The sequence below is a fragment of the Flavobacterium aureirubrum genome (genome assembly GCF_038739835.1).
In the GTDB taxonomy this organism is placed as follows: domain Bacteria; phylum Bacteroidota; class Bacteroidia; order Flavobacteriales; family Flavobacteriaceae; genus Flavobacterium; species Flavobacterium aureirubrum.
Map to the genome: position 1 here is coordinate 1 of NZ_JBCGDO010000009.1, position 115,343 is coordinate 115,343.

Genomic DNA, 115,343 nt, shown 5'->3' on the forward strand with positions numbered 1-115,343 from the left:
GTATCGAGAACCCTTAGAAGGAGATTTATTTTAAAAATAGCTTCTCGATACAATTTTTAGAACCACAAACTAGCGTTTGTAGTTCTAAAAACCACTCGAAGTGACGTTAAGAGCATGATTTTCCTTTAACCACAGCCATCAGTTCACTACACTCGCCAGTTCACGACACCCGTCAGTTCGAGTGATTTTCTATTTTGAAAACGCTAGTTTTTGAAATAGAAAATAATATCGAGAATCGTTGTTTTTAGGAAGCTTCTCGATACAATTTTTAGAACCACAAACTAGCGTTTGTAGTTCTAAAAACCACTCGAAGTGACGTTAAGAGCATGATTTTCCTTTTACCACACCCATCAGTTCACTACACTCGCCAGTTCACTACACCCGTCAGTTCGAGTGATTTTCTATTTTGAAAACGCTAGTTTTTGAAATAGAAAATAATATCGAGAACCCTTAGAAGGAGATTTATTTTAAAAATAGCTTCTCGATACAATTTTTAAAACCACAAACTAGCGTTTGTAGTTCTAAAAACCACTCGAAGTGACGTTAAGAGCATGATTTTCCTTTTACCACACCCATCAGTTCACTACACTCGCCAGTTCACTACACCCGTCAGTTCGAGTGATTTTCTATTTTGAAAACGCTAGTTTTTGAAATAGAAAATAATATCGAGAACCCTTAGAAGGAGATTTATTTTAAAAATAGCTTCTCGATACAATTTTTAGAACCACAAACTAGCGTTTGTAGTTCTAAAAATCACTCGAAGTGACGTTAAGAGCATGATTTTCCTTTTACCACACCCATCAGTTCACTACACTCGCCAGTTCACTACACCCGTCAGTTCGAGTGATTTTCTATTTTGAAAACGCTAGTTTTTGAAATAGAAAATAATATCGAGAACCCTTAGAAGGAGATTTATTTTAAAAATAGCTTCTCGATACAATTTTTAAAACCACAAACTAGCGTTTGTAGTTCTAAAAACCACTCGAAGTGACGTTAAGAGCATGATTTTCCTTTAACCACAGCCATCAGTTCACTACACTCGCCAGTTCACGACACCCGTCAGTTCGAGTGATTTTCTATTTTGAAAACGCCAGTTTTTGAAATAGAAAATAATATCGAGAACCGTTGTTTTTAGGAAGCTTCTCGATACAATTTTACTCCATTACATTGCGTAAAACCACTCGAAGTGACGTAATCAGCATGTCTGTCATTTCCGCTATCGTCAGTTCGAGTGATTTTCTATTTTGAAAACGCTAGTTTTTGAAATAGAAAATAATATCGAGAACCCTTAGAAGGAGATTTATTTTAAAAATAGCTTCTCGATACAATTTTTAAAACCACAAACTAGCGTTTGTAGTTCTAAAAACCACTCGAAGTGACGTTAAGAGCATGATTTTCCTTTTACCACACCCATCAGTTCACTACACTCGCCAGTTCACTACACCCGTCAGTTCGAGTGATTTTCTATTTTGAAAACGCTAGTTTTTGAAATAGAAAATAATATCGAGAACCGTTGTTTTTAGGAAGCTTCTCGATACAATTTTACTCCATTACATTGCGTAAAACCACTCGAAGTGACGTAATCAGTATGTCTGTCATTTCCGCTATCGTCAGTTCGAGTGATTTTCTATTTTGAAAACGCTAGTTTTTGAAATAGAAAATAATATCGAGAACCGTTGTTTTTAGGAAGCTTCTCGATACAATTTTACTCCATTACATTGCGTAAAACCACTCGAAGTGACGTAATCAGCATGTCTGTCATTTCCGCTATCGTCAGTTCGAGTGATTTTCTATTTTGAAAACGCTAGTTTTTGAAATAGAAAATAATATCGAGAACCCTTAGAAGGAGATTTATTTTAAAAATAGCTTCTCGATACAATTTTTAAAACTACAAACTAGCGTTTGCAGTTCTAAAAACCACTCGAAGTGACGTTAAGAGCATGATTTTCCTTTAACCACAGCCATCAGTTCACTACACTCGCCAGTTCACTACACCCGTCAGTTCGAGTGATTTTCTATTTTGAAAACGCTAGTTTTTGAAATAGAAAATAATATCGAGAACCGTTGTTTTTAGGAAGCTTCTCGATACAATTTTACTCCATTACATTGCGTAAAACCACTCGAAGTGACGTAATCAGCATGTCTGTCATTTCCGCTATCGTCAGTTCGAGTGATTTTCTATTTTGAAAACGCTAGTTTTTGAAATAGAAAATAATATCGAGAACCCTTAGAAGGAGATTTATTTTAAAAATAGCTTCTCGATACAATTTTTAGAACCACAAACTAGCGTTTGTAGTTCTAAAAATCACTCGAAGTGACGTTAAGAGCATGATTTTCCTTTTACCACACCCATCAGTTCACTACACTCGCCAGTTCACTACACCCGTCAGTTCGAGTGATTTTCTATTTTGAAAACGCTAGTTTTTGAAATAGAAAATAATATCGAGAACCGTTGTTTTTAGGAAGCTTCTCGATACAATTTTTAAAACTACAAACTAGCGTTTGCAGTTCTAAAAACCACTCGAAGTGACGTTAAGAGCATGATTTTCCTTTAACCACAGCCATCAGTTCACTACACTCGCCAGTTCACTACACCCGTCAGTTCGAGTGATTTTCTATTTTGAAAACGCTAGTTTTTGAAATAGAAAATAATATCGAGAACCCTTAGAAGGAGATTTATTTTAAAAATAGCTTCTCGATACAATTTTTAGAACCACAAACTAGCGTTTGCAGTTCTAAAAATCACTCGAAGTGACGAATTCGGGATATTTGTCTTTACTGCTATCAATTTTACGTTGTACTATTGAGTGCAGTGTTTTGAATGGTAATGGTAAAAAAAAATCCTGTTCAGTAGGTTGAACAGGATTTTAAGGGTTTGCTATTTTTTTCATTTAGCTTACCGCTTGTTTTTGTACTTCTTGTTGTAGTACAGGGCTGAAATCTACGCGCTGGTTTGGGGTAAAGGCTAAGAATTCTTTTTGGTCTTTGTAACCTAATTTGCTATAGGTTACTGCCCACACACCGCCTGGGATGCCTTTGAATTGGTAGTTTCCTTTGTCTGTTGAGGTGGCGGATACTGGTTTTTTTGTTTCTACTGTTATTTTTACATCTTTTATCGGTTGTCCTAGTTCGTCGGTGATGTTACCACGAAGCGATAGTTTGCGATTGCCAGTTTCAATTATTTTGCGTGAGCTGTTAAACTGCTCGTAGAATAGTGGCTGCTCGAAGCGTACCATTTCTACTAGTTGGTCCATACGGAAAAGTAATTTTCTGTTTTCCTCAAAAAGGTCTGCTATTTGAGAGGTAAATAATTTTTTATCAACAATTCCTTCTCTTGTTTTTGGCTGGATGGCACGGAATTGTCTGATGCTTTCTCTCAACTCGTTAAGACTTGCTTCGCTAACGCCGTAGGGTGTTAATTCAGTTACTAGGTCTCTGGCGATATCGAAGATTTCTTGGCAGGTATTTGCCACTACTGCTTGACGTAGCTCAACAAAAGAGGAATAGGTGTAAGTTACTTTCATTTGTAGTTCTTCGTCGTCAATGGCTATTGCATAAGCGCATGTTTTAGCAGCAATGGTATAAGCTTGTTGAGACATTACTGTTCGGATCTCTTCTTTTGATAAAGCGGTTCCCGTTCTGTTTGTGTTTTGGCCGTTGTAAAAGTTATCGAGTAAATCGATGTTTGTTTTGTACTGACCTTTAATTGTTTCAATTTCTGGGAATAGTGCCAGGATTGATGGAGTAGTATTAGTCCAAAGCTTTTCTACTACTTTTTGCATGGACAATTCGTCCAGTTGTTTAGCATTCATAATTTTTAGATTTTTTGGTTATTACTATTTTTTTGTGCACTTGGTTGTTTGTTAGTGCGTTACAAATGTTTGGTAATTTTTTTTAAAGTTGGATAAAAAATCGATGAACTGCACGTTTTTTCGGTTTTAAGATGTAAATATCTTACAAACGGAATGTTAATGAAATCGATTAAAATCATATATTAACGATTAAATACATTAATTTATGTGTTATGTAGGATATAAGGTATGGTTTAGAGTTTGGAGTTTGGAGTTTGGAGTTTGGTGGTGGATGCATTACAATACATCCTTACCGATATGTTATCCCTGACGGGATTTCTGGTGGTGGATGCATTACAATACATCTCTACCGATATTTTATCCCTGACGGGATTTCTGGTGGTGGATGCATTAAAATACATCTCTACCGATATTTTATCCCTGACGGGATTTCTTGTGGTGGATGCATTACAATACATCCTTACCGATATATCATCCCTGATGGGATTTCTTGTGGTGGATGCATTAAAATACATCTCTACCGATATTTTATCCCTGACGGGATTTCTGGTGGGGCAGCGAGGGGAATAGTGAATTATTAACCCTCGCAGGGTTGCAAACCCTGCGAGGGTGGGAATTGGTTACTGATGATGGCTGGGTTTATTGATTTGATTTGGACAGTTAGTGTTTGTTTTGAGGGCAAAAAGGTGTCTTAAGTAAACAGTAGATAAAAAAAAAGTCTCACCGAAGTAGGGATGTACCACGAGAATAGATTTGGTTGGGATTTGTTTTTTGTTGCTGCGAAGTTGGTAGACTTTGTGGAGCTGGGGAGCGGGCACGGATTGCAAATCCGCGCGAGCGGGTTAGTCCTTTGTAAAGAAGTCTGCCATTAGTTCTGCTTGTTTTAAAACTGTTTCAATTGCTTTGGCTTGTTTGTCTGGCGGATAACCCCACTTTGTCAATGTCCGCTTAACAATTACCATTAATCTTGCTCTTGCACTTTCTCTAATTGTCCAGTCGATAGTTGCGTTGGCTCTTACTTTGTCTGTAATTTCTCTTGCAATTTCCTTGAGTTGGTCGTCACCCAAAACCATTACTGCACTGTCGTTTACTTCTAAAGCATTGTAAAAAGCAACTTCGTCTTTTGTAAGTCCAAGTCGTTCACCTTCCTTGTCGGCTTCTTTAATTTCTTTTGCAATGTTGATGAGTTCTTGAATAATTTCTGCCGTTGTCAGTAAGTTATTTTGGTAGCGTTTTATTGCACTTTCCAACATTTCTAAAAGTTTTTTACTCTTTACTAAATTGGTTTTGGAACGGGTTTTTATTTCGTCATTCAGTAATTTCTTTAAAAGTTCTAAGGCTAAATTTTTATGCTTCATTCCTTTTACTTCTAGCAGAAATTCGTCTGATAAAATTGAAATGTCTGGTTTTGCCATACCAGCAGCTTCAAAAATATCCATCACTTTGTCTGAACTTAATGCTTCATCAACTATTTGTTTGATTGCTGTTTCAATTTCAATGTCTGATTTGCCCGTTCCTGTTCCTTCAAATTTTACAAGTCTTGCCTTTACTGCTTGAAAAAATGCTATGTCGTCTTTGATTTCCATTGCTCTTTGATGTGGTATGGATAAAGCAAAGGCTTGACTTAATAAAGTTACTTCTCTTATAAAACGAGTTTTGCCATCATCTAAACCTAAAATGTGTTCTTCAGATTGCAGTATGATTGACATTTTTTCTTTTGCTTCTACTTTGAAAAAACGTTTGTAATTGAACTTGAAACTATTTGCATAATAGGCTTCAGGTTCTTCAGCAACTATATCATTTTGTGTTTTTGCTTCTTCATTAAAAAACTGCTGAACTACTTCATATTTTTCGTTCATCAATGCAATTGCTTTTTCTAAATCCAAAGTTGGTTCACCTTTTCCGCCTGCATCAGAATAAAAAGACAATGCTTTTTTCAAGTCTGTTGCAATTCCCAAATAGTCCACAATTAAACCGCCTGGTTTATCTTTGAAAACTCGGTTTACTCTAGCTATGGCTTGCATTAAATTATGACCTCTCATTGGTTTGTCAATGTAGAGTGTGTGCAAACAAGGAGCATCAAAACCAGTTAGCCACATATCACGAACAATTACCAAACGCAAAGGGTCGGCAGGGTCTTTCATTCGTTCTGCTAAATTTTTACGCTGTTGTTTGGTGGTGTTGTGGCGTTGCATTTCAGGACCGTCAGCACTTGTTGAAGTCATTACAACTTTAATAATTCCTTTGCTTAAATCGTCATTGTGCCATTCTGGTCTAAGGGCAATAATTTCTTTGTATAAATTGGCTGCAATTCTTCGGCTCATTGCTACAATCATTCCTTTCCCGTCAAACACTTTTTGTCGTTGTTCAGAATGGTTTACAATGTCTTTCGCTAAATTTTTGATTCGTTCTTCATTTCCAACAATCGCTTCCAATTTGGTGTATTTGGCTTTTGCCTTTTGTTGGTCTGTAATTTCTTCGTCTTGTTCTAACTCTGCATCAAATTCTTCAATCAGGCGTTTGCCTTCTTCATCTAAATTTACTTTTGCCAAACGGCTTTCGTAATAAATTCGAACTGTTGCTCCATCTGCAACGGCTTGTGAAATATCATACACATCAACATACTGTCCGAAAACTTGCGGAGTATTTACATCTGTGCCTTCAATGGGTGTTCCTGTAAAACCTATATAAGTAGCATTTGGCAAAGCATCACGCATATATTTGGCGAAGCCATACGCAATGCGTTCTCCGATTTTTTCTTTGGTTTCTTTGTCTTTTACTTCTTTTATGGATGCTTCAAAACCGTATTGTGTTCTGTGGGCTTCATCTGCTATTACTACAATATTTCTGCGGTCAGAAAGTTGTTCATAAACCGATTTTTGGTCTTCGGGCAAAAACTTTTGAATGGTGGCAAACACAATTCCACCACTTGCTACCTTTAACAATTCCTTTAAATGTTCTCTGTCTTTGGCTTGAACAGGTTCTTGTCTTAATAGCTGTTTGGAGTTTGCAAAGGTGTCAAACAATTGGTCGTCCAAGTCATTACGGTCGGTAATTACTAAAATGGTTGGGTTTTGCATTTCGGGTGCTGTTATCAATTTGCCCGAATAAAAAACCATACTCAAACTTTTGCCCGAACCTTGTGTATGCCAAACTACACCGCCTCTTTTGTCTCCGTTTACTCCTGATGCAATTATAGAAGATTGGACTGCTTTGTTTACTGCGTAATATTGATGATAAGCCGCTAACTTTTTAACGGTTTCAATTTGTGTAATACCTGTTTTTGCATCTTCTTTTTTGCTTTTGTCAAATACTATGAAATTGCGAACCAAATCTAAAAGAGTAGAAGGGTTCAACATTCCTTTTAATAGAATTTCCAACTGCGGAATAAATCGTGACGCTTCTTTTTTGCCGTCTGCTGTTTTCCAAGTCATAAAACGGCTATAACCTGCCGAAACGCTACCTGCTTTACATTCCATTCCGTCTGATATTACACAAATGGCGTTGTATGTAAATAAACTCGGAATAGTTGATTTGTATGTTTGAAGCTGGTCAAACGCTTTTCGCATTGTGGCGTTTTCGTCTGCTGCATTTTTTAGTTCTATGACAACTAATGGCAAACCGTTTACAAACAGCAATACATCGGGTCTTTTGTTTTGATTTTTTTCTACTATGGTGTATTGATTAACGCATAAAAATTCATTGTTTAACGGATTTTCAAAATCAATTAAAGCCACTTCATAACTGCGTTCAAAGCCGTCTTGCTGATAAGGTATTTTTACTTTTTCTACTAATAGTTGATGAAAGGTTTCGTTGTTGTGCAACAATTCAGGAGAGTAAATCCGTAATACTTTTTGTATGGCTTGCTCTTGTGCATCGTGCAGAATGTTTGGATTAAGCACTGCAACCGATTTGCGTAAACGCTCTACCAAAACAATTTGTTCAAAACTTTCTCTTTCGGCTTGCTCTGCACCGGGAGCTAACATTAAACCGTGAACATACTCCCAACCCATAGATTGTAGCACTTCTAAAGCAAAAGTTTCTATTTTATCTTCTGTGATTGGCTTCATTAATTCTTAAATGTTAATAATTGAATTTGCGACTCTTTTATCTCCCCCAATTGGAGTTGTGTAAAAGCGTTGCTCTATGCCCCACAATACAAATTTCAAATCATTATCTGATTCTATTTTAAATTTGCCATTCTCATATGTTACTTGACCGTATTGATTTGTGTAATTATATATAGCTTGTTTTTCATCATCTGAAAAATTACTCAATGTTTCGTTTACTAATGCAATTCTTTTCCTATTAGGTATTGTAACATTCCCAGTTTGAAAGTTTTCATCAACTTCGAGGAAATCATTTTCTAAGAAGTTTTGTGTTTCAGCATCTGTAGCAGCACGATATAATTGATCCATTCCTTTAAATATTTTTTGGGCAGATGCTAACTTTTTGAAATATAGCGTGTCAGTTTCCTTATTGTAGATTGCGTCCGCAAATGGATTTATTGTTATTATAGGTCTATTGGTTTCAAGTGTCAACTCATCAATTGAAAACCATTTTTTACTAATGAAAAAACTCGAGTTTATAACCTGAAAAAAATAAAGATTCCCTTGTACAGTGCATATAAAGGACAACTTTTTTAAGTCTTCATTGGTGATTTGGTTGTAATTGACAGAATCTAAATTACCTTGAAGAAAATCAAGTATAAATTCTGTTCCTGAAAAATTGGTTATCTGATAAAGCTCTTCATCTTCAATTAGAGTTGCAGGATTATAATCAACTCCTGTTAATACTAAATCTGCTGTTTCATAAATTTCAGATTCAGTCTCAATCACTCTGAAAATATTCTGCTTTCTTTTCACTTTACCATATATATAATTTGCCATATTTAAAGTTTTATAAATCAATGAATGTGTAATTGTTAATCCTTCTTAGTTTTTCAAATCCAATCTCTCCAGGTGTTTTTAGTTGCTTTCTAGTAATCAAAAATATTTTCACATTACCTGATGTTTTTATGAAATAAAAATGATATCCAAAAAGTAAAAAAATAGGATTGAAGTACAATGTTTGAGACAAGAAAGTGAAAACATATACAATTAAAAATACTACTATTAAAGTAGGAACATCATTTACTCCAAGTGAAACAAAAAAGTAGCCTAAATAAGTTGGTAGGAAATTATTATTAGCTAATTCAATTTCTTTTACAGAACTACTTTTTAAGCTATCCTTGGGCAATTTTATTGCAACCAAGAAACTTAAAGCAGTTAAAATTATTGGGGCTAACACAAATAATATCCAAGAATAATAAATACTACAATCATTCAAGAAATTGAAACTGTATTTTTCCTTTACAAGAAATACCACAACTATCAACCAAGTTGAATTAAAAGCTAAGAATAGTTGATATAGGTATTTCATAAATTCAAAAACGCAATTTAAATATTAAGAAAAACTTGATAGTAAATTCGTCTCATTAAAGTCGTAATAAATGTTTTCAAATGTCTTATCCAATATTTTAGTAAGGTTATAATTAGTGAAAGCTAATTTATTTTTTATTTCAAATAATTTTCTCATTTCTTCCGCATATTCGTCTTGTATAGGTCTTGCAGGTAATAGTATGAGTTCGCTTGTTATAAACTCATCTAGTTGGAAGTTTTTAATTCCGCTTGGTTGATTTTCATATCGTGTAGTTAAACCCTCTTGATAGCTTTGGTTCCAATAAAAGAAAAACCAGAAAGGATTTACTTTTTCTTCGTCTAACCTAATAATTTTACAAAAGTTTGAGCAAATGATTGGCATATTAAAATAATCCATTAATTCTTTTGTTACAATTGCACATCTGCCAGTTGGCTGGTCTTTACTACCTCCTGATAATTCAATTATTATGTCATTTTGTTGCAATTTGATTTCTTCAACTTTTCCTTCATTCAAATATCTTGTTGGTGTTTTCTTTAGATTAAATAAAGGAATGTTTGGTAAATCTGTTCCCCGAATTACTTTAACTGCAATATTATCCTTTTTATGCTCCTCATTGCCCCAACTTCCACTAACAGTACACTGAATAACTTCGGAGACTTCGACTTTATCCCATAGTGATTTATCAAAATTTTTATTGAAGGATTTATAAAAATTATCTTTGAATAGCTGATTAGATAAATTGTTCTGATTGATTTCAGATAATATATTTTCAGTGTATTGAATTGACATTTCAATAAACGGTTCTACATCATTCTTAAAAGGCATAATTCTGTCCTTTTTAATTCTTTCAATGTATCTGTTTGGAGAAATAATAAATGATTTGTTTTCTATATCATTAAATGAAACAGCTTTACTAAAACCAATTTCATCGATGTATTCAATACTTTTATTTTTCCAAGTATGATAAGTGTCTGCTATTTTCGAAATATCATCAGAACTAAGCTCACGAATTGTACTTTCTTTCATTGTGCCTAGATTGTAAGCGTCAATCATTAGTATTTCTGGCCTGACATCCTTTGGGGTGCGATTTAATATCCAAATATGCACTGGAAGTGTTGTATTTGAAAATAATTGAGTAGGTAGAGCAACAATACAATCAACTAAACCAGCAGAAACAATATTTTTTCTAATTAGAGTTTCTACTTGTCCCTTATTGCTTGCTGCACCACCGTGCATTACTATAGCAGCTTTCCCTGTTGGTGCTAAGTGATAAATAAAATGTTGCATCCAAGCGAAATTTGCATTACCTGCCGTAGGTACTCCGAATGTCCATCGCGCATCTGTTCTTAATAATTCACCACTCCAGTCGCTATCGTTAAACGGTGGGTTGGCAATAATGTAGTCTGCTTTTAAATCTTTGTGAGCATCGTTCAAAAATGAACCTTCGTTGTTCCATTTTACATTACTGCTGTCAATTCCTCTGATTGATAAATTCATTTTTGCCAAACGCCAAGTCGTTTGGTTGCTTTCTTGTCCATAAATAGAAATACGGTCGGTAGGGTTTAACGATAAACCTGCTTTGCCCTTTTTCTTGTAATAGTCTTGATGTCTATTGATAAACTTTTCGCTTTGCACAAACATTCCACCGCTACCGCAACAAGGGTCAAAAACTCGTCCCTCATAAGGTTCGAGCATTTCAACCAATAATTTTACAACACTTTGAGGTGTGTAGAACTGTCCTCCCTTTTTGCCTTCTGCCAATGCAAATTCTCCCAAGAAGTATTCAAAAACTTGCCCTAAAATATCTTTACTTTGTGCTTCTTTTGTTCCAATAGTTGCAGAACCTACAAGGTTTACAAGTCCGCCCAAGCTTGTCTTGTCCAATTTTTCTTGAGCAAATACTTTTGGTAAAACGCCACGTAAAGATGGATTGTCTTTTTCTATGGCATCCATTGCATCATCAATGTCTTTGCCAATAGTGGGTTGTGTTGCTCTGCCTTGTATGTATGACCAACGAGCCATTGCAGGAACAAAAAATACTTTCTCTGCTACATACTCGTTTTTGTCTTCGGGGTCTGCACCTTCACTTTTTTGAGCCACCAATTTTTGATATTGCTCCTCAAAAGCGTCTGATATATATTTCAGGAATATCAAACCTAAAGCAACGTGTTTGTATTCGGCAGCATCCATATTTTTACGGAGCTTATCGGCTGCTTTCCAGAGTTTTTTCTCTAGTGGTTCTTCTTGTTCTGTCTTTGCTGTTTTAGCCATTATATTATTTTAAATTCAATTCGTTTTTAAGTCCGTAAAGTTAAGTTTTTAATATCTGTTATTGTCAAAAGTTGCCGTCAAAGTGTCAACCGTTCACTAGTCGTTTGGCGGGTGGGCTTTGGGGTGCGGTAGGGCAAAATTTAATGTGCTGCAAAAGCGTTGGCTTGTGTATCGGCTTGCAGCTCTTTTAATTTTACGAAGCGTTTGCATTTTGTCTGTCATTTTTATGTTCTTTTATTGTCGGTCGTGTCGTCTTTTAGGGTGAGTGCTAACGTTTCCTTGCTAGAGCTTGTGGCGGCTTATGGAAATCTTTTTTTCCATAACCGACCAAGCGAAGTTATGAAAAGTAAAGGAACAATTTACCGCAAAACTAGCCATAAGTTTTAGCAAGTGTTAGCCGGCGGTTTTTTTATCATCTTTAATAATTTAATATCTAGTGATAAAATTTATTTGGTATTTTTTAATATCTCCATTCTTTAAAGTAAAAATTGCGACATCTTTTTCTGCTCCTTTTTCATAATACTTAACATCTACAGATGGATCTTTTGAGTTCCCTTGAAATTCATAACCTTGCTCTAATAATTCAGATTTGAAGATATTTATGTCCAGATTATTGGAACAAATTATTTCCATATCACGTCCTTTTCTCGTTTTGTTTTGGAATTCAAATTCCTTTATGGTTATCATTAATGCATTTCTTTCACCAGTAGATTTTGGGTGTAGATATTTATTTTCACTAACTAGTAAAAAACCATAGCCATCAACCAATATTTCATTAACTGAGGAAAGTGTTAAGCCATTTAGTTTTTCAAAAAAGTTTAGATTTAACTCTTGAGAAAATGATGAATATGGAATAAGGATAAAAATTAATAGATATTTTTTCATAATATTTATAGATTAAGTTTTTTTTAAATTAGTTATTGTTTTTTCGTCAAAGTGTATATTAATCCTATCATAGTAAGTGTTGTTGCAGTAATGTAAATAATAAATTTCCATTGGTTTTCAGGATTTTGTATTCTGTATTTTTTAAGTATCCATTTCAGTTTAATTTTTTGAAACCAATTCAGTTTAACACAAACTTTTATGCTATCCTTGATTTTTATAAAAGCGCTAAATCTATGATATTCTTCATCAAATTCATCTAAGAAATGTACTTCAAATTGAGAGCGTTTGATAGGATATATTTTATTGTTAAAATCGTCAATAATATCAAAGTTCTCTGTTTTTTCAAATTTGACTATTTCAAATTTTTTTATCGTCATATTTCCAATATGAGTTTGTAACTCTTTATTGATAGGTAAGAATGCTTTAAGCTCTATTTCCATGATAATTTCTTTTTTAGCACTAACGGCAACTTACGGCTAACTTGTATATAGGCGCTATAAACATTTGCTTATCTACCCTTATTGGGGTGTATAGGCGAAATTTTATTTCGCTTTATTTTCCAAATCTAAAAAATAAACCCTACAAATCAAAGCGAACTACTGCTGTTGTTGCTTTTAATTCCTTGGCATTTATAGACTTTCACTTTTAATCGTGTTTCTTTCGTTTTATTTTTTACAAACCTAAAACAAAAAAACTATCCCATTTTACGGTTTCCCGTAAAGAGGCTATTTTTTTTACTCCTAATGATACTGGTTGTGGCTATCCTTAGCGAAGTGCCTTTGTATAAAGGGCTAATTTATAGCGGCAGCCAGCATGGTACGCAATGTAAGCGGGTGTAGAGAAAATCGCCAAAACCTTTACTATGCATAAAATCAAGAGATTACTGATTTTTTGAGTTATTAACCCGATAGTACGGTTTTCCGTAAAATACTATTCCAGTTTATGGGAAAGGTGTAAGAGTACACAGGACGGGATTATGGCGTTTATAGAAAATGCTGTGTGGTCTTGGGAGAAAAAACGGTTGGTCGTCGGAAAAAAGAGTCGAGCGTCGGAAAAAAGAGTCGGGCGTCGGAAAAAAGAGTCGAGCGTCGGAAAAAAGAGTCGGGCGTCGGAAAAAAGAGTCGGGCGTCGGAAAAAAGAGTCGAGCGTCGGAAAAAAGAGTCGAGCGTCGGAAAAAAGAGTCGAGCGTCGGAAAAAAGAGTCGAGCGTCGGAAAAAAGAGTCGGGCGTCGGAAAAAAGAGTCGGGCGTCGGATAAAACGGTTGAGCGTCGGAAAGGAGGAGTCAGTCGTCGGAAAGCTATCTTCGGTCGTCGGAAACGAGGAGTCGGTTGTCGGAAAGGAGGAGTCGGTTGTCGGAAACGAGGAGTCAGTCGTCGGAAAGGAGGAGTCAGTCGTCGGAAACGAGGAGTCGGTTGTCGGAAAGGAGGAGTCGGTCGTCGGAAACGAGGAGTCGGTCGTCGGAAAGGAGGAGTCGGTCGTCGGAAAGGAGGAGTCGGTCGTCGGAAACGAGGAGTCGGTCGTCGGAAAGGAGGAGTCGAGCGTCGGAAAAAAGAGTCGGTCGTCGGAAAAAAGAGTTGAGCGTCGGAAAAAGGAGTCGAGCGTCGGAAAAAGGAACTCTATGGCACTGTTAATAGACTTAGTTTGTGGGATACTACCAAAAAAAAATCCCGCATCGTTTTTCAACTTTGCAGGACTTTCAAACAAATTAATCAACTTTAATTCAAACTTTATTTTTTATTGTGAGCATCTTCTATTCGTGCTTTTGTGCCATCAGCGCGATAATAATAGTGGTTATCGTTGGGATACAAGGCGCCGTGGTCATATCCAGCATAAGCAGTAGCCTGATAAACATAGCCTTGGTTGCCAAAACCGTTCACACTGCCTATGGTATCAATAATGTCGCCTCGTCGGTTGTAAACAAGTTGCATACCACCTATTTGAGTTAGGGCAAACCGGTTATAGCGCATAAAAACAGTGCCAATTCTATTCACTCTATCGCGAGCGTCATAATTAATAAAAGTGTTACCAATTCGTCTCACTCTGCCAAAACTATCGTGTGCTATCAGTATATCATAGTTTAGTGGTCTTCCTGTTGCTACCGCCGTTCCTCGTCTTCCAGCAGTTTTAAAATAATAGCTACCTTGACTATCGCCTGGATGGGTATTAAAATCAAATTCACCATTTGGGAAAACAAAATATTCAACACCACGTTCTATAAAGGAGATGGGCTCATCAAAACGGTATCTTGCGCTGCTTTCTGATGCGTTGCTCATGGTACTGGTCATTACAACGCTTGCTACTAAAAAGGTAATTGTTTTCATGGTATTTCAGTTTAAAGTTACTAGTTTTTTTTCTCCCGTTGCTATGGGATTAGGCTGCTACACAACGTTATTTTTGTTGTTATTTTACTTATTCCAATTCGTGTGCCAAAACCAGAGAACGCTATCTTAAGGTTTGATTAAGAAGATATAATCCTTTTATTCATAAGCTATTACAAGGTTTTTTGTTCTGGTATTTCTACCAAATAAAATGCAACAACCAAAAAGTATTTTTAATACATTTGCTTTCGTTAAAAATAAATGTACTACCTCGATATCAACCACCAATGAAAAACCTACTGTTCATAGCCTCTTTTTTATTGCTAACTACTATGGGCTTCAGTCAAACCTACATTCCTTATTATGGTAGTGTAGTGGAACAAGTTTCCGCATCCAATGTACTAGCTAATTTAACCGAGTTTGAAAACCTGGGCGTAAAACGAAGAGGAACAACTGCACTGCAAAACACCCTAAATTGGTTAAAAGCCGAATACATCAGCTATGGATATACTACCAACCAAATGCAGGAATACAGTTTTACCAATGCAGGAACGGTATGTAAAAACTTAGTAGTAACCAAAACAGGTACAGTATACCCAAATACCTTTATCATTATATGTGGACACTATGACACCATCAATGGTAAAGGAACCAATGATAACGGTAGTGGTGTAGTAACCATTTTTGAAGTAGCGCGTTTATTAAGAAACATTCCCACCGAATATTCCATAAAGTTCATCAACTTTAGCGGTGAAGAAGACGGATTATTAGGCAGTCAACACTTTGTTTCTACAGTAGTCAACGGTACTACACCCAAAATGGACATCCGTTTAGTATTCAACATCGACGAAGTAGGAGGAAGAGCCGACATGACCAATGACACCATCACTTGCGAAAGAGATACCGGAAGTCCCACTTCAAACAATGCTGCCTCTAACACCGTGACCAATGAGTTAATTAACTGTGTACAGCTGTATTCTCCGTTGAATACGTTTCTTTCCTATGCGTATGCCTCAGATTACATGCCCTTTGAAGACAACAACGAAATCATCACCGGATTTTTTGAAAAAAATGAAACACCTCATAGGCATACATCCACCGATTTATTAGTCAATATGGATCCTGACTATGTTTATAACATAGCTAAAGCGGCTACGGGTGCTATGCTTCATTTTGCGAAAGCAACAACTAGCTTGAATACGACAGTTTTTGATGACAATCAAATTAGTTTTTTTCCCGTTCCTGCCAAAGAGACGCTGTCTATCAGTTTAGGAAATCTTGCTACGGATAGTTATACCTTTTCTTTACTAAATTTACAAGGTAAAGTGGTTTTAAATCAAAGCTTTACAGACGTTCAATTAATCGAAAGTATTGCATTGAAAGGCATTGCCAAAGGAATGTATTTAGCTGTACTAGAGACAGCAAATAATAGAATAACTAAAAAGATACTAATCGACTAATTGGTGTAGCAGCTGTAATCATTTGCTAATTAAAGTTTCTCTTTAAGATACAAGCCAATCATTGCCTTTTTATTTTTCACCATTTCTTCTGGTGTGCCCACCGCGAGGAGTTGGCCGCCATTTTCGCCACCTTCTGGACCTAAATCAATAATCCAATCGGCACATTTTATCAAATCCAAATTGTGCTCTATTACAATAATAGAATGCCCTTTTTCTATCAAGGCATCAAAAGAAGCCAGTAGTTTTTTGATGTCGTGAAAATGCAATCCCGTAGTAGGTTCGTCAAAAACAAAAAGCGCTTTCTCTTTGGTTACGCCTTTTACTAAAAAGGAAGCCAGTTTAATACGCTGTGCCTCGCCACCAGAAAGAGTAGAGGAGGACTGCCCAAGTTGAACATAGCCTAAACCAACGTCTTGCAGCGGTTGCAACTTCTGAATAATTTTAGCTTGTTTATATTCAGAGAAGAAAGCTATCGCATCATCAATAGTCATCGTAAGGATATCATCAATATTCTTGCCTTCAAAAGCAACTTCTAGCACTTCTTTTTTAAATCGCTTTCCGTTACAGGTTTCACAGGGTAAAGAAACATCAGCCATAAATACCATCTCCACATTGATGGAACCTTCGCCTTTGCAGGTTTCACAACGACCACCATCCACATTAAAAGAAAAATGTTTGGCTTGATAACCACGCACTTTAGATAGCTTTTCTTTAGCATACAAATCTCGTATGTCATCATACGCTTTGATATAAGTCACAGGATTAGACCGCGAACTTCTACCAATCGGGTTTTGATCGATATATTCGATGTGTTTAATATGAGAAAAGCTGCCTGTCATTTCAGTAAACTGTCCCGCTTTCTCGCCAATGCCTTCCAGTTTTTTTTGTAGCGCCGGGAAAAGAATTTTCTTCACCAAAGTACTTTTTCCGCTTCCCGAAACGCCAGTAATCACCGTTAAACTTTCTAATGGAAAAGCTACCGTTATATTTTGCAAATTATTTTCGCGGGCGCCTTTTATTTCAATGAAATTCTTAGAAACCCTGCGCTTTTTGGGAACAGCAATTTCAAGTTTTCCATTGAGGTATTTAGCGGTTAACGTATCGGCTTTTAAAATTTCTTCGAAAGTACCTTCAGCCACCAGTTCACCACCAAAAGTTCCTGCTTCGGGACCGATGTCAATAATTCTATCGGCCGCTTTCATGATATCTTCGTCGTGTTCGACAACAATAACCGTATTGCCTAAATCTCGGAGGTTTTTAAGTACTTTTATTAATCTTTCAGTATCTTTCGGATGCAACCCAATGCTGGGCTCATCAAGAATATACATTGAGCCGACAAGACTACTTCCCAATGATGTGGCCAAATTTATTCGTTGCGACTCACCACCAGATAGTGTCGCGGAGTTTCTGTTTAAAGTTAAATAATCCAAACCAACATCGCTTAAAAAGTCCAATCGATTATTAATTTCTAGCAAAAGGCGTTTCGCTACTTTTTGATCGTATTCTGAAAGCGTTAGTTCCTTAAAAAAGGGTAGTAATCGTTTGATAGGTAAATCAACTAAATCGGATATTGTTTGTCCACCCACAGAGATAAAGTTGGCTTCTTTGCGCAAGCGTTTCCCTTTACAGGTGCTGCATTTGGTTTTACCTCGGTAGCGAGATAACATGACCCGGTTTTGAATTTTATAATTCTTTTCTTCCAGTTCTTTGAAAAAATCATCTAGTCCAACGAAGTATTTGTTTCCTTTCCAAAGTAATTCTTTTTGTGTTTCTGATAATTCAAAATAGGGCTTATGAATAGGAAAATCAAACTTATAAGCGTTATTGACTAATTGATCTCGATACCAACCCATGCTTTCCCCACGCCAAGGGTAAATGGCGTTTTCATATATTGATAAGGAAGTGTTAGGAATAACCAATTCGATATCAATACCAATCACGTTTCCATACCCTTCACAAGTTGGGCAGGCACCATAAGGATTGTTAAAACTAAACAGGTGAATATTAGGTTCCAAGAACGTCATACCATCCAGCTCAAAATTGGTGCTAAATTCGTGACGATTGGTGGTATCAACTTCTTGCAGGTAACAAATCCCTTTTCCTTCAAAGAACGCCGTTTGAACAGCATCGGCCAGACGATTATAAAAATCTTCCTCATCTGCATTTTCAGGATTGAAGACTATTCTATCAATAATGAGGAGAATATCTTTATTATCAAGCGAATGTTGGTCGATTTCATCAAGTCTAATCATTTTGTTATCAACGAGAACACGAGAAAAACCTTGCTGAAGCAGTACTTTTAGTTTATCCTCAAGCTGTCGCCCTTCTTCAAGATGAATGGGTGATAAAAGCAACCATCTACTATTAGGTACAAATGTTTTTACACGATTTACAACATCAGACACCGTGTCTTTCTTCACTTGATTGCCCGAAATTGGGGAGAATGTTTTCCCAATACGAGCGAAAAGTAATTTAAGATAGTCATATATTTCTGTTGATGTTCCAACGGTGGAACGTGCATTGGTTGTATTGACTTTCTGTTCAATGGCGATGGCTGGCGCAATACCTTTGATATATTCTACCTTAGGTTTGTCTAATCTGCCTAGAAATTGGCGTGCATAGCTCGATAGACTTTCTACATAACGACGCTGTCCTTCAGCATACAGAGTATCAAATGCTAAACTCGATTTTCCTGAACCAGAAAGACCTGTGATTACCACTAATTCATTACGTGGAATAACAACATCCAAATTCTTCAAGTTATGAATTTGTGCGCCTTTAATTAAAATGTTTTTTTTGGGTTCTAACGTAGCAATTTCGGAACTTTTCATAGCAAAAAAAGTAAATGATTGCAAATGTAATCATTTCTTGTACTTAAAGAAGTTCAAATCACTATTACCATGTTCAATTTGTGAATATGATAATTAGTAGGTTTGCATTTTAGTTGTTATAATTTTATTGTTTTTGCGACTATTGTTTTATTCTATTGAAAATTTCATATCCTCAAATTTAAAAACAGGATATTAATTGGGATAATTAACTATACATTACCTATACAATCATACGATTTCAATTTACGTTTTAATTGTTGCAGGTTGCATCTAGAGCGTATTCTTTCCCTATTTTTCTTTTCATTCTAATAATTTGCGGTGTATAGTTTTTATATATATCGGACTTAAATATGTAAGAGAAACTTATTGTATATTTGGTTAAAATAATTTAAAATATCTATTATGAAAAAAATTACCTTATTTGTTTTTTTAATGATTTCCTCATTAGGATTCGCGCAAGACCTTGTTCTTGGTTTTGAAGCTGGCGAAAGTGGTAGCGTAGGCGCAACTTTTGGCGACGCACCAGCTCCAGTTATCGAAACTGGAACAGGAACTAACACTACTCAGGTTCTTAGAATTGTAGGTAATACTGCGGGTGAACCATGGCAAGGTGTTAATTTAACTTTATCATCTTTAGTTAATTTGACTGCAACCAAAACTATGACAATGGATGTTTGGTCTGCAGAACCTATAACCTTTTTAGTTAAGGTAACAGGTGGTGTTGGTGGTCCAGCAATAAATGCTGCTGCTGCAAGTCACCCAGGTGGTAGCACATGGCAAACTGTTTCTTTCACTTTTGATCAATCTTTAGATGGTCAAGCACCACTTGCGAATGGTACTTACAGTGGTTTTGTTATTCATACTTATTGGACCGTTGGTGGAACGTCCTTTTTCCCTGGTGGTAATCCAATTCCAAGACCGGCAAGAACCTTCTTTGTAGATAACATCAAAGGTCCACTTGGAGCACCACCAGTTATAGCAGCACCGACAGCTGCGGCACCAACACCGCCAAATAGACCTGTTGCTGATGTAAAATCTATATTTAGCGATGCTTATACTCCAGTTGCAGTTCTTGGTTATACTGGTAGTGATGATAATACATACAATACTTCATGGTGTCCAGGTGTTACTACTTTAGTGCAAGTTGAAGGCAATAATACTAATAGAACTACAGGATTAGGTTGTGAAGGTGTTGCGTTTTTAAGTGGTAGAATTGATGCCACCGATTTTACTTTTGTGCACATGGATGTATGGACTAGTGAACCACTTGCAGGCAAATTTTTTAGTTTTAAGTTCTCTAACTGGAATGGAACTACAGGAGAAACTAATGCTTTTCAGGTAAATTATGACAACGGTTCGACCACTCCATTTCCTGCCGCAAATGCATCGGGATGGATTTCAATCGATATTCCTTTATCTAGTTTACAGTGTATCAATACACCTCCAGGAAATGCTTGTCCAAACAGAAGTGATTTTGCACAATTTGTTATGACTTCCAATTTAGGAACTATTTTCTATGATAACCTTTATTTACATAAAAATACAACGCTTAATACAAATAGTTTTGAAGTTGCAAGCGTAAAATTATATCCAAATCCTGCAACGAGTGTTTTAAACATTGAGGCGGCTGCTGCTATCGAAAAAGTTTCAATATTCAACTTATTAGGACAAGAAGTTGTTTCTCAAACTCCTAACAGCAATCAAACAACTTTAGATGTTGCTCAACTTCAAGTAGGTGTATATATTGTTAAAGCATCTGTTAACGGTACTGTATCATCAACACGTTTCATAAAAGAATAAGTTTAAGTTAATTATTTTTTGAAAAGCACGAATTTTATGTCGTGCTTTTCTTTTTTATACGTGAACCAAATTATTTGCTTTTTAATTTTCTTACTAATTTTAGAATTAGTAATATTGTGTTATGATGACTAAAAAGATGTTATTTAACAACAGATTTATGAGTTTAATTATACTTAGTTTTTTAACTGGTATAATTTGCGCTCAGGATTTACCGCCAATTGTAAAGTATAGTTCTACATTATATGGTGCTGGAAATCAAAATTGGATGATTTCACAGGATAAAAATAATTTTATGTATTTTGCTAATAATGATGGTTTATTAGAATTTAATGGTTCAAACTGGACGTTGTATAAATCACCAAATGAGACAATTATGCGTTCCGTCAAAGTAATTGGCGACAGAGTTTATACAGGTTGTTACATGGAGTTCGGGTTTTGGACTAGGGAAAAAAATGGAAAATTACAGTACTTTTCGCTAAGCCAAAAAATAAAGTCTAAAATTAATGTTGATGAACAGTTTTGGAATATTTTAAATTACGATCAATGGGTTATTTTTCAATCGCTTGATAGAATATATATTTATGATACTAAATTGAAAGTATTTAAAACAATCGTTCCTAAAGACAGTATTTTAAAATCATTTAAGACATCAAATTCGATTTATTATCAAACAGTTAACTACGATGTTTTTGAAATTGAAAATGGTTCTAGCCAATTAATATTAAGTAGAACAGTAATAAAGGATAATAAAATCGTAAATATCTTTGCAGTTGAAGATGGCTTGCTGCTGCACACCCAACAGAATGGCTTTTATAAGTTTACAAAGGGCAGTTTAGTGAAGTTTAATACTGAAGCAGATACTGAAATTTCATCAAGCAGTATCTATAGTAGTCAAATGATTGAAAATGGTAACTTTGCGGTAGGAACAATTTCGAATGGTGTTTTTATATTGAGTCCAAACGGAAAAGTGAAATATCATATTAAACAAAGTAAAGGGCTTAGTAATAATACTGTTTTATCTATTTTTGAAGATATCGACCATAATATTTGGCTTGGTTTAGACAATGGGATAAACTGTTTAAATCTTCAATCTTCTATAAGAAGTTTTTTTGACGAAACAGGCACTCTAGGTACGGTTTATACCTCTATTCTTCACAATGGTAAATTATACATCGGAACAAATCAAGGTTTGTTCGTCAAAGATTATTTGAAAGATAATCAATTTAAATTTGTTGCTGGGACTAAAGGACAAGTTTGGTCCTTGTTTATTCATGAAGGGAACTTATTTTGCGCACATGACTCAGGAACAATTATTATTGAAAATGGCAGTTCAAAACAAATTTTCTCTCAATCAGGAACGTGGAAGATAATAGCCGTACCCGGTAAAAATAATTTATTACTACAAGGAAATTACTATGGAATTTCTGTTTTAGAGAAAATCAACAACAATTGGGTTTTTAGAAACAAAATATCTGGATTTAATTATTCCTCCAAACATTTTGAGATAACAGATCGTAAAGAGGTTTATATAAGTCATGAGTATAAAGGTGTTTTTCGTTTTCAAATAGATGATGACTATAAAAGTAGTTCCAAAATTTATGCTTATTCCCGTCCCGTAAAAGGTAAAAATGCTAGTCTTTCAAAATTTAATAATACAATTTATTATGCTTATAAAGATGGAATTTTTAGGTTAAATCAAAAGACGAAACAATTTGAAATCGATAAGTCTTTAAGCGCGATTTTCAACCATGACGAATATACATCAGGTAGATTAATCATTGATGATACCAATAAATTATGGCTATTTTCAAAAAGTAATATTAATTATTTTACCGTGAATAAACTTAATTCTGAGTTAAAAAAAAATGTAATATCAATTCCCTCATCTATTACAAACTCGATGCTAGGATATGAAAACATTACACATTTAACTAACTCTAATTATTTAATTGGAACGACTGATGGTTACTACACTTTTAATATTAATGAATTAAATAATAAGAATAATAAAATATTGATATCTAATGTTAGTGCCAATAAACAAAATGAAAAATTAGTTAGTTACTCGATAACTGAAAAAGGGGAGTTTTCGCATGATGAAAACAATATTACATTTAGTTATACAACACCTGCATTCAATAAGTATATTATTACAGAATATCAATATTTACTAGAAGGATTTCAAGACGAATGGAGTGATTGGAGCACCAAGTCTACAATTAATTTCAAAAATTTATCACCTGGTGATTACACATTTAAAGTAAGATCTAAGTTTTTAAATTCCCAACAAGAGAATAGTGTAATTTATTCTTTTACAATTGCTAAGCCTTGGTATATTACTAATATTGCTTTGGTTATTTATCTAATATTACTATGTTTGTTTGCATACTATGTTAACAAAGCCTACGGTAATTATTATCACAAGCAAAAACAAAAATTAATTGAAGAAAATAATTTGTTGTTGGAAATTAAAGAATTAGAAAACGAACAACAGTTAATGAAATTAAAAAATGAACAGCTTTCCTCCGATGTAGATGAAAAAAACAGAGAGCTAGCCTTGTCTACTATGAGTCTGATTAAAAAAGATGAATTACTTACACTCATAAGGGAAGATTTAAAAAAGTCTACCGAAGAGACAGGTTCAAGAAGTATAAAATCTATTATTAATACAACAATTAATAAGAACGTAATTGTTGATAATGCATGGAATGTTTTTAAAGACGCGTTTGATACTGCGGATAAAGATTTTTTAAAGAAAGTTAAATTAGCCCATCCATCATTAACACCAAATGATTTAAGATTATGTGCTTATTTACGATTAAATTTATCATCCAAAGAAATAGCTCCTTTATTAAATATTTCAGTTCGTAGTGTAGAAATAAAACGCTATCGTTTGCGTAAAAAAATGGATTTGCCTCATGAAACAGGCCTTGTTGAGTACATTCTTTCGATTTGATACTTTACTTTTTAAGTGAATTCACCTATACAAAAGCTATACATATACCAAAATTAGTTGGAGCAAATTCTTATCTTTTTCTCCTTTAGCGCTAATTATACAGTCGTTTTATCTTTATTTAGTAGATTATTTTAATTTGTATAGTTTGTATTTTAATTTTTTTTTAATGTAAATTGTAAAAAATGTAAATTTACAATTGATAATTTTATTTGTTAAATATTGCTATTTACCTAATAATACAAGGCCTAAATTAAAGATATCACATTTATTGGCACTAAAACCTGTAACTAACTCAAACTTTATTATATTTTTCAAACCAAACAACTTTTAACATGAGAAATTTTATTTTACTATTTACCTTTTTGCTTTTATCACTATCAGCATTTTCACAGGCTAACAAAATTGTACTTAAAAACAATAATGATGGTTTTAGGCTGGAAGTTGATGGAAAAGATTTTATTGTAAATGGAATGAACTGGGATTATTTTCCTGTTGGTACAAACTACAGTTACAGCTTATGGACACAGCCCGATACTTTCATCCAGCAAGCGTTGGATAATGAAATGGGGTTGTTAAAAAATATGGGGGTTAATACCATAAGAGTTTATTCGGGAATGCCGAAGAAATGGATAGAGTATGTTTACACTAACCACGGGATTTATACCATGCTTAATCATTCTTTCGGTCGTTATGGTCTAACTCTCGACGGAGTTTGGACACCTAACACAGAGTATTCCGACGCCATGACAAAAGAAATGCTGCTTGCAGAGGTTACCAAAATGGCCCAAGATTATAAAGACACTAAAGGTTTGCTGTTGTTTTTGCTTGGTAATGAAAATAATTACGGTCTTTTTTGGGATGGAGCAGAAACTGAAAATATTCCTATTAAAGATAGAAAATCTACAGTTCGAGCTCAAGCAATGTATAAATTGTTTAACCAAGCAGCTGTTGCCATGAAAGCAGTCGATAAATCACATCCGATAGCAATATGTAATGGTGATTTATTATTTTTAGATATTATCGCTAAAGAATGTAAAGATATTGACATATTTGGTAGTAATGTGTATCGCGGTGTATCCTTTGGAGATTTATTTGAAAGAGTAAAAAAAGAATATGGAAAACCAGTTCTATTTACAGAATTTGGTTCTGACGCGTTTAATGTACTTTCAAATCAAGAAGATCAGGAATCACAAGCTTTTTACTTAAAAGGGAATTGGAGAGAAATCTACGAAAATGCCGACGGTATGGGTAAATCTAATAATTCATTAGGAGGTTTTACGTTCCAATTTAGTGATGGTTGGTGGAAATATGGTCAGACCAAAAATTTAGACATGCATGATAGCAATGCGTCATGGTCAAATGGTGGCTATCAAAAAGATTTTGTAGAAGGACAAAATAATATGAACGAAGAATGGTTTGGTATATGCGCTAAAGGTCCAACAAATGCTAAAGGTTTTTATGACTTATATCCACGTGCTGCTTATTACGTTCTAAAAGATTTACATGAATTTAATCCTTACGCTCCAGGAAATAATACCGCTAATTTAAATGCTCTTTTTGACGACTCTAGTTTAATGGACGCTTCGCTTCGCGCTCGTGGTGACAAAGCGGCACTTTCTGGCGGTGAAAGTTCAGTTTTAAGTTTAAGTACTTTGAGAGCAGAGTTTACAACTTTTAATACGGGTGGACATCTTACAACAACTCCTGAAAATGCTGCTCCAAATAGTAATGTATATCCAACTCAGCAGGGCTTTGACCAGATGCAATCTTATTTTATAGGAGTTGAAGGTAAGCCTTCGTCAAATATGCGAGCTGAAGTTACTTTCAACGTTTTGGGTAACATTGCCGAAAATCCTATTGATGAAATTTTTTATGAAAATGTAGGCCGACGTCAAACTGTAGTTGGTGTTGTTGATGGACAAAATACCAATGTTGTTGTTAACGACCCAAACAGATTAAGAGTTTACCAAGCAGAGTTTGAGTGGAACGAAAAAGACTTTGATCTAAAAGGTTTTTACAGAACAGGTCATTATCATTGGGGTTATGAAGGTGATTTCTTTGGTTTATATCCAGAAGCAAATTATGGACCAAATCTTGATATTTACAACGGAGAAATTTCTGGAGTAGAGTTTGAAGGGAAAGGTATGTTTAAGGGATTGAAAGTAGCAGCTGGACCTCAATTATGGTGGGGTGCAAACCCTGCTTCTTTGATAAAGTACCAACGAAAATTTGGAAAGTTTGATGTAGCAGGTATATATCATAGAGATTTTAATACCAATGTTGTGTTCGACGAAACAGGAAGACGTGTTTTAAATCAAAATCAACTTCGTTCAGGTGTTATTCCACCGTGGGCAACAGAAAGAGCAACTTTAGCAGTTGAAAGAAAATTTGGAAAGCTGTCTATTGTAGTTGGAGGTATTTGGGGTGGAAGACCTTTGAATGGCAGTTCTTATCAAGATATAAATGCAAATGGTGAAGTAGTTGAGGATAAAATTAAAAGTAGCGATAACTGGGGTGGAAAATTCAAACTGACTTATCTCGGAGGTAAATTCAATTGGTATGGACAAGGTTCCTATATTGGTTTAGTTGCAGGTGGCGGTGCTGATCAAACACAAACCTTTACAGGTTGGAGATTAAAAGATTCAGGAAGTGGTAATATGACTAATCTTTTATCGGGTTTCACTTATAATATTGGCAAGCTGCAAATTGCTCCAAATTTTATGTACCAAGATCCTTTAGTAAACGCAATGCCTATGGGCTTTGGTGGCGCAGCACGTTTAAGAAATGTTATCGATGATCCGTTTGCTGTTAGAAATGGTAACAGAGAAATGTATGGTTATGAATTACTTTTATCTTTTGATCAAACTCCAGGAACTTGGATGTATGAATGGGATAACGATAAATCAGAAGATGCAAAATTTGCAATGAACCTTGGTTTCACTTACAGACGTTTACCAACTACAATGGACGCGCATATCGGTTTCTTAGCAGATCGTTCGTTCTTTGATTTTCCAGATGCTGCTCCAGCAGAAGATTTATGGGAAGTAAATTCGCGAGTGGTTTCTAAACTTAGTTCAGATTTGGGAATTATTGGTAATTTTTATGTAGGTAATGGTCAAGGTAACGGTGACTCACAAAGAACAATTAATAGATTCGGTTTTGATGTAAGAGCTATCTACACGAAATGGAAATTTATGTATGCATTAAAAATAAACGATTGGGGACCATTTGATTATCATAGAGATTTTAACCTTACATTCCCAGTTCAAACGATGCTCGATGTATCTTTCAGTTTAGGTAAACCAGATTGGTTTATTTTGCCAAATACAAGAATTGGAGTACGAGGAACTTGGCGTTCACTAGATCAATTTTCACCGAGATTTTCTCCTAATGTAGCTCCACCTTTTTCTAATGAACCAATAGTTAGTCCAGTTGGTTTTCCTGATGGTAGCGAATGGGAATTTAGAACCTACATTCAAATTAATATTGGAAGGTAATATATTGTAAATAAATCTGTTGTATAACGATTAAAATTAGTAACTATGATTAATGTTATAAGCAAAAAAAGTTGTTTATCAGGTTTAGCGTTTATGGCTTTATCCTTTTTAGTTTTAAGTTGTGAAAGAGATGTTTCTGATGACTCAGTACTAGCTTCTTTTCCATCAACTGCAGACATTTTTACCGACGCACCAGTTGGATTAACTGATGCTTTTTTTGAGTCATTTGATCCTGCAACAGGTGCTAATCCAACTGGGTTCAATACTGATAACGAAGTGTCCTACGTAGGAAGTTCATCAATTAGAATTGATGTTCCAGCACCAAATGATCCAAATGGAGGATACATTGGCGGAATTTTTAGAGACCGTGGTCAAGGTAGAAACTTAACTGGATATGATGCGCTTACGTTTTGGGTAAAAGGCTCAACTACCGCTACCATTGGCACAGCTGGTTTTGGAGTTGATTTTGTAAATAATAAATACAGTGCAACCGTTGACAACATTCAATTATCAACAAATTGGAGAAAAGTTGTAATCCCAATTCCAGATGCTTCCAAACTCACACAAGAACGTGGAATGTTTATTTTCTCCGCAGGAACAGACAGTACAAATGGACAAGGATATACTTTTTGGATTGATGAATTGCGTTTTGAAAAATTGGGAACTAATGCACTTGTACAAGCATACATCTTAAATTCTCAAAATATAGTGTCTAATACTTACACCGGTTCAACACAAAATATTAATCAAATAGGTTCAATTTTTAATTTGTCAAACGGACAAAATGTTTCCGTAAATGCTGCCTATGGCTATTTTGATTTTATGTCTTCTAATAATAATGTAGCCAATGTAAGTGAGCAGGGTGTGGTTAATGTTGTAGGACTGTCAGGAGCAGCGGTTATAACAGCGAAACTCGGAAGTCAGTTGGCGCAAGGTTCATTAACAATTAATTCAAATGGTAATTTTCCGCAGTCTCCAACGCCGACAAGACCTGCATCCAATGTAATTTCTATTTTTAGTAATGCTTACACAAATGCCGTTGCTCCAAATTTCACGCCTGGTTTTGGTGGTTCTTCCACTGTTACAACGATAGACTCTTTTAATGGAAATCAAATTGCTTCCTATACTACTAATAATTTTACAGGAATTATGTTTGTTGAAACACCTATTAATGCTACAGCAATGACATTTATGAATGTAGATGTTTTTGTACCTACTGCCGCAACCTCAATTGAATTTCAAATTAGAGATATTGGTGCAAATCAACAAATTGAAACAAATGTGAATAATGGCAATCCAACAGGAGATGATCGTGATAAAAGGTTTACCGCAACTGGTCTTATTCCTGGACAGTGGAATACAGTTACAATCCCACTAGATGGAAATATTGCGACCCAAAAAAATAATTTGGGTGCTATAATTCTCGTTGGTGGTCCAAATTTTATTTTAGATAATATTTACCTTTATTTCTTATAGAATTAAAAAACATTTTAAACCTATATCTAATTATATGCTAAACAAGAATAATTAGTAAAGAATTTAAAATAACCATATAACACCTACATACAGTTATATTTTAACTTAAAAATTATAAAGTGTCTTTACCCATTAATTAAAAATAAAAAATTATAAATATGAAATTGAAAACAAATAGAATTATAGTTCTTTCAAAACTAAGCCTGGTAGGTCTTGTGTTTTGTTTCACAAGTTGTGAAAGAGAAGTTTCGGATGACGCGGTTTTAGCCAGCTTTCCAAAAACTGCTGAAATCTTTACTGATGCTCCAATCGGTTTAACCGATGGTTTTTTTGAGTCTTTTGACCCAGCTACGGGTGCCAATACATCCGGTTTTAATACGGATAGTAATACGGCATATGAAGGAAGTACATCTATAAGGATTGATGTTCCTGCACCAAATGATCCAAATGGAGGTTACATCGGCGGAATATTTCGAGATCGTGGCGAAGGAAGAAATCTAACCAGCTATGATGCATTAACATTTTGGGCAAAAGGATCAACCACAGCCACGTTTGAAACAGGCTTTGGTATTGATTTTCTCCAAAATAAATATCAAGTTACTACAAACGTTCAGTTATCTACAACTTGGAGAAAATATGTAATTCCAATACCTGATGCAGCAAGGCTTGTACAAGAGCGTGGTATGTTTATGTTTGCCGCTGGTACCAATAGTACAAACGGAATGGGCTACACTATATGGTTAGATGAAATTCGATTTGAGAAATTAGGTACTACAGCTCTAGTTAATCCATTTATATTTAACGGAGATAATCGCACAGCTGATGGTTTTGTTGGCGGAAGTCAAATAATAAGTCAAATTGGTGCTGTATATAATTTATCCTCTGGACAAAATATTTCGATTAATGCAGCGCCAGGATATTTTAATTTTAATTCTACCAATTCATCAGTAACTGGTCCTTTTCAAACAAATGCGGCTGGTCAAGTATTCACCAATGTAATTGGTACTTCTGGTACAGCCGTTGTTACCGCAACTTTACGTAATGCTACGGCGCAAGGATCGTTGACAATCACTGCGCTTGGTAATTTTCCAGGTGCTCCAGTACCAACAAGACCTAGTAGTAGTGTAATTTCAATTTTTTCAGATGCTTACATCAATGTGCCAGTAAACTATTATAATGGATATTGGCAGCCATGGCAAACAACAGTATCAGAAGATTTTTCTGTAAATGGTGATAATATTTTAAATTATAAAAATTATAATTTTGTTGGTATAGAATTTAGTAGTCCAACGGTAAATGCCACAAGTATGACACATTTTCATGCTAACTTTTATATTCCTGGGCCTATTGCGCCTGGCAGACAATTACGTGTTATAATAGTTGACTTTGGTGCGAATGGTGTTTTTGGTGGAGGAGATGACACAAGGCATTCTACTACATTCGTGGCACCAACACTTGTTTCACAAAATTGGATAACAATTACAATTCCATTCTCTGCGATGCCAAATTTAGCCAGTAGATCCAACTTAGGACAAATTATCTTTGAAGGTGGTGATAATTCAATTTTATGGGTCGATAATATTTATTTTTATAACAACAATTAAAATACATTGAAATGAAAAATATAAATAACAAATTTTCCAGTTTAGCTTTGCTTTCTTTTGGACTTCTTACTTTTTTTAGCTCTTGTTCGGAAGACTCTACACAAACAGTTGTAACTAAATTCGATTTAGTTATGGAAGATAACTTTGATGTAAATGGTGCACCAAATCCGGCTAATTGGACTTTTGATGTAGGAAGAGGTCCATTGGGAAATGGTTGGGGAAACAATGAGCTACAATTTTACACAGATAGACCTGAAAATGCTGTCGTGCAGAATGGTTATCTAATCATAACAGCGAGGCAAGAGGCTTTTGGAGGCGCCAGTTATACCTCTGCCAGACTAAAAACAAGAAATAAAATTGAACAAAAATATGGCCGTTTTGAGGCTAGAATTAAACTACCTCAGGGAAAAGGTTTTTTTCCAGCTTTTTGGATGTTAGGTAGTAATTATTGCGAGTCACCAGCTTTTGATGGTTCAGGAAATGTGATTTGTGATAGCTCAAATCCAAGTTATGAAGCAGGTAGTGTATTATGGCCTCAGTGTGGTGAAATTGATATAATGGAATATCTTGGTAACAAGCCTACTGAGATATTTGGGACTATTCATGGACCAGGTTATTCTGCTGGACAAAGTCTATCAAAAAAGTATGCGCTACCTAACGGAAGATTTGATACTGATTTCCATGTTTTTGGCGTTGAATGGACCGAAAACTATATAAATTGGTATGTTGACAATGTTTTGTACAGTCAGATTACAAGAAGCGATGTGGAAGAAGTTGGAGGCCAATGGGTTTTCGATAATTCATTTTTTATGCTTTTGAATTTAGCTGTGGGTGGAAATTTACCAGGAAGTCCTGATAACAACACAACGTTCCCGCAAAGAATGATTGTAGACTATGTTAGAATTTATCAATAAAAAAAAGAAACAATGTATAAATCGATAAAAATTTTAAGTTTTTTTGCTGTAATAATAAACCTTGTTGCTTGCGATACACCCGAAGAAGTTATTAGTGCTCCAAAAAATTTTGTTGTTAAGTATACTTACGTTAAAGAAGCTGAAGCCGGTAAAATCACCTTCATAAATACAACTGAAAATGCAGATAGTTATTTTTGGGATTTTGGTGACGGTACAAGTTCTACTATTAAAAATCCTGTTAAGACTTTTACGCAAACGGGCGAATATTCTGTTCGTCTCACCTGTTCAAATTTGGCTACTTCAACTGTAAAAAGTTATGTAAGCACTATTTCAGTATTTGTTTTTCAAGGAGGATTAATCCTTAATGGCGATTTCGAAGGTGGAATAAATCCGTGGCGTTTAGGAGTTGCAAATCCAATTCCATCTATTTTATTGGTTACTGAAAATCAGAATACCTACTTTTCTGTAAATGTAACAGCTGCGGGTAATCCTTTTGACGTTAATCTTTCTCAAATAGGTATTACTATGACTCAAGGAACTACATACCGCTTAACTTTTGATGCATGGTCAGATATTAACAGAAGTATGGTCGTTGGTATTGGTTTAAGTGGAGCACCGTTCACCAACCAATCAGTTACCAGAAATATTACGCCAACTGTCCAAAGTTTCAGTATCGATTTAGTTGCCAACTTTAGTAGTGCAAATAGTAGAGTTATTTTTGATTTGGGTGCAGCTGTCGGTAGGGTAAATATTGATAATGTTACCTTGAATGTAGTTCCATAAACTTTTATCCTTTTTTTTATACTTAAGTTAAACCTTTTCATTTTTTGAAAAGCTAATAATATAATGTCCATATGCAATTAATTGATATCGAAGGAGAAAAATTTTATAAAATTAAGGATAGTGACAAGATGCGTCCTTTTTTCATGAGTATTGTTAGTGACTCTAACCATTGGATGTTTATTTCAAGTAACGGCGGAGTAACAGCCGGACGTAAAAATGCAGAGTTTGCTTTTTTCCCTTATTATACTGATGATAAAATCACCGAATTTGCCGATATAACAGGTAGTAAATCGATTTTTCAAATTAAAAAAAATAATGAAGTTCATCTTTGGGAGCCATTTTCTGAGCGTTTTAATGATAAATATTCAATTACAAGAAATCTGTACAAAAATACCTACGGAAATAAAATTATCTTCGAAGAAATACATGAGGATTTCGAGCTGACTTTCCGTTACCAATGGTGTTCTAGTAATCTCTTCGGATTTGTAAAAAAATCTGAATTGATAAATCTTTCAATTAATGATTTTGAAATTACTTTAATTGATGGTATTCAAAATATTTTGCCACAAGGTGTAAGTGCAGATTTGCAAGCTACTACAAGTAATTTAGTCGATGCATATAAGAGAAATGAGCTCCATGAGGAAAGTGGTTTGGGAATTTTTGCTCTTAGCGCTATTATTGTGGATAAAGCGGAACCAAGTGAAGCTCTTAAAGCTAATGTTGCTTGGTCATTAGGACTTGAAAATCCAAAGTACTTACTTTCATCTAAACAACTTGCTGCATTTAGAAAACGTCAAAATGTAGTTCAAGAAACAGATGTTAAAGGGGAAAAAGGCGCTTATTTTGTCTCTACAAATTTGTCTTTGAAAGCGAATACCTGCAAATCATGGCAAATAATTGCTAATGTAAATCAAAATCAATCTCAAGTCATTCAGCTAGCAGATGCTATTTGTAATGACGCAACTTTAGGTAGTCAAATAAATAAAGATATTGAACAGGGTAAGCAAAATTTAATTGCTTTAAATGCCACTGCTGACGGTTTACAATTTACCGCTGATCACAGAAAAGATACTCGTCATTTTTCAAACACTTTATTCAACATAATGCGTGGTGGAATTTTTGATAATAATTACCAAATAGAGAAAAGTGATTTTGTAAAATACATTGCAAAAGCCAATAAAGTAGTGTATGAAAACGAAGCCTCTTTTTTGAATAATCTTCCTATTACTTTTGAATATTCCCAGTTGCAAAAAATAGTTTTAGAAACTGATAATTTAGACCTAATCAGGTTATGTACAGAATATTTACCTTTAAAATTCAGTAGAAGACACGGTGATCCAAGCCGTCCTTGGAATAAATTTTCTATCAATACAACTAGTGAAATTGATGGTTCTAAAATATTAGACTATGAAGGAAATTGGCGCGATATTTTTCAAAACTGGGAGTCGCTAGCCAATGCTTTTCCTGAGTTTATCGATGGAATGATTCATAAATTTTTAAATGCATCAACTTTTGATGGATATAACCCTTATCGTGTGACCAAAGATGGTTTTGATTGGGAAACTATCGAACCTGATAATCCGTGGTCATACATCGGTTACTGGGGTGATCACCAAATTATATATTTATTGAAATTTTTAGAATTTATTGAAAAGTACCAGCCAGGTAAATTGAATTCTTACTTCGATAAAGACTATTTCGTATACGCAGCCGTTCCTTACACTATAAAGTCCTACCAAGATATTTTGGTAAATCCTAAAGATACAATTGAGTTTAATCACGAGTGGGATTCAAAAATTAATAAACGAAGAATTGAAAATGGTGCCGATGGAGCATTGTTAAGAGATAATAACGATGAAATTTATCACGTAAACTTTATTGAGAAAATACTAGCTACCGTTTTGGCAAAAATGTCAAACTTTATTCCCGAAGCAGGAATATGGATGAACACCCAAAGACCGGAATGGAATGATGCAAATAATGCTTTGGTTGGCAATGGAGTTTCTATGGTAACTTTATGTTATTTACGTAGATTTTTGAAGTTTTTTCAACAAATTTTAGAAAACTCTAATCAAGAAACTATCAAGATTTCCAATGAAATGGTGGAGTTTTATCATGCTGTTAGAGAAAATCTTATTGCTTTTCAACCGTTGTTATCAGGAACAATTTCGAATGAAGATAGAAAAAAGATTCTTGATACACTGGGAATTGCCGCTTCCGAATATCGTTTTCAAATTTACAATAGTGGTTTTTGGGGTAAAAAAAGAACCCATTCCATGGAAGGTTTAAAGAAATTTACACAAGTAAGTATTGACTTTATAGAACATTCCATCAAAGCCAATCAACGTCAAGACAAACTGTATCACGCTTATAATTTAATGTCTGTAGAAAATAATACAGTTTCTATTTCCTATTTACCAGAAATGCTTGAAGGTCAAGTGGCCATTTTGAGTTCAGGATTACTTTCGGGCAAACAATCACTTGAAGTATTAAATGCTTTGCGAAATAGCAGTTTATATAGAAAAGATCAAAATAGTTATATCTTATATCCCAATAAGGAGCTTCCAAAATTTTTAGAAAAAAATACAATACCTAGAGAAAAAGTTCAAAATTCAGCACTTTTAAAGAAACTTGTTGATGATAATAATTTACAAATTATAAATAAAGACCTAAAAGGTAACTTTCATTTCAATGGTAATTTTCATAATGCAAACAATCTGAAAGAAGCGCTTACAGTTTTAGAGAACAACAAGGAATATAAAGAATTAGTAAATTCAGATACCGTTACAGTATTAACTATTTTTGAAGAGGTTTTTAATCACAAAGCTTTTACTGGTCGTTCAGGAACTTTTTATGGTTATGAAGGTTTAGGCTCTATTTATTGGCACATGGTTTCGAAATTACATGTTGCCGTCCTTGAGGTTATCAATCAAGCTATTGATAATAAAGAAGAGCAAATAGTTATCGATGCATTAATTTCTCATTTTGATGAAATTGGTGATGGAATTGGAGTACACAAATCACCTGAAGTTTATGGCGCTTTCTCTACTGACCCATACTCACACACACCATTTAACAAAGGTGCACAACAACCAGGAATGACGGGTCAAGTAAAAGAAGATATTTTAACAAGAGTAGGCGAGTTAGGTGTTAAAATGAAAGACGGTAAATTACAATTTAAACCTAATTTTCTCAAAAAAGATGAGTTTTTAACTCAGGATACCGATGTGACTTTTGTGATGATAGATGGATCAAGTAAAACTTTCAATCTTAAAAAAGAAAGTTTAGCTTTTACAACATGTCAAGTACCAATTATTTACAGAATTGACACAGCAAGCAAAATTGTTTTGAATTATAACAATGGAGAAACTAAAACTTTTGAAACTTTAGAATTAAACGAAGAAGAAAGCAATAAGATATTCCATAGAACAGGTGAAATAGAAAAGGTTGAAGTGTATTTAAACACTACTATTTTAAGATAATGAAACATCTGATTTACATAATATTACTATTGTTTATATCGTGTAAACCAGCCAATACAAGAAATTTAGTTTCAAAAGAGATGACTGCAGAAAAATTATTAGGAAACAAAGAGTATCAGGCCATGTCTTATGGAGGTTATAGAACCAATTCCAGAAGAGTTCAACCTACTATTTCTCAATTGAAAGAGGATATGAAAATTCTTTCTGCAATGGATGTTAAAATCATCAGAACTTATAATGTTCATCTTCCAGAAGCAGTAAATGTTTTAAAAGCTATAAAAGAACTCCAGCAAGAAAATCCAGATTTTGAGATGTACGTTATGCTTGGAGCTTGGATTGATTGCAAAAATGCATGGACAGGTTTTGAACCTAATCATAACGAAGAAAGTGAAAGAAACGCTGCTGAGATAGCGCACGCTGTGGAATTGGCAAATGAATATCCAGAAATAATAAAAATAATTGCCGTAGGAAACGAAGCTATGGTAAAATGGGCAACAGCCTATTATGTGCAGCCTTCCATAATTTTGAAATGGGTAAATCATCTTCAAGATCTTAAAAAGAAGGGTCAGTTATCAAAAGATTTGTGGATTACCAGTTCCGATAATTTTGCATCTTGGGGTGGCGGTGATAAAGAATACCACACCGCTGATTTAAATCTCTTGATAAAAGCGGTAGATTATATATCAATGCACACTTATCCAATGCACGACACGCATTATAACCCAGTTTTTTGGGGAGTTTCTGAAAGTGAATTTCAACTTTCTAAAGAAAAACAATTGGATTTGGCCATGCAAAGGTCGGTTGATTACGCAAAAGCGCAATTCAATTCAGTAAAAAAATATATGCAAAGTTTGGGTATACAAAAACCCATCCATATCGGCGAAACAGGCTGGGCAACCTATTCTAATGAGTTGTACGGAAGCAAAGACTCTAAAGCAGTAGATGAGTACAAAGCGGGTCTTTTTTATCACAAAATGCGAGACTGGACAAACAAGCAAGGCGTCGCTTGCTTTTATTTTGAAGCTTTTGACGAGCCATGGAAAGACGCGGGAAATCCCGGTGGTTCCGAAAATCATTTTGGACTATTCACAGTGGATGGTAATGCAAAATACGCTCTTTGGGATGTAGTAGATAAAGGTGTTTTTGTAAAATTAAAGAGAGACGGTAACACTATTCAAAAAACATTCAATGGAAATTTGAAAAGACTATTAGACTCTGTAGAAATGCCACCAATAAAAGAATTTGAAAAGGAACTAATGAATACAAAATGAATTGAATTATGAAAATTCAACAATTTTTATACCTAGTAGTATTATTAAGTATGATAAATACCCAAGCTCAAAAGAAAAATTGGACTTTAGATGTATATGAAACGTCCGAAAAAGGAAATGCTTTAACGAAAATTACAACTTTTTCAGAAAGTGAAAATGCTCTTGCCATTGCTATTAACCCAAAGCAAAAATTTCAAACCATTACTGGTTTTGGCGGCTCTTTTACCGAAGCTTCGGCCTTTTTACTCAATCGATTGAGTAAAGAAAATCGTAAGAAAATCTTAGATGCTTATTTCAGTGAAGAAGGTGCGAATTATTCATTAACACGAACACATATAGCGTCTTGTGATTTTTCTTTAAGCAATTACACCTATGCCAAAGTTGAAAATGATATGACGTTGCAACATTTTACCATAGAAGATGATAAATCCGACTTAATACCGATGATTTTAGAGGCAAAAGCGATTTCTAAAGGTGGTTTTAAAATTATTTCTTCACCATGGACGTGCCCACCATGGATGAAAGACAATAAAAACTATGTAGGAGGAAAATTACTACCCCAATTCAATGATGTTTTTTCACTGTATTTTTCAAAATACCTCGAAGCTTATAAAAAGGAAGGTATTGATATTTGGGGTGTTACCGTTATCAATGAGCCACACGGAAACGGAAACAACTGGGAAAGTACGCTGTTCTCTCCAGAAGAAATGACGCTTTTTGTTCAAAATCACCTTGGACCCAAATTAGAAAAAGACGGTTGGAAGGATGTAAAAATATTTGGGTATGACCAAAACAGAGCGGGTTTACCAGAATGGGTAGATGCGATGTTTAAAAATGAGGCGACATCAAAATATTTTGCAGGAACTGCCATTCACTGGTATGAAAGCACCTATGATTATTTTGCGAAAGAGTTGCAATATGCTCACAAAAAAGCGCCCAACAAATATCTTATTGAAACGGAAGGTTGTGTAGACTCAGAAATTCCGCATTGGCAAGACGATGCTTGGTATTGGAAAAAAGAAGCCACTGATTGGGGTTGGGATTGGGCATCAGAAAAAGAAAAACACTTACATCCAAAATATGCTCCTGTTAACCGCTATGCCAATGACATTATTGGCTGTTTAAACAATTGGGTTGATGGATGGATAGATTGGAATATGGTTTTAGACCGTCAAGGTGGACCAAATTGGTTTAAAAATTGGTGTGTGGCGCCAATCATCGTTGACCCTGACAAAGATGAAGTATATTTTACGCCTTTGTATTATACGATGGCGCATTTTAGTAAATTCATGCGTCCCGGTGCTACAAAAATAGGTTGCACGATTAATTCAAAAGAAGTAGTGACCACAGCAGTACAAAATCCAGATGGCTCTGTTGCTGTTGCGATTTTTAATCCATCTGAAGTAAAACAATCAATTGAAATTCAGTTAAATAATCAAAAAGAAATGATTTCTATCGATGCAAAAGCTTTGCAAACAGTAGTAATAAAACCAAACTAACCAAACAATTTAAAATCTTACTTATGTCTAACAACACTACAAATACCAAAGCAATGGTTCCTATGTACAAAAAAATAGCTTTTGGCATAGGAATGCTAGCTAATCAAATGTTTCCTGCCGCGCTTGGGGTTTTTATGGTTGTTTTATTAGCCGGTTTTGGTTTTGATCCTTGGATGGTAGGATTTTTAACTTTTGCTCCGCGATTATTTGATTTTATCATAGATCCTATAATGGGATTTATAACTGATAATACTCGTTCAAGATGGGGAAGAAGAAGACATTACGTTTTTATTGGGGCATTGATTATGGGAATTTCCTTTTTATTGATGTGGCAAATTTTTAAAGAGAACGGCGTTTACTTTAATTTTATATACTTTCTTAGTTTTAAGCTATTACTCTATTTAGGATTAACGATTTTCAGCGTTCCGTTCGTCGCAATGGGTTATGAAATGAGTGAAGATTTTCACGAAAGAACCCAGATCATGGCAATTGCTCAATGGATTGGCCAATGGGCATGGGTAATTGTACCCTGGTTTTGGATAATTATGTACGATAAAGAATTGTTTACAAATCCCGAAGTTGCCACAAGAACATTGGCTATCTGGGTAGGAATTCCATGTATGATTTTTGCGATGGTTCCTGCATTTTTTATTACTGCAAAATCAACAGTTGACGAGACTTCATTCAAATCAATAAGTATTAGAAATATTGGCGAAATTTTTAAAAATTTAATACACGAATTTAAAGAAGCTTTCAAAATTGCCGATTTTAGAAAATTATGTTTTGCCACTTTTTATACCTTTAATGCGTTTAATACTGTTGCTCAATTTACATTTTTCATTATTGTATATTATTTATTCAATGGGAATCAACAAGCCGCCGGAATTTGGCCAGCCATTTTTGGAAGTGGTGGTGCATTAGTAACCACTTTTTTAGTTATTCCTTTAGTAGTAAAAATGGCCAAAAAAATTGGTAAAAAGAAAGCATTTTTGGTTTCGCAGTCCATCTCAATTTTTGGGTACATTTTACTTTATTCTCTATTTATTCCGGGAAAACCCTACTTATTTTTAATTGCAATTCCTTTCTTTTCCTTTGGTATAGGAGGATTGTTTACTACAATGATGTCAATGACTGCTGATGTTTGTGATGTTGATGAATTAAATTATGGATTGCGTCGCGAAGGTATTTTTGGTGCTATTTATTGGTGGGTTGTAAAGTTCGGATTTGCAGTAGCAGGATTGCTAAGTTATTTAATTCTTGATGTAATTAATTTTGACGGAAATTTAGCTCAGCAATCGCCAGAAACATTATTTTGGTTGCGCTTTTGTTTCTCAGCAATTCCAATCACTGGAACACTAATCGCTATTTTTTACATGTGGAATTATGGTCTTACTGAAGAAAAGCTGAAAAGTATACAAGATGAATTAGCCAAAAGAAAACAAAAAGGGAAAACGCAATCATCTTCTTATTTATCAGGAAAATTAGCTGCATTATTAAAAGATAAAGATTTAAAAACTTCAATACATACCGCACTTAATCAAAAAAGTAGTATAGAATTAAAAGCTCTTTTTTCCGAAACGTTAAATAATGGATTACACGGTTTATGTTTTAGTGCTTATGTTGACAATCAAAAAGTGGGTGATATTTTATCTGAAAGTCAAATCAAAAGACGTATCGACATTATCGCTCCATATTCAAAATGGGTTCGTTCATTCTCCTGTACAGAAGGTAACGAGTTAATACCAGAAATTGCGAAGCAAAAAGGATTGAAAACAATTGTTGGAGCATGGATTAGCAATGATAAAGCTAGAAATGAAAAAGAAATTGATGCCCTAGTTGCGCTTGCAAAGTCAGGTTTGGTTGACATAGCAGTTGTCGGAAATGAGGTATTACACCGAAACGAGATTTCAGAACAGGAACTTGTTACTTATATAAATAGAGTAAAAGTTGCCTTGCCAAATATTCCAGTTAGTTATGTTGATGCATATTATCAGTTTTTAGATAGACCTAATTTGATATCAACTTGTGATGTATTGCTAGTGAACTTTTATCCTTTTTGGGAAGGTGCTTCTATCGATTATGCAACAACCTACTTGCAAAACATGTATGAAGTCACCAAAAATATTGGTCAAGGAAAGAAAATCATCATCTCAGAAACAGGCTGGCCAAGCAAAGGAGAAACGGTTGATGAGGCAATTCCAACAGAAGTTAACGCCATGAAATATTTTATATCTTCCCAAGAATGGGCAAAAAATAACAACATAGAACTATTTCATTTCTCTTCTTTTGATGAACCATGGAAAGTAGTTCAGGAAGGAACCGTTGGAACAGCTTGGGGAATTTGGGATGAAAATGAAAAATTAAAATTTTAATTTATTTATATTATGTCATTTAGAGAAGGTCACTATTTTTCATTAGAAAATAATCGAGATAATGGTAATAAAAGCGAATATCAAACTTTTGATTTTGCGGATTTATCTTTGCCAAACATTAAAAATACCTGGAGAGAAACGCTAGAAAACGGAATGCATGGTATTTGTTTCAGTATGTATGAAGACGGACAAAAGCCTGGCGATATTATTACTTCAGAACAAGTTAATCGTCGAATTCAAATTTTAAAGCCATATACCAAATGGGTTCGCTCTTTTTCATGTATTGAAGGAAACGAATTTATTCCTCGAATTGCTCACGAAAATGGAATGAAGACACTTGTTGGTGCTTGGCTTGGTGATGATTTAGAAAAAAATGAAAAAGAAATCGAAGCATTAATACAATTAGCAAATGAAGGTTGTGTTGATATTGCAGCCGTTGGTAATGAAGTAATGTATCGTAAAGACTTGACGGAAGAACAATTAATAGCATACATTAATCGCGTTAAAGTAGCTTTACCAAACATTCCGGTTGGCTACGTTGATGCCTATTATGAGTTTTCTCATCGTCCGAATATTACAGATGTATGCGATGTAATTCTGACTAATTGTTATCCCTACTGGGAAGGTTGCCCAATAGAATATAGCTTTCACCACATGGTTAGTATGTTCAATTCTGCTAAAGATGCCGGAAAAGGGAAGCGTGTTATTATTACCGAAACCGGTTGGCCAAGCGAAGGAGGTTTTTTAAAAGGAGCTATAGCAAATAACGAAAATGCCATGCGCTATTTTATTGAGTGTATTAGTTGGTGCAATAAATATGATGTAGAAGTATTTTACTTTTCCTCTTTTGATGAGTCGTGGAAAGTTGGTCCTGAAGGCGAAGTTGGTGCTTATTGGGGTTTATGGGATAAAAATGAAAAATTAAAATTTTAAAAGATTAATCTAATGATTAAAAAAAAATATTTTAAAGCTCTTGTAGCTTTTCTTTTCGTGTGTCAATCTGTTTTTTCACAAGTTGATGTTGTTTATAATGACTTAGTTTGGTCGGATGAGTTTAATATTGATGGTCCATTAGATGCCAATAAATGGTTCCATCAAACACAAATTCCTGCTGGTGGCAGTTGGTTTAATAACGAAGTCCAGCATTATACTAATCGATTGGCGAATTCATTTGTAGCAAATGGTAATTTAAATATCGTAGCAAGAAAAGAGACATTTACTGATCAAAATGTAACAAAACAATATACATCAGCAAGATTAAATTCAAAATTTGCATTTACCTATGGTCGAGTAGATATTAGAGCAAAAGTACCTAACGCACAAGGAACATGGCCTGCATTATGGCTTTTAGGGAAAAATATCAATGAAGACGGCGGTTTTTTTGATCAAAATTTTGGAACAACTAGTTGGCCTGCATGTGGTGAACTTGATATTATGGAACATGGTATTTTCCCGAATCAACCTATAAATTATATTGGTGCGGCTATTCATACTCCTTCCTCTTTTGGGAATACTATCAATAAAGGAGGCATACAATTGAATGACATCAATCAGAACTATCATATTTATTCGATGAATTGGTCACCTAATCAAATTACATTTTTATTAGACGGAGTGGCTTTTTATACGTATAATCCTGCTGTAAAAAATGCAAGCACTTGGCCTTTTGATGCAGATCAATACTTTCTGTTTAATATTGCTATGGGTGGTTTTGCAGGTACAATTCCAGCAAATTTTACACAAGCGAGTATGGTTATAGATTATATAAGAGTATATCAAAATACCGCAGTTGATACAATTGCGCCAACAAATTTTACAGCATCTATAGGAACTGTAACGGGAACTTCGGTTCAATTGTTAATGAATGCCGTCGATAATTCAGGAACTGTTTCTTATACTATTACCTATCCTGGTGGAACTCCAGTTAACTCATTTTATCCGTCTGGTTTACAAAATGCTGTTGTAATTCCAAGCTTAATTCCAAACACCAATTACACTTTCACAATAACCGCCACCGATTTAGCTGGAAATGTGGTTAGTAATAGTCCTATTGTACTAAATGCAACCACTACTGTAAATCCACAATGTGGTGGATTTGACACACAAGCTATCGAGGGAACATTTAATCTTGGTTACAACTACACCTTTGAAACTATTGGAACTGATGTAAAAGTAACATTTACCTTATTAGATCCAAAAGTTGGTTTAGTAGCTTTTTTAAGAAGACAAAATCCCTTTTCTGAAACACAAATGACTAATGTGTCAGGACAGACATTTACTCAAACTATTACAGGACAAACTATAGGTTCTACAATAACTTATGCTGTAAAATTTGCTTTTGCTGGTGGTTTAGCAGTCACTCGTTTTGTTTCTTACGTTGTTGGTTCAAATTGTACATTAGGAACAATTGAACCTACAAATTTCACGCAAATATGTTATCCAAATCCGGTTGACGACATCTTGTATTTACAATTACATGACTCGCAAAATAAAATTACTTTAGTAGATGTTATCGGCAAAATACATTTGTCAACAACTGTTCAATCTGAACATACCTTGAGTATGGGCGATTTCAAACCAGGTGTGTATTTCTTAAGAGTAGAAAACTCTCTTGGTAGTCAAAACTTAAAAGTTGTAAAAAAGTAGCGTTCAGATTTTTTCTTCTTTATAAAATAGCATTTCTAGTATAAAATATAACTAGTATTTTTTTGTGTTTTCTTCTTTATTGTAAAAGGAATTAATTTAGTAATTCTATTTGATTTTTAACTTACCTGTTAAACTTTGTTTGATGTATTTTAATCAACATTATTACAAATGTTGAGCGAGATTTTTAATTTATTTTTTAATTTTTTTTACTAACATTTTTCGAATTTTCAACATCTATTTATGGTGAGATTCATTTTTTTTACTTTTAATTTGTTTTTTTAATTAAAATTTTGTTAAATTTGATTTATAAATAATTCTTAAACCTGTTTTGCCTATAGAAAATAATTACTTTTTAGATAAAAATTATATTTTAAAATCCTACTAAAAGGTAATATTATGGCAAAATTACAACTTCCAGATGCTATATTAGTTGATAAGTATATTTCAGGTGATGAGAATTGCTTGGCTATATTGGTAAAAAGACATCAATCAAAAATATATGGTTATATTTATTCAAAAGTTTTGGATAGAGATGTAACAGAAGACATTTTTCAGGACACTTTTTATAAAGTAATCTACACCTTAAAACAAAAAAAATACTACAACGAAGAGGGTAAATTTTTATCTTGGGTTTTACGTATTGCTAGTAATCTAATCATCGATAAATTTAGGAGCGATAAAAAGATGCCTTTAAATCGAGATACTGATGATTTTTCAGTTTTCTCTAAAATAACAGATTCTTCACGAAATATAGAAAACATTTTAATTAAAGAACAAGTAAATATTGACTTAAAAGTCCTTATCGAAAAATTACCTCACGATCAAAAAGAAGTTGTTATGATGCGTTATTTTCTTGAAATGAGTTTTAAAGAAATTGCCGATTTAACAGGGGTAAGTGTAAATACTACATTAGGAAGAATGAGATATGCAATGACTAATTTGCGAAAATTGATAGAAAAAAATAATATTTATTTGCCTTCATAAACAATAAAGTAGTTTTTTATACGTTACTATATAAACAACAAATAAACAGGTTATTTATATGGCAAAAATTTACTCTAAAAGAAAATTAGCAAAAAAAACAATGTTACCTAAAAAAGAAACAATCCGTTTAATTCTTCAGTATTCTTGTGCATTGAATATCATCAAAATTGGTAACATGAGCTTCGAAACGTTAGCTAATTAAGAAACAGTCCGGTAATTTTTATCGGACTGTTTTTTTATAGTATTCTTTCAAAACCGATTTTCTTCCAATTGTTTTTGTGATTATATCCTTTTCTAAATCCCAGCCACGAGCCGGAGAATATTCTCGTCCGTACCAAATGATTTGAAGATGTAAATCATTCCAGGTATCTTTTGGAAAAATTGTTTTAGCATCTTTTTCTGTTTGTATTACATTTTTCCCACTAGTAAGATTCCATCGATACATTAACCTGTGTATATGAGTATCAACGGGAAATGCAGGAAATCCAAATGCTTGCGACATTACTACACTTGCCGTTTTATGACCTACTGCAGGTAATTTTTCCAATGCTTCAAATGATTGTGGAACTTGACCATCATACTCCTCAATCAAAATTTTTGATAAACCATAAATTCCTTTAGATTTCATTGGAGATAATCCACACGGACGAATTATTTCTTTAATTTCTTCCACGGTTAGCTTTACCATATCATAGGGATTATCTGCGCGAGCAAACAGCAACGGTGTAATTTGATTTACTCTTACATCAGTACATTGCGCTGATAACAAAACAGCAATTAATAAAGTGTATGGGTCTTTATGATCGAGTGGAATCGGAATTTCTGGATATAATTCTTTTAACGTATTTATAACAAATGTTGCGCGTTCTTTTTTGGTCATTTATTAGTAATTTTAAATTTAATAAAATCAAATTTCAAACAAAGTTATACGATAATCTTTTTAAAACAATAAATATAATGACAACACTAAAAAAAGGGGATAAAGCGCCAAATTTTTCTCAAAAAGACCAAGACGGAAACATTCATTCGCTTACGGATTATAAAGGCAAAAAGCTGGTTGTTTTCTTTTATCCAAAAGCTAATACACCAGGGTGTACTGCCGAAGCTTGTGATTTGCGTGACAATTTTGAGCGTTTTAATGAAAATAATTATGCGCTATTGGGCGTTAGTGCTGATCACTCTAAAGCACAATCTAACTTTAAAAATAAATATGACTTTCCATTTCCATTGTTAGCCGATGAGGACAAGTCGGTAATTGAGGCATTTGGCGTTTGGGGACCAAAAAAATTCATGGGTAAGGAATATGACGGAATTCACAGAACAACTTTTATTATAAACGAGGAAGGAATTATTGACGAAGTAATTGCAGATGTGAAAACAAAAGCACATGCCGCGCAAATATTGAATTAAATAATAGTTACAATTAAAAAGCCAAGAAGAATATTCTTGGCTTTTTGTTTTAAATATCTTGCAACACTTTATTAGGATCGTAACCAAATAATTTGTGTTCTTTGATTATATCTGAAATTCCAGCAGGCAATAGTTTTTCCCATCCAGGATTTCCGTTGCTAATCATTTTTAGCACTTCACGAGAGAATATTTTTAGATGTGATTTATCAAAATCGGTTATGTCTACAACTTTACCATTATAGGCAAAAAATTTGTAAAGCTCTTTCATTCTCGGATGCACTTTTAAGTTTTGAGAATTAATGATTTCTCCGTTTTCGTCTTCCATTGGATATAAGAAAACTTTTAAATCTCGGTAAAACAATTTTCCAAAAGCTTCTAAAATACCTCCACTCAAATGACGATAGTATTTTTCATCAAAAATATCTACAAGATTATTTACTCCCATTGCCAATCCCATTCGTGCCTTAGTATAATTTGAAAAATATTCTACTACTTTATAATATTCTTGGAAATTTGAAATCATCACCGTTTGTCCAAGATTGCAGAGTAATTCCGCTCTGTCCATAAAATCTCTTTCATCAATTTCGCCTTCAGAGCGCAAATTAGAAAGAGTGATTTCAAAAATCACCAAAGTGTTGTCTTTTTCAACCTTACTTTCTTCAAGGAACATTTTTAGTGATTTCTCATACATGTCAATATTTACTTGCGTAACAGGTCGAAAACTTCCTCTGAGTGCTAAAATATTTTTTTTGTAAAGTATAGAAGCTGGTAAAATATTTTTGCCGTCAGGACCAAACATTACGGCATCTGTCATGCCGTTTTTTACCAATTGTAAACTCATTAATCGATTATCTACATTTTTAAATCTCGGACCAGAAAAGTTGATGGTGTCGATTTCTAGTTGATCTTTATCTAAATGATCGTAGAGATAGCGAAGTAATTTTTTTGGGTCATTGTATTTGTAAAATGCACCATAAATTAAATTTACACCAAGAATACCAAGTGTTTCTTGCTGCAGTCGAGCATCAGTTTCTTTAAATCGTATGTGAAGTATAATCTCGTTATAATCTTCATCGGGTTCAACTTGGTATTTTATTCCAACCCAACCATGACCTTTGAATTGTTTTGCAAAATCAATTGTAGCCACCGTATTTGCATAACTAAAAAACATTTTGTTCGGATGCTTATCTCTATTTAAACGCTCTTCAATAAGTTTGACCTCATGAGTGAGCATTTTTTTTAATCTACTTTCAGTTACATATCGTCCATCATTTTCTATACCATAGATGGAATCACTAAAGTCTTTATCATAAGCTGACATCGCTTTTGCAATTGTTCCCGATGAACCTCCAGCTCTAAAGAAATGTCTTACAGTTTCTTGACCAGCACCAATTTCTGCAAACGTGCCATAAATGTTATCATTCATGTTAATACGTAATGCTTTGTCTTTTATAGCAGGAATTTGCTCAATGGCTTTATCTCCTTTGAGCTTAATGTTAGTTACGATTGTATTCATAATAGTAATTATTCATTGCAAAGTTAGTGAAATAGCTATTTTATTAAAAGATAATTAACGCTATTTTTGCATTATATCATTCTATAAATTCAACTTTGTCGTTGGTTATTAAAAAACCATGCTAAAATGCAAGTATATTTTCTTGGCACAGGAACTTCTCAAGGTATTCCCGTTATTGGGAGTGAACATTCGGTTTGTAAAAGCAAGGATAGTAGAGATAAACGTTTAAGGGTTTCTATATGGGTAACGTGGAATGATTTCTCTTTGATTATTGATTGCGGACCCGATTTTAGACAACAAATGTTGACTTCTGGTTGTATCACAATGGACGCTTTGTTATTTACCCATGAACATGCCGATCACACCGCAGGCTTAGATGATATTCGGCCATTTTATTTCAAGCAAGGAAAAGACATACCAATTTATGCACACAAACGCGTTTTAGAAAATCTCCGAAAAAGATTTGATTACATTTTTGAAATCGAAAACAAATATCCAGGCGCACCAGGTGTTGAAATTTTTGAGGTAGTAAACAATGTTGATTTTACCATTGGAAATAAAAATATTACTCCCATAAATGTTAACCATGGAAATCTTCCCGTTTTTGGCTATCGTATTGAAGATTTTGCTTATTTGACCGATGTAAAAACCATTGACGATTTAGAAATTGACAAATTGAAAGGTGTGAAGGTATTGGTTGTAAATGCATTACGAGAAGAGCAACATCATTCTCATTTTAGTTTGCAAGATGCTTTAGATTTTATACATTTGGTAAAACCTGAAATTGCCTATTTAACTCATATTAGTCACTTACTGGGTTTTCACGAAGAAGTGCAAAAACGGCTGCCATCAAACGTATTTTTGGCCTACGATAATTTAAAAATCACAATTTAATACTATGAAAAAATCATTATTTCTTTACCTTTTTATCATCGCTGTACTAATGAATATTTTTACTTATAAATATTTTACAACAAAAACAGAGAGCGAACTAAACACGATGTCGAAATCAGTTAAAAAAGTAAATGATAGTATCGCAATGTTGAAAACTAAACTAGACGACTCTGATTATTTTTCTTTAGAAAACAATGATAGAGCACAGAATTATCTCAGTCAAAATAATTTGCCTGCTTTTGAAGATAAAGTGAAGCAATCCCTTTTGGCTTTTAATGATGATGCGGCAGGAAATAAATATGTCGATCAGCCCAAAATGGGAGAACAAAAGTTTATCATTAATAGAATAAAAATTTTAAATCATCGATGGATTATTGCAGACTACAGTAATGGTAGTCTTTGGGGAGAAGTTTTAATAAAGTATTTTGTTAATGAAGACGGAACTATTTCATTTGAGACTATAGACTCCTACTTGTATACTTTAGATTTAAATTAAAAATTTTCGGTATGAAAAAAATAACAACATTTATAATTGTCACTTTTCTTATCTGTTCTTGTAAATTAACAGATCAAAGTGAGGATGAAGCACAAACTGTGATAAATAAAACTGTAAAAGACTCTACTATCATTGGTGATACAGACGAACATGGTTGTTTGGCATCAGCAGGTTATGTGTGGTCAAAAGTAAATAAAGAATGTGTAAAAGGTTTTTCCGGAATTCAGTTAAACCCGATTGACAATACCAATAATGAAGACGAAACTTTAAGTGCTTATGTTTTATTTAATGAAGACGCTAGCAAAGCCGAAGTTTTCTTGCCTAATGACACAACCTCGATAGTGTTGACGAGAAGTGCTGAGGGCAAACCATGGATATATAAAGATTGGCAATTAGTTTCTGGAAATGGATATGTTCTTAAAAAAGGAACGGAAAACAAATTCTCCGGCGATGCCGAAATGGGTAAAAAAGTTTTGGGTAGCGATACAGAAGAATAGTTTCTGATTGTTTTTTAATGTGAATAGAATTTGAATATTATTGAGTTAACCAATTGCTAAAATCATAAAAATTCTGCGGCGATACGCCATGTCCAATAGGATATTCTTTATAGGTTACTGCAATGCCAAGATTTTCCAAAGCAGGCATCGATTTTCTTGCCCATTCTACAGGAATTACTTGATCAACAGTTCCATGAGACGCAAATATTTTTAGCTTACTTAAGTCATTTTCTTTGAAATCATCGACCGCTATTTCGTTATTCAAATAACCACTCATCGCAACAACTCGCTGTACTTTTTCGGGATAGGACAAAGCCACTGCGTAACTCAAAATAGCACCTTGACTAAAACCAATTAAAGTTACATTCGCAGGGTCGATAGGATATGATGTAATCAATTCATCTATAAAATTAGAAATAATATCTCTCGAAGCTCTAGCTTGACCAATGTCGGAAAATTTATTTTCATCGGCATCAAAATTAATAGCATACCAAGCATAACTTCCGTACATTAAATTAAATGGCGCTCTCGCCGAAACTATGTAGCAATCCTCTGGAAGTTCTTTTGCGAAAGAAAATAAGTCTTCTTCATTACTACCATAGCCGTGAAGCAACAGGAGTAAAGGATTTTTTTCTTTTTTTATCTTAGGTTCGGTGATTAAGTAGTGCAGAGATAAATTCATTATAAACTTTTAAATACGTTTTGATAAAAAGATCCTAATAGCGGAATTTTTGTCACTTTTCCTAGTGCGGCACAAAAAATCCCATACATAGATAATACCGAAATAAAAATCCACATTGACGCAGCGATGTATATGTTTTCAAAAAAACTTATGGAGACTCCTAATATTATAAACGTTACAGTTAGTCCTAGACCTTGTCTTATATGGAATGATGCAAACTTATTCTTTGCATCTGAATTCATTGAAAGTGCTATCAACACGCCAATTATTAAAATATAACTAGTTATTGCTATTGATCTTCCTTCGTCTATCGTTTTTTTATCCATTGGTAATCAATTTTCCATTATTGTATATTCCTATTACTTTCCCTTTCATTTCTTGTCCTAAAAAAGCAGAGTTTTTTGATTTTGATAAAATCTTTTTTTTGGTAAATTCCCAATTATCGCCTATAGTAAATATAGATAAAGAAGCTATTTTTTTTTCTTCAATACAATGATTATCAATATTTAATATAGTCTTACCGAAAGTTAATTTATCTATTATTACTTCTAAAGGCAAAACAGTCATCAATGCCGAAAAAGCACTTTCTAAACCAATCGTGCCGTTTTTGGCTAAATCAAATTCCATTTTTTTATTTTCAATATCAATTGGGTTGTGATCACTAGTGATACAATCAATCGTGTTGTCAAGAACGCCTTCTAATAATGCTTTTCTGTCCTCTTCGGTTCGCAGTGGTGGCGAAACTTTAAATCGCGTATCAAAACCACCGAGCTTTTCATCCGTCAAAACCAAATGGTGAACGGCAACGCTACAGGTAACTTGCAATCCTTTCTTTTTGGCCTCTTTAACTAATTCTACCGATTTTGAAGTTGATATTGTTGGGATATGCATTTTGCCACCTGCGTATTCTAATAAAAATAAATTGCGTGCAACAATAAGTTCTTCAGCTAAGTTCGGAATACCTTTTAGTCCTAATCGTGTTGAAACTATGCCTTCATTGGCAACGCCATTTCCTTTGATATTTTCATCTTGGCTAAATGCAAAAACTAGTCCATCAAAATCTTGTACATATTGTAAAGCAATCTTCAATAAATTGGCATTTGACATACTTTTACCATAATCACCAAAGGCAATCGCTCCCGCATTTTTCATATCAAAAAGTTCGGCCAAGTCTTTTCCTTCACTTCCTTTTGTCAATGCTCCAATTGGAAATAAATCAGTAGCTGCATTTGCGGCTTTTTGTTTCACAAAATGGACCTGCGATTGATTATCAATAATAGGATAGGAGTTCGGTTGAAGTGCAATACCTGTAAAACCGCTTTTAGCTGCAACTTCCAATCCGTGGTTGATGGTTTCTCTATCTTCAAAACCGGGTTCACCAAGACAAACACTCGTATCAAACCAACCTCTTGAAAGGTGCAAACCATCGCGCTTAAATTCTTCGTGGGTCAATTCACTTGGAATTAAATTGCCAATTTTTTCTATTATGCCATCTGTAATTTTCAAATCAGTAGTTTGATGATGAAAAGGACTTGATGGGTCTACGATAGTGACTTTCCTGATGATTAAATTCATTTAACAAATTTTTGAATGAATAATTCTAACGCTAAAAAGAAAAGAGCAACAATTACAAACCATTTCCAAATTTGTGTATCGGTTCTGTCTGATTGAATAGTGTTAAAAACGGTTTCTATATCACTAATCTCTTTAAAATTTGAAATAAAATCGGTGTTGGGTTCTGTTATATCACTCTCGCTTCGAGCAAAATTAAAACTAATATTTTTCAATAAAAAAGTTTTATTAAAGATACCAAAATTTCCTGCTTCGTTTGGGTTGTTATTAAAACTTAATTTTACTTTCTTGTTTAATAATTGTTGCACTGGAATAAAACTTTCAGTACTATTTTTTACGGTAAGTATTTCATCTTTAGATAGTGAAGCATCAACTACAAAATAATTACTTTCACTAATTGTCATTGAAACAACACCTGTTTTTAGACTGTTCTGAGCCATATTATAAAAAACAGGAACAACCAATGGCGAATTTTGAAAATTACAGTTGCTTTTATTTAAAGCTGCAGCAAAAACATATACTGATGACAAAGGATTGGCAATAGAAGTCAAAAATGCGCTTTGGTCGTCATAGCTCAAAATTGAAGGTGTCGTACTGTTTAATTCCAACGAATTTTTGGTTGTTGGATACTGAAAATTATCTACTTTCTTCTCAAATACCGTGTTAAAAATAGGATGACTAAAATTAATTTTAGTTACTTTTTTCTCCGTATTTGTTTCCCCTTTTATTTGTATCGAACCAAAATTATTCAACAAATTATTCAAGTTGACAGTTTTAGCTTCCTGCGAAGGTATGATTACTAGATTTCCACCTTTATTTACAAAAGACTTAAGTGTGGTTTGTAACGCCTGTGGCACATCTGAAATTTCATTTAAAATTATGGCATCTTGTTTTTCTATCAAGTTGTAATCTAACGTTTGTAATGTAAAATTAGCATATTCAAACTCATCATTAGTATAAATCCGCGATAGAAACTTACTTTTATCGGCATCGCCTATGCTTATGATATTCGTTTTACTTGGTTTAGAAATAGTAAAGTAATAGGTATTATCATATACTAAACCTTTGTCAGTGATAGTAACATAGCCATTAAAATTTTCTTTTGGAATGGTAAAATTCACTGTTTTTGATTTGGAAATACTTTTCAATAAAGTCTTGGCTGTTAATTTATCATTATTGTACAATGCAATGGAAACATCCTCAAAATCATCGCCATTTGCAGTGAGTTTGACTGCGATTTCATAAAAATTATCAAGAGTTTGTTCAAGATAAACACTATCAATTGCAATGTTGTTTTTTTGTTCGGCTTTTGGAATTACAAAATATACGTTGTCTTCTTTCCTAAAACTTTTAGTTTGATTATTTTTTAATCCGACTGCATCGGTAATGATAATAATATCTTTATTATTGGCTGATTTTCGGGCATTTACTTTTGCAATAATATTATCTAATTGAAAAGCATTGCCACTGTATTTTAATTCTTGTAATTCTTTTCTGCTGCTTTTTATATCTGTATTCCAGTAGGTTTCAGAATTGGTTATGAGCGAAAAATTTTGGTTTTCGGGTGTTTGTTCCAATAAATCTTGCACGGCACGTTTGAGTAATTCGCCTTTTTTACCTTTTGCTTGCATGCTGTATGAATTATCCAGAATAATATACATTTCATTGGTAGCTTTCTTACTTTCTTTTGCTGTAAAAAAAGGTTGAGCAAAGGCAAGTATCAAAAAAAACAGCAGTAACAAACGAGTAAAAAGCAAGAGCCATTTTTTGATGGTGGAACTTTTCCTAGTTTGAATGGATAATTCTTTGAGAAATTGAACGTTGGTAAAGTATTCTTTTTTAAAACGACGTAATTGAAACAAATGCACCAGAATTGGAATAACCAATAAGAAGAGAAAATAAAGGATTTCAGGATGTTTAAATTGCATTTCTAAATTTGTTGAACAAAGATAAATATAGTTTTTAGTTTAAAGTCAAGGTTTGTATAATTTTTGCAGATGTAAAATTCATTGTTCCAAACGCTATTGTTGTGTTATTTCTTCTTCCTTTTGGCAGCTCTCGTTTTTAAAATATTTCTGTTAACTGACGTTCCAGTCTTTTTCTTTGTTTTTGATGGTCCGCCAAGATTGACTTTTTTATTTTTTTCTATTTTTTCATGAAAAGAAGCACCGCCTTCGAGCTTTGGTTTTTTTAGCAAGAATTTCATTTGTTTCTTTTTGTCTTTTTCAAATTCGAGTAAGCGAACTGAAACTTCAACATCAGTAGGAAAATCAAAAAACTTAATCTCTTTCTCCATTAGTACTTCCGCTTCAATCATGATATCTTCCTCGCGAGGACTAATTAAACTGATGGCAATTCCTGATTTATCAGCTCTACCTGTTCTTCCAATTCTGTGAATGTATTGCTCTGGAATTTCAGGAAATTCTACATTGATAACATGTGAGACATCAGAAATGTCTAAACCTCTGGCCATTACATCTGTGGTAACAATACCGCGAATGTCTCCCGCTCTGAACGAAGCCATGGTTTGTAAACGATAATTTTGTGATTTATTAGAATGTATCGTTCCAAATTCATCGGGAAATATTTCTTCTATTTTTTCTGAAAGTAAATCGGCAGTTTTTTTGTTATTTACAAACAGCAATACTCTCTCAAAAGTTGAGTCTTTTAATAGCTGAATGATTAGGTTAACTTTGGTTAAGAAATTGGGAACTTTACACCCAAATTGTTGAATTTGTTCTAACGGAGTTCCACTTGGAGCCAAAGACACTTCTTCTGGAAAATCAAAATACTCTTCAAGCATGTCATCGACATCATCAGTCATAGTAGCAGAAAAAAGAATATTTTGTCGTTTGTTTTTAAGCATTGTCAAAATATAGGTGACTTGAGAGCGAAAGCCTAAATTTAAAATTTCGTCAAATTCATCAATGACTAGCTTTTGCAAACTGTCAAATCGAATCACGTTATCTAGTGCCAAGTCCATTATTCTGCCTGGCGTTCCTACAAGTATATCAACGCCTTGATAGATGGCTTTTTTTTGTGTGTTAATATTCACGCCACCATAGACGCCAATGGTTCGCACCGACATAAATTCGGTTAATTTTTCGACTTCGGCGGCTATTTGAACCACAAGCTCTCTAGTTGGCACTAAAATCATTACTCGTGGAGTGTCTGTAGCTACAAATTTCCATTGTTTTAATATTGGTAAAAGGTAAGCAAAAGTTTTTCCTGTTCCAGTTTGAGCAATCCCCATCATGTCGCGACCCGACATAATCACCGAAAAGGATTTTTCTTGAATAGGCGTTGGTGTGGTTAATCCAAGATTATCAATGGCTTTTTGTAGTGATTTTGGAAGATTAAATTGCTCGAAAGTATTCATCAGTGCTTTTTATTTTTTTGCAAAGGTAATCAATTAGCATGTTAGCGTTGCAATTATAATGATGACAGCTAAACAGATGAAAATGAGTAATAAATAAAACTTTAAATCATATAATTAAAACGATTCACCGGCGTTGAGATAGAATGCCTCTGAATTTCTTCCCCAGGAATAATTGGCAATTAAGTTGGTTCGAGTAGCTTTATCAATTAAAATACGTAATCCAATTCCAGCTGCAGGTTGAATGTACTGCATTAATTTTATATTTCTCTCTGTGTCAGATGCTGATGTAAAATTTGAAAAAACGGTTCCACTTATTAATTGATTGCAACTAATTGGAAAACGATATTCTACTTCAAAATAGGATAAATCATTTCCTCTGAATAATCCTTGAACATATCCTTTTCCAGCTCTGCTTCGCTGATCCCATCCAATTGCTGGTAGATTAAGATAAGGAACAACTCCCGATGTTAAAAATTGTCCGTAGGTCCAAAAACCCAAAACATGCTGCTTATTGGTTTTACTTAACGGAATAAAATAGCGAAGTTCGGCAAAAAGCACTGAACTGGATTTTTGATTAGTATTGAAAGCAGGATTTAATCTTAAATTGACATTTCCAAATAAACCTTTGTTTGTATTAATTTGATTGTCGCGCGAGTCAAACAATAAATTCAAACTTAATCCATTAACATAATATTCAGAATTACTAAAACCATTGGCGTTATTATAATTGTAGTGTGCAGTGAATATGCCGTTTTCAACGTCGAGATTAGTATCTTTAATATCGGAATATCGGTCAATATGAATTCCTGTTCCTAAATAAAAATCACCTTTTATGCGCCAAGACATAGTTTGGTGAAATTTGAGATAGTTGTAATCCATAGGTTCAGTTATGTTATTAAAATTGAAATCTTCATCGTCTCTAATCGCTGGAATGATGTCGGTTCCTAAACCAAAATTAGCTTGAGTGAATTTGTAATAACGCCAATCGCCGCTTAATGTAATTTTATTATGTCTTAGCATCACGTTGTTCTTAACATTGATAATCAGCTGTTTTTTTTCAGTGTAATTTATGCCAACATTTAGTGTAGAATATTTATCGATTGCACTTTTTCCTTTAAAAGTATATTGAGATACTGCGCCAAACATAAATCCTGTTGCGGGTTGCGAACCAATAATTGGAATTACGATAAAAAAATTACTTTTTGTTGGTTTAACTATCAGCAAAGAGTCTTTTTGCTTAAAAATTTCGGGTAAAGATCTTTCAGGGCAAGTTGTTTTTTCTTTTTCAGAATTAGTTTGCGCGTTGCAATCAGCAATCAGCAGCAGAAAAATGAACAATAAAAGAGTTATAGTTTTATTTAATTTTGAGATACAATTCATCGGCGTTAATTGGTTTGCTGTATTTTTATTTGCAGCTTTTTTATTTTTTTAAAAAATGTACTACTTGAAAAATCATTTTGTAACTGTATATTTTTCGTTAGCAGAATGAAGATCATTACATTCATTGCTATTTTAATAAAATGCAAATTTACTATTAAAAAACAGCATAGTCGAGTTTTATTTATCTTTGAAGTAAAACAGTACTAAAAATAACTAAAATCCCTCAAAAACACCTAAGCCAAAAAGCGCAAAATCATATTTTACAGGATCATTTGAATTAAGTGTTCTCAATGAATTATCTAATTCAAATAGCGCTTTACCATCATTTTGTGTTCTAGTTAGTAGACCGAGTTTACGAGCAACGTTTCCAGAGTGAACATCTAACGGACATGACAATGCTGCCGGCGAAATATTTTTCCAAATTCCAAAATCAACACCATTTGTGTCATTTCTTACCATCCATCGTAAAAACATGTTAATTCTTTTGGCTGCTGAACCTTGATTTGGGTCAGAAATATGTTTAGTGGTACGTTGTTGATGTTCAATACAAAAAAATTTTTTTTTAAATTCGGTGATTGCAGGTTGCATTGATAATTTTTCCTGATGATTGTTAAAAATAGTTTCTAAACCGCCATGATTCATGTAAATATTTTGTAGCCCTTTTACAAATGTTTTAAAATCATCGCTATTAAAGGTGCGATGTACAAATGGGGTTAAATCATCTAAATGATAGTCTTTATGATTTATTACAAAATCGTAGGGAGAATTTCCCATCAAGTCCATCATTCGCTTAGCATTATTAATAATCATTTTTCGGTTTCCCCACGCGATTGTGGCTGCAAGAAAACCTGCAATTTCAACATCTTCTTTTACAGTAAATAAATGTGGAATTTGAATAGGATCACTTTCAATAAAGTTTGGATTATTGTACAAGTTTACTTTTTCATCCAAAAAATCTTTGAGTTCACTGCTATTCATTTGTATTAACTTTTTTGGCATAAAATCCATCTTCTAAATTTTTACCGCGAAGTTGAGGAATAATTTGAAAATTAGTTTCAAAATAGTGTATTTGTTCCTGGTTTGCGCATGGCAGTTTTCCGTTTCCTGTTATCCAGAAAAAATTGTATTGAATAGGTGAATAATACTCGAGATTTTGTTTTTTTAGCAACTGATATTTTTGATTTGATTTCGTATTTGGTTCAGGAATGAGAATGTTGTTAAAATGAAAAGTCGAATTATGAGCCAATGATTTATTATTGGTTATACTATTTAACGAAAGTGGGACAAAAACCAAAATGGCAATAAGTATGAAATTAAAACTAAATGAAACCAAAACCATATTCTCGCTTTTTACTACCAATGAAAACCATAATAGACCAAAAAATAGCGTGAAATAGACATAAAACCGATATTGAGGCGAACTAAGAATTAGAAGCGCTAATAAAAGTATAAAGGCGAAATAGATACCCCAAATTGAAGTTTTCGAAAAGTATTTTGAAATAACTATTGGAGAAAAAAGTAATAAAAGTAAAGTGGAAATAGCAATAAAACTATCAAGTCCGTTTAATAAAAAATAATGTTTTGCGAAATCTGACAGAGATGAATTTTCAAAAGATCCAAAAGGCATGTAAAAGGAATGCATCATAGATTGACTGAAGAAAAAGTCAACAACGTCTTTTGGAACAATAAAATTAACATTTGGCAAAGAAATGAAAGTCATTGGAAAAAGTGGGTAACCAGTTAAAATAGAATTTTTAATAATAAAAACTGTAAAAACTACTATCGATAAGCTAACTGCAATCGTCAATTTATTCTTTAAAATACGATAATTTTTAAGTAGTATAATACCTGGAAAAAGCAGAAAAATTAAAGCTGTAATTTTTATATAAACCAGAAACAAAGCGAAAACGGTAATTAAAATAAAGTTGTCTTCATCGAGGTAAAGACTAAAAAGTATCAATCCAAACAGGTAAACAGGCAAATCCGGTGAAGGAGAATTAACAAATTGAAACAAAAAAATATACGTTATTGGCAACAATCCAAATACCAAATCCAATTGATTTTTAGTGGAAAAATAGGAGCGAAGTTTTGAAAAAGCCCAGAAGTTTCCTAGTAACAAACAAAATCCATTTAAATCATTAAGGCTGTCAAAAAGAAACGAAAAACTAAAAACACTTTGCGTAATGTGCCAACCACTAGTTTGTCCAAAAAATAAATGAAGATTTGCCAAACCTGGAACAAAACCATATTCGTTTAACCATTTTATAGTTTGAATATAATAGGTTTCGTTGTCAATAATGAATGGCAGTGTTGCGCTCTGTACCAAAATTAATAAAGAACTAACGAAAAATAGCACTTTTAATCCAAACGGAAATGCCTTGAAAGTATACTTTATGCTGTAAAGAACCGATAGAAAATCGCCTTTACTTTTCAGTAGTAAAAGTATTGAGGTAAGAAGCAGCGTTATTTGAAAGTTTAGGGAAATTGGCGCAAATAGTGCCCAAAAACTTGCCAAAACAGTCACACAAAATAATCCTGATATTGATGTAATCGCAGTATTATGTGCTTCTAAGCGAATAAATTTTAAAAAGGTTACTCCAAAAGTTATTGAGATAAAAAAAATATAGCACCAGCTCAATAGGATGACAATCATAATCTCACACTATTAAGCCATCTTTCATTATTAATTTCCTGTCTGCCATATTGGCCAATTCTTCGTTATGGGTAACGATTACGAAAGTTTGATCAAATTCTTCTCTTAATTTAAAAAATAATTCATGAAGATTTTGTGCCGAAGTAGTATCTAAATTTCCCGATGGTTCGTCCGCAAAAATAACTGCCGGTTTGTTTATCAAAGCGCGCGCAACCGCCACACGCTGTTGTTCACCACCCGAAAGCTCACTTGGTTTGTGGTTTATCCTCTCTGATAAACCTAGATAATCTAGTAATCGTTTTGCTTCTTTTTCGGTTTCTAATCTTTCTCTTCCTGCAATGTAAGCAGGAATACAAACATTTTCCAAGGCACTAAATTCAGGCAGTAATTGATGAAACTGAAAAATAAAACCTAAATGAAGGTTTCTAAATTTTGAAAGTCCTTTGTCTTTCATTGTTAAAATGTTTTCACCATTTATTTCGAGGAAACTTTCATTTGTTTTTGAAGGATTATCTAATGTTCCCAATATTTGTAATAAAGTAGTTTTTCCCGCGCCTGAAGCGCCAACAATGGATACAATTTCACCTTTTTCTATGTGTAAATCAACTCCTTTTAAAACATGTAAAGCGTCGTAGTATTTGTGAATATTTTTGGCCGTAATCATGAATTATATTTTTCACAAAGTAACAAAGTATTTCTTTCAATTATTCAAATAAGATTTTTTTATAGTTGAATAAGTAATAAAATTATGTTAATAAATAAGTTTTGTTTAATTATTAATTACTTTTGTTAAACAAAAAAATAACTAATAAATTAATTCTTATGAACACATCCATTGAAAAAGAATTATTTGAACTGATAGGCGACAATCATCAAATGACTTCTGCAGACACACCAATGCGACCAGACGCATTCATCAAAACAGATGAGCAAAAGATGGTTTCGATCGAAAAGCATTTTCACGCCATTATGGAGGAAATGGGTTTAGACATGACCGACGACAGTTTAAAAGGAACGCCTCATCGTGTAGCCAAAATGTTTATCAAAGAAATTTTCTCGGGATTACATCCTGATAATAAACCAAAAATTTCTGTTTTTGACAATTCTTATAATTATGATAAAATGTTGGTTGAAGCCGATATCAGCTTTAACTCGACTTGTGAGCATCATTTTTTACCAATTATTGGTAAAGCCCACATAGGTTATGTTTCAAGTGGAAAAGTAATTGGTCTATCTAAATTAAATAGAATTGTAGATTACTATTCTCGTCGTCCGCAAGTTCAGGAACGCTTGATTATGCAAATTTTTAACGAATTAAAAACTGTATTGGAAACTGATAATGTAATTGTAGTTATGGAAGCAAAACACTTGTGTGTTTCAAGTCGCGGAATTCAGGATGAAAGTAGTTATACTTCGACCATTCAGTATGGCGGAATTTTTAATGAGAAAGAAAATAGAAACGACTTTTTTAGTCTTATCAATAAAGAAAAATAATTTCTGGATTGTTGTTTTAGGTTGAAAATCTCGGGTATTTTAAATACTCGGGATTTTTTCTATTTGAAAAGAAAACCTAATCCCATACTTTTTAGCATTTTCTTTTCAAATGCCCAGAAAAAAGTAAACTGCCCAAATAAAAATCCGAAACTAACCAATAAAACTTGGTATACGGGAAAAATAAGGATAATATATAAAGGATAATAAATCCAGTTAGAAATACTTCCTTTAACAATGCCAAATACTTCTAAAATAGGTTTTGAAAGATAAGCAGCTGATGAACCAGTAATAGCAAATACAATTATAATCACAAAAACTTGCCAATTTGATTTTATATTCCAACGCTCTTTAAAACTTGACATACATTTATATTTTAATGACGCAAATATAATATTTTACGGACTTGGAATAAAACCTCCTAATTTTTGATTGTTTACTATTTGAAAATAGATGAAATAATTATAAAGCAAATAATTTACCTCATAGCCATAACGAGTAAAAGGTTCGTAATCTATCCGCATTTCATACATATTCCGGTTATTACCTTGTATTTGATTAACTCTGCTGTTCCACTCTACAACATAAGTCTGGTTTCTACTTTCTAAGAAATTTATAGAATAAAAACCTCTTGGCTTTGCATTTTTGGCTAGCCAAGAACTAAAGCCTGGATCAATAATAATTATTTCATATTCTAAACTATCGTTTGCAATTTTGATAGTATCGGAAGTTTTGGCAACAAGATTTTTTTCATCGGTTGTACTAATTGATTTTGTTGAAGTACAAGCGATAAATATTGTAATAAACAAAACTATAATGAAACTATTTTTCATAATTTTTATCTTGTTATAAAGTTAGTAAAAACTAGCAGTTTGTTTTACTTTTTAACATAAAAAAACCACGAGTTATCGTGGCTTTAATTAAAAGTCATTGATTTTGATTACGCATTTTTAACTTTTAGTATGCTAAAAATTTGATCGGCCAATTCAGTTCCTATTCTGTCTTGCGCCTCTAATGTAGCAGCACCAATGTGTGGTGTCAATGAAATTTTTGGATGCATCAGTATTCTAATTTCTGGTGTCGGTTCATTTTCAAAAACGTCTAAACCTGCAAATAAAACTTTTTCGTTGTCCAAAGCTTCAATCAACGCTACTTCATCAATCACACCACCGCGAGAGCAGTTGACAATACCTACATTATCTTTCATCATTAAGAATTCGTCCTTACCAATTACATAACCTTCTTGCGCCGGAACGTGTAGAGTTATAAAATCAGAATGTTTAAGCACATCTTCTAATGGTTCCGTTTCAAAAGACACATTGATGAATTGGCCATTATAAAAGTCTACGCGCACATCTGCTTTATCCACAAACTTATCAGCTGCAATTACTTTCATTCCTAATCCTAATGCCATTTTGGCCACAGCTTGTCCAATTCTACCAAAACCAATAATACCTAACGTTTTGCCACGAAGTTCAATTCCATTAGCATAAGCTTTTTTCAAACCCTCAAAATTGGTATCACCTTCTAAAGGCATGTTTCTATTCGAATCTTGAAGAAAGCGAACACCTGTAAACAAATGTGCAAAAACCAATTCTGCCACGCTTTCTGATGATGATGCTGGCGTATTAATGACATGAATTCCTTTGCTACGCGCATATTCCACATCAATATTATCCATTCCAACGCCACCGCGACCAATGATTTTTAAACCTGGACATGCATCAATAATATCTTTTCTAACTTTAGTTGCGCTTCTTACCAAAATTACACTAACATCGTGTGAGTTGATATAATTAGCTACTTGTTCTTGGGCTACTTTTGTTGTAATTACTTCAAAACCTTTGCTGTGTAAAGCGTCAATACCACTTTTTGATATTCCGTCGTTTGCTAATACTTTCATTTTTTATGCTGAATTGTTTTTAGGCATCTATAAATGCTGAATTATTTAATTTTTCTAGATGATAACTTCATTTTGTTTTACAACTTCTTCTAACTTTTTCATCACATCAACAAGAACTTGAACACTTTCAAATGGCAATGCATTGTACATCGATGCGCGATAACCACCAACAGAACGATGACCTGGTAATCCAGAAATGCCAGCTTCTTTCCACATTTTATCAAAAGTAACTTGATTTTTCTCGTCAACTAATAAAAAAGTAGCATTCATTGTACTTCTATCTTTTTTGTCAGCGGTTCCAATAAATAATGGATTTCTATCAATTTCGTCGTATAACAATTTTGCTTTTGCTTCATTTATCTTTTCAATAGCTGCAATTCCACCTTGTGATTTCAGCCATTGCAAAGTGAGAAGACACGTATAAACCGCAAAAACAGCTGGCGTGTTATACATACTTTCTGCTTTGATGTGTTTTTCATAATCTAAAATACTTGGAATGCTTCTTCCTGATTTTCCTAGAATTTCTTCTTTAACAACAACTAAAGTAGTTCCTGCTGCACCCATATTTTTTTGCGCTCCAGCATATATTAAATCAAATTTTGAAAAATCTAAACTTCTAGAAAATATATCTGAACTCATATCACAAACTACTGGAATATTAGTTTTTGGAAACGACTTCATTTGCGTACCAAAGATGGTATTGTTACTTGTACAATGAAAATAATTGGCATCAGCAGGTATTTCATAGTCTGTTGGGATATGATTGTAGTTTTGTTCTTTAGAAGATGCAACAACTAGCGTTTCACCAAATAATTTAGCTTCTTTTATAGCATTATTTGCCCAAATTCCCGTATCAAGATACGCTGCTTTTCCATCCACTTTCATTAAATTATAAGGAACCATCAAGAATTCTAGACTTGCGCCACCTTGAAGAAACAACGCTTGGTAACCTTTTCCTTCCAAACCTAAAAGTTCTAAAGCTAAAGCTCTGGCTTCATCCATCACGGCAACAAAATCTTTACTTCTGTGAGATATTTCCAAAATGGATAATCCCGAATTATTGAAATCCAAAACAGCTTGTGCTGATTTTTCAAATACCTCTTGTGGTAATATACATGGTCCGGCGCTATAATTATGTTTTTTCATCTGTTTAATTTAAATAAATTATGATTGCAAATTTCGTAAATAGAGAAGTGATATCTAACTGAATTATAGCATCAAAAGTTTGATGTTATCAACGAAAACGATTTAGTTTATAACAAATAATTAAAGTTTATTCAAGAACAATAAAGTATCCACATTATCAGCATAATCCCAAAGTTCGGGTTGTTGGGTTTTTCCAAATGGAATACTATTTTTAATCACATCTTTTGTAACAATACACTGAATTTGGTCTACATCATTTTCCAATTGGTTCTTTAGTTCTTCTATTTTTTCATAATATTCATAGAAAATGGAAGAAATAGGAGAGGCGTAACTCGTATCTTCCTTTAAAGTTAGGAATTCATTATCCAATAATTTAAAATTACTCATCAAGAAAACTGCTTTGTTATAGTCGTAATTGTTAGAGTATTTTTCATAATAAATAACATCTCTATATTCATAAATTGCTTTAAAAAAAGGCTGAAAATCATAGTTTTTGGGCACAAACAGCTTGGAAACATTTCTACATCCTAAACCAAAATATTTAAATATATCTTCTCCTAAATTAACCAAATCTTGATGAGTTTCATCGCCAGTTAAAACTGCCACTGAATTTCTGTTTTTTCTAATGATAGTTGGTTTGTCTTTAAAATAATATTCAAAGTAACGCGCCGTGTTATTGCTTCCTGTAGCTATTACAGCATCAAAATTTTCTAATTTTCCATCAGTAAACGTAATGAAGTTTTTAAGTTCTGGATTAACAGAGATTAAATATTTTGCCAAAAATTTAATTAAATATTGATCATTAGACGATGTTTTGACTAAGACTTTATGTCCAGAAATTATCACTGAAAGAAAATCATGAAAACCAACAAGAGGAATGTTTCCAGCGAGAATCAGCCCAACAGTTTTTGGCTTTGTTTCTGAAAAATTATATGGAGAAAGCCAATAATTTAAATTATCTTCTTGTAATGCTTTTGCCCATGATTGAATAGCAAAATAAACATTTTCAGGTGTAAACCATCCATTATGTGATTGTGACAAGTGAATTAAATCAATAAAGTTTTCAAAGTATAGTTCATTATTTAGCACTTTATCATTTTTGGTGCTACTTTCAAGGGAAAACTGACTTAAAAATTGACCTAATTCCACAAAACACTTTATTTTATCGATTTGTAACATTTGTTTACTTGTTTATGAATGGTTTTGATTGTAATTTTGCACAAAAATAGTGAAAATGTAAAGAGTAGTTAGTAATGAGTTAAGAGTATGTGAGTAAACTCTATCTTGTTAAACGTTAGGCTCTAAATATTCAACCTCAAACTAGAAAAAAATGGCAATTATTATAACTGACGAATGTATCAACTGTGGCGCATGTGAACCAGAGTGCCCAAATACAGCAATATATGAAGGCGCAGACGATTGGCGATATAAAGACGGGACAAAACTGAGAGGTAAAGTAATTCTTCCCGATGGAACCGAAGTTGATGCTGATGAAGCACAAACACCTATCTCTGATGATGTTTATTATATTGTTCCAGGAAAATGTACTGAATGCAAAGGTTTTCATGATGAACCGCAATGTGCCGCTGTTTGTCCGGTAGATTGCTGTGTTCCCGATGATAACCATGTAGAAAGTGAGGAAACACTCTTGAACCGTCAATCATTTTTGCATAACGAATAAGTTTTGCTTATTTCTCATCTATAACACAATTTTGTTTTTTTTATAATTTTAGCCCAAATTTCTTTTGGGCTTTTTTATACAAGTCATTTTTATACTCTGTAACTTGTTGGAAACGAAATGTTTTTTCTATATTTGTTAAAATACGAAACTAATATGAAGAAAAACTACCTACTTTTTCTATTGATTTTTAGTTTTATTGGTTATTCTCAATCTGTCGAAAAATCGATTATTTTGATTGATGAACAAACAAATTTACCAGTGGAGTCTGCCGTAGTATTTATTGTTAAAACCAAACAAACTTTGTTGAGTAATAATGAAGGAAGAATAACATTTGAATTGAATGGAACGTCAAATATTCAAGTGACACATTCGGCTTATCTTACAGTAACTGTACGATCTTCTGCATTGCAAAAAACAGATAATACTATTTATTTAAAAAATAATATTAACGATTTAGATGAAATTATCGTTACAAAGCAACATCCGCAAAAAATTTTAAAATCTGTTATAGAAAATTCAATAAAGCGATTAACCATACCTGCAAGGCTAAAAATTTATTCGAGAGAATTTTTTAAATTAGATGGCAGTTATGCTTATTATAATGATGGATTACTACATTTTCAGTTATCAGGAAAAAACAAAAGCGTAAAAAGTACCATTTTAGTGGAGCAAAATCGTTCTTTCGGCATCATAAACCAAGATATTCATAATGATTTACTAGGTTACAATTTAAATGATATTATGCAGAATTATTATAATTTCAAATATTTAGTCGCTTTATTAGATACCAAATCTTTAAAGGAATATGATTTTGTCATCAAGGGTTACACTAAAAATGCTAATTATAATGTGATACTTGTAACGCCAACAGATAAAATCAAAAAACTGCGTGATGATTTTAAGATTATTTATGACTATAAGAAAAAAGTTATCATTGAAGTAAGTTCAAATATTTCGCAAACAACCCTCACAAATAGTAAAGAAAAAACAATGATTGGTGCCAAAAATATTTATAAGTCGTTTTATAAAACGATATACAGAATTGAAAATGAAAACTACTATTTGATTAGCTCACAAGAAGAAATTGGATTTGAGCGCATTGACAAAAATAAAAAAACGGATATAGAAGTCCGAAACTATTTTGTCACTAATAATTTTAGTACTCAAAGTTTTACCCATAACGAGAGTGAAGTATTTAAAGACAAAACACTACACAACAAGAAAAATGTTATTTTAAGCAATTATTGGGAGGTTTCTGGATTAACATCGACAGAGGAAGAACAAAAAATAATCGAATTGATTGCTACCAAATCCTATTGAACTTAAATTCAGATTTCCAATAATTCCATTTCATTAAAACTTGATTTAAAATCTTATATTTGCACACTTTTAATTAATAAATCAAGAATGAAAGCAGGAATTGTAGGATTACCAAATGTAGGAAAATCAACCTTATTTAATTGTTTATCAAATGCCAAAGCGCAAAGTGCCAACTTTCCGTTTTGTACGATAGAACCCAATATTGGCGTAGTAAATGTTCCTGATCCACGAATCAATAAATTAGAAGAATTAGTAAAACCAGAGCGTGTTCAAATGGCAACTGTAGATATCGTTGACATTGCCGGATTAGTAAAAGGAGCAAGCAAAGGTGAAGGTTTAGGAAATCAATTCTTGGCAAACATCCGCGAATGTAACGCTATTATTCACGTTTTACGTTGTTTTGATAACGATAATATCGTTCACGTAGATGGCAATGTAAATCCAATTCGCGATAAAGAAACTATTGATATCGAGTTGCAATTAAAAGACTTAGAAACGGTTGAAAAACGTTTAGAAAAAGTAAATCGTGCAGCTAAAACAGGAAACAAAGAAGCACAAGCTGAAAAAGCACTTTTAGATAGAATTCGCGAAGCATTATTGCAAGCAAAATCGGCTCGTACTGTAATTCCTCAAAATCAAGACGAAGAAGTTTTAATGGAGGAATTTCAGTTAATCACAACAAAACCAGTTTTATATGTTTGTAATGTGGATGAAAGTGCAGCAGTAAACGGAAATAAATACGTTGACCAAGTTCGTGAATTAGTAAAAGATGAAGATTCCGAAGTGATTATACTTTCGGTTGGTGCTGAAGCTGACATTACCGAATTAGAAAGCTATGAAGAACGTCAAGCTTTTCTAGAAGACATGGGACTTACTGAACCTGGTTCATCTGTTCTCATTCGTGCGGCCTATAAATTATTAAAACTGCAAACCTACTTTACAGCTGGTGTAAAAGAAGTTCGAGCATGGACAATCCAAATTGGCGATACAGCACCAAAAGCCGCAGGAGTTATTCATACTGATTTTGAAAAAGGATTTATTCGCGCTGAGGTTATTTCTTACGAGGATTATGCCAATTATGGTTCAGAAGCTAAATGCAAAGAAGCTGGAAAACTTCGCGTAGAAGGAAAAGAATATATAGTGAAAGATGGCGATGTGATGCATTTCCGTTTTAATGTGTAGTTTTCAAAAATAGAGAAAAGAATATAGAATATAGATAAACCGTAAAAGAGATTTTGCGGTTTTTTTGTGCCTTTTTCCAGCTTTTCATTCCAAGATTTTTTGTTTTGCGCCATTTTCTAAAAAATAAAATGAGCTTCTGCTAGTCGCTATTTTATTTTAAGAAAATCAGGCAGCAAAACTGCAAAATGCTTTCCATTTTAATCTGGGGCAAACTAATTTAATCGCCAGTTTTGTCATTTCGACGAAGGAGAAATCACAATCTTTAGGTTTCAAAAATAAACCTTATTTTTTGGCATAAAATTTGACTAATCATCGAAAAATATAACCATGAAAATTATAAAAAAACTTCTAAAATATGTCGCCATTTTCATTCTAGTATTGATTTCTTATGTTTTGATTATGCTTTCGTTACCTTTAATTTCAGTGAATAATGGCATAACAGAAAATCAAAAAGAAATTCCAATCTATATTTTAACCAACGGTGTTCATACTGATATAGTTTTACCATTAAAAAACGAACATGAAGATTGGAGTAACCAATTGAAATTTGAACATACCATTGCCAAAGATACTACTCATAATTATGTTGCTTTGGGTTGGGGCGACAAAGGTTTTTATTTAGAAACGCCAACTTGGGCTGATTTAAAAGTCAGTACAGCGTTGAAAGCTGCCTCAGGATTGAGTTCTTCAGCAATGCATGTTACATTTTATAAAACTATGAATGAGAATGCTTCTTGCAAAAAGTTGCTGATTTCTCCCGAAAATTACACCAAATTAATTTCTTTCATCAACGAATCTTTTCAATCGAAATCAGGCGAATTCCAAAAAATTGAAACCAATGCCGTTTATGGAAAAAATGATGTGTTTTATGAAGCTAACGGAAGCTACTCGCTGTTTTATACTTGCAATTCTTGGTCAAATCAAGCCTTAAAAGCAGCTAATCAAAAAGCAGCGCTTTGGACCGTTACCGATAGCGGAATTTTTCGTCATTATCCATAATTTTTGTCAATATCATTCTTAATAACTTCTTAGTAACCGACTTTTAAAAACGCTCGTTTTCCACTATATTAGCACACCCGAGGTTTGTGTAGAAAGCACAAACCGAACTGAACGTAGTTAAAATCGATAGTTTTTAAAATGACTCAAGAAACACAATACAACGAAGATAATATTCGTTCACTCGACTGGAAAGAACACATCCGAATGCGACCAGGAATGTACATCGGAAAGCTAGGCGATGGTTCTTCGCCTGACGATGGTATTTATATTCTTCTCAAAGAAGTGATGGACAACTGTATCGATGAGTTTGTCATGGGTGCAGGAAAAGTGATTGAAGTAACTATCAAAGATAAAATGGTAACCGTTCGCGATTATGGTCGTGGAATTCCGCTAGGGAAAGTCGTTGACGTAGTTTCCAAAATGAATACAGGAGGAAAATACGATTCCAAAGCCTTTAAAAAATCGGTTGGTTTGAATGGAGTTGGTACGAAAGCTGTTAACGCGTTGTCCAATTATTTTCGTGTAGAATCAGTTCGTGATAACCAACAAAAAGCGGCTGAATTTTCCGCTGGAAATCTTACTCTCGAAGAAGATGTAACCGAATCAACTAAGCGAAAAGGAACCAAAGTTTCTTTCGTAGCCGATGAAACCATTTTCAAAAATTACAAATACCGAAATGAGTATATCATCAAAATGCTCAAAAATTACTGTTATTTAAATCGTGGTTTAACGATTTATTACAATGGTGAAAAATACGTTTCGGAGTTTGGTTTAAAAGATTTATTGGAAGAAACCATTACAGAGGAAGACATGCAATATCCAATCATTCATCTCGAAGGTGATGATATAGAAATTGCATTAACCCACAGTAAATCACAATATTCTGAAGAATACCATTCGTTCGTAAACGGACAAAATACAACGCAAGGTGGGACGCATTTGGGTGCTTTTCGTGAAGCGATTGTAAAAACGATAAAAGAGTTTTACAACAAACCTTTTGAAGCTTCGGATATTCGCAAATCGATAGTTTCTGCGGTTTCTGTAAAAGTAGAAGAACCCGTTTTTGAAAGTCAGACCAAAACCAAGTTAGGTTCAACCGATATTGGTCCGAATGGTCCAACAGTGCGAACGTTTGTAAACGACTTTATCAAAACCAAACTCGATAATTTTTTACATAAAAATCCCGAAACAGCCGATTTATTACTTCGTAAAATCCTTCAAGCCGAACGTGAGCGAAAAGAATTATCAGGAATTAGAAAATTAGCCAAAGACCGAGCCAAAAAAGCCAGTCTTCACAATAAAAAATTGCGCGATTGTCGTGTGCATTTAACCGATGCCAAAAATCCTCGAAGTTTAGAAAGTACGCTTTTCATCACCGAAGGAGATTCGGCTTCGGGATCTATTACTAAAAGTCGTGATGTGAACACGCAAGCCGTTTTTAGTTTGCGTGGAAAACCGCTGAATTCCTATGGAATGACCAAAAAAATTGTGTATGAAAACGAAGAATTCAACTTGCTTCAAGCCGCTTTGGATATTGAAGAAGACATGGGCGATTTGCGATACAATAATATCGTAATTGCTACCGATGCCGATGTTGATGGTATGCACATTCGATTATTATTGATTACGTTTTTCTTGCAGTTTTTCCCCGAATTAATCAAAGACGGACATTTATACATTTTGCAAACGCCATTATTCCGTGTGCGAAATAAAAAAGAAACGATTTATTGCTACAGCGAACAAGAACGTGTTGATGCTATCGAAAAGTTAAAACCAAAACCCGAAATCACTCGATTTAAGGGTTTGGGAGAAATTTCACCCGATGAGTTCAAGCATTTCATTGGCGAAAGCATTCGATTAGATCCAGTTATGTTAGACAAAGCAACTTCTATCGAAACCTTATTAGAATTTTACATGGGGAAAAATACACCAGACAGACAAGATTTTATTATCAATAATTTGAAAGTGGAGTTGGATGTTGTGGAGAAGTAGTTGTTAGGAGCACGAAGTTTCACAATGTTTAACACAAAGTCACGCAAAGACAATTTTCAACATTGCGAAACATAGTGAAAACTTAGTATAATATTGTGATATAAAAAATATGACTGAAGAAAATGAAATTAGCCGAATAATTTTAGATTGTGCATACAGAGTTCATACAAAATTAGGTTCAGGATTACTGGAAAAAGTATACAGAGAATGTTTAGCTTACGAATTGACGAAATACGGATTAGATGTTCAACAAGAGAAAGCATTTCCAGTAATTTATGAAGATATAAAAATGGATTGCGGTTATAGAGTTGATATTATTGTAAATAATAAAGTAATTATTGATTTAAAAGTAGTTGAAGATTTTACAATTGAACACACAGCTCAATGTTTAACTTACATGCGGCTTTCAGAATGTAACTTGGGATTACTTTTAAATTTTTATAAAAAATCATTAAAAGACGGAATAAAAAGATTAATACTATAATATAAGTTTCACAAAGCATCGCAATGTATTTCACAAAGTCGCACAAAGAAAAAAGCATTGAGAAACATTGTGAAAACTTTGAATAACATTGTGCTACAAAAAACATGAAAGACGAAGAAGAAGATAACATCAACGAAGAAGAAAGTAACGACGAGTTGAATGACTCTACAAACGATGATTCCTTAGAAGAAGGTTTTGAAGACGTAATTCGTCCTTCGACTGGTAGTCATTTTTACGAAAACGACGAAAATCCAGAAGATACCATCACCAAAGTTACAGGAATGTACAAAGATTGGTTTTTGGATTATGCTTCTTATGTGATTTTGGAACGCGCAGTTCCTGCCATTGAAGATGGTTTCAAACCGGTTCAACGTCGTATTATGCATTCCATGAAAGAGTTGGACGATGGTCGTTACAATAAAGTAGCGAATATCGTTGGACATACGATGCAATATCATCCGCATGGTGATGCTAGTATTGGTGATGCGATGGTGCAAATCGGACAGAAGGATTTGATTATCGACATGCAAGGAAACTGGGGAAACATTTTGACTGGCGATAGTGCTGCGGCTTCACGTTACATCGAAGCGCGTATTTCGAAATTTGGTCATGATGTTTTGTATTCGCCGAAAATTACAAAATGGGGTGTTTCTTATGACGGTAGAAGAGCAGAACCAATTAATCTTCCGGTAAAATTTCCGTTGCTTTTGGCTCAAGGTGCTGAAGGAATTGCCGTTGGTTTATCTACCAAAATATTGCCACACAATTTCAATGAATTAATCGATTGTTCGATTAAAGTTTTGAAAGGAAAACCATTTACACTTTTTCCAGATTTTCCAACAGCTGGAATTGCTGATGTTTCCAATTACAATGACGGAATGCGTGGCGGACGAGTTCGTGTTCGTGCTAAGATTGGTCAATTGGACAAGCAAACCTTGGTAATTACACAAATTCCTTTTTCAACTAATACTTCAACTCTAATTGATAGTATACTGAAAGCCAATGAAAAAGGAAAAATAAAGATTAAAAAAATCGAAGACAATACCGCTGCCGAAGTTGAGATTTTAATTCATCTTCCACCTGGTGTTTCTCCTGATAAAACGATAGATGCGTTGTATGCTTTCACGGCTTGTGAAACATCGGTTGCGCCATTGGGTTGTGTGATTGAAAACCACAAACCGTTGTTTATTGGTGTTACAGATATGTTGAAAATTTCAACGCATAGAACGGTTGATTTACTCAAACGTGAATTGGAAATCCAGTTGGACGAACTCGAAAATAAATGGCATTTTTCTACCTTAGAAAAAATATTCATTCGTGAAGAAATGTACATCGATTTCAAATTGTATTCGGATAGAGAATCGTTGAATGTTTATATGTATGAACGTTTTAAACCGTTTTCAAAATCGTTTGTCAGAGAAATTAACGATGACGATTTGCAGAAATTAACGCAAATTCCAATGATTCGTATTACACGTTTCGACTCGGATAAAGCTGATGATGCCATTGCAAAATTGGAAGCTGAAATGGAAGAAGTGAAACATCATTTAGCCAATATAATTGATTTTGCGATTGATTTCTTCCAAAAACTGAAAGACAAATACGGTAAAGGTCGCGAACGCCAAACGGAACTACGAAATTTCGACACGATTGAAGCTACGAAAGTGGTTCTGCGAAACACTAAACTTTATGTAAACAAAGAAGAAGGTTTCTTTGGAACAGGTTTAAAGAAAGACGAATACGTTGCCGATTGTTCTGATATTGATGATGTTATCGTGTTTCTGCGCGATGGAAAAATGATGGTTTCCAAAGTAGATGATAAAAAATTCGTTGGAAAAGACATTATTCACATTGCGGTTTTTGATAAAAACGATAAAAGAACGATTTACAACATGATTTATCGTGATGGTAAAAATGGTTCGGCGTTTATCAAGCGTTTCAATGTTTCGGGAGTTACTCGTGATAAATTTTATGATTTAACGCAGGAAAAAGCAGGTTCGCAAGTGCTTTATTTTTCGGATAATCCAAATGGTGAAGCAGAAGTTGTCACTATCTTACTGCGTCAAGTAGGAAGCGTGAAAAAACTAAAATGGGATGTCGATTTTTCTGATATTGCTATTAAAGGAAGAGCTTCAAGAGGAAATACAGTTACTAAATATCCAATTAAGAAAATTGAACTGAAGGAAAAAGGAATTTCCACGTTGCGACCAAGAAAAGTATGGTTTGACGATACCGTTCAGCGATTAAATGTAGATGGACGCGGCGAATTGCTTGGCGAATTTAGACCAAATGATAGATTGCTTTTAATCAATCAATCGGGGAAATTGAAAACGATTATTCCAGAATTGACTACGCATTTTGATGAAGATATTGTTGTAATGGAAAAATGGAATCCAAAGAAGCCGATTTCTGCGATTTATTATGATGGCGAGAAAGAGCGTTATTTTATAAAACGTTTCTTAGTGGAAAACGAAAACAAGGAAGAAATCTTCATTACGGAACATGAAAAATCACAATTGGAAATTGTTTCTACCGATTGGCGACCAGTTGCCGAAATTGTTTTTGCCAAAGTAAAAGGCGTTCAAAAAGAAAGTCAAACTATTGATTTGGAACAATTTATTTCGATTAAAGGAATTAAAGCTTTAGGTAATCAGTTGACTGCGGATAAACTAAAACAAGTGAATTTACTAGAATCATTACCGTTTGAAGAACCAGAAGAAGTTCAACCAGAACAAATGGAAGTAACACATGAAACTACTATTTCAGAAGATATTCAAACGGAGACAGATGATGATGGTCAGATAACATTATCATTGGAATAATTGTACTAAAGAGCCTTTCAATGCGAAAGGCTTTTCAATTATTCAATATTTTTTAAGAATGATAAAATGCTCATTTCATGTTTTAATTTTCTTCGTAGAAAAAATCCAAATACGATTAAAAATCCGTAACCGCTAACTAGCAGATAGATAAAAAAAGGTGTGGAAAATTGTTCATGAAACGTTGGTATTAATAACGAAAATCCAATTGTATAAACTATATAAATTATTGGCGTTGCTATGAAATGAATACTTTTTCTCCATGTGTAAAAAGATGCTGCATTTTTACTATACTCTAATAACGATGTTTCAATCTTTAAAGCATTAAATTTTTTAATACTTATCAATTCTAAAATAATTCGCAAAAGCATTGTACAAATCATTAAACTTAATCCTGTTGTGAAAATTGTAAATGAGTATTTAGCTATCCAAATAAAATAAGCGATTAAAAGTACAGTAGTAGTCCCAATAATTGCTATTGTTCCTATATGATTTGACTTTACTTTTTTTATGTGGTTTTCACCTTTTTTTATTAATTCGGCACTAGTTTTAGTGATATTCGATGCGGGTTGTTGATTCCAAATATCTTGTAAATTTTCAAATGTTTTCATAATTGTGTACATTGAGTTAAACTTTTTTTAATTCGATGAATTCTCACTCTGAGCGTTTCCTCGCTTAAACCTACTACATCAGCTATTTCTTTATATTCAATTCCTTCCAAAATCATTAGAATAATAATCTTTCCTGTTTCATCTAATCTTTGAATGCAGTCATACATTTTTTGCAATTGTATTTCTTTTTCATCTGAATATTTTTCTTCTGTTTGACTTGGAAAAAATGGAGTGGCTATCTCTTTTTTAGATTTTTCTTTTCGCAAATAGAGTAAGCAAGTGTTTACGGTTATTCTATAAATCCAGGTACTAATACTCGATTCTTTTCTAAATGTTTCGAGTTTTTGCCACACTTTAATAAAAATTTCCTGTGTTGCATCGTCTGCATTATTGGTATCACCATTGAAATATCCTTTGCAAAGTCGGAATACTTTATGATAATGGTCATTAAAAATTTGATTGAACTGTTCTTCTTTTTCCACTTTACTTTAGCGCTAGTTTTACATTTTTGATAAACCAATCAGGCTGATCATACATTACAAAGTGAGCTGCATTTTCAGCATAATATATTTGTACAGAAGGTAAATTTTGGTATTGAGCTGTGTAAGTGTTTTTTACAATATCTAAACCAAGGGATGTTGCAGCTAAAATTACAACAGGAATTTTGATTTTTGAAATTTCCTTTCTCAAATCTAAGTTTAGCATATCAATATATCCGTATACATATGTTTTTCGATCCGCCATATTCATCCATGAAGTAATGATTTTATGCTTTTCTTTATTTAAACACATAAAAGGTATAGATTGTGAATTCATCGCTTCAAAACTGTTTTTATCCATTTCAAGCATCATTTTGCTTTGAGGATTATCATATTCAATGATTTCACCATTGTAATTTGGTATCATTAACGCTGCAGACGCAGGTAGAGCATCAACTAAAATTACTTTTTTAAACAGTTCTGTTTCAGTTGATGCTAGCCAAAGACTTAAAGTTCCACCTAAACTATGTCCTAAAAGTGTGGGTTTGTGTAATTTTTTATCTTTTACATAACTTATAAGTTCATTTTTTATTGTTGTAAACCATGGTGTTTCAATTGGAGGTACAGTTCCAAAACCTGCAAAAGTAAAAATATGACATTCATTTGTTTTTGACAATTCTTCAACAGTTTCATTCCATAATTCACCGGTACAGCCAAAACCGGGAAATAATAAAATTGGTTCGCCTTTACCTTTTACAGAAACAGAAAAAGACTTTTGTGCAATTGAAAATTGGGTATTTAGCACAGTTAAAATTACGAGTAATACTAATTTTGTTTTCATGATATTTTTTTTAAAGTTTCACTTTGGATTCAATAGCGTTTAAATTGTTACATAATTTTTTAAAATTATTTTTGAGCATATCAAGAAATGCTATTCGTTGATGTATATCTTTGTAGGTTTACAGTAAAAAAATAGTTGATTAGGTTCTAAAAAAAAGTCTTAAGATGTCAAAAATTCCCTCCGATATTGAAATTGCACAAAACGCAACAATAAGCCACATCAAAGAAATTGCAAGTAAGATTAACGTTACCGAGGATGATTTGGAGTATTATGGTAAATTCAAGGCTAAACTTCCATTGCATCTTCAAAAAGAAAATCCACAAGGAAAATTAATATTGGTCACTGCGATGTCACCAACCAAATATGGTGAAGGCAAAACGACTATGACGATTGGTTTAACCGACGGATTAAATACAATTGGCAAAAAAGCGATTGCTGTTTTACGCGAACCTTCACTTGGACCTGTTTTTGGGCTAAAAGGTGGCGCAGCTGGTGGAGGTTTTGCTCAAGTAATCCCGATGGAAGATATTAATTTGCATTTTACAGGTGATTTTTCTGCTATTGAAAAAGCCAACAATTTGTTGTCGGCAATTATTGATAATCATCTTCAAAATCCTAAATCTTCTTTGCATTTAGATCCAAAATCCATCGCGTGGAAACGTGTTATGGATATGAATGACAGGTCATTGCGCCAAATTATCATTGGAGTTGGTGGAAAAGCAAATGGAACCATGCGTGAAGACGGTTTTAATATTACGCCTGCTTCTGAAGTGATGGCTATTTTATGTCTTTCTAAAGATTTGGAAGATTTAAAAAAACGATTAGGAAATATTTTTGTAGGCAAATCAATCGATGGGAAAGCCATTTTTGCCAGAGATTTAAATGTAGTAGGAGCGATGGCCGTACTTTTAAAAGACGCTTTGAAACCCAATTTAGTGCAAACATTAGAAGGCAATCCAGCTATTTTGCATGGTGGTCCATTTGCCAGTATTGCGCAAGGAACAAATTCGGTTATTGCTACTAAAATGGGATTATCATTAGGAGAATATGTAGTAACCGAAGCTGGTTTTGGTGCCGATTTGGGTGCGGAAAAATTCTTTCATATCAAGTGCGGGCAATCAGGACTAAAACCCGATGTGGTAGTTATTGTTGCGACGATTAAAGCGATAAAATATCATTCTGGTTTGGGTGAAGAAAGTTTGAATTCAACTGATAGTTTTGCAATTGAAAAAGGATTTTGTAACCTTGAAAAACACATTGAAAACATTCAAAAGTTTGGTATCAATCCTGTGGTTTGTATCAACGCTTTTCCAGATGACACAAGTGACGAATATGAAAAATTGAAAGCATTATGCTTATCTAAAGGTGTTAATGCTATAGTCAGCACTGCTTTTGCAGATGGCGGAAAAGGTGCGGCAAAGTTGGCAGCGCAAGTAGTTGAAGCCGCGAATTCATTAAACAATAATTACAAGCCATTGTACAAAACAACTGATGGTTTAGAGCATAAAATCAAAACTATTGCTACTGAAATTTACGGTGCTGCAGGAGTTGAATTTTCATCTAAATCTAGAACTCAGTTAAAAATGATTAATGACTTAGGATTTAATGCTTTTTCCGTTTGTATGGCAAAAACACCATCGAGTTTTTCGGATAATGAAAAGTTACTAGGCAGACCAACTAATTTTTCAATTACGGTAAGAGAGTTTGAAATTGCCAGCGGTGCAGGATTTATTATTCCGTTGTTAGGCGATGTTATGCGAATGCCAGGTTTACCTTCGTTTCCCAATGCGGAAAAAATTGATATTGATATTGACGGCAAAATTTCGGGATTATCGTAGTTCTCGGTAAATAAAAAAATGTCCCAAAAAGCAATAAACTTTTGGGACATTTTACAATATATAATTTAAGAATTTTACTGTTTTTTCTTTCGCATTTTCATATTGATAACTTCTACTGCTAGCGAAAATGCGATGGCAAAGTATAGATAACCTTTTGGAACAACGCCTACATGTTCTCCAAGTAGCGATGCATTCGACAAATGCATACTTTCAGTAATTAGCATAAATCCAATTAAAATTAAAAAGGCCAAACCTAGAACTTGAATTGATGGATTTTTATTGACAAAATTGCCAACAGGAACCGCAAAAAGCATCATAACGCCAACTGAAATAACAACAGCAGTAATCATAATATATAAAGCACCAGTTACACCATTGGTCATTCCGACCGCAGTTAAAATACTATCTACAGAAAAAATTAAGTCGATTAATAATATCTGAACAATTACATTGCTGAATGATTTGGTTGCCGAAGTTTTCATGTCTTTTTCCTCTTCTCCTTTATGGTCTACTTTTTCATGAATTTCTTTGGTACTTTTATAAATTAGAAAAATACCTCCGAGAAAAAGAATTACTGCCTGACCTGTAAAACTCGCACTAAACCAACCAAGATCAAAACTAAAAAATGGTGCTTTCATGGCAATTAGCAATGTAATTCCAAATAGCAAAGCTATTCGCATAAACATGGCTAAGAATAAACCAATTTGTGTTGCTTTTTTACGTTTTTCAACGGGCAATTTGCCGGTAACAATTGAAATAAAAATAATGTTATCGATACCTAAAACAATTTCTAAAAAAGTTAATGTTAAAAGCGCAACCCACGCACTAGGATCTAAAAATACTTCCATTTGAGTAAATTAATTATATGTAAATAAGGTCTTTTATTCTTGTTTTGTTACACGTCCGCGTTGTTTTCTTCCATCGCCAACAAATGAGTATTCAAAAGTATAGCCATTTTCATCAGATGATAAAATAGTCATATGTATTGCTTTTTTTTCATTCATTGTCTTAGGATGCAATTTTTGAAGCACAAACTCACAATCGTTAACCCATCGCACTGTTGCGGTATCCGTTTTTCCATTGAAAGTCTCTATTTGTAAGTCCGCTGTTCGAGTAAAAGTTGAGCTTAGTTTCTTACCGTTAATTTCTTGTGTGAAGACAAATTTTCCTGTTTTAAAATCTTGGCACTTTCGTTCTTTGTTTGAACATGAGAACATAAAGAAAGAAAGCAGTAGTAGTATGTTTTTTTTCATTTTGGGAATATATTTTTTTTTAAAAAGTGTGGCTATTGGTATTTATGAATAATTAAAGTATTACGATTGAAAAAGTGCATCTGTGATTGTTTTTATTCCTTTAAACAATAAATATACGGCTGATAAACATATAAAAATTCCAATGGCTAACACCAAATAATGCCATATGTTTTGTTTATTGATGAAAGCATTATAAATTACACTTGGACCAATGAACATTAACGGCAATGAATAGAGCATAAATTTTGCTCCTTTTTCAATTAATTGTCTTTTGGTAGGCATATTAAAATTTTATTTGAAGTCCAAGTCCGTTTTGATTGCCAATTGCACTGACGGAAAAGCTATTTTTGAAACCCAAAGTGTTGTTTTGATGATCTTTATTATATTCCATAATGGCTTCTTCTATTCGTTTTTTTCTCCCAGATAGTATGGGTATTGAAACGGCAATCGCGCCAATACCAGCATACGTCAATCCACTTGGATACTTTTTATCAGAAAATAAGCCAATGGCTAAATCGCCAACAGTTAACCCAATACCAAGGCCAAGAACAAAACCACCCAAACCTTCTTTGGATTTAGCTTGTTTAAATAATGTGGCAGATTTTACGTTGGTTGCTAATAATTCTCTCGTTTCACGACTAGAAATTTGTTCACCTTTTATATAAAACTTCCCTTTCTTGTAAGTAATTTGTTGGGAAAAAATTGCTGTTGTAAAAAATAAAAGACCCAAGACTATAACTTTTTTCATCGTTTTTACTTATTAAAATTTTGAATTGCTTTTCTAACGCTACCAAATTCTTTTAACAATTCAGAAGCTTTTTCATAATCTAATGGAATTTCACTCATAATCATTTTCACACCGCGATCTACTAATTTGTCATTGCTCAATTGCATATCAACCATCTTATTGCCTTTTACCTTTCCTAGTTGTATCATGGTTGTCGTGGAAATCATGTTCAGTACTAATTTCTGTGCCGTACCAGCTTTCATTCTCGAGCTTCCTGTTACAAATTCTGGACCAACAACAACAACTACAGGAAATTGAGCTAATAAAGCTAACGGACTTCCTTCGTTGCAGGTAATACAACCTGTAACAATATTATTTTCATGGCATTTTTGCAATCCACCAATAACATAAGGTGTTGTTCCCGATGCAGCGATACCAATTACCACATCATTCTCACCAATATTTTGTTCTTGCAAATCAATCCAAGCTTGGGTAATATTATCTTCCGCATTTTCCACCGCGCGACGAATAGCTTTATCGCCACCTGCAATTATGCCATTAACTAAGTCAAACGGAACACCAAATGTCGGTGGACATTCCGAAGAATCAACAATTCCAAGCCTTCCCGAAGTTCCAGCACCAATATAGAAAAGTCGTCCGCCCATTTTCATTTTTTTAACCACTTCAGTAATCAAAGTTTCAATTTGTGGCAAAGCTTTTTCAACTGCTAGAGGAACAGTTTTGTCTTCGGTATTGATTTTGGTTAACAAATCATGAACCGACATTTTTTCTAAATGTTCGTAGCGAGAAGATTGTTCGGTGGTTTTCGTGAAATTCATTATACTATTTTAAAACATGATGAGCCAAAATATTTTGAACATCATAAACATTAACCGATTTGTTGAATTGTTTCACAATGCTTGGATTTGTTTCACTTGAAACCCAAATTTTTAGTTCGGCTTCTAAATCAAATGTTCCTGCAGTTTCCACACTAAATCTTGAAATGCTCTTATAAATAATTGATTTATATTCTACTTTACTACCTGTAATTCCTTGTTTTTCAATAAGAATTAATCTTTTGTTAGTAAAAATAAAGGTGTCTCTGATTAGCTTAAAACCCAATTCAATTGTTTCGCCTTCAATTAATAATTTACCATACTCTTTTTGTAATGTTTGCTGGTCAACTGCACCCGCATTTCCCATTAAAGCTGAAAATAGTCCCATATTGTTTTGATTAAAAATTAAATTCAAATTTACAAAATCCAAGCTAACAAAATTCCAAAAATAATCATGGAAACTTTAGCAATATTAAATTTGTGTCCTTCACTGCTTTCAAAAATGATGGTGGAAGAAATATGAAATAAAATTCCAATTACTACTGCTGTAATTTGGAGATAATATTTATTTAATGCAGGAAAAATTTCCGAAAATAATGTTCCCAATGGTGTCATTATTGCAAAAATGAGCATAAAGAAAAACAAAGCTATTTTATTTAATTCGGCGTTGATAAAAAAAGTGGTCAATATAATGGCAATAGGTAAGTGGTGAATCGCAATTCCGTATGCCAAATGATGATGATGTCCTACTGGAAATCCTTCCAAAAACGCATGAATACATAAACTGATAAATAATAACCATGGAAGTTGTGTCATTTTATCATGTCCGTGAACGTGTCCATGTTCTGCGCCTTTGGAAAAAAATTCTAAAATTATTTGGAATAAAATGCCGCACATGATAAAGATACCAATCTTGCTGTCATTACTTTCATACACTTCGGGCAACAAATGCATGACGGTGAGCGATAACAAAAACGAACCACTAAACGCCAATAGTAATTTAAGATTACTTCGTTTTTTTGGTTTAATCACTAATGCAATTAAGTAGCCTAAAATAACTGAAAATAAAGGAAGTATGTAATTCATTTATTTGAATATCATAATCAATCGTTCGCTTGTATTTTTTTGGTATTTTTTTAACTTATAATCGCCAAAAGTATCTAATAAAAATATTCCCGATTTATCCATCATGGATTGAAAATCTTCCAAGGTATATGCTCTTACTTTTTCTTCAAAATGAAACTTTTGACCTTTGTCTTCAAAATCAATTTCTTTAATAATAAAGCCATTTTGTTCATAGCGATTGATAGTAAATACGATACCGTCAATTTCCTTAATTTCATTTGGAATTAAATTAGCAAGAACCGTATGGACATTCATAAAATCGATTACAGCAAAACCATATTCCGAAAGGCTTTCCTTTATTGCTATCAGTGTTTTTAAATTGTCTTCTTCCTTCTCAAAGTAACCAAAACTTGTAAACAAATTAAAGATAGCATCGAATTTTTCTTTAAAAGGTTCACGTTTGTCATGAACTACAAAGTGTAGTGTTTCATTCGCGTTTTTATTGGCTTCAGCAATACTGTTTTCCGATAAATCGGCGCCAACGACATCAAATCCTAATTGATTTAAATAGATTGCATGACGACCTTTTCCACAAGCTAAATCCAGTACTTTGGCTTTTTCGGGCAAGTTTAAATAATGCGTGAGGTTATCCATGAAGATTTGTGCTTCACGATAGTTTCTGTCTTTATATAAAATGTGGTAATAAGACGTATCAAACCAAGAGGCATACCAATTTTCGGATTTAGAATTTGTTGTTTCTGACATTTAATCTTTTGAAATGAATTCTTCGCCCGCAAAATTAGTGTATTTTTGCCGAAGTTATAGCAATTTGAAAATTGATATTGCTATTGTAATTGATATTGGAAAATGGAGAATTTTAAAATGGTGGCCAAAACTTTTTTTGGTTTTGAGGAAATACTAGCAAAAGAGTTACAGCAATTAGGCGCACAAGAAGTAGAAATTGGAACGCGCGCTGTTAGTTTTAAAGGTGATAAAGGATTTATGTATAAAGCTAATTTATCCTTGCGAACCGCTTTGAAAATCCTGAAACCGATTTATTATTTTAGAGCTACCAACGAACAAAATTTATACAAAGGAATTCAGGGAATTGATTGGTCAAAGTATCTTAATCAGAGCCAAACTTTTGTTATTGATACTACAATTCATTCGGATAATTTTAAACATTCGCAATTTGTTTCACAAAAAGCAAAAGATGCGATTGTAGACCAGTTTCGGGACAAAGTGGGACAACGTCCCAGTATTGACAAAGATTTTCCTGATGTAAGAATAAATATTCGCATTGATAGAGATCAAGTTTCGGTTGCGCTCGATACCTCTGGTGCTTCTTTACATCATCGAGGTTATAGAACGGCAACAAATATTGCACCCATAAACGAAGTGTTAGCAGCTGGTATGTTGTTACTATCAGGTTGGGATGGAAGTGCTGATTTTCTAGACCCAATGTGTGGTTCAGGAACAATTTTAACCGAAGCAGCGATGATTGCCTGTAATATCCCCGCAAATATTAACCGAAAGGAGTTTGCTTTTGAAAAATGGAACGATTGGGATAACGATTTGTTTGATCAAATTATCGATGCTTTGATGAAGGGCACGAAAGAATTCCATCACAAAATCCTAGGTTACGACAAAGCACCAAGTGCCATTCAAAAAGCGAAAGACAATATTCAGAATGCCAATTTGGATGATTATATTACTGTAGCACAAGCAAATTTTTTTGACACCAAAAAAGAAACTGCTGGGCCATTACATATGGTTTTTAATCCTCCATATGGTGAACGATTGGATATTGACTTGGAGCGTTTTTATAGAGAAATTGGCGATACGTTGAAGAATAATTATCCAAATACTAACGCTTGGTTTATTACTGCAAATTTGGAAGCTTTAAAATTTGTAGGTTTGAGACCATCACGTAAAATTAAACTTTTCAACGGAAGTTTAGAAGCGCGATTAGTAAAATATGAAATGTATGAAGGAAGTAAGCGCACTAAATTTCAACAAAATGAAGTTAAAGAATAACTAAACATTCCTTTTTGCGATTTCTTCTTTGATTTTTTTTAGATTATTGAAGTTCAGAATAATCAGCGGTAAAAATGCTACTGGTATAATTAAAAACACATTAAATCCTTTAAGTATAGTTAAATAAACACCTGCTGCAAAATTGTATAATAATTGAACCCAATAATATACCAGTAACAAATTTTGTGGACTTAGCTCTTTTCTCAAGTTCTTCTTTTGTTAAAGTCGTAAGGTCAAGTTGATTTTTCATTATTTCTTGTTTTTGATTTCGGTTTCAATAGCTTTGATAATCATAGTCACTTTATTAGCGTCAATTCGTTTAGCCAAAATAGTTTTATTTTTATCTAAAATGTAGATAACAGGAGTAGAGTAGACATCATATTTTTCGACCGCATTGTTATAATGTGCGCCGTCATAAACATTGATGAACGGTAATTTATTATCAGCTATGTATTTCAAATATTTTTCACCTTCATGTTGCATATATACGCTGAAAACTTTAACATCTTTCTTCTCTTGTAATAATTCATTATAACTTTTTACAAGAACAGGAATTTCTTTTTGACAATGGCCGCAGTCTACATCCCAAAAAACAAGAATAGTATACTCTGCTTTCACCTCACTAAGTTTGACCCACATTTTATTGACCTGATTGACATTGGCGTAAAACACTTTAGTCATTTCCTCGCTGTTCTTAGCATTTTCAAATCCCATCGCCTTCATTTTATCAAAGTCATCTGCTTTAATCATCATTAATTCTTGTGCTTTTGCACCCACAAGAAGTGGTCGGAGTTTTTCGGCTCGCTTTATAATTTTTTGAACCACTTCGGGATCATCATAAATACCATTGGCTTTGCCAGTTTTAAAATAAGTGTCCACAATATGTACAAATATTTTATCAAATCCCATGATTTTAGAGGTTTCATAAGTATAAGTAAAATGTGCAAGCATTAACTTGTAGACTAAACTCTGATATGTAGTTTTTGCTAACAGTCTGTCAACCTCTACTGAAACCGAGTCAGGATGTGTAACGACTACTTTTTCGAAATAACGGTTTAATTTATTGAAGAAAAATGGATTTCGGATAATTGACTCCTGTTTAAAATCAACATTGTCCCAATAATGAGTTTTATAATATTTGAAAACTTGTAAACTATCAGGTCTACCATTGGATGCTTTGGGAACATTTTTTAAAATCTTCTCCATTTTCAAATTCATCACATCACCAAGTATCGTTCCTTTATTATTTTCAATAAATTTCTCTTCATAATCTAAAATACGTTGTTCAAACGTTTTCTGAATTTCGGCTAGTGATAAAGTATCTTGCTTCGTTTTTAATTCTTTTTTTTGCTTAAGCTCAATAAATTCTTTGTTTTGTTGGGTAATATACCTGATGTAAGAAAAAAAATCGTTTTGTCTTTTTGAATTTGTTGCCGAGAGTTCAGTCATAACATTGGCTCCATACTCTGAATTTATTTCAAGTTGTTGTGTGTCGTCATCAATAAAAAAATCAAAAAGTATTGATTTTTGTTGACTAACAAGAGAGTAAACACCTTTATCTAGTTTCTCTTTTCCTTTAAAAACTATTTTGCCATTTTTGATTGTAGTACAAGTATCTTTAATCAGTGTTTTATCAAATCGGTAAAAAGTCAAGTAAGCTAAGCTGTCCGTGCAATTTTTAAGATTGATAGTAATTTCATACCCTGATTGAGCTGAAATAGTTAATGAGCTATAAAAACAAATCAAAGTAAAAAGCAACTTCTTCATAACCACACCATTTTATTTCTGAGTATTTACGCTATTTCTTTTAATTAGTCAAATTTCCAACCATTTCTTCTGGTTTTACCCAAGCATCAAAATCTTCAGCCGAAACATAACCAAGTCGAACTGCTTCTTCTTTTAAAGTGGTTCCATTTTTATGCGCTGTTTGAGCAATTTCTGCTGATTTGTAATAACCGATTTTTGTATTTAAAGCTGTTACAAGCATTAAAGAATTATTTACTAGTTCGTTAATTCTCGTATAATTGGGTTCAATTCCGCTAGCGCAATGTTCTTCAAATGAAACACATGCATCACCAAGTAATCTAGCTGATTGTAAAAAATTAGCAGCCATAACCGGTTTGAAAACATTTAATTCATAATGACCTTGCATTCCTCCAACTGATATTGCCACATCGTTACCCATAACTTGAGCACAAACCATTGTTAATGCTTCACATTGTGTTGGATTAACTTTTCCTGGCATGATAGACGAACCTGGTTCATTTTCTGGAATAAGAATTTCTCCAATTCCTGAACGCGGACCAGAAGCTAACAGTCGTATGTCGTTTGCAATTTTATTAAGTGAAACGGCCAATTGTTTTAAAGCACCGTGCGTTTCTACAATGGCATCGTGTGAAGCTAATGCTTCAAATTTGTTTGGTGCCGTTACAAAAGGATGTCCAGTAAATTGTGCAATATATTCTGCTACTTTTTGATCGTATCCTGCAGGAGTATTCAATCCCGTTCCAACAGCTGTTCCACCAAGAGCAACTTCAGAAAGATGTGATAACGAATTTCGTAATGCTTTTAATCCATAATTTAATTGAGCAACATAGCCTGAAAGTTCCTGTCCTAAGGTAATAGGTGTCGCATCCATTAAATGTGTTCTCCCAATTTTTACTACATTCATGAATTCACGAGACTTTGCTTCAAGCGTATCTCGTAGTTTTTCAATACCAGGAATAGTAGTTTCTACCACAGTTTTGTAACACGCAATATGCATTCCTGTTGGGAACGTATCGTTTGAAGATTGCGATTTGTTCACGTCATCATTAGCTTTTACCACTGCTTCGCCTTCACCAATTTTAAATCCCGCTAAAACTTGTGCTCTATTGGCAATAACTTCATTAACGTTCATATTGCTTTGTGTTCCCGAACCTGTTTGCCAAATGACTAATGGAAATTCTCCCTCGTGTTGTCCCGCCAAAATTTCGTCACATACCTGAGCAATGGCGTCTCTTTTTTCAGTAGAAAGTACACCCAAGTCACAATTAGCATAAGCAGCTGCTTTTTTTAAGTAGGCAAAACCTTCGATAATTTCTTTTGGCATTGATGCTGAAGGACCAATTTTAAAGTTATTTCTAGAGCGTTCGGTTTGTGCGCCCCAATATTTATCGGCAGGAACTTTTACTTCGCCCATCGTGTCTTTTTCAATTCTATATTCCATTGTGTTTATGTGTTTACTATTATTTATTTACTATTTGAATTAAGATTTATTCTGTTTTTAAAAAAGTATAGCAAATTTAGGGATAAAAACTATTTAATAAAAATTGATTTTGTTTTTGGTAACCTTAAATTTTACTTATACATTTGCGTATAATTCAAAAAATTCCGGAAAACATGTTTGAATTTCAACAGTATTTAGGTTTCTTAGCGTTCTTAACCATTTTAACCATCGGTTTTTGGTTAATGATTTTCTTGATTACTTTCATTGTTCCTTATTGGATTTATGGAGGTGTTAAAGAATTTTTACAAGAGAAGAAAGCAAAAAGAGAAGCCGAGCAAACAGCATAGTTCTTATACTATTTGTTATAAAAAAGCCCCGAAATTCGGGGCTTTTTTAGTATTGTTATCCTGGAAAATCTCCTCCGTCTTCTTGGAAATTCCGTGGTCTTCTCTCTCTTTCATTTTTAGCTTTATTGAAACGATAAGTGAATGATAATGTATATTGTCTCACTCTCCATTGGAATTCAGAAAACGAGTCAATCGCTCCTGGTAAAAAAGTTTCAACACCTCTAATTCTTGAGTTAAAAACATCACTTACGTTGAATGCAATCGTGCCTTTGTCTTTTAATACGTCTTTGCTTAAGGCAATATTGGCTCCAAATATTCCTCTTCGTAAACCTTGTGCGTTTCTTTGTCTGCCTTCATAGTTCATATTGGTTTGCCAATCAATCTTGTATGGAAGCGTTATTTTAGAAGTAAGTCGCGTTGACCATGATGTAGCTTTATTATCTAAATTTTGAACGACAGGATTATCATTAAAATCTATATAACGGAATTCACCTTGCGTTTCGATGCTAAAGAAATTGAAATTATAATTTAATCTCCACCATTTAAATGGTGTATAGTTGGTATTTAATTCAAAACCTAAACGGTATTCTGTAGCAACGTTTACAGGTGAAAACAAAATAATCGGAATACCATCTGAAGTAAATTCTCCCGACTCTTTTCTTACGAAATTAAATACATCGTTAGTACGATTACCATATATAGAAGTGTTGAAAGTAATTTTGGAACCAAACTTGGTTAAATAACCGATGTCAATAGCGTCAGTCAATGCTGGATCTAAGTCAGGATTTCCTTGAAAAATATTAATGTTACTCGAAAAATCACTCGATGGATTTAAAAATCGACCTCGTGGACGACGGATTCTTTTGCTGTAGCTCAAAGAAGTGCTACTTTCCTCATTAATTTGGTAGGTAACAAAACTACTAGGGAAAAAGTTATTGTATTTTTTGTCATTAAAGTTGTTTTGATCTAAAAGGTTGACTTCAATATTTGAGTCTTCCCATCGCAATCCGAAAAGAAAAGAAAATTTATTTTTCTTGAAACCAAACTGAGTGTAAAGCGCATTTACAAACTCGCGATATTCTACGATATTTGACAAATCTTCTAATGAAACATTATCTTCAAAAATAGCAACGTTGGTTCTTTGTACCGTAAATTCTCCTCTGTAACCCGCTTCAAATTGCATCCCTTTACCAAAAGGCAAAACATAATCAGTGGCGATTAAATTTCTGTTTTGCGTTTGGTCATTAAAACTTGCGGCATTAGGAAATTGAGAATCAAAAATTATGGACTCACTATTTTCTCTGTTAAAAGAAGATTGATAATCAACATTAAGTTTGTGTCCATCTCTTTTAAATTTCATTAAGAAGTTAGAGTTATATTCGATACTTTCCTCATTGTTAGTATCTCTATTATCACGTGTTCTAATTAAAGTACTGTTGTTGGCAAAAATATTGGTGAAAGTGGCATCAGTGATATTTGCGCCTTCAGAATTTCTATAATTTACACTATTTGTCCAACTAGTATTGTCGTTAATAAACCATTCCATGCCGAAACCTCCGTTGTAGCTATTACTATAACGATTATTATTTCTGCGCTCTGATATAAACAGCGGTGAAGTAGGAGAAGGACTTAAATATTCAGTGTCTACGTTATTAAAACCAGGACTATTTCTATTTGAAAAGCCTTGATTAGTAAAAAAATTAACATCGTTAGTTTTATAATTCACGTTTCCAGTGATACCATGATTGTCTGGAAAACCCGTGTTGGCTATAAAAGTTCCATTTAAACCATTGGTTTTTCCTTTTTTCAAGATAATATTTAACAAACCACCGCCACCTTCCGCATCGTAGCGCGCAGATGGATTTGTAATTACTTCAACTCTATCAATGGCATCGGCAGGAATTAAACGCAAAGCATCGCTAACATTGATTGCTGTAGATGGTTTTCCATCAATAAGTATTCTAACGTTATCATTTCCTCGAAGCGCTATAGTTCCATCAACATCTACTGTTACAGAAGGAATGTTATCTAAAATATCACTTACAGTTCCACCTTTAACCATCAAATCTTTTCCAACGTTATATACTTTTTTGTCTAATTTAATTTCAACTGTCGTTCTCTCGGCGCGAACTACGACTTCATTCAATTGTGTGACATCTTCAGCTAAAGTAATTTTTCCAAGGTTTGTATTTGAAGTAATTTCTTTCTGTTTGATTTCTGAAGACTTAAAAGAAATAAACTCAAAGATAATGTCATATGTTCCCGCTGCAATCTCAACCGAAAAATTTCCTTTATTATCCGTTATTCCACCGAAAACCATTTTTGGATTTGCAGCGTTTTTTAATGTTATGGTCGCATACTCGAGTGGTTTTTGACTAACTGCTTCAATAATACTACCAGTGACAATAATTTTAGGACCTGCAGGTCGCTGTTGACTGAAACTAGTAAGTGAAAACAACAATAAAATAAAAGGGGCAAGATTTTTTAAATTTTTCATATTTGTATATACAAATTATTTTGGATGGGCAAATATAAAGAGATTATTCAGTAAGTCTTTCCCAACTGAATGTTAAATAAATTCATGCAGTTTTTGAACTTCTCTAGCAATTATTGCTTTGTCAACATCAATTACAATAGGTCGTTCTATCAGTATTGGGAACTTTGACATGGCTTGTATTATCTCGTTATCAGTAAGTGTTTTGCCTTTAAAGTTTTCTTTCCAAACGATTTCTTTTTGACGGATTAAATCAATTGGTTTGTAGTTAAGTTTTTTTAGCAACGAGGTAATTTCGTCACAAGAAAGACGATTTTCTAAATAGTGTATTATTTCAAATTCTTTGTTTTTTTCTCTAAGTAGTGCCAAGCAGTTTCTGGATTTACCGCATCGCGGATTGTGAAGTATTTTTAACATAATATTTTTTTGCAAAGTAATAGTTATTGGTAGAAAAAAGTTAATTTCGTCCAAATAAAATTTCAGTACTGATGTTCATAGAAAATGGATTTTTACCCGAAAATAAATTTTGGAAATATTTAATAGGCTCAGTTGTAGTTATTTTTGCATCCGTTATTGGGCAAATTCCTTTATTGTTAGCCGTTTTTGTAAAATCATTTTCGTCGGGAAAAGGAATGCCGCAAAATGGACAAGAAATCATGACTGTTCTTGAACCCAACACAACACTTTTCCTTGCTTTACTTTCGTTTGTATTTGCTTTTATTGCTTTTCTTTTGGTTACTAAATATTTTCACAAACAGTCGCTTTTATCACTTACAACGTCACGTAAAAAGGTAGACTGGAAAAGGGTGTTTTTTTCTTTCGGTAGTTGGAGTTTGATTACGATTGTATCTATTGCGGCATTGTACTATTCAAATCCCGAAAGTTTTGTTGTCAATTTTAAACCTATTCCTTTTATAATTCTAGTCCTAATTGGAATTGTATTAATCCCTATTCAAACTAGCACTGAGGAATATATTTTTAGAGGCTATTTAATGCAAGGATTTGCCCTTTTGTCAAGAAATAAGTGGTTACCCTTACTCATGACATCAGTAATTTTTGGAACCATGCATATTGCCAATCCCGAAGTGGAAAAAATGGGCTACATCATCTTGGTATATTATATTGGCACAGGTTTTTTCTTGGGTATTATTACGCTGATGGATGAGGGAATGGAGTTAGCGCTAGGTTTTCATGCGGCAAATAATTTAGTTGGCGCTTTGCTCGTTACTTCTGATTGGTCGGTTTTTCAAACCAATTCTATTTTGAAAGACGTTTCCATGCCATCAGTGGGATCAGAAATTTTAGCCCCGGTTTTTATTATTTTCCCAATCCTATTGTTTATCTTTAGTAAAAAATATAAATGGACCAATTGGAAAGAAAAACTAACGGGAACAATTGATAATAACATCGTATAATTTTTAAAAATTAGATAATAATGAATACCCCAACCTATGAAAATGTACACAATAAATTTAAGCTAAACGGATTTCATTTAGACAAGGATGATTTGTGCCGAGTGGCGTATAGTTTTATAAAAGAAGGAGAAGAATTTGAAAAACCAGTAGGAGATTTTCTTTTGGACTGGTTTGACGGTAAAGATTACATCGAAATGTTTACCTCGGGTTCTACAGGAGAACCTAAAACTGTGGTAGTAAAAAAACAAGCCATGGTAAATTCTGCCATCGCCACGGGTAATTTTTTTGATTTACAACCCGGAAATACTGCGCTACAGTGTTTGCCAGTAAAATATGTTGCCGGAAAAATGATGTTGGTTCGTGCCATGATTTTAGGTCTTGATTTAGAATTTGTAGCGCCAAGTTCACATCCAATGCGCAATAATGAAATCAATTTTGACTTTGTAGCGATGGTTCCATTGCAAGCTCAAAATTCTATCCAAGAATTAAAAAATGTTAAAAAACTAATTATTGGTGGTGCTGCCGTAAATAAAAATCTGGAAAAACAATTGCTAAAATTACCTACTGAAGTGTATGAAACTTATGGAATGACCGAAACCATTACCCATATTGCCGCCCGAAAATTGGGAGAAAAAGCCTTTACTGTTTTACCAGATGTAACGGTGTCTTACGACGATAGAAATTGTTTGGTGATACACGCGCCACGAATTTCGGAGGAAGTGATTACCACCAACGATATTGTAGAACTAGTAAATGAAAATCAATTTATTTTCCTCGGAAGAATTGATAACGTAATTAATAGCGGTGGAATCAAACTAATCCCCGAACAATTAGAGAGAAAATTAGCAACTAAAATCACACAACGATTTTTTATTTCTTCGCAACCTGATGAAGAGTTAGGACAAAAACTACTGCTTGTAGTTGAAGGCGAGAAGCAAGATTTTAGTCAGGATTTGTTCGCCGATTTGGATAAATATGAAAAACCAAAAGCTATACTCTTTATACCAAAATTTAAAGAAACACCAACAGGAAAGATCCTGAGAAACGAAACCTTAGCTTCCTAATTAAAGTGATTTAGTGTTGATATAAAAGTGATCCACCATCACTTCTATTTTATCTGTTGGTTTTACTTTGAAACTCGATTTTATCCAAGAGGTTGTGGAATCAATTCGGATTAATTTGTCGTTTATTTTAATAGCTATTGGCATCGAAAAATTTGTTTCATTGGAAACCCAGCGATATTCCAAGCGTTTTTTGTTGATTTTATACTCTAGTTTTGGAATAGAAGTGTGACGCAAATATTGATTAAAAATTGGTGTTAAATCCATGCCACTTTCTTTGTTAAAAAAGGCAACGACAGTCTCGGTATCTATAATTTTATGACGGAAAGTCGTCGAATAATCTAAAATCAGTTTCCACCATTTTGCGTCGTCATTAATAACGTGTCGCAAGGTGTTCAACAACAATGCACCTTTGGGATACATATCACTCGAACCTTCGCTATTAACGCCATAGTTGCCAATAACAGGTTTGTCGTTTTCTACAGTATTTTTTAAACCATTAGCATAACGCATAGCTTTTTCGTAGCCCAATTGACACTCGACAAACACAATCTCTGTATATTGTGTGAAACCTTCATGTATCCACATATCGGCTATATCTTTGGATGTAATGCTGTTGCCAAACCATTCGTGCCCGCTTTCGTGAATGGTTATGAAGTCAAAAGTTAGTCCAATTCCTGTTCGAGATAAATCATTTCCAAGATATCCTTTTAAAAACTTATTTCCATAAGCCACAGCGCTTTGATGTTCCATACCTAGATAAGGAGTTTCGACTAATTTATAACCATCTTCTTTAAAAGGAAAATCGCCAAACTTGCTTTGAAAACAATCCATCATTGGTTTTACTTCTTCAAAGTGTTTTCGTGCTTTTTCTTCATTATAGCTTAAAACATAATAGTCCAAATCCAATCCGTTGTGATTGTCATGAATGTGAACATAATCACCAATATTTAGCGTGATATTGTAGGTATTGATTGGATTTTTTACTTCCCAATCCCAACGGGTGAAGTCATTTTCTAGCTTTTCCGAACCCATAAATCTTCCATTAGAAACATTCATTAAACCATTGGGAACGGCTACTTTTATACTTGCGCCATTTTCTGGTTCGTCTGTTTGTGTGTCTTTTACTGGATACCATAAACTTGCTCCAGTGCCTTGCACAGCAACGCCAATCCAATCTTTTCCGTTTTTATCTTTAGTAAAAACAAAACCGCCGTCCCAAGGTGCATTTCGGGCAACTAGTGGATTTCCTTGGTAATAAAATTGAATGGATTGTGTCGTTTCTTTTTTTAATTCCGATGGGAAAGAGATAAAAACAGCATTGAATTCTCTTTTGTAATCTAATTTTTGTTTGTTCCAAATGATGGAATCGATTTGCATGTTATCAAACAAATCGACTTGAATTTTTTTAGTGTTTTCAACTACTTTAAAAACAATTTCGTTAGTGCCTTTAATCTTTTTTGTTGCTGGTAAAACGGTAATGTCAAGATTGTAGCGCAATACATCAAAGCAAGTTCTTTCAAAACGCAATCCGCCGTGAAGACTGTCTTTTCGGGTGAAAGTTTGTTGTGCTGTAGCGATATATGTTATAAAAAGAAATAGGAATACGGATGTTTTTTTCATACTATGGTTTGTTTTTTAGCCCTGATTGTAGTGGAAATCCTTTTTTTATTTTTTCTACAAATGCACTTCGAATGCGCTCAGTGTGACATAAAAATAAAAAAAGATTGCAACGGAAAGCAGGAATAAGGTTTATTCTATTACCAAGCGTTTGGCTTCTTAAAATCAATTTCTACTTGAATCGTCATTGCTTCCTTCGAAAAAGGATGTTTAAAAGTAATACTTTCCGCGTGAAGATGCAAACGATTGGCTTTGGTTCCATACAAATCGTCGCCAACGATGGGACAATTCAATCCCAAATGGTGCGCTGCGTGAACGCGCAGTTGGTGCGTTCGTCCAGTAATAGGGTAGAATTGAACCAAGGTTTGATTGTTTCGAATTTCTATGGTTTTCCATTCGGTTTTTGCTGGTTTTCCGTGTTCGAAACATACGATTTGAGTGGGACGATTGTCCAAATCTACGCGAAGTGGCAGCTCGATAGTGCCTTCTTTTACGGGTACAACGCCGTCGAGCAAGGCAACGTAGCGTTTTTTTACTTTTCGTTTGATGAATTGTGCTTGTAGGTATTTATAGCTTTCAACGTTTTTCCCCAGTAAAATAATTCCTGAAGTTGACATGTCTAACCGATGTACTATCATCGCATTAGGATATTTTGATTGTATTCGAGTTTGCACCGAATCGGTTATTAGTTTTCCGGGAACAGAAAGGAATTCGGCGGGTTTGTTTACCGCAATCATATGTTCGTCTTCAAAGACGATTTCGAGTTCTTTTCCATTGGCAGAATTGATTTCAAACGGATTTTTATCGGTTTCAATGCCTTTGAGCATATGTTTTAAAATGGGTTCGCATTTGCCCATGCAGGCTGGATAAAACTGTTGGTGTTTTCTAACTTCGGATTTTGGCGATTTTCCCCACCAAAATTCCGCCATGCAAATAGGTTTTAAATCATGTTGAAACGCATAATGCAACAGTTTTGGCGCAGCACATTCACCTGAACCTGCTGGCGGATTTCCGTTGAAGATTTCGGCTAAACTTTTGAGTTCTTTGTTTTTATTGAGAAAAGCATATTCGGTAAAAAGTTGTTGTTGCAATGCAGCCGATTTTTCTTTTCGTTCTTCTTTTAATTGGTTGATTTTATTGGTGAACTGCTCTAAATTTTGTTTGGCATCTTCCAATTTATAATTCCAGTATTGCGTCATTTTTTTGAGAAAAATACCTTCGTCTTGACTTTCTTTGTTGAATTGTTCGAGTTGTTTAGGAGTTGCCGTTTGTCTTTTTTCAGCACGATCTTTTTTGCCGCGCTTTATTTGTTCTTTTTGCGCTGTAATTTCTTTTTCGGCTTGTAATTTGGTTTGTTCCAAATGTTTGATAGCGGATAAATAGTCATGGTTTTGCTCCAAAGCTTCGATTTCGGCATTGTATTGATTGAGAATGATTTCCTCTTTTTTGAAATAACCGCTGTCGTCTAGCATATCATAAACCGTTGGAACAAACTTTGAGTGATGATTGCTTTCGGCTAATTTTCCCGAAAATGCCCAAAGATGACCGATTTCGCCATTTTGATTTTGAACGACTAAAACCCCAAACATTTTACCGATTTCCAGACCTTTTTGTTTTTCGTCTAAACCAAAATTATGCTCAAAATCGGTTTGAGTTTCCAGATAATTTTGCAGTTTGTTTGCTGCTATCCTGCTTAATTCATGGGGTTCATAATAAAACGGAAAAGTGAATGCATCAGGAAGCGGAATGGTTCCAATATTAGTTGTAAAGGCTTGAAAAAGGGTGTTGGACATAGGGCAAATATAGGGTACAAAAACCAGATGTGAAACGGCTTATTTTGCGGTATCGTTGGTAGTCTTTCCTTTTTCTTTTGATTTATGCCTTGCAGGAAACAACAAATTGAAATCAAAAAACTGTTTGCACAGGGTTTCATCACCAGGAAATTTACAACCTATAAAATGAATGGTGAAGAGCAACTGCATTTCTAAATTTCGTCGGGCAACAACTTTTTGTTGTCTATTAGTTTTTACGGCAGCCATTTTTTCAAGTTGGTCTTTGCGCAGTGTTTCCCATCGCGCCTCAAAACCCACTAAATCGGCTGTAATTTCTGCGCCAAGAAGTGCTTCATATTTTTCTGCCGCAGTTTTTAATCGTCGCACTACCACAGGCATTTTGGTTTTGGTAATCTGATGGTATTCCGTCTTTTTGTTAGGATAAAACTCTTTAAAACTAGCTGTTTTTTCGCCACCTAGTTTGGCAGCAATCATCACATAATTGTCTTTCATATAAGATGAAAAAAAATCTTTAAACTTATCTAGCGTGGCTGTTTTCCCTGTTTGACTATTGAATGAAGTATCTACTAACCCCAACTTAGCCTTAAAAGGAATCATGGCATTTTGCAACGGAATAAGGGCAGCGTCATAATCGCCGTTGGCATTATTTTTAGTAAGACTTGCTATAACAGCATAAGCAAATCGTTCTATGTAAAAAGGAGTTATTCTATAATCATCAAAAATATTGCTAAAAAGCATGGAGGTATCAGGTATCATGGTGTTGTATTGAATTATAAGTTAAACAAGTATAAAGTAATAGGCTTACAAAAGTAAGTTATTATATTTATATTATGAATTATTCTATATACAAATGTAAAATATATATTTTAATAAATAAAATAATATATTTATTTATAAATATATTAAGTATTATTTTTTAATAATTAGTATTTATTAATATAAACTATTTATAAAATTAATTATTATAGTATACTTATTTTAAAAAATATCAATTTTTATAATTTAAATACTATTGTTTACAATAAAAAATAATTTGTTTTAATTATTATTGTATACTATGTATATATAAAAATAATATATTTTAATTTTTTTTTCTAAAATGGGATGTTCGAGTTCGCTTACAAGGCAAGTTTTATTGTTGCAACAAAAGTTTCAAATTAGCAATCCAGGAAATATCAGACTTGTAGAATTGGAGTGCGGTGGGTACTATTTTATCCGAAGTGTCACGTGGTGATTTTTTCAACAGTCGTGCCGTGGTACCCGTGAAATTCATAGTGTATTTTTCATCTATATCGGAAGCGTTGGAGGTGAACTTGATAATTTTATTTTCTACCATCCATGTGCCTTTTCCATAGTTATACTTGTCATGTTCTCCTCTAATGTCAATAAGTTTTTGAAAGCTAGTAAACTGAAAGGTAGAGTCATTATTTAAAAGAAGTTTATAGTCAAGTATGCTGCCATCTTTTCCTTCTAAATGTAAATTATAAGTTCCTGCGTAATCGGCTGTTTGAGCGGTAAGGTTGAAGTTAAGTGTTAAAAAAAGGAAAATGACTAGATGTTTCATATGGTAAAAGGATGTTGAAAATATTGGGTTAAAAATCTAAAAACAAAAGATAATGATTTCACAAATATACAATTTGAAATTTTATATATTTGTGTAACTAACTTATTTTATGATGAATATAGAAGCCCAAAGAAAAAGTATTATTCACCGAATTTTAGACGTTAAGAATGAAGAATTGCTGTCTAAAATTGATGAGTTATTGAATGCTGATGGTTATATTTATTCAGTTCAAGGTGATCTTTTGACACAAGCTGAGTTTAAAAATCAAGTTCTTGATATTCTTCAAGTTTCAGAAGATGGAGAAGTTTATACTACAGAAGAACTCAGAAATAAGATTTTGAAAAAATGAAGCTTGTAGTTTGGTCAAATAATGAAACTATAGCAACTAATATGTTTTGATGAATTTTTTGCATTAAACACACATTATGCGATTACTCCTTCGTCGGAATGACAAGAAACCCCACTATTTGAACACTATCCCGAAGCTTCGGGACTGAACACTGAGCACTATCCCGAAGCTTCGGGACTGAGCACTATCCCGAAGCTTCGGGACTGAACACTGAGCACTAAAGACTGAACACTGAACACTAAAGACTGAACACTAAAGACTGAACACTGAACACTAAAAACGAAACACTACTCATCATCAAACCTGAATAACTCCCAAATTAAATTTCTTCTCAATAGGTGCATGATTGGCTGCATCAATTCCCATAGAAATCCAAGTTCGGGTTTCTAGCGGATCGATAATTGCATCGGTCCAAAGTCGTGCCGCAGCGTAATAAGGGGAAACTTGCGCATCATATTTTGCTTTGATTTTGTCAAACAGTTCTTGTTCTTTTACTTCATCCACAATTTCGCCTTTAGCTTTTAAGGAAGACGCTTCGATTTGCGCTAAAACTTTGGCAGCTTGCGTTCCGCCCATAACGGCCAATTCCGCACTAGGCCAAGCAAATATTAATCTCGGATCATAAGCTTTTCCGCACATGGCATAATTTCCTGCACCATAAGAATTCCCAATAACAACGGTGAATTTTGGCACCACCGAATTAGAAACTGCGTTTACCATTTTGGCTCCATCTTTTATGATGCCGCCGTGTTCTGATTTACTTCCCACCATAAATCCGGTTACGTCTTGAAGGAAAACCAGCGGAATTTTCTTTTGGTTACAATTGGCAATAAATCGTGTGGCTTTATCGGCAGAGCTGGAATAAATTACGCCTCCAAATTCAATTTCTCCTTTTTTGGTTTTAGAAACTGTTCGTTGATTGGCAACAATTCCAACAGCCCAACCGTCAATTCTGGCATAACAAGTGATGATTGATTTTCCATAATCAGGTTTGTACATATCCATTTCAGAATTGTCAACCAGTCGTTTGATGATTTCCATCATATCGTATTGATCACTTCTTGATTTTGGAATAATACCATAGATGTCTTTTTCTTCCAAGGCTGGTTTTTGTGGTTTTTCACGATTGAAACCCGCTTTTTCGTAATCGCCAATTTTTCCAACAATACTTTTAATTCTGTCCAACGCATCTTTATCGTCTTTGGCTTTATAATCGGTTACACCCGAAATTTCGCAATGCGTGGTTGCGCCGCCCAATGTTTCGTTATCAATGTTTTCTCCAATGGCAGCTTTTACCAAATAGCTTCCAGCAAGAAATATGCTTCCGGTTTTATCGACTATCATGGCTTCGTCACTCATGATGGGCAAATAGGCACCACCAGCAACACAACTTCCCATTACGGCAGCAATTTGTGTAATGCCCATGCTTGACATGATGGCATTGTTTCTAAAAATGCGACCAAAATGTTCCTTATCTGGAAAGATTTCGTCTTGCATTGGTAAATAAACTCCAGCTGAATCGACTAAATAGATGATTGGAAGGCGATTTTCCATAGCAATTTCTTGCGCACGAAGGTTCTTTTTTCCAGTAATTGGAAACCAAGCACCCGCTTTAACGGTAGCATCATTGGCCACAACAATACATTGTTTTCCTTTGATATACCCCATTTTTACTACAACACCACCCGAAGGACAGCCGCCGTGTTCTGCATACATTCCGTCGCCAACAAAAGCACCAATTTCGATACTATCGGCTTTGGTGTCAAGCAAATAATCAATGCGTTCACGTGCTGTCATTTTTCCTTCAGCATGCAACTTTTCGATACGTTTTTCGCCTCCGCCAAGCTTTACTTTGGCAAAGCGTTGTTTTAAATCTGATAATAAAAGTCTGTTGTGGTCTTCGTTTTTGTTGAAGTTGATGTCCATATAAGAGTGTGCTTCGTTAAGATTTTGTGCTAAAATACAAAAAGCTTTGTAATCTAGTGCCCACATGCTTATTTCTATTGCTATGTTAACAAATTGTATATTTTTGTTTCATTATTGTAGTAAATTATTAATGTTCACTTAACATAAGTGGTATACATTTGCAACAAATTTTAAAACTATGTCATTAAACAATATTTTTCAGTTTTTAGTTCCAAAGGATAAAAAGTTTTTTCCACTTTTTGAACAAGCAACCGCTAACTTGGTTATCTTGGCAGAGACACTACACGAGGCCGTAAATGCACCAAAAGCAGAGCGAGAAAATTATTTCAGTAAAATAGAAGATTTAGAAGCGGCAATCGAGGAGATTACCCATAAAACGCATTTAGAATTAAGCAGAAATTTTATTACTCCGTTTGACAGAGAAGATATTCACTCTTTGATAAAAGCTATTGATAACGTGGCAGATTATATGCACGGCGCGGCAAGTAGAATGCGTTTGTATCAAGTTGAAAAAATTACAAAGTCTATTCGAAAATTGACCGAGATTAATTTAGAAGCTTGTCAGCTGATAAACGTGGGTATCAAAGAATTGAGAGACATGAAAGATCATAAAGCTATAAAAGAAACGTGCAAAAAAATTAATAAATTGGAAAGCAAAGCCGACTCAGTTTTTGATAAAGCAGTCGCTGATATTTTTGAAAACGAAACCGATGTTAAAAACATCATAAAATACAAAGAAGTGCTTTCTGCCTTAGAATCAGCTTCGGATAAATGCAAAAGTGTTTCCAACGTAATGGAACAGATTTCAGTAAAACATTCATAAATAGTTGTAAATTATAAACATTATTCATGGATTTTACCCTACTTATTATAATAATTTTTTTAGCCTTAGTATTTGATTATATTAATGGTTTTCATGATGCGGCTAATTCAATTGCAACAATAGTTGCTACCAAAGTACTATCGCCTTTTCAAGCCGTGCTCTGGGCAGCCATCTTTAATTTCATGGCTTATTGGGTTTTTGGTTTTGGTGTTGCCGATACGGTTGCTAAAACAGCGCATACTGGTAGTATTGACTTAGTTGTTATTTTGGCTGGAGTGATTGCAGCTATTGCCTGGAATTTGTTAACCTGGTGGAAAGGAATTCCGTCGTCTTCCTCGCATACTTTAATTGGTGGTTTTGCTGGTGCGGCGATTGCTCATGGTTTTCGTGACGTTGTCGATGCGGAACATGCAGGATTTAAGATAGTCAATTGGTTAAAAGCAGCAAAAGAAGGAGAATTACTGCCTTCAGGGGTGTTAATTGTAGTGATATTCATTGTTTTCGCCCCTTTGTTAGGGATGTTAATTTCTTATTTCATTTCCATCTGGATGATGTATTCTTCTAAGAAGAATATTTATCCAAAAGTTTTTACGGTACTACTAATTTTATTGTTTTCATGGTTTTTGTATTCTGTTTTAAAGTTTGATGCATTACCTGAAAAAGCGCTATTCCATAATAAATACTGGTATTTTATAAGCGAGCCTTCAAATATTAAATGGTTTTTAGTAGCGCTTATTTTCTACAGTTTAGCTATTTTTAATTTAGTATTTAGCAGTTTTTCTACAGCGAAAGCAGAAAGTGTTTTGAAGAAAATGCAATTGCTATCTTCGGCTGCTTTCAGTTTAGGACATGGTGGTAACGACTCTCAGAAAGTTATGGGTATCATCGCCGCTGCGGTAGCAGTTTTTATCCATCAGAACCAAAATTTTGACCTATCGGGATTTTGGCTTGACCTAAATGTACAATTGCCTTCAGACGTGAATGGCGTTCATGTTGACGGTGTAATGCCGGGTTGGATCCCTCTTACCTGTTATTCTGTGATTGCGTTAGGTACGCTAAGTGGTGGTTGGAAAATTGTAAAAACTATGGGTTCAAAGATCACTAAAGTAAATGCTTTTGAAGGCGTTGTTGCCGAGTCCGCAGGTGCTTTGACGCTATTTACAACAGAACATTTTAAAATTCCGGTATCTACCACACATACTATCACAGGTTCTATTATTGGAGTTGGTGTGACTAAAAGAGTTTCAGCGGTTCGTTGGGGAGTTACGGTAAAACTTCTATGGGCATGGCTTTTGACGATACCAGTTTCTGCTGTTTTAGCGGCGCTTATCTACTATTTTTTAAAATTATTTCTATAGGAAGTAACTATTGTAACTTACTTTAGTGTAGTTCATTTATTTTTTTCACCCTTTTAAAACCATGCTATGAAAATACTTAAAGGTTTTCTTGTGCTTTCGATGTTTATGTGCTACAATACCTTTGGTCAGTTAAAGCCAATTGATTATAAAGAGGGTGAGCAACCACTTAGTGGATTTGGTATCCAACCTATAAAAGAATTGAAAAGTAAAGCAGGCATTTTGATACTACCTGCGTGGTTAGGGGTTGACGAACATTCTAAAGAAAGCGCAATCAAATTAGCCGAGCTCGGTTATTACTCCTTCGTAGCTGATATTTATGGTAAAGATAGCCGACCTAAAAATCCATCAGAAGCGGGACCAAAAGCAGGATATTACAAAAAAAATTATGCCGAATATCAAAAACGCATCCAATTGGCGTTAAATGAACTAATAAAACTTGGTGCAAATCCTGATAAAATTGTGGTTATGGGTTACTGTTTTGGTGGCACTGGAGCTATTGAAGCCGCAAGAGCCAACATGAAAGTGCAAGGTGTTGTTTCTTTTCACGGTGGTTTGGGTAAAGACGCTGCAAGAGCAAATGATAAAATTTCACCAAAGGTTTTAGTGCTTCACGGTGCAGATGATCCTTATGTTCCGGCAGTTGAAGTTGATAATTTTCAAAAGGAGATGCGTGCTTGTAGTGCTGACTGGCAAATGGTGTATTATGCCAATTCGGTTCATGCATTTACTCATAAAGATGCAGGAAATGATAACAGCAAGGGTGCAGCTTACAATCAGTTGGCGGATATACGCTCTTGGCAAGCATTACAAACTTTTTTAAAAGAGATTTTATAAAAGATTATAAAATTCAGAAAGCCCAAAATAGTCTGCTATTTTGGGCTTTTCTATTTATATAAAAAAACAAAAGTCGATCTGGAGCGATCGACTAGTGCGGTGAGGTGTAACTTCTTTTCAGAATCCTCGTTACAAATATAGCCTTTTTTATAAAGCAATAAGAATTACTTAGCAGAATCTTTAACCAATCTTTTTAAAATTGCCCATTGCTTCAAAGCATCACGGGCATCAACCGCAGGATAACCCAAAACGGTTTTTCCGGCTTCAATGTCTCCAGTTACGCCTGAACCTGCACCGATGATTGCGCCGTCGCCTATGGTCGTATGGTCTTTTATCGAAGCACTTCCGCCAATAATTACGCCGTTTCCAAGCGTTACTGAACCAGCCAAACCTGAATTTCCGGCCACAATACAAAATTTACCCAATTTTGAATTGTGTCCAATTTGAACCAAATTGTCAATTTTGCAACCATCACCGACAATAGTTGAACTGAATTTACCTCTATCAACACACGAGTTGGCGCCAATTTCTACATAATTTCCAATAATTACATTGCCAATTTGCGGAATTTTAGCTAATCCTCGCTCAGGACATGGTCTAAAACCAAATCCGTCTGCACCAATCGTACAATTAGGATGTAAAATGCAGTGATTGCCTATATGACAACGTTCGCGAATAACAGTTCCAGACCATACGATAGAATGAATTCCAACACTGCTATCGTCAAGAATCGTGACATTGGGGTAAATAATAGCATTTTCGCCAATTTTAACATTAGGTCCAATGTAACATCCAGCGCCAATTTTTGTTCCATTTCCAATGGTAGCTGATGGATCAATTACTGCAGTGGGATGAATATCAATAGTAAAAATAGGTGGAGCAGGAGCGAAGAGTGCAAGAACTTGCGACATAGCCAAATCAGCATTTTTAACTTTAATAAAAACACGATTTTGGCCTGGTTCGATAGCTATATCTTGATTGACAATGGCGGCGCAAGCTTTTGAATTTGCCCAAAGTTTTTCATATTTTTTGTTACCAATGAAAGAAATCTCAGTCTCTCCTGCATTTTCAAGTTGTTCTGGTGCTGAAATCTTAGTGGATGTATTGCCCACAATTTCACCTTGTATCACATCATTGATTTCCTGTATTGAGAATGTTTTCATATTTAGCAATTAATTTTGATTATTTCTCAAATTAAAGCAATTGAAACTGAATATCCAACAGTATTAACCTAAAACTGTGAACTACGACTGCGGCTGCGACAGCGACTGGGACTGAACACTGCGACTGCTGACTGATTACTCCTCCTTTTGTCCCATCATCATTAAATAAGCTTTCAAAAATTCGTCTATTTCGCCATTCATAACACCTTCTACATCGCTAGTTTCATATCCAGAACGAACGTCTTTTACTAATTTATAAGGATGCATTACATAATTGCGGATTTGCGAACCCCATTCAATTTTCATTTTTCCTGCTTCAATATCACTGCGTTGTGCTTGTTGTTTTTTGAGTTCAATTTCGTATAACTGCGATTTCAACATCTGCATCGCTCGTTGTCTATTATCTTGTTGTGAACGAGTTTCAGAGCATTGAATTTGAATACCTGTAGGTTTATGAAATAACTGTACTTTGGTTTCTACTTTATTTACGTTTTGTCCTCCAGCACCGCTTGAACGCGAGGTTATGATTTCAATATCAGCCGGATTGATATCAATTTCGATGGTATCATCAACCAGTGGATAAACATACACGGAAGCAAAAGAAGTGTGTCTTTTTGCATTGCTATCAAAGGGTGAAATTCTCACTAATCGATGAACTCCGTTTTCTCCTTTTAAGTAACCAAAAGCGTAATCGCCTTCAATTTCGAGGGTAACGGTTTTAATTCCGGCAACATCACCTTCTTGAAAGTTCAATTCTTTTACTTTGTAACCTTGATTTTCGGCCCACATTAAATACATCCGCATTAACATGGAAGCCCAATCACAACTTTCTGTTCCACCAGCACCAGCGGTAATTTGAAGCACAGCACTCAAACTATCACCTTCATCGGAAAGCATGTTTTTAAACTCTAAACTTTCAATGTGCGTGTTAGTCAGTTCGTATTGATTGTCGAGTTCTTCCTCAGATGCATCGCCTTCTTTAAAAAATTCGTAAGTGATTTGAAGTTCTTCACATAGGTTTTCTCCTTTTTCAAAATCTTCGACCCATTTCTTTTTAGAACGCAGGTTTTTTACCAATACTTCGGCTTCCTTGGCATTGTTCCAAAAATCGGGCGCAAAGGTTTTTTCCTCTTCGTTGGTAATTTCTATAAGCTTGGCATCAATGTCAAAGATACCTCCTCAACGCACCAAGGCGTTCTACAATACCTTTTATTTGTTCGGTATTTGTCATAAATAATGTAGTTTTGTGGCGCAAATGTAGGAACAATTCATGAATTGTCCGAATTTATAAAAGTGATATGGAAATAAATTTAATAAGCGATACCGTTACTAAACCATCACAAGAAATGTTGAAAGCCATGTTTTCAGCTAAAGTGGGTGATGATGTATTTAAACAAGACCCAACTGTAAACGCTTTTGAAAAGATGGTCGCTGATTTATTCGGAATGGAAGCGGCTTTATTTTTTCCAACAGGAACGATGGCAAACCAAACGGCAATTAAATTGAACACTAACCCTGGAGACCAAATTATTTGTGATAAATGGTCACATATCCATCTGTATGAGTCGGGTGGTGCTTCGGCCAATAGTGGTGTAAATTTTAATTTATTGGACGGAAAACGCGGCATGATAACCGCCGAACAAGTGAAAGCGGGAATAAATGACCCTGAATTCTATCATACGCCATTATCAAAAATGGTTGGAATAGAAAACACCACAAACAAAGGTGGTGGTGCTTGTTATGAAATAGAAGAATTAAAAAAAATCAAACAAGTGTGTTTAGACCACAATTTAAGATATCATCTAGATGGTGCACGATTATGGAATGCTATGGTTGCCAAAAAACAGCATCCAAAACAGTTTGGTGCATTATTTGACACTATTTCAGTTTGTTTTTCAAAAGGTTTAGGCTGTCCTATTGGTTCTGTTTTACTTTCTGATGCCGAAACAATGCACCGAGCCTTAAGAATTAGAAAAATATTTGGTGGAAACATGCGGCAATCGGGTTATTTAGCTGCCGCCGGAATTTATGCTTTGCAAAATAATATCAACCGATTGGAAGACGATCATCGAAGAGCTAAAGAATTGGGGAAACAATTGGAACAATGCTTATGGGTTGCCAAAGTCGAACCAGTGGAAACTAATATTATAGTGTTTTCGGTGCAACCACAAATTGAGGATAAACAAGTGATGGAGCAATTCAAACAAAAAGGAATAGCGATTAGTTTACTGGGCAAAGGTGCGTTGCGCATAGTGACACACCTGGATTACCGACAAGTAATGCATGACTACGTGATGGAAACCTTGCAAAAAATGAAATTCTAAGCTATTTAAACAAATCCATTCCCGGAATATTTGGCATGCCTTCTTTAGCAACTGCGGCCAATTCGGTTTCGTTAATATTTGTAGCCTTTTCGATGGCTTTGTTTAATACTAAAATAAGATAATCTTCGAGTTGTTCTTTATCTTCTAATAAGCTTTCGTCGATTGTGATGGCTTTAATTTTTCTGTTTGCCGTCAGTGTAACTTGTAATAATCCATCGTTACTTTTTTCGTCTATCAAAACAGTATCCAAGCGTAATTTTGTTGATTCTATTTTTTGTTGGGTTTCTTTAAGTTTGCCCATCATATTCATCATATCTCCAAACATAATTTCGATTTTAATTGTTAGGCAAAAATAACAAAGAACTGTTAATTTTTTAGTGTATAACTTTATTATGTATTTATTTTGACGGTAGGAAGGTTACTTAATTTTACGATGATTAATATTATACTAAATGCCAAATACAGAAATACCACAACCCGTTGCCAAGAAAATACCACATCAATTGGAAATGCACGGTCATATTCGAACAGATAATTACTACTGGTTAAATAATCGAGAAAATCCAGAGGTAATCGAATACCTTACTCAAGAAAACGAGTATTACCAAAAATCAACAGCACATACAAAAGATTTTCAAAAAGAACTTTTTGAAGAAATGAAATCCCGAATTAAGGAAGATGATGAGTCGGTTCCTTATTTTTACAATGGCTATTTTTACATTACTCGTTTTGAAAAAGGAAAAGACTATCCCATTCATTCGAGAAAAAAAGGGAATTTGAATGCCCCAGAAGAAATTCTGTTTGATTGTAATGAATTGGCCAAAGATCATGCTTATTTCAACTTATCGGGATTGAGTGTGAGCGAAGATAATGTTTGGGCAAGTTTTGGTGTCGATACCGTTTCTAGAAGACAATATACCATTCAGGTGAAGAATTTAGTTACTGGAGAAATTCTTCCTTTTAAATTAGAAAACACCACCGGTGGCGCAACTTGGGCAAGTGATAACAAAACACTTTTTTATTCCCGAAAAGACGAACAGACATTACGAGCCGATAAAATTTACAAGCACAAACTAGGAACTTCCCCCGATGAAGATGTACTGGTTTATTTTGAAAAAGATGAAACATTTGACGTATCGGTTTATAAATCAAAATCTAAAAAATATATTATTATCAATTCAAGTAGTACGTTAACGACCGAATACCGAACTGTTTTATCTGCAACGCCCGATGCCAAATTCAGTGTATTTCAAAAAAGAACGCGCGGACTAGAATATACGATCTCGCATTTTGAGGATTATTTTTATATCGTAACCAATAAAGACAAAGCCACTAATTTTAAATTAATGAAAACGCCCGAAGGATTAACTTCCAAGGAAAATTGGGTAGATGTCCTTCCGCATCGCGATGATGTTTTATTGGAAGATATTGATATTTTTAAAGAATATTTGGTAGTGTCTGAACGTGCCGATGGATTAAATAAAATCAGAATTATAAAATGGAACGGAGAAGGCGAATATTATTTGCCTTTTGGGAGTGAAACTTACATGGCTTATACCACAACCAATCTTGATTTTGATACCGAGACACTACGATATGGGTATCAGTCATTAGCAACACCTTCATCGGTAATTGATTTTAATATGAAAACCAAAGAAAAAACAATCTTGAAAGAGCAAGAAGTTTTGGGAGGTAAGTTTGATAAAAATAATTATCATGAAGAACGTATATGGGCAAACGCTCTCGATGGAACAAAGGTGCCTATTTCCATTGTTTACAAAAAAGGAATGACCAAAAATGGTAAAAACCCAATATTATTGTATGCTTATGGTTCGTATGGTGTAACTATGGATTGTCATTTTTCATCGGTAAGATTGTCACTTTTAGACAGAGGATTTATTTTTGCCATTGCGCACATTCGCGGTGGAGAAGATTTGGGAAGACCATGGTACGAAAATGGAAAGTTGCTAAAAAAGAAAAATACTTTTACCGATTTTATAGATTGCTCAAGATTTTTAATAGAAGAGCGCTTTACTTCTCCTAATCATTTATATGCCGAAGGTGGTTCTGCTGGCGGTTTGTTAATGGGAGCAATTGTTAATATGGCTCCAGAATTGTATAACGGTGTAATTGCTCAAGTTCCTTTTGTAGATGTTGTTACCACCATGTTGGACGAAACTATTCCCTTAACAACGGGTGAATATGACGAATGGGGAAATCCGAATACAAAAAAATATTATGAGTATATGTTGTCCTATTCGCCCTATGACAACGTCAAAGCACAAAATTATCCTACTATGTATATTTCAACAGGATTACATGACTCTCAGGTACAGTATTGGGAACCAGCAAAATGGGTTGCTAAACTAAGAGATTTAAAAACAGATAAGAACAAGTTGTATTTAGATACTAATATGGATGCTGGTCATGGCGGTGCATCGGGTAGATTTGAAGCAATTAAAGAAATTGCTAAAGAATACAGTTTTTTGTTAGATTTAGAAGGAATAAAAAGATAGTTAAAAAAAAATTACTAAATTTGCAAAGTTTTGGAGACTGTAAGATTGTCTTCGTTTGCCTTGACTAATTTATTTATGGAAGAAAATATAAAAGCTCACGATAATGTTCTTAGTTTGATTGGTAATACCCCATTAATCAAATTAAACAGAATCACAGAATCTTTTCAAGGAAATTTTTATGCCAAGGTAGAGGCGTTCAATCCAGGTCATTCTACAAAAGATAGAATTGCGCTCTACATTATTGAAGAAGCCGAAAAACAAGGAATACTTTCACCTGGCGATACTATTATAGAGACTACATCAGGTAATACAGGGTTTAGTTTAGCTATGGTAAGCATCATTAAAGGTTATAATTGCATATTGGCAGTAAGTTCAAAATCATCCAAAGATAAAATTGATATGTTGCGTAGTTTAGGTGCTAAAGTGTATGTGTGCCCTGCTCATGTGTCAGCTGATGATGATCGTTCTTACTATAATGTGGCTAAACGTTTACATGAAGAAACCAAAGGTTCCGTTTACATCAATCAATACTTCAATCAGTTAAATATTGATGCACATTATAAATCAACCGGTCCAGAAATTTGGGAACAAACCAACGGTAAAATTACACACTTAATTGCTTGTAGTGGCACAGGTGGAACTATTTCTGGTGCTGCAAAATATCTAAAAGAAAAAAATCCAAATATTAGAATATTAGGTGTGGATGCATTTGGTTCGGTATTGAAAAAATACCATGAAACAAGAGAATTCGATGCCGATGAAATTTATCCTTACCGTATTGAAGGTTTGGGAAAAAATCTTATTCCAACCGCTACTGATTTTGATGTAATCGATCATTTTATGAAAGTTACAGACGAAGAGAGTGCGCACACTACAAGAGAAATAGTTAAAAAAGAAGGTTTGTTTGTAGGCTACACCTCTGGTGCCGTGATGCAAGCCATCAAGCAATATGCCGAAGAAGGAGAGTTTGATGAAAACAGTAATGTAATTGCTATTTTCCCCGATCACGGTTCGCGATACATGAGTAAAGTGTTTAGTGATGATTGGATGAACGAACAAGGTTTTTTTGATAGCATCAATGAAGAAGAAGTACAAAAAGTGGAGTTTATTAAATAAAATCTAATGTTATTCTGTAACATATAGCTATGCCATAAAAAAACCTCCAAGATCAATTGGAGGTTTTCTCTTTTAAGAATGTATATTATCGCATCATTTGATAAGCACTATTGTCGTTGTATTTTTCTTTAAAGCGTTTCAAATTGCTAGTGTCAACTTTTCCGTTTAAATCAATAACTTTTTCTTTCAGCATTAAATCAACTAGAAACTCAAAATTTCGATTTCGAAAGTTTTTAGAAGAAATAATAGTCTTTTGCTCTGAAAAGATTATTTTTTTAAAATCATCTACTTTACTCTCTGTAGAATTATTGTCAACAACGATAGTAAAAATTACTTCACTAGTATTCAATTTAAAGACCTGTAATTCATTACTCATTCCTTTTTTTATATAACTAAAAGTGGGCGAATCATTAAAATAAACAATTTCTTTTTTTAATTTTATTTCTTGAGCACAAAGAAAAGAGGTGAAAAAAAATAAAGCGATAACAAAGCGGCAAATTGTCATGGTGAAACTTTTTAAATAATAGCTAATGTACAAAAATGTATAAAATCAATCCTTAATTATTGATCTATAAAAATCGAAAATTCTAATTTCCAGAAAATTGTAATGTGCTGAGGTTTTTATACAACCCTTTTTCAATCGATAATAATTGGTCGTGTGTTCCTTGCTCTGTAATTGTTCCATCACTTAATACTAGTATCTGATCCGCATTTCTAATCGTAGCCAAACGATGCGCAATGATGATACTGGTTCTTCCTTCCATCAAGGTTTCTAGTGCTTCTTGAACCAACTTTTCACTTTCACTATCCAACGAAGACGTAGCTTCGTCCAAAATTAAGATACTAGGATTTTTTAATAAAGCTCTTGCAATGGCAATACGCTGACGTTGTCCGCCAGAGAGTTTAATACCTCTTTCGCCCACCAAAGTTTCAAATTTTTCAGGAAATCCGTTCACAAAATCCAATGCATTGGCTTGCTGAGCCGCTAAAAATATTTCTTCATCAGTAGCATTTGGTTTTCCGTAAGCAATATTTTCTCTTATGGTTCCACCAAATAAGATAACATCTTGTGGAACGATACTCAAATTACCACGAAGGTTCTCCAAATCATAGTCGTAGATGTTTTTATCATCGATCAAAATTTGTCCACCATCAATATCGTAAAAACGAAGTAGGAGAGCGGATATTGTCGATTTTCCTGCACCACTCGGACCAACTATAGCAATTTTCTGTCCAAAATTTGCCGAGAATGATACTCCTTTCAAAACTTGAATTTCAGGTCGTGATGGATAACTGAATTGTACATTTTTGAAAGTCACATTGCCTTTAATCTTTTCTACGGAATGATTTTGTGTAGCATTAATCTTTTCAGGTTTTTCGTCTAACAATTCAAATACGCGTTCTGTAGCACCAACTGCTTTCTGAATTTGAGCATACAACTCGGCGATACCTCCAAAAGAAGCACCTATAAAAGTGGAATATAAAACAAACGAAATCAATTCGCCAACGCCCTTAATTTCGCCATTGATGCACAAACTTACGCCATACCAAACCACCGCTACTATAGCGCCAAACAAGCAGAAGATAATAAACGAGGCAAAATAACCACGATATTGTCCACCTTTAATAGCCAGTTTTACTACTTCATTGATTTTACCTCTATAACGCGCAATTTCATACCATTCGTTAGCAAAAGCTTTTACATTTGAAATGCCTTGCAAGGTTTCTTCTACGATTACTTGACTTTCTGCTACTTGGTCTTGCACACTTTTAGAAAACTTACGGATAAATCTACCAAAAATTACAGCAGCAACCGCAACAATAGGAACAATGCAAAGCATCATTAAAGTTAATTTCAAGCTAATGGTCGCCAAGAAAATAACACCACCTATAATCAAAATAAATTGACGTAAAAACTCCGCAATGGTTGTGGTTAATGTATCCTGAATTTGAGTGATATCAGAACTAATTCTGCTATTTAATTCACCGACACGTTTTTGAGAAAAGAAAGTCATTGGCAATTTAATGAGATTGCTGTATAATGACAATCGGATGTTGGCCAAGGTATTCTCGGTAAAATTGATAAATAACGACAATCTGAAAAAAGAGAAGAACGATTGCAAGAGTAAAATTCCCATCAAACCTACGGCAATGTTTCGAGCTTGGTTTAAATCTTTGGCAGTTACACAATCAACCAGCATACCCAATAGTTTTGGAAAAGCCAATGCGGTGGCACCTGTAAATAAAAGGAAAATCAAGCCCAAATAGAATTTCCATTTGTGATTGTCTGCATATTTAAAGATTAAAAGTGCTTTGCTTATAGTACTTGCGTTGAGTTTGGGTTTGGGTAAATCATTTTCTTTAAATCGCGACATTCTTTTTTTTTACAAAAATAGATTTTATGCACAATATAACTCTGCAACAGTTATTAAATAAAACAAAAAAAACTCCGAGTTTCCCCGAAGTATATTTTGTTAGTAGCAAACTGCGACTGTATACTGCTACTGCAAACTACTCTTCCATAGTATGATATACGTTCATCACGTCATCATCTTCTTCTATTTTTTCAATTAGTTTTTCAACGTCAGCCATTTCCGCTTCGGTTAATTTCTTGGTGATTTGTGGAATGCGCTCAAAACCAGAGGATAAAATTTCAATGCCACGACTTTCCAGCTCTTTTTGAATAGCACCAAAACTTTCAAATGGCGCATAAATTAAAATACCGTCTTCATCAGCAAAAATTTCTTCAGCACCAAAATCTATGAATTCCAATTCCATTTCTTCAATATCAATATTGTTGTTTGGAATTCTAAAATTACAAGTATGATCAAACATAAATTCTACCGAACCTTGAGTCCCCAATGTTCCGTTACATTTGTTGAAATAACTTCTAATATTGGCAACAGTTCTATTGTTGTTATCGGTGGCAGTTTCAATCAGCAACGCAATCCCATGTGGTGCATAGCCTTCAAAAAGTTGTTCTTTATAGTTGGCTGTGTCTTTTTCGGTTGCTTTTTTAATTGCTCTTTCTACATTCTCTTTTGGCATATTAGCCGACTTTGCATTCTGTATAACAGCTCTTAGACGTGAGTTGGCTTCAGGATTTGGTCCGCCTTCTTTCACTGCCATTACAATATCTTTTCCAATACGAGTAAACGCTTTTGCCATGGCTGACCAGCGTTTCATTTTTCTTCCTTTTCTAAATTCAAATGCTCTTCCCATTTCTTAATTTATTATTTCAAAAAGTAATTTTTAGAATTAAAGATTACTGTGTAAACCGTTATTTTTTAATTTTCAGTGTGCAAAAATAAGCTAATATTATGGTATAGTCAATAGTTATAATACTTTTAGTTAAGGTATAAAATTTAATGGTTTAATTCTAATAGAATTTTTAAACAATTTAAGGTCTTAAGTCGGTTAAAATAGTAATGGCTTCAACTAGGGTAAAATTTTGTTTCAAAGCTTTACTTCTTGTAGCAGAAATAGTTTTTAGGAATTCGTCATATTTTTGATACTCTAAGTCAACTTTATTTTGTTCAATTTGAATTGGATATTCTTTTTCAGAGTAGTTTTTTACTTCGTTCCAAATCAAATTTATTTTGGAAACATCATCAAAAACATTTTCAAAATTTAATGTAATAGGTGCAAAACTACTTTCAAAATAAGGTTTAATTTGAGTGTTTAGGCTTTCAATTTCTTTGCTTTCAACGGCGTTTTGAATTCGCTCTCTGCTTTTTTGAATTGCGGCTGAGTAATTTTGATTTTTAAATAGCTGATATTTCAATTTTACATCAATTTCGTCACTTTTTAAAGCCGAAGGATTTGATTTTTCTCTAGGCATTTGGTCGTCGAGAAGTGAAGGAATTTCTACATCGGGATCTAAACCTATATATTGATTGCTTTTTCCAGTAATGCGATAAATTTTCTCTAAAGTAATTTTAATAAATTCATTATCAGAGTTTTCTAAAGGAAAAACTTGTTGCATACTCGCTTTGCCCAAAGTGGTATTTCCAATAACGATAGCGCGTTGATAATCTTGCATGGCATTGGCAAACAATTCGCTAGCCGAAGCAGACAAACCATTAACCAAAACCACCATATTTCCTGAGTAAATGGTACCTCGATTAAAATCTTTCAAAGCGTTTTGTTTGTTCTTTTTATCGTTCATTACCGCAATTGGTCCAATATCTATGAACAAACTGCTCAGTCGAATGGCTTCTTCCAAAGAACCGCCGCCATTGTATTGTAAATCAATAATTAAACCGTCGATTTTTTCTTCATTGAGTTTAAAAACTTCTTCAGCAACATCTTGGCTAACGCTAGATTTTCCGTTATTAAAAGTAGTGTAAAAGGATGGAATTTTGATGTAACCAAATTTCTTATCCTTATTTTTTACAATAAAGCTAAAGACATTATTTTGTACATCTTTTAGAATTTTTTTCTCCAAAGTAACGTTGTAAACTGTACCATTTACTTTTTTAAAAGTAAAATCAGCCGTTTTATAAGCATCAGAATTTAGTATTTCAAATAATTTCTCAACCGAAATACAATCCACTATATATTCCGTTTGATTATGAGTGATTTTCAGCAGAATATCATTTTTTTCTATTTTTTCTGAGGAATATGCTGAACTTCCTGGTAAAATTTCAGCAACAAAAATTTCATCATTATTATTTTGAGAAATATAAAAACCAAAGCTTAAATTGTCCGAACTGATGAAAGAGAAAAAACTAGATTTACTTTTTTGGGAAAAATAATCCGAATGCGGATCAAAATAGGAGCAGAACACCGAATAAAATTGCTCGGTAAATTCTTCTTTGGTCAAATGAAGATTGTTAGCCTTGCAAAGAAATTTTTCAAAAACTTTCGCTCTTCTTTCGGCATAAATTGATTTGAAATTGGCTGCAAGTGAGTCTTTATTAGTGCTACTTTCGCTAATTTCTCTTAAAATGGTAAACAGAATTCGCTTTCGATACAACGTTTGCAGTTCGGATTCATTTTTTAAATAAGGAAAACTTTTTCGCGATAAAACGATATTTTCTGAACTACTTGACGGAAAATTTTCGGTGTTTAAATTGGTAATCGCTTGAACATATCGATTGACTACTTGGGTGTAACATTGATGCATTACATCCAAAAAACTGCAATCTTTGTTTGCAATAAAATCATCGATATTATATTTAAAGTCTTTGAATTTTTCCAAATCGGCTTCGGTAAACAATCGATTGTTTTCGTCTAGCTTCGTCAAGAAATTGTTATATACAAAAACCGACAAACTATCGTCCATCGGTTTCGGTTTGTAATGCATTTTTTGAAGCATATCATTAATCCTTGTTAAGGTCAAGCAAGGATTTTGTTCACTTTGTGCAATAAGTAAAACCGGAAAAAAGAGAAAAAGATGACGAATTGTTTTCAACGAGGATTTTAATGGCTTGGTGTTCAAATTATTTTGGGTTAAGTACATTTCAAATATAATCTTTTCATTTATAAGAAAATATTTTTTTATTTTTTTTTGACATAGAAATAATAAGTATAACAGTTTTGTAACATTTTACTTTTTTTAAATAACTGGAAAAAACATATATTTGATTGCTATGAAAAAAAATTATGAAAAAAATCTTCTCCATCTTTCTATCAGTTACTTCTTTTCTATGTTTCTCACAATCCAGAGATAAAGGAACTATTGAATTATCACCAGTTATTGGTTACAGTCAATCTATGATTTTTATTTTTACATTAGAACCTGTTGGTGGAATAAACATAGGTTCCAATGTTGATTATTATTTTAATGAAAATTGGAGTTTGCGCTCTGGTTTGTTTTATCAAACAATGGGTTCAAATGAGGTTAATTTTTTGATTTTTTCAGATAAATATTCAGAAAAACTTAAATATCTTTCTGTTCCGTTAGTCATTAATTGGCATTTTGGGAGTAATAAAAATTGGAATTTAAATTACGGAGTAGGTGGA

Annotated in this window: 94 protein-coding genes (1 of these 94 running past the window's edge); 42 read left to right on the plus strand and 52 right to left on the minus strand. The window is 33.8% G+C overall.

From position 1 onward, the window contains the following. Positions 1–2,891: 2,891 nt before the first annotated feature. A complete protein-coding gene (locus WFZ85_RS08240) occupies positions 2,892–3,812 on the minus strand; it encodes a carboxypeptidase-like regulatory domain-containing protein (protein ID WP_342695813.1) in 921 nt (306 codons plus the stop codon). Between the two features lie 240 nt (positions 3,813–4,052). On the opposite strand from WFZ85_RS08240, the gene WFZ85_RS08245 reads away from it, so the two are divergent. Continuing rightward, positions 4,053–4,382 (plus strand): hypothetical protein, encoded by a 330-nt coding sequence (locus WFZ85_RS08245; protein ID WP_342695814.1) that lies wholly within the window; start codon positions 4,053–4,055, stop codon positions 4,380–4,382. Between the two features lie 272 nt (positions 4,383–4,654). Here the strand turns inward: WFZ85_RS08245 and WFZ85_RS08250 are convergent, their stop codons facing one another. From WFZ85_RS08250 to WFZ85_RS08280, 7 genes are all read right to left on the minus strand, one after another. Further along, the gene (locus WFZ85_RS08250; protein ID WP_342695815.1) at positions 4,655–7,882 is read right to left on the minus strand and encodes a type I restriction endonuclease subunit R; all 3,228 of its coding nucleotides are present in this window, start codon (positions 7,880–7,882) and stop codon (positions 4,655–4,657) included. A gap of 6 nt (positions 7,883–7,888) precedes the next feature. Further along, positions 7,889–8,701, minus strand: a complete 813-nt coding sequence (locus tag WFZ85_RS08255) for a hypothetical protein (RefSeq protein ID WP_342695816.1) — start codon at positions 8,699–8,701, stop codon at positions 7,889–7,891. Between the two features lie 10 nt (positions 8,702–8,711). Next, positions 8,712–9,233, minus strand: coding sequence for a hypothetical protein (locus WFZ85_RS08260; RefSeq protein WP_342695817.1), 522 nt, complete (start codon positions 9,231–9,233; stop codon positions 8,712–8,714). A 24-nt stretch (positions 9,234–9,257) separates the two neighbouring features. Continuing rightward, entirely contained in the window at positions 9,258–11,504 is a 2,247-nt protein-coding gene (locus WFZ85_RS08265; protein ID WP_342695818.1) for an N-6 DNA methylase, read from the minus strand. Positions 11,505–11,930: 426 nt separating this feature from the next. After that, a complete protein-coding gene (locus tag WFZ85_RS08270) occupies positions 11,931–12,389 on the minus strand; it encodes a hypothetical protein (protein WP_342695819.1) in 459 nt (152 codons plus the stop codon). A 32-nt stretch (positions 12,390–12,421) separates the two neighbouring features. Next, entirely contained in the window at positions 12,422–12,829 is a 408-nt protein-coding gene (locus tag WFZ85_RS08275) for a hypothetical protein (RefSeq protein ID WP_342695820.1), read from the minus strand. Between the two features lie 1,287 nt (positions 12,830–14,116). Next, complete coding sequence (locus tag WFZ85_RS08280) at positions 14,117–14,710, minus strand: hypothetical protein (RefSeq protein WP_342695821.1); 594 nt, start codon at positions 14,708–14,710, stop codon at positions 14,117–14,119. Between the two features lie 284 nt (positions 14,711–14,994). On the opposite strand from WFZ85_RS08280, the gene WFZ85_RS08285 reads away from it, so the two are divergent. Beyond that, positions 14,995–16,167: a M28 family peptidase gene (locus WFZ85_RS08285; protein ID WP_342695822.1), complete on the plus strand. Its 1,173-nt coding sequence runs from the start codon at positions 14,995–14,997 to the stop codon at positions 16,165–16,167. 29 nt (positions 16,168–16,196) lie between these two features. On the opposite strand, the gene uvrA is transcribed toward WFZ85_RS08285, so the two are convergent. Beyond that, positions 16,197–18,998, minus strand: a complete 2,802-nt coding sequence (gene uvrA, locus WFZ85_RS08290) for an excinuclease ABC subunit UvrA (protein ID WP_342695823.1) — start codon at positions 18,996–18,998, stop codon at positions 16,197–16,199. A gap of 402 nt (positions 18,999–19,400) precedes the next feature. On the opposite strand from uvrA, the gene WFZ85_RS08295 reads away from it, so the two are divergent. From WFZ85_RS08295 to WFZ85_RS08365, 15 genes are all read left to right on the plus strand, one after another. Beyond that, the gene (locus tag WFZ85_RS08295) at positions 19,401–20,798 is read left to right on the plus strand and encodes a T9SS type A sorting domain-containing protein (RefSeq protein WP_342695824.1); all 1,398 of its coding nucleotides are present in this window, start codon (positions 19,401–19,403) and stop codon (positions 20,796–20,798) included. Between the two features lie 157 nt (positions 20,799–20,955). Beyond that, positions 20,956–23,754 (plus strand): helix-turn-helix and ligand-binding sensor domain-containing protein, encoded by a 2,799-nt coding sequence (locus WFZ85_RS08300; RefSeq protein ID WP_342695825.1) that lies wholly within the window; start codon positions 20,956–20,958, stop codon positions 23,752–23,754. A 332-nt stretch (positions 23,755–24,086) separates the two neighbouring features. Then, positions 24,087–27,251 (plus strand): glycoside hydrolase 5 family protein, encoded by a 3,165-nt coding sequence (locus WFZ85_RS08305; RefSeq protein ID WP_342695826.1) that lies wholly within the window; start codon positions 24,087–24,089, stop codon positions 27,249–27,251. Between the two features lie 45 nt (positions 27,252–27,296). After that, entirely contained in the window at positions 27,297–28,727 is a 1,431-nt protein-coding gene (locus tag WFZ85_RS08310; protein WP_342695827.1) for a CIA30 family protein, read from the plus strand. 158 nt (positions 28,728–28,885) lie between these two features. Then, positions 28,886–30,331 carry a glycosyl hydrolase family 16 gene (locus tag WFZ85_RS08315; RefSeq protein WP_342695828.1) on the plus strand — a complete coding sequence of 482 codons (1,446 nt, stop codon included), beginning with the start codon at positions 28,886–28,888 and terminating at the stop codon, positions 30,329–30,331. A gap of 11 nt (positions 30,332–30,342) precedes the next feature. Continuing rightward, entirely contained in the window at positions 30,343–31,245 is a 903-nt protein-coding gene (locus WFZ85_RS08320; RefSeq protein WP_342695829.1) for a glycoside hydrolase family 16 protein, read from the plus strand. 12 nt (positions 31,246–31,257) lie between these two features. After that, positions 31,258–32,028, plus strand: coding sequence for a PKD domain-containing protein (locus WFZ85_RS08325; RefSeq protein ID WP_342695830.1), 771 nt, complete (start codon positions 31,258–31,260; stop codon positions 32,026–32,028). A gap of 71 nt (positions 32,029–32,099) precedes the next feature. Continuing rightward, entirely contained in the window at positions 32,100–35,510 is a 3,411-nt protein-coding gene (locus WFZ85_RS08330; protein ID WP_342695831.1) for a hypothetical protein, read from the plus strand. Next, entirely contained in the window at positions 35,510–36,781 is a 1,272-nt protein-coding gene (locus tag WFZ85_RS08335; RefSeq protein ID WP_413789734.1) for a glycosyl hydrolase family 17 protein, read from the plus strand. Before WFZ85_RS08330 ends, WFZ85_RS08335 begins: the two co-directional genes overlap by 1 nt. Before the next feature lie 8 nt (positions 36,782–36,789). Next, entirely contained in the window at positions 36,790–38,280 is a 1,491-nt protein-coding gene (locus tag WFZ85_RS08340) for a glycoside hydrolase family 30 protein (RefSeq protein WP_342695832.1), read from the plus strand. A gap of 23 nt (positions 38,281–38,303) precedes the next feature. Then, positions 38,304–40,652, plus strand: a complete 2,349-nt coding sequence (locus tag WFZ85_RS08345; protein WP_342695833.1) for an MFS transporter — start codon at positions 38,304–38,306, stop codon at positions 40,650–40,652. 12 nt (positions 40,653–40,664) lie between these two features. Further along, positions 40,665–41,585, plus strand: a complete 921-nt coding sequence (locus tag WFZ85_RS08350; protein WP_342695834.1) for a glycoside hydrolase family 17 protein — start codon at positions 40,665–40,667, stop codon at positions 41,583–41,585. Positions 41,586–41,597: 12 nt separating this feature from the next. Next, positions 41,598–43,298 carry a family 16 glycosylhydrolase gene (locus tag WFZ85_RS08355; protein ID WP_342695835.1) on the plus strand — a complete coding sequence of 567 codons (1,701 nt, stop codon included), beginning with the start codon at positions 41,598–41,600 and terminating at the stop codon, positions 43,296–43,298. Positions 43,299–43,694: 396 nt separating this feature from the next. Next, positions 43,695–44,282, plus strand: a complete 588-nt coding sequence (locus WFZ85_RS08360; RefSeq protein WP_342695836.1) for an RNA polymerase sigma factor — start codon at positions 43,695–43,697, stop codon at positions 44,280–44,282. Between the two features lie 58 nt (positions 44,283–44,340). Then, complete coding sequence (locus tag WFZ85_RS08365) at positions 44,341–44,484, plus strand: hypothetical protein (RefSeq protein ID WP_342695837.1); 144 nt, start codon at positions 44,341–44,343, stop codon at positions 44,482–44,484. Positions 44,485–44,502: 18 nt separating this feature from the next. On the opposite strand, the gene WFZ85_RS08370 is transcribed toward WFZ85_RS08365, so the two are convergent. Beyond that, the gene (locus tag WFZ85_RS08370; RefSeq protein ID WP_342695838.1) at positions 44,503–45,162 is read right to left on the minus strand and encodes an endonuclease III domain-containing protein; all 660 of its coding nucleotides are present in this window, start codon (positions 45,160–45,162) and stop codon (positions 44,503–44,505) included. 77 nt (positions 45,163–45,239) lie between these two features. Here WFZ85_RS08370 and bcp point away from each other — a divergent pair, with 77 nt between their 5' ends. Next, positions 45,240–45,692: a thioredoxin-dependent thiol peroxidase gene (gene bcp / locus WFZ85_RS08375; protein ID WP_342695839.1), complete on the plus strand. Its 453-nt coding sequence runs from the start codon at positions 45,240–45,242 to the stop codon at positions 45,690–45,692. Between the two features lie 49 nt (positions 45,693–45,741). On the opposite strand, the gene WFZ85_RS08380 is transcribed toward bcp, so the two are convergent. Continuing rightward, positions 45,742–47,199 carry a TonB-dependent receptor gene (locus tag WFZ85_RS08380; RefSeq protein WP_342695912.1) on the minus strand — a complete coding sequence of 486 codons (1,458 nt, stop codon included), beginning with the start codon at positions 47,197–47,199 and terminating at the stop codon, positions 45,742–45,744. A gap of 135 nt (positions 47,200–47,334) precedes the next feature. On the opposite strand from WFZ85_RS08380, the gene WFZ85_RS08385 reads away from it, so the two are divergent. The 3 genes from WFZ85_RS08385 to WFZ85_RS08395 are packed head-to-tail and all read left to right on the plus strand — an operon-like array spanning position 47,335 to position 49,095. Then, entirely contained in the window at positions 47,335–48,102 is a 768-nt protein-coding gene (locus WFZ85_RS08385) for an MBL fold metallo-hydrolase (RefSeq protein ID WP_342695840.1), read from the plus strand. 4 nt (positions 48,103–48,106) lie between these two features. Then, positions 48,107–48,598, plus strand: a complete 492-nt coding sequence (locus tag WFZ85_RS08390; RefSeq protein WP_342695841.1) for a hypothetical protein — start codon at positions 48,107–48,109, stop codon at positions 48,596–48,598. 11 nt (positions 48,599–48,609) lie between these two features. Beyond that, positions 48,610–49,095 carry a hypothetical protein gene (locus WFZ85_RS08395; RefSeq protein ID WP_342695842.1) on the plus strand — a complete coding sequence of 162 codons (486 nt, stop codon included), beginning with the start codon at positions 48,610–48,612 and terminating at the stop codon, positions 49,093–49,095. A gap of 37 nt (positions 49,096–49,132) precedes the next feature. Here the strand turns inward: WFZ85_RS08395 and WFZ85_RS08400 are convergent, their stop codons facing one another. The 9 genes from WFZ85_RS08400 to WFZ85_RS08440 form a co-directional block, all read right to left on the minus strand. Next, positions 49,133–49,777 (minus strand): alpha/beta hydrolase, encoded by a 645-nt coding sequence (locus tag WFZ85_RS08400; protein ID WP_342695843.1) that lies wholly within the window; start codon positions 49,775–49,777, stop codon positions 49,133–49,135. Further along, positions 49,777–50,103 (minus strand): hypothetical protein, encoded by a 327-nt coding sequence (locus WFZ85_RS08405; protein ID WP_342695844.1) that lies wholly within the window; start codon positions 50,101–50,103, stop codon positions 49,777–49,779. Before WFZ85_RS08405 ends, WFZ85_RS08400 begins: the two co-directional genes overlap by 1 nt. After that, positions 50,096–51,352 (minus strand): dihydroorotase, encoded by a 1,257-nt coding sequence (locus tag WFZ85_RS08410; protein ID WP_342695845.1) that lies wholly within the window; start codon positions 51,350–51,352, stop codon positions 50,096–50,098. Before WFZ85_RS08410 ends, WFZ85_RS08405 begins: the two co-directional genes overlap by 8 nt. Further along, positions 51,349–53,277, minus strand: coding sequence for a BatA and WFA domain-containing protein (locus tag WFZ85_RS08415; protein ID WP_342695846.1), 1,929 nt, complete (start codon positions 53,275–53,277; stop codon positions 51,349–51,351). The genes WFZ85_RS08410 and WFZ85_RS08415 overlap by 4 nt, the downstream gene beginning before the upstream one ends. A 104-nt stretch (positions 53,278–53,381) precedes the next feature. Then, a complete protein-coding gene (locus tag WFZ85_RS08420) occupies positions 53,382–54,728 on the minus strand; it encodes a DEAD/DEAH box helicase (RefSeq protein WP_342695847.1) in 1,347 nt (448 codons plus the stop codon). Between the two features lie 114 nt (positions 54,729–54,842). Further along, complete coding sequence (locus tag WFZ85_RS08425; protein ID WP_342695848.1) at positions 54,843–56,108, minus strand: BamA/TamA family outer membrane protein; 1,266 nt, start codon at positions 56,106–56,108, stop codon at positions 54,843–54,845. Between the two features lie 213 nt (positions 56,109–56,321). Further along, positions 56,322–57,086 carry a TIGR02757 family protein gene (locus WFZ85_RS08430; protein ID WP_342695849.1) on the minus strand — a complete coding sequence of 255 codons (765 nt, stop codon included), beginning with the start codon at positions 57,084–57,086 and terminating at the stop codon, positions 56,322–56,324. Then, positions 57,079–58,761 carry an LIC_10190 family membrane protein gene (locus tag WFZ85_RS08435; protein WP_342695850.1) on the minus strand — a complete coding sequence of 561 codons (1,683 nt, stop codon included), beginning with the start codon at positions 58,759–58,761 and terminating at the stop codon, positions 57,079–57,081. Before WFZ85_RS08435 ends, WFZ85_RS08430 begins: the two co-directional genes overlap by 8 nt. Before the next feature lie 4 nt (positions 58,762–58,765). Further along, positions 58,766–59,425, minus strand: coding sequence for an ABC transporter ATP-binding protein (locus WFZ85_RS08440; RefSeq protein WP_342695851.1), 660 nt, complete (start codon positions 59,423–59,425; stop codon positions 58,766–58,768). Between the two features lie 158 nt (positions 59,426–59,583). On the opposite strand from WFZ85_RS08440, the gene folE reads away from it, so the two are divergent. Continuing rightward, positions 59,584–60,255 carry a GTP cyclohydrolase I FolE gene (gene folE / locus WFZ85_RS08445; protein WP_342695852.1) on the plus strand — a complete coding sequence of 224 codons (672 nt, stop codon included), beginning with the start codon at positions 59,584–59,586 and terminating at the stop codon, positions 60,253–60,255. A gap of 59 nt (positions 60,256–60,314) precedes the next feature. On the opposite strand, the gene WFZ85_RS08450 is transcribed toward folE, so the two are convergent. The 5 genes from WFZ85_RS08450 to WFZ85_RS08470 form a co-directional block, all read right to left on the minus strand. Beyond that, entirely contained in the window at positions 60,315–60,617 is a 303-nt protein-coding gene (locus tag WFZ85_RS08450) for a DUF6787 family protein (RefSeq protein WP_342695853.1), read from the minus strand. A 33-nt stretch (positions 60,618–60,650) separates the two neighbouring features. Continuing rightward, positions 60,651–61,085 carry a DUF6146 family protein gene (locus tag WFZ85_RS08455; RefSeq protein ID WP_342695854.1) on the minus strand — a complete coding sequence of 145 codons (435 nt, stop codon included), beginning with the start codon at positions 61,083–61,085 and terminating at the stop codon, positions 60,651–60,653. Positions 61,086–61,192: 107 nt separating this feature from the next. After that, complete coding sequence (locus WFZ85_RS08460; RefSeq protein WP_342695855.1) at positions 61,193–62,155, minus strand: D-2-hydroxyacid dehydrogenase; 963 nt, start codon at positions 62,153–62,155, stop codon at positions 61,193–61,195. A 54-nt stretch (positions 62,156–62,209) separates the two neighbouring features. Beyond that, complete coding sequence (serC, locus tag WFZ85_RS08465) at positions 62,210–63,301, minus strand: 3-phosphoserine/phosphohydroxythreonine transaminase (RefSeq protein ID WP_342695856.1); 1,092 nt, start codon at positions 63,299–63,301, stop codon at positions 62,210–62,212. A gap of 120 nt (positions 63,302–63,421) precedes the next feature. Beyond that, positions 63,422–64,480: an acyl-CoA reductase gene (locus tag WFZ85_RS08470; protein WP_342695857.1), complete on the minus strand. Its 1,059-nt coding sequence runs from the start codon at positions 64,478–64,480 to the stop codon at positions 63,422–63,424. A 151-nt stretch (positions 64,481–64,631) separates the two neighbouring features. Between WFZ85_RS08470 and WFZ85_RS08475 the strand changes: the two genes are divergently transcribed. The 7 genes from WFZ85_RS08475 to WFZ85_RS08505 all read left to right on the plus strand — a co-directional run bounded on the left by WFZ85_RS08475 (position 64,632) and on the right by WFZ85_RS08505 (position 73,781). Continuing rightward, a complete protein-coding gene (locus WFZ85_RS08475) occupies positions 64,632–64,982 on the plus strand; it encodes a 4Fe-4S dicluster domain-containing protein (RefSeq protein WP_342695858.1) in 351 nt (116 codons plus the stop codon). Positions 64,983–65,135: 153 nt separating this feature from the next. Next, complete coding sequence (locus WFZ85_RS08480) at positions 65,136–66,302, plus strand: hypothetical protein (protein ID WP_342695859.1); 1,167 nt, start codon at positions 65,136–65,138, stop codon at positions 66,300–66,302. Positions 66,303–66,389: 87 nt separating this feature from the next. Next, positions 66,390–67,484 (plus strand): redox-regulated ATPase YchF, encoded by a 1,095-nt coding sequence (gene ychF / locus WFZ85_RS08485; protein ID WP_342695860.1) that lies wholly within the window; start codon positions 66,390–66,392, stop codon positions 67,482–67,484. A 327-nt stretch (positions 67,485–67,811) separates the two neighbouring features. Then, a complete protein-coding gene (locus tag WFZ85_RS08490) occupies positions 67,812–68,483 on the plus strand; it encodes a TIGR02117 family protein (RefSeq protein WP_342695861.1) in 672 nt (223 codons plus the stop codon). Between the two features lie 138 nt (positions 68,484–68,621). Further along, positions 68,622–70,475: a DNA topoisomerase IV subunit B gene (locus WFZ85_RS08495; RefSeq protein ID WP_342695862.1), complete on the plus strand. Its 1,854-nt coding sequence runs from the start codon at positions 68,622–68,624 to the stop codon at positions 70,473–70,475. Positions 70,476–70,584: 109 nt separating this feature from the next. Beyond that, complete coding sequence (locus WFZ85_RS08500) at positions 70,585–70,959, plus strand: GxxExxY protein (protein ID WP_342695863.1); 375 nt, start codon at positions 70,585–70,587, stop codon at positions 70,957–70,959. Positions 70,960–71,063: 104 nt separating this feature from the next. Beyond that, complete coding sequence (locus tag WFZ85_RS08505) at positions 71,064–73,781, plus strand: DNA gyrase/topoisomerase IV subunit A (protein ID WP_342695864.1); 2,718 nt, start codon at positions 71,064–71,066, stop codon at positions 73,779–73,781. A 38-nt stretch (positions 73,782–73,819) separates the two neighbouring features. Here WFZ85_RS08505 and WFZ85_RS08510 read toward each other — a convergent pair whose 3' ends face one another. The 3 genes from WFZ85_RS08510 to WFZ85_RS08520 are packed head-to-tail and all read right to left on the minus strand — an operon-like array spanning position 73,820 to position 75,709. Then, positions 73,820–74,389: a hypothetical protein gene (locus WFZ85_RS08510; RefSeq protein WP_342695865.1), complete on the minus strand. Its 570-nt coding sequence runs from the start codon at positions 74,387–74,389 to the stop codon at positions 73,820–73,822. Further along, a complete protein-coding gene (locus WFZ85_RS08515; RefSeq protein WP_342695866.1) occupies positions 74,386–74,871 on the minus strand; it encodes an RNA polymerase sigma factor in 486 nt (161 codons plus the stop codon). The genes WFZ85_RS08510 and WFZ85_RS08515 overlap by 4 nt, the downstream gene beginning before the upstream one ends. Before the next feature lies 1 nt (position 74,872). Further along, positions 74,873–75,709, minus strand: a complete 837-nt coding sequence (locus WFZ85_RS08520) for an alpha/beta fold hydrolase (RefSeq protein ID WP_342695867.1) — start codon at positions 75,707–75,709, stop codon at positions 74,873–74,875. 164 nt (positions 75,710–75,873) lie between these two features. On the opposite strand from WFZ85_RS08520, the gene WFZ85_RS08525 reads away from it, so the two are divergent. Then, positions 75,874–77,547: a formate--tetrahydrofolate ligase gene (locus WFZ85_RS08525; RefSeq protein ID WP_342695868.1), complete on the plus strand. Its 1,674-nt coding sequence runs from the start codon at positions 75,874–75,876 to the stop codon at positions 77,545–77,547. Positions 77,548–77,621: 74 nt separating this feature from the next. On the opposite strand, the gene WFZ85_RS08530 is transcribed toward WFZ85_RS08525, so the two are convergent. Genes WFZ85_RS08530 through WFZ85_RS08565 form a run of 8 tightly spaced genes read right to left on the minus strand, consistent with a single transcriptional unit; the run spans position 77,622 to position 82,193 of the window. Beyond that, complete coding sequence (locus tag WFZ85_RS08530; protein WP_342695869.1) at positions 77,622–78,395, minus strand: TerC family protein; 774 nt, start codon at positions 78,393–78,395, stop codon at positions 77,622–77,624. A 33-nt stretch (positions 78,396–78,428) separates the two neighbouring features. After that, positions 78,429–78,800 carry a DNA topoisomerase IV gene (locus WFZ85_RS08535; protein ID WP_342695870.1) on the minus strand — a complete coding sequence of 124 codons (372 nt, stop codon included), beginning with the start codon at positions 78,798–78,800 and terminating at the stop codon, positions 78,429–78,431. A 60-nt stretch (positions 78,801–78,860) separates the two neighbouring features. Beyond that, the gene (locus tag WFZ85_RS08540; protein WP_342695871.1) at positions 78,861–79,082 is read right to left on the minus strand and encodes a DUF6095 family protein; all 222 of its coding nucleotides are present in this window, start codon (positions 79,080–79,082) and stop codon (positions 78,861–78,863) included. A 1-nt stretch (position 79,083) separates the two neighbouring features. Next, positions 79,084–79,548 (minus strand): hypothetical protein, encoded by a 465-nt coding sequence (locus WFZ85_RS08545; protein WP_342695872.1) that lies wholly within the window; start codon positions 79,546–79,548, stop codon positions 79,084–79,086. Between the two features lie 5 nt (positions 79,549–79,553). Continuing rightward, complete coding sequence (murQ, locus tag WFZ85_RS08550) at positions 79,554–80,366, minus strand: N-acetylmuramic acid 6-phosphate etherase (protein WP_342695873.1); 813 nt, start codon at positions 80,364–80,366, stop codon at positions 79,554–79,556. Positions 80,367–80,370: 4 nt separating this feature from the next. Then, positions 80,371–80,751 carry a PH domain-containing protein gene (locus WFZ85_RS08555; RefSeq protein ID WP_342695874.1) on the minus strand — a complete coding sequence of 127 codons (381 nt, stop codon included), beginning with the start codon at positions 80,749–80,751 and terminating at the stop codon, positions 80,371–80,373. Positions 80,752–80,780: 29 nt separating this feature from the next. Continuing rightward, positions 80,781–81,449, minus strand: a complete 669-nt coding sequence (locus WFZ85_RS08560) for a ZIP family metal transporter (RefSeq protein WP_342695875.1) — start codon at positions 81,447–81,449, stop codon at positions 80,781–80,783. Continuing rightward, on the minus strand, positions 81,450–82,193 hold the full coding sequence (locus WFZ85_RS08565; RefSeq protein ID WP_342695876.1) for a class I SAM-dependent methyltransferase: 744 nt from the start codon (positions 82,191–82,193) through the stop codon (positions 81,450–81,452). It lies immediately after the preceding gene. Between the two features lie 102 nt (positions 82,194–82,295). Here WFZ85_RS08565 and WFZ85_RS08570 point away from each other — a divergent pair, with 102 nt between their 5' ends. Beyond that, positions 82,296–83,465: a THUMP domain-containing class I SAM-dependent RNA methyltransferase gene (locus tag WFZ85_RS08570; RefSeq protein ID WP_342695877.1), complete on the plus strand. Its 1,170-nt coding sequence runs from the start codon at positions 82,296–82,298 to the stop codon at positions 83,463–83,465. Positions 83,466–83,714: 249 nt separating this feature from the next. Here the strand turns inward: WFZ85_RS08570 and WFZ85_RS08575 are convergent, their stop codons facing one another. Both WFZ85_RS08575 and fumC read right to left on the minus strand, forming a co-directional pair. Continuing rightward, positions 83,715–85,232 (minus strand): thioredoxin-like domain-containing protein, encoded by a 1,518-nt coding sequence (locus WFZ85_RS08575; protein WP_342695878.1) that lies wholly within the window; start codon positions 85,230–85,232, stop codon positions 83,715–83,717. 40 nt (positions 85,233–85,272) lie between these two features. After that, on the minus strand, positions 85,273–86,673 hold the full coding sequence (fumC, locus tag WFZ85_RS08580) for a class II fumarate hydratase (protein ID WP_342695879.1): 1,401 nt from the start codon (positions 86,671–86,673) through the stop codon (positions 85,273–85,275). A 173-nt stretch (positions 86,674–86,846) separates the two neighbouring features. Between fumC and WFZ85_RS08585 the strand changes: the two genes are divergently transcribed. Continuing rightward, positions 86,847–87,020, plus strand: a complete 174-nt coding sequence (locus WFZ85_RS08585) for a hypothetical protein (protein WP_342695880.1) — start codon at positions 86,847–86,849, stop codon at positions 87,018–87,020. Between the two features lie 55 nt (positions 87,021–87,075). Here WFZ85_RS08585 and WFZ85_RS08590 read toward each other — a convergent pair whose 3' ends face one another. Beyond that, positions 87,076–89,517 (minus strand): TonB-dependent receptor, encoded by a 2,442-nt coding sequence (locus tag WFZ85_RS08590; protein WP_342695881.1) that lies wholly within the window; start codon positions 89,515–89,517, stop codon positions 87,076–87,078. Positions 89,518–89,589: 72 nt separating this feature from the next. Then, a complete protein-coding gene (locus tag WFZ85_RS08595; protein WP_342695882.1) occupies positions 89,590–89,931 on the minus strand; it encodes an ArsC/Spx/MgsR family protein in 342 nt (113 codons plus the stop codon). Positions 89,932–90,002: 71 nt separating this feature from the next. On the opposite strand from WFZ85_RS08595, the gene WFZ85_RS08600 reads away from it, so the two are divergent. Next, on the plus strand, positions 90,003–90,929 hold the full coding sequence (locus WFZ85_RS08600) for a CPBP family intramembrane glutamic endopeptidase (protein ID WP_342695883.1): 927 nt from the start codon (positions 90,003–90,005) through the stop codon (positions 90,927–90,929). Positions 90,930–90,949: 20 nt separating this feature from the next. Next, complete coding sequence (locus tag WFZ85_RS08605) at positions 90,950–91,993, plus strand: AMP-binding protein (protein WP_342695884.1); 1,044 nt, start codon at positions 90,950–90,952, stop codon at positions 91,991–91,993. Here the strand turns inward: WFZ85_RS08605 and WFZ85_RS08610 are convergent, their stop codons facing one another. From WFZ85_RS08610 to WFZ85_RS08625, 4 genes are all read right to left on the minus strand, one after another. Then, positions 91,994–93,613 (minus strand): M1 family metallopeptidase, encoded by a 1,620-nt coding sequence (locus WFZ85_RS08610; protein WP_342695885.1) that lies wholly within the window; start codon positions 93,611–93,613, stop codon positions 91,994–91,996. Between the two features lie 137 nt (positions 93,614–93,750). After that, positions 93,751–95,403 carry a pseudouridine synthase gene (locus tag WFZ85_RS08615; protein ID WP_342695886.1) on the minus strand — a complete coding sequence of 551 codons (1,653 nt, stop codon included), beginning with the start codon at positions 95,401–95,403 and terminating at the stop codon, positions 93,751–93,753. Between the two features lie 39 nt (positions 95,404–95,442). Then, complete coding sequence (locus WFZ85_RS08620; protein ID WP_342695887.1) at positions 95,443–96,159, minus strand: hypothetical protein; 717 nt, start codon at positions 96,157–96,159, stop codon at positions 95,443–95,445. Positions 96,160–96,535: 376 nt separating this feature from the next. Continuing rightward, on the minus strand, positions 96,536–96,967 hold the full coding sequence (locus WFZ85_RS08625; RefSeq protein ID WP_342695888.1) for a hypothetical protein: 432 nt from the start codon (positions 96,965–96,967) through the stop codon (positions 96,536–96,538). A gap of 109 nt (positions 96,968–97,076) precedes the next feature. Between WFZ85_RS08625 and WFZ85_RS08630 the strand changes: the two genes are divergently transcribed. Further along, the gene (locus WFZ85_RS08630; protein ID WP_342695889.1) at positions 97,077–97,316 is read left to right on the plus strand and encodes a hypothetical protein; all 240 of its coding nucleotides are present in this window, start codon (positions 97,077–97,079) and stop codon (positions 97,314–97,316) included. 297 nt (positions 97,317–97,613) lie between these two features. On the opposite strand, the gene WFZ85_RS08635 is transcribed toward WFZ85_RS08630, so the two are convergent. After that, on the minus strand, positions 97,614–99,242 hold the full coding sequence (locus WFZ85_RS08635; RefSeq protein WP_342695913.1) for an acyl-CoA carboxylase subunit beta: 1,629 nt from the start codon (positions 99,240–99,242) through the stop codon (positions 97,614–97,616). Between the two features lie 178 nt (positions 99,243–99,420). Here WFZ85_RS08635 and WFZ85_RS08640 point away from each other — a divergent pair, with 178 nt between their 5' ends. From WFZ85_RS08640 to WFZ85_RS08650, 3 genes are all read left to right on the plus strand, one after another. Further along, positions 99,421–100,065, plus strand: a complete 645-nt coding sequence (locus WFZ85_RS08640) for a DUF47 domain-containing protein (RefSeq protein ID WP_342695890.1) — start codon at positions 99,421–99,423, stop codon at positions 100,063–100,065. A 26-nt stretch (positions 100,066–100,091) separates the two neighbouring features. Further along, positions 100,092–101,423: an inorganic phosphate transporter gene (locus WFZ85_RS08645; protein ID WP_342695891.1), complete on the plus strand. Its 1,332-nt coding sequence runs from the start codon at positions 100,092–100,094 to the stop codon at positions 101,421–101,423. A gap of 66 nt (positions 101,424–101,489) precedes the next feature. Further along, entirely contained in the window at positions 101,490–102,257 is a 768-nt protein-coding gene (locus tag WFZ85_RS08650; RefSeq protein WP_342695892.1) for a dienelactone hydrolase family protein, read from the plus strand. 164 nt (positions 102,258–102,421) lie between these two features. Here WFZ85_RS08650 and lpxD read toward each other — a convergent pair whose 3' ends face one another. After that, entirely contained in the window at positions 102,422–103,420 is a 999-nt protein-coding gene (gene lpxD / locus WFZ85_RS08655; RefSeq protein ID WP_342695893.1) for a UDP-3-O-(3-hydroxymyristoyl)glucosamine N-acyltransferase, read from the minus strand. Between the two features lie 135 nt (positions 103,421–103,555). Continuing rightward, a protein-coding gene (gene prfB / locus WFZ85_RS08660; RefSeq protein WP_342695894.1) for a peptide chain release factor 2 occupies positions 103,556–104,651 on the minus strand; the annotation gives its coding sequence in 2 pieces (ribosomal slippage) (positions 103,556–104,587 and positions 104,589–104,651; 1,095 coding nt in all). A gap of 67 nt (positions 104,652–104,718) precedes the next feature. Between prfB and WFZ85_RS08665 the strand changes: the two genes are divergently transcribed. Next, positions 104,719–105,744, plus strand: coding sequence for a threonine aldolase family protein (locus WFZ85_RS08665; RefSeq protein ID WP_342695895.1), 1,026 nt, complete (start codon positions 104,719–104,721; stop codon positions 105,742–105,744). A 1-nt stretch (position 105,745) separates the two neighbouring features. On the opposite strand, the gene WFZ85_RS08670 is transcribed toward WFZ85_RS08665, so the two are convergent. After that, on the minus strand, positions 105,746–106,069 hold the full coding sequence (locus tag WFZ85_RS08670) for a YbaB/EbfC family nucleoid-associated protein (RefSeq protein ID WP_342695896.1): 324 nt from the start codon (positions 106,067–106,069) through the stop codon (positions 105,746–105,748). Positions 106,070–106,196: 127 nt separating this feature from the next. Between WFZ85_RS08670 and WFZ85_RS08675 the strand changes: the two genes are divergently transcribed. Then, positions 106,197–108,260 carry a S9 family peptidase gene (locus WFZ85_RS08675; protein ID WP_342695897.1) on the plus strand — a complete coding sequence of 688 codons (2,064 nt, stop codon included), beginning with the start codon at positions 106,197–106,199 and terminating at the stop codon, positions 108,258–108,260. 75 nt (positions 108,261–108,335) lie between these two features. Next, complete coding sequence (locus WFZ85_RS08680) at positions 108,336–109,376, plus strand: PLP-dependent cysteine synthase family protein (RefSeq protein WP_342695914.1); 1,041 nt, start codon at positions 108,336–108,338, stop codon at positions 109,374–109,376. Between the two features lie 85 nt (positions 109,377–109,461). Here WFZ85_RS08680 and WFZ85_RS08685 read toward each other — a convergent pair whose 3' ends face one another. The 4 genes from WFZ85_RS08685 to WFZ85_RS08700 all read right to left on the minus strand — a co-directional run bounded on the left by WFZ85_RS08685 (position 109,462) and on the right by WFZ85_RS08700 (position 114,840). After that, positions 109,462–109,881: a hypothetical protein gene (locus tag WFZ85_RS08685; RefSeq protein ID WP_342695898.1), complete on the minus strand. Its 420-nt coding sequence runs from the start codon at positions 109,879–109,881 to the stop codon at positions 109,462–109,464. Positions 109,882–109,963: 82 nt separating this feature from the next. Continuing rightward, entirely contained in the window at positions 109,964–111,751 is a 1,788-nt protein-coding gene (locus tag WFZ85_RS08690; protein WP_342695899.1) for an ABC transporter ATP-binding protein, read from the minus strand. A gap of 136 nt (positions 111,752–111,887) precedes the next feature. Further along, positions 111,888–112,598 carry a YebC/PmpR family DNA-binding transcriptional regulator gene (locus tag WFZ85_RS08695; protein WP_342695900.1) on the minus strand — a complete coding sequence of 237 codons (711 nt, stop codon included), beginning with the start codon at positions 112,596–112,598 and terminating at the stop codon, positions 111,888–111,890. A gap of 178 nt (positions 112,599–112,776) precedes the next feature. After that, positions 112,777–114,840, minus strand: coding sequence for a S41 family peptidase (locus WFZ85_RS08700; RefSeq protein WP_342695901.1), 2,064 nt, complete (start codon positions 114,838–114,840; stop codon positions 112,777–112,779). Positions 114,841–114,983: 143 nt separating this feature from the next. Here WFZ85_RS08700 and WFZ85_RS08705 point away from each other — a divergent pair, with 143 nt between their 5' ends. Next, positions 114,984–115,343: the 5' portion of an outer membrane beta-barrel protein gene (locus WFZ85_RS08705; RefSeq protein WP_342695902.1), read on the plus strand. It continues 240 nt past the right edge of the window; only the first 360 of its 600 coding nucleotides appear in the window; it begins with the start codon at positions 114,984–114,986; the stop codon falls past the right edge of the window.

What these genes read in the sequence shown, in the direction of transcription:
- WFZ85_RS08355 (WP_342695835.1), top strand. Translation starts at nt 41,598, where the DNA reads ATGATTAAAAAAAAATATTTTAAAGCTCTTGTAGCTTTTCTTTTCGTG.
- uvrA (WP_342695823.1), bottom strand. Translation starts at nt 18,998, where the DNA reads ATGAAAAGTTCCGAAATTGCTACGTTAGAACCCAAAAAAAACATTTTA.
- WFZ85_RS08560 (WP_342695875.1), bottom strand. Translation starts at nt 81,449, where the DNA reads ATGAATTACATACTTCCTTTATTTTCAGTTATTTTAGGCTACTTAATT.
- WFZ85_RS08640 (WP_342695890.1), top strand. Translation starts at nt 99,421, where the DNA reads ATGTCATTAAACAATATTTTTCAGTTTTTAGTTCCAAAGGATAAAAAG.
- WFZ85_RS08525 (WP_342695868.1), top strand. Translation starts at nt 75,874, where the DNA reads ATGTCAAAAATTCCCTCCGATATTGAAATTGCACAAAACGCAACAATA.
- WFZ85_RS08480 (WP_342695859.1), top strand. Translation starts at nt 65,136, where the DNA reads ATGAAGAAAAACTACCTACTTTTTCTATTGATTTTTAGTTTTATTGGT.
- WFZ85_RS08275 (WP_342695820.1), bottom strand. Translation starts at nt 12,829, where the DNA reads ATGGAAATAGAGCTTAAAGCATTCTTACCTATCAATAAAGAGTTACAA.
- fumC (WP_342695879.1), bottom strand. Translation starts at nt 86,673, where the DNA reads ATGGAATATAGAATTGAAAAAGACACGATGGGCGAAGTAAAAGTTCCT.
- WFZ85_RS08490 (WP_342695861.1), top strand. Translation starts at nt 67,812, where the DNA reads ATGAAAATTATAAAAAAACTTCTAAAATATGTCGCCATTTTCATTCTA.
- WFZ85_RS08670 (WP_342695896.1), bottom strand. Translation starts at nt 106,069, where the DNA reads ATGTTTGGAGATATGATGAATATGATGGGCAAACTTAAAGAAACCCAA.
- WFZ85_RS08555 (WP_342695874.1), bottom strand. Translation starts at nt 80,751, where the DNA reads ATGGGACTATTTTCAGCTTTAATGGGAAATGCGGGTGCAGTTGACCAG.
- lpxD (WP_342695893.1), bottom strand. Translation starts at nt 103,420, where the DNA reads ATGAAAACATTCTCAATACAGGAAATCAATGATGTGATACAAGGTGAA.
- WFZ85_RS08440 (WP_342695851.1), bottom strand. Translation starts at nt 59,425, where the DNA reads ATGATTACGGCCAAAAATATTCACAAATACTACGACGCTTTACATGTT.
- WFZ85_RS08535 (WP_342695870.1), bottom strand. Translation starts at nt 78,800, where the DNA reads ATGAAAAAAAACATACTACTACTGCTTTCTTTCTTTATGTTCTCATGT.
- WFZ85_RS08585 (WP_342695880.1), top strand. Translation starts at nt 86,847, where the DNA reads ATGTTTGAATTTCAACAGTATTTAGGTTTCTTAGCGTTCTTAACCATT.
- WFZ85_RS08695 (WP_342695900.1), bottom strand. Translation starts at nt 112,598, where the DNA reads ATGGGAAGAGCATTTGAATTTAGAAAAGGAAGAAAAATGAAACGCTGG.
- WFZ85_RS08240 (WP_342695813.1), bottom strand. Translation starts at nt 3,812, where the DNA reads ATGAATGCTAAACAACTGGACGAATTGTCCATGCAAAAAGTAGTAGAA.
- WFZ85_RS08285 (WP_342695822.1), top strand. Translation starts at nt 14,995, where the DNA reads ATGAAAAACCTACTGTTCATAGCCTCTTTTTTATTGCTAACTACTATG.
- WFZ85_RS08305 (WP_342695826.1), top strand. Translation starts at nt 24,087, where the DNA reads ATGAGAAATTTTATTTTACTATTTACCTTTTTGCTTTTATCACTATCA.
- WFZ85_RS08620 (WP_342695887.1), bottom strand. Translation starts at nt 96,159, where the DNA reads ATGATACCTGATACCTCCATGCTTTTTAGCAATATTTTTGATGATTAT.
- WFZ85_RS08395 (WP_342695842.1), top strand. Translation starts at nt 48,610, where the DNA reads ATGAAAAAAATAACAACATTTATAATTGTCACTTTTCTTATCTGTTCT.
- folE (WP_342695852.1), top strand. Translation starts at nt 59,584, where the DNA reads ATGAACACATCCATTGAAAAAGAATTATTTGAACTGATAGGCGACAAT.
- WFZ85_RS08390 (WP_342695841.1), top strand. Translation starts at nt 48,107, where the DNA reads ATGAAAAAATCATTATTTCTTTACCTTTTTATCATCGCTGTACTAATG.
- WFZ85_RS08530 (WP_342695869.1), bottom strand. Translation starts at nt 78,395, where the DNA reads ATGGAAGTATTTTTAGATCCTAGTGCGTGGGTTGCGCTTTTAACATTA.
- WFZ85_RS08410 (WP_342695845.1), bottom strand. Translation starts at nt 51,352, where the DNA reads ATGAATTTAATCATCAGGAAAGTCACTATCGTAGACCCATCAAGTCCT.
- WFZ85_RS08470 (WP_342695857.1), bottom strand. Translation starts at nt 64,480, where the DNA reads ATGTTACAAATCGATAAAATAAAGTGTTTTGTGGAATTAGGTCAATTT.
- WFZ85_RS08575 (WP_342695878.1), bottom strand. Translation starts at nt 85,232, where the DNA reads ATGAAGAAGTTGCTTTTTACTTTGATTTGTTTTTATAGCTCATTAACT.
- WFZ85_RS08605 (WP_342695884.1), top strand. Translation starts at nt 90,950, where the DNA reads ATGAATACCCCAACCTATGAAAATGTACACAATAAATTTAAGCTAAAC.
- WFZ85_RS08310 (WP_342695827.1), top strand. Translation starts at nt 27,297, where the DNA reads ATGATTAATGTTATAAGCAAAAAAAGTTGTTTATCAGGTTTAGCGTTT.
- WFZ85_RS08365 (WP_342695837.1), top strand. Translation starts at nt 44,341, where the DNA reads ATGGCAAAAATTTACTCTAAAAGAAAATTAGCAAAAAAAACAATGTTA.
- WFZ85_RS08460 (WP_342695855.1), bottom strand. Translation starts at nt 62,155, where the DNA reads ATGAAAGTATTAGCAAACGACGGAATATCAAAAAGTGGTATTGACGCT.
- WFZ85_RS08590 (WP_342695881.1), bottom strand. Translation starts at nt 89,517, where the DNA reads ATGAAAAATTTAAAAAATCTTGCCCCTTTTATTTTATTGTTGTTTTCA.
- WFZ85_RS08645 (WP_342695891.1), top strand. Translation starts at nt 100,092, where the DNA reads ATGGATTTTACCCTACTTATTATAATAATTTTTTTAGCCTTAGTATTT.
- WFZ85_RS08615 (WP_342695886.1), bottom strand. Translation starts at nt 95,403, where the DNA reads ATGTCCAACACCCTTTTTCAAGCCTTTACAACTAATATTGGAACCATT.
- WFZ85_RS08400 (WP_342695843.1), bottom strand. Translation starts at nt 49,777, where the DNA reads ATGAATTTATCTCTGCACTACTTAATCACCGAACCTAAGATAAAAAAA.
- WFZ85_RS08610 (WP_342695885.1), bottom strand. Translation starts at nt 93,613, where the DNA reads ATGAAAAAAACATCCGTATTCCTATTTCTTTTTATAACATATATCGCT.
- WFZ85_RS08650 (WP_342695892.1), top strand. Translation starts at nt 101,490, where the DNA reads ATGAAAATACTTAAAGGTTTTCTTGTGCTTTCGATGTTTATGTGCTAC.
- WFZ85_RS08350 (WP_342695834.1), top strand. Translation starts at nt 40,665, where the DNA reads ATGTCATTTAGAGAAGGTCACTATTTTTCATTAGAAAATAATCGAGAT.
- WFZ85_RS08700 (WP_342695901.1), bottom strand. Translation starts at nt 114,840, where the DNA reads ATGTACTTAACCCAAAATAATTTGAACACCAAGCCATTAAAATCCTCG.
- WFZ85_RS08335 (WP_413789734.1), top strand. Translation starts at nt 35,510, where the DNA reads ATGAAACATCTGATTTACATAATATTACTATTGTTTATATCGTGTAAA.
- WFZ85_RS08635 (WP_342695913.1), bottom strand. Translation starts at nt 99,242, where the DNA reads ATGGACATCAACTTCAACAAAAACGAAGACCACAACAGACTTTTATTA.
- WFZ85_RS08260 (WP_342695817.1), bottom strand. Translation starts at nt 9,233, where the DNA reads ATGAAATACCTATATCAACTATTCTTAGCTTTTAATTCAACTTGGTTG.
- WFZ85_RS08540 (WP_342695871.1), bottom strand. Translation starts at nt 79,082, where the DNA reads ATGCCTACCAAAAGACAATTAATTGAAAAAGGAGCAAAATTTATGCTC.
- WFZ85_RS08405 (WP_342695844.1), bottom strand. Translation starts at nt 50,103, where the DNA reads ATGGATAAAAAAACGATAGACGAAGGAAGATCAATAGCAATAACTAGT.
- WFZ85_RS08280 (WP_342695821.1), bottom strand. Translation starts at nt 14,710, where the DNA reads ATGAAAACAATTACCTTTTTAGTAGCAAGCGTTGTAATGACCAGTACC.
- WFZ85_RS08690 (WP_342695899.1), bottom strand. Translation starts at nt 111,751, where the DNA reads ATGTCGCGATTTAAAGAAAATGATTTACCCAAACCCAAACTCAACGCA.
- WFZ85_RS08455 (WP_342695854.1), bottom strand. Translation starts at nt 61,085, where the DNA reads ATGAAAAATAGTTTCATTATAGTTTTGTTTATTACAATATTTATCGCT.
- WFZ85_RS08300 (WP_342695825.1), top strand. Translation starts at nt 20,956, where the DNA reads ATGAGTTTAATTATACTTAGTTTTTTAACTGGTATAATTTGCGCTCAG.
- WFZ85_RS08270 (WP_342695819.1), bottom strand. Translation starts at nt 12,389, where the DNA reads ATGAAAAAATATCTATTAATTTTTATCCTTATTCCATATTCATCATTT.
- WFZ85_RS08600 (WP_342695883.1), top strand. Translation starts at nt 90,003, where the DNA reads ATGTTCATAGAAAATGGATTTTTACCCGAAAATAAATTTTGGAAATAT.
- WFZ85_RS08665 (WP_342695895.1), top strand. Translation starts at nt 104,719, where the DNA reads ATGGAAATAAATTTAATAAGCGATACCGTTACTAAACCATCACAAGAA.
- WFZ85_RS08340 (WP_342695832.1), top strand. Translation starts at nt 36,790, where the DNA reads ATGAAAATTCAACAATTTTTATACCTAGTAGTATTATTAAGTATGATA.
- WFZ85_RS08345 (WP_342695833.1), top strand. Translation starts at nt 38,304, where the DNA reads ATGTCTAACAACACTACAAATACCAAAGCAATGGTTCCTATGTACAAA.
- WFZ85_RS08425 (WP_342695848.1), bottom strand. Translation starts at nt 56,108, where the DNA reads ATGAATTGTATCTCAAAATTAAATAAAACTATAACTCTTTTATTGTTC.
- WFZ85_RS08500 (WP_342695863.1), top strand. Translation starts at nt 70,585, where the DNA reads ATGACTGAAGAAAATGAAATTAGCCGAATAATTTTAGATTGTGCATAC.
- WFZ85_RS08475 (WP_342695858.1), top strand. Translation starts at nt 64,632, where the DNA reads ATGGCAATTATTATAACTGACGAATGTATCAACTGTGGCGCATGTGAA.
- WFZ85_RS08420 (WP_342695847.1), bottom strand. Translation starts at nt 54,728, where the DNA reads ATGAATACTTTCGAGCAATTTAATCTTCCAAAATCACTACAAAAAGCC.
- murQ (WP_342695873.1), bottom strand. Translation starts at nt 80,366, where the DNA reads ATGAATTTCACGAAAACCACCGAACAATCTTCTCGCTACGAACATTTA.
- WFZ85_RS08495 (WP_342695862.1), top strand. Translation starts at nt 68,622, where the DNA reads ATGACTCAAGAAACACAATACAACGAAGATAATATTCGTTCACTCGAC.
- WFZ85_RS08320 (WP_342695829.1), top strand. Translation starts at nt 30,343, where the DNA reads ATGAAAAATATAAATAACAAATTTTCCAGTTTAGCTTTGCTTTCTTTT.
- WFZ85_RS08520 (WP_342695867.1), bottom strand. Translation starts at nt 75,709, where the DNA reads ATGAAAACAAAATTAGTATTACTCGTAATTTTAACTGTGCTAAATACC.
- WFZ85_RS08360 (WP_342695836.1), top strand. Translation starts at nt 43,695, where the DNA reads ATGGCAAAATTACAACTTCCAGATGCTATATTAGTTGATAAGTATATT.
- WFZ85_RS08565 (WP_342695876.1), bottom strand. Translation starts at nt 82,193, where the DNA reads ATGTCAGAAACAACAAATTCTAAATCCGAAAATTGGTATGCCTCTTGG.
- WFZ85_RS08680 (WP_342695914.1), top strand. Translation starts at nt 108,336, where the DNA reads ATGGAAGAAAATATAAAAGCTCACGATAATGTTCTTAGTTTGATTGGT.
- WFZ85_RS08325 (WP_342695830.1), top strand. Translation starts at nt 31,258, where the DNA reads ATGTATAAATCGATAAAAATTTTAAGTTTTTTTGCTGTAATAATAAAC.
- WFZ85_RS08595 (WP_342695882.1), bottom strand. Translation starts at nt 89,931, where the DNA reads ATGTTAAAAATACTTCACAATCCGCGATGCGGTAAATCCAGAAACTGC.
- WFZ85_RS08625 (WP_342695888.1), bottom strand. Translation starts at nt 96,967, where the DNA reads ATGAAACATCTAGTCATTTTCCTTTTTTTAACACTTAACTTCAACCTT.
- ychF (WP_342695860.1), top strand. Translation starts at nt 66,390, where the DNA reads ATGAAAGCAGGAATTGTAGGATTACCAAATGTAGGAAAATCAACCTTA.
- WFZ85_RS08385 (WP_342695840.1), top strand. Translation starts at nt 47,335, where the DNA reads ATGCAAGTATATTTTCTTGGCACAGGAACTTCTCAAGGTATTCCCGTT.
- WFZ85_RS08685 (WP_342695898.1), bottom strand. Translation starts at nt 109,881, where the DNA reads ATGACAATTTGCCGCTTTGTTATCGCTTTATTTTTTTTCACCTCTTTT.
- WFZ85_RS08295 (WP_342695824.1), top strand. Translation starts at nt 19,401, where the DNA reads ATGAAAAAAATTACCTTATTTGTTTTTTTAATGATTTCCTCATTAGGA.
- WFZ85_RS08315 (WP_342695828.1), top strand. Translation starts at nt 28,886, where the DNA reads ATGAAATTGAAAACAAATAGAATTATAGTTCTTTCAAAACTAAGCCTG.
- bcp (WP_342695839.1), top strand. Translation starts at nt 45,240, where the DNA reads ATGACAACACTAAAAAAAGGGGATAAAGCGCCAAATTTTTCTCAAAAA.
- WFZ85_RS08505 (WP_342695864.1), top strand. Translation starts at nt 71,064, where the DNA reads ATGAAAGACGAAGAAGAAGATAACATCAACGAAGAAGAAAGTAACGAC.
- WFZ85_RS08430 (WP_342695849.1), bottom strand. Translation starts at nt 57,086, where the DNA reads ATGAATAGCAGTGAACTCAAAGATTTTTTGGATGAAAAAGTAAACTTG.
- WFZ85_RS08265 (WP_342695818.1), bottom strand. Translation starts at nt 11,504, where the DNA reads ATGGCTAAAACAGCAAAGACAGAACAAGAAGAACCACTAGAGAAAAAA.
- WFZ85_RS08545 (WP_342695872.1), bottom strand. Translation starts at nt 79,548, where the DNA reads ATGAAAAAAGTTATAGTCTTGGGTCTTTTATTTTTTACAACAGCAATT.
- WFZ85_RS08570 (WP_342695877.1), top strand. Translation starts at nt 82,296, where the DNA reads ATGGAGAATTTTAAAATGGTGGCCAAAACTTTTTTTGGTTTTGAGGAA.
- WFZ85_RS08630 (WP_342695889.1), top strand. Translation starts at nt 97,077, where the DNA reads ATGATGAATATAGAAGCCCAAAGAAAAAGTATTATTCACCGAATTTTA.
- serC (WP_342695856.1), bottom strand. Translation starts at nt 63,301, where the DNA reads ATGAAAAAACATAATTATAGCGCCGGACCATGTATATTACCACAAGAG.
- WFZ85_RS08510 (WP_342695865.1), bottom strand. Translation starts at nt 74,389, where the DNA reads ATGAAAACATTTGAAAATTTACAAGATATTTGGAATCAACAACCCGCA.
- WFZ85_RS08435 (WP_342695850.1), bottom strand. Translation starts at nt 58,761, where the DNA reads ATGATTGTCATCCTATTGAGCTGGTGCTATATTTTTTTTATCTCAATA.
- WFZ85_RS08415 (WP_342695846.1), bottom strand. Translation starts at nt 53,277, where the DNA reads ATGCAATTTAAACATCCTGAAATCCTTTATTTTCTCTTCTTATTGGTT.
- WFZ85_RS08370 (WP_342695838.1), bottom strand. Translation starts at nt 45,162, where the DNA reads ATGACCAAAAAAGAACGCGCAACATTTGTTATAAATACGTTAAAAGAA.
- WFZ85_RS08450 (WP_342695853.1), bottom strand. Translation starts at nt 60,617, where the DNA reads ATGTCAAGTTTTAAAGAGCGTTGGAATATAAAATCAAATTGGCAAGTT.
- WFZ85_RS08250 (WP_342695815.1), bottom strand. Translation starts at nt 7,882, where the DNA reads ATGAAGCCAATCACAGAAGATAAAATAGAAACTTTTGCTTTAGAAGTG.
- WFZ85_RS08330 (WP_342695831.1), top strand. Translation starts at nt 32,100, where the DNA reads ATGCAATTAATTGATATCGAAGGAGAAAAATTTTATAAAATTAAGGAT.
- WFZ85_RS08675 (WP_342695897.1), top strand. Translation starts at nt 106,197, where the DNA reads ATGCCAAATACAGAAATACCACAACCCGTTGCCAAGAAAATACCACAT.
- WFZ85_RS08255 (WP_342695816.1), bottom strand. Translation starts at nt 8,701, where the DNA reads ATGGCAAATTATATATATGGTAAAGTGAAAAGAAAGCAGAATATTTTC.